Origin of the sequence: Neisseria sp. P0014.S009 (genome assembly GCF_051958155.1) — a bacterium.
In the GTDB taxonomy this organism is placed as follows: domain Bacteria; phylum Pseudomonadota; class Gammaproteobacteria; order Burkholderiales; family Neisseriaceae; genus Neisseria; species Neisseria flavescens_C.
Map to the genome: position 1 here is coordinate 1 of NZ_JBQCVS010000004.1, position 95,693 is coordinate 95,693.

Consider the following 95,693-nt stretch of genomic DNA (forward strand, 5'->3'; position numbering starts at 1 on the left):
AATTAGGAGCGGAAATAGACGAAAACCTGTTTTGGAGTTTCAGCTGTCGAAGGAAGGGCTTTTTTGCAAAGGTCTCAAACTGCTTATTCGACCCAAGTCACCATTTCTTCAAGCGGTTTGCGTGATTTTTTAGTGATTTCTTTGGCACGATAGCCGAATGTTGCCGCTACGGATACGCCCCATTCGTTGGTATCAAACAGGCCTTCTGCTGCCAATACTTCGTTCATTTTGTCGTAGTTGAAGCCTTCGATTGGGCAGGAATCGATGCCGATGGCCGCTGCGCCTGTGAGCATATTGGCCAAAGCAATATAGGTCTGCTTGCCGCTCCAGTCAAAGAGTGCGCGTTGGTCGTCGGCAATTTTAATGTCGGTTTCTTGGAAGCTTTTGTATCTTGCCAGCGCTTTTTCCAGTTGCTCTCCTTGTAGGCCCCTGCGTTCGGCAACACTGCGGAAGAACGGGGTATCGTAACGGGCATTTTTCTTGGCAAGGATAATCACCAGATGGCTGCAGTCGTCCAGTTGCGATTGCATCCCCCAGCTGAAAGGCTTGATTTTCTCACGCAGGGCTTTGTTTTGAATCACCAAGAATTTCCATGGCTCGGAGCCGACAGAGCTGGGCGAGAGGTGGGCAAATTCTAAAATCGCTGCAAAATCTTCTTGGCTGATTTTTTTGTTGGGATCGTAATAACGGGTGGAGCAGCGATTTTCGAATACTTGCAGCATTTGTTCGCGTGTAATTTGATTCATCTGGTTTTCCTAATAAATGAAGATGTTATTCCAATATCCGGTTCCTTTTGAGGTATCATTACCGGCATAACCTTAAGGAAGAAACAGGCTGGGGCAACACCATGTTAAATCAAACCTGACGGTCAGGCTATCTTTTAATTCTGAATTTCGCAAAAAAATTCGATAAATATCAATATCAATGCGAAAGGCCGTCTGAAACTTTAAACGTTTAAAGTTTCAGACGGCCTTTGATTTCAAATCCTGATTACAGATGAGGATTAATCAGGTTTTCTGGGGAGAGGATGCGGTTGAGTTCTTCTTCGCTCAACAGGCCGCGCTCCAGTACGACTTCGCGCACGCCTTTGCCGGTTTGGGCGCAGATTTTGCCGACCAAGTCGCCATTGCGGTGGCCGATGTATGGGTTCAGATAAGTGACCAAACCGATGGAGTTGAAGACATAGTGTTCGCAGATTTCGCGGTTGACCGTAATGCCTTTGACGCATTTGTCGGCCAGGTTGACCGCGGCGTTGCCCAAGAGGGAAATGGTTTCAAACATACATTGGGCGATGACCGGCTCCATAACGTTCAGCTGCAACTGACCTGCTTCGGCTGCGAAAGTGATGGTGGTGTCGTTGCCGATGACTTTGAAGCAGACTTGGTTGACGACTTCAGGAATCACAGGATTGACTTTGGCAGGCATGATGGAAGAACCGGCCTGCAATTCAGGCAGGTTGATTTCTTTCAAACCGGCGCGCGGGCCGGAAGAGAGCAGGCGCAAGTCGTTACAGATTTTGGACAGTTTGACGGCTGTGCGTTTCAATGCGCCGTGTACCATCACATATGCGCCGCAGTCGGAGGTCGCTTCGATCAGGTTTTCAGTCAGTTTGCAAGGCAGGCCGCTGACTTCGGAGAGTTTCTCAACGACCAAAGCCGCATAGCCTTTAGGCGTATTCACGCCGGTACCGATGGCGGTGGCGCCGAGGTTGACTTCAAGCAGCAGGGAGCGGGTGCGGTCGAGGTTGAGGATTTCTTCTTCCAGCAACACTTGGAAAGACTGGAATTCTTGACCGGCAGTCATTGGTACAGCATCTTGAAGCTGGGTGCGGCCCATTTTCAAAACGTCTTTAAATTCTTCGGCTTTGGCGGCAAAGGCATTTTTCAGGATAGCCAGTTTGTCGAGCAATTCGCCGATGCTGTAATACACGGCAAGGCGGAAGCCGGTAGGGTAGGCGTCGTTGGTGGATTGGCTGGCGTTGACATGGTCCATCGGATTGACGATGTCGTAGTGGCCTTTTTCGTGACCCAAGACTTCCAATGCGAGATTGGCAATGACTTCGTTGGTATTCATGTTGACCGAAGTACCGGCGCCGCCTTGATAAACGTCGGACGGGAATTGGTCGAGGCAGCGGCCTTTGACCAATACTTCATCGCAGGCTTTTTCGATGGCGGCCGCGATTTCCGGCTTGATGGCACCTAATGCGCCGTTGGCTTGCGCAGTGGCTTTTTTAACCATGACCATGCTGCGGACAAATTGCGGTACGTCGGAAATTTTTTGCGTGGAAATTTTAAAGTTTTCAATGGCGCGCAAAGTATGGATGCCCCAATATACTTCAGCAGGGATCTCGCGGTCGCCCAATAAATCGTGTTCGATTCGTACAGTCATTTCTCTTACCTTCTCGTATAGTTGTGTTAGTGTGCATTATGCGTTTGGAACATTAGCCCAGTTCGGCAAGATTGTCCAGTTAATAAGGCTTAATCGTCAGGATGAAAGCGCGCCGCTTCACGCTCTTTTGCAGCTGTCTCTTTATCTTTCAATTTCGCACCCAAACCCAACATTTTTTCATATTCGGATTGCGGCGTGCCATCCTCTTCCATGCCGAATGCGCTGGCATTGACCCAAAGGGAAAGCAGGGAAACGATGAAGGCGAAAAAACCAACGATATACCAAAACATTTTTTTCTTCCTTGTGTGTCTGCGTGTGCAGATTGTTGTGGTTTGTAAAGATGTGAATGTAGCACAAACGCGGTTGGGTTTAAATTCTTCTCCCGCATCCTTTCATTGATTTACCTGTAAGTGTTTAGAAAGGAAAAGGCCGTCTGAAAAGTAAGACTTTTCAGACGGCCTCGGAGGCTTTGTCGGGAAGATTAGCCGCCGCATGCGCCGCAGCAACCGCCTTCGCCATGACCGCCGCGTTTTTCTTCGTTGTTGATAACGGGCAGCTCGGTTTCTTCGGTTTGCTCTTTTTTATCTTCAGGCAAATCGTTTACTTTGATTTTGTTTTCTTCGGCCATGATACATCCTTTCAATGGATTGAGGAGTGGAAAGATTCATAAAGATAGCATCTTTAAGCGGATAAACCAAGCAGCACAAAACTGCCTTGTGATAATGCCATGACTTAGAACAATAAATTTGCTTGTAAAAGCGTTAAGGCCGTCTGAAAAAATCCAAAGAGGAGTATTGGTTTTTATGGTTTGAAATGGCAGTAGAAAGATTTAAGAATGCTTGATCTGAAGGGATAAACTGACATGGATTTCAAAAAACAATACAATGTTATCATCATCTGGAAACAGCCAATTTATCGGAGCATATATGTATTCACACCACAACGAACGCCATTTCAGCGACCGCAACAACTGGCTTCGGGCAAGCGTATTGGGTGCCAATGACGGCCTGATTTCCACTGCCTCGCTGTTGACGGGCGTAGCCGCTGCCGCGCCAGATTTCCAAACCCTGCTGTTGACGGGCGTTTCGGCGCTTATCGGGGGCGCGGTGTCAATGGCGGCGGGGGAGTATGTTTCCGTGTCCAGCCAATCGGATACGGAAAAAGCCGATTTGCACAAAGAACGCCACGAATTGGCAAATAATCCTGATGCGGAGTTGGAAGAACTGACGGAAATTTACCGCCGCCGTGGTTTGTCCGACCCGCTCGCCGCAGAGGTGGCCAAAGCCTTGATGGAACACGATGCGCTCGCCGCCCACGCGCGCGACGAAATCGGCATTACCGAAACCTCTGTCGCCCAACCCATGCAGGCCGCGCTGGCTTCTGCCGCTTCATTTTGTGCCGGCGCAATTTTGCCTTTACTGGTCGCATTGACGGCTTCTAGTGCTATTGTTCCGGCCTTGGCAGTTTCCACTTTGTGCGGACTGGCCGGACTGGGCTATGCCTCCGCCAAACTCGGTGGCGCGCCTGTCGTTCCTGCTGTTTTGCGCGTGTGCCTGTGGGGTGTTGCGGCATTGGTAATAACCGGATTTATTGGAAAACTGGCGGGTGTGGCCGTCTGAATGTAAGGCCTTATATTCTTTTAAACCTGTATCCAGTAAAATTGAAAATTGATTTGATCGCTAAAGGCCGTCTGAAAACTTTTCAGACGGCCTATGGTGCTTGTATTTACTTATTACAAACTGTTTTTTGTCATGACTTACCCGATTCCCAAACCCCGTGAAAAATCCCGTTGGCTCAATCTGTCTCAAGGCTCGCTGCCCTTGGCTTTGGCGCGTTATTTGCCGCATAAGCAGCTCAAGGTTGTCTTGACCCAAGATGCGGAACAGGCGCTACGCCTTCAGACGGCCTGGTTGTTTTTCCGTCCGCACGATACGGCCGTGTTCCTGCCGGACTGGGAAACGCTGCCTTATGAGCGTTTTTCGCCACATCAGGATTTGGTGTCGGAGCGGCTCTCGGCGTTGTGGCAGATTAAGAGCGGCGCGGCGGACGTGTTGTTTGTGCCGGTTGCCACGGCGATGCAGAAGCTGCCGCCCGTGCCGTTTCTGGCAGGACGCACATTTTGGCTGAAAACGGGGCAGACTTTGGATATAGGCCGTCTGAAAAGTGATTTGGTGGATGCAGGTTATAACCATGTTTCCCATGTTGTCGCGGCAGGCGAGTTTGCCGTGCGCGGCGGTATAGTCGATTTGTTCCCGATGGGCAGCGAAATGCCGTACCGCATCGATTTGTTTGACGATGAAATCGACAGCATCAAAACCTTCGATACCGAAACGCAACGCACCATTTCCCCCGTTTCCGAAATCCGCCTGCTGCCGGCACACGAGTTCCCCACCGACAGCGAGGCGCAAAAGATTTTCCGCAGCCGCTTTCGTGAAGAAGTCGATGGCAATCCGAACGATGCCGCTGTGTACAAAGCCGTCAGCAACGGCCACTTCGGCGCGGGCGTGGAATATTATCTGCCGCTGTTTTTTGAAAACGAGCTGGAAACGCTGTTTGACTATATCGGCGAAGACGCGCTGTTTGTCTCTTTAGGCGACGTTCATGCCGAGGCAAACTGTTTTTGGAGCGACGTTAAATCGCGTTATGCCATGGCGCAGGGAGACGAAACCTATCCGCCTTTGCTTCCACAGCATTTGTATCTCTCTGCTGATGTTTTTGCAGGCCGTCTGAAAAATTATGCTCAGGTATTGCCGGATATTTTTGGTGATGAACATACGTTGCCAAACGTGGCCGTCAACCGCCAAGCAGATGAACCGTTGCAGGCATTGAAAGATTTTCAGACGGCCTTTAACGGACGGATTTTGTTGTGCGCCGAAAGTTTGGGACGGCGCGAAACCATGCTCGGTTTCTTGCAGCAAAACGGCTTAAAAGCCAAAAGCGTGTCCGACTGGCAGGGCTTTTTGTCGGCGCATGAGCCACTGATGATTACAGTGGCGCCGTTGGCATACGGGTTTAAATTAGAAGATCAAAACATCTCGGTCATTACCGAATCCGATCTTTATCAATATGTTGCCCGCTCGCGCAAACATCATCGTAAGAAACACGCCGCTGTTTCAGACGGCCTGTTGCGCGACCTTGCCGAAATCAATATCGGCGATCCTGTTGTACACGAAGAACACGGCATCGGCCGATATATGGGCTTGGTCACAATGGATTTGAGCGATGAAACCAACGAAATGATGTTGCTTGAATACGCGGGCGAAGCGCAGCTTTATGTGCCTGTTTCGCAGCTGCATTTAATCAGCCGCTACTCCGGTCAGGCGCATGAAAACGTTACTTTGCACAAGCTCGGCAGCGGCGCGTGGAACAAAGCGAAGCGCAAAGCCGCCGAAAAAGCGCGCGACACCGCCGCCGAGTTGCTCAACCTCTACGCCCAACGCGCCGCCCAATCGGGACACAAGTTTGAAATCAACGAGTTGGACTATCAGGCGTTTGCCGACGGTTTCGGCTACGAGGAAACCGAAGACCAGGCCGCCGCCATCGCCGCCGTGATTAAAGATTTGACACAAGCGAAGCCGATGGACCGCCTTGTGTGCGGCGATGTCGGTTTCGGCAAAACCGAAGTCGCCCTGCGCGCCGCGTTTGTGGCGGTGATGGGCGGCAAACAGGTCGCCGTACTCGCCCCGACCACGCTTCTGGTCGAGCAGCACGCGCAAAACTTCGCTGACCGTTTCGCCGATTTTCCCGTGAAAGTCGCCAGCCTTTCGCGTTTCAACAACAGCAAAGCCACCAAAGCTGCGCTGGAAGGCATGGCGGACGGCACGATCGATATCGTTATCGGTACGCACAAATTAGTGCAGGATGACATCAAATTCAAAAACTTAGGGCTGGTCATCATCGATGAAGAACACCGCTTCGGCGTGCGCCAAAAAGAGCAGCTCAAACGCCTGCGCGCCAATGTCGACATCCTCACCATGACCGCCACGCCGATTCCACGTACCCTCAGCATGGCGCTCGAAGGCCTGCGCGACTTCTCGCTGATTACCACCGCGCCCAGCCGCCGCCTCGCCGTCAAAACCTTTGTCAAACCCTTCAGCGAAGGCAGCGTGCGCGAAGCCGTATTGCGCGAACTCAAACGCGGCGGACAAGTGTTTTTCCTGCACAATGAAGTGGATACGATTGAGAATATGCGCGAGCGGCTGGAAACCCTGCTGCCCGAAGCCCGCATCGGCGTGGCGCACGGACAACTGCGCGAGCGCGAGCTGGAACAAGTCATGCGCGACTTTTTGCAGCAACGATTTAACGTGTTGCTCTGTTCCACTATTATCGAAACCGGCATCGACATCCCCAACGCCAACACCATCATCATCAACCGCGCCGACAAATTCGGGCTGGCGCAACTGCACCAGCTTCGCGGGCGCGTCGGCCGCAGCCACCACCAAGCCTACGCCTACCTGCTCACGCCCGAATACATCACCAAAGACGCAGAAAAACGCCTCGATGCCATTGCGGCGGCAGACGAACTCGGCGCAGGTTTCACCCTCGCCATGCAGGATTTGGAAATCCGCGGCGCAGGCGAAATCCTCGGCGAAGGACAGTCCGGCGAAATGATACAGGTCGGCTTCACGCTCTACACCGAAATGCTCAAACAAGCCGTGCGCGACCTTAAAAAAGGCCGCCAGCCCGACCTCGACGCGCCATTGGGCATTACCACCGAAATCAAACTGCACAGCCCGGCATTATTGCCTGAAGACTACTGCCCCGACATTCATGAGCGTCTCGTCCTCTACAAACGCCTTGCCGTCTGCGAAACCGTGCAGCAAATCAACGCCATACACGAAGAACTCGTCGACCGCTTCGGCCTGCCCGAACAACCTGTCAAAACCCTCATCGAAAGCCACCACCTGCGGCTCGCTGCAAAAGAATTGGGCATAGACGCCATCGACGCCACCGGCGAAGCCGTCACCGTTACCTTCGGCAAACACCACCAAATCGACCCGACAGAAATCATTCTGCTGATTCAGACGGATAAAAAATATCGGCTCGCTGGGGCGGATAAGTTAAGATTTACAGCCGAGATGGAAAATATCGAAGTCAGGATCAACACCGTGAAGAATGTGTTGAAGACTTTGAAAGAAAGAGTGATAGCAAAGTAGAGGCTAGTGAAGAAAAGGTCGTCTGAAAAATTTTCAGACGACCTTTCCTTATCCAAAATTTGTAGCATGAAGCTGTCGGATTCGAGAATCCGACCTACACTTGCTGCTCAAATTTTTAAAACTGAACAAAATCAATTATTTAGCTATATTTATTAGCTTTTCATCATTTAAATTTTCATCAATTATCTGTATTCATTATAGACAATAGAATTATATAGAACGCCATTCTTGTCAAAAACAGGCAGTAATTTAATTAGATACCAGTTTATATCCACTATTTTATTATAAATTTCCTTAATATTGATATTAATGCTGAATAAGAATTCAAAATTAGGAAAAAATAAGACGTTTCCACCGATATTGGTATCAGACCATGTCATTACAAACCCGATAACTTCATCCGAATTACTTTTGATTTTTAAAAAATCAAAAATTTCTTGTTCCGACATAGAGGCCGAATTCCAATCCCAGTCGTCATTACCAAGCAGCAAATAAGTAAATTGTCCATTATCGAGAAAACGCCAACCACCCTCCCATAAATATTTCAGTATTTCATAACGAGAAATTTTTTTGTTATTCATCGATAAATCAATACTTAAACCTATATCTCTCGACATCTCGAATCTCCTGTGGCTTTTAATTTTTAATATTTTTAGAAGGGGTGTAAGCAAGCCTTAGCCCGCATTAAACCTGTAAGTAGAGTGTATACGGCACGCACAAACGTGGGCTTTAAGCGTAATAAAAAGTCGTCTGAAACGATTTTCAGGCTTTCAGATGACCTTTTATCAAATGATGCGAAATATCACTTGTCTAACCTTCTAACTTCGTACACACCTCAGCCCCACCTTCAAGTTTTGGGCAGACTACGACTTGTATCGTTTGTTTATTTTTATAATTGCCGAAATTTCCAATAATCCCGCCCTTCGATTTTCCAATAACAAAATTCGTCCGGTATCAAATACCCAAAGTCCATTGCCTTAGAAAACCAGCCATCATAGACATAATCTTCATGACATCTGTCCCAATCCATATGAAGGTAAACTTCCGTATCAAAATTAATATAGAACAACGGTAATCTTGAAGAAATCTGATTGATTTTTAAGAAATCACTTTGTTGGCCAAAATCCGAAATAGGATCATCATACGACAACTTGTTCTCGACAACGGAATATAATCTTGCTGCTTCATCTAAATTAAAGCCCTGTAACATCAGCGCTTTCAATTCGTCTTTTTCCAGTACGACGACCGAATCTGATTGAAGATAGCTTTCGAAATTGTCCTTAGTTAACTGCCAGATGCCGTTTCGGTAATAATAACTATTCATTTCATCCTGATATTGTTCTAACGTAATATTACCGTTTTTAAAATCCAAATCTAAGTCTAATTTCATATTTAATATGAAATTTTCCTTATAATCAATCAAATAATATATCTTTTTCTTATAGACAAAAATGGATATACACTGAATGTACTCAAAGATGTTATCCAATAATTCAGATTTAAATTTCTCAATCTTTTCCATATTTGACAAATTCCTTAATAACTTTATCACCAGCAAGCATTAGTCCGCATGAAAGCTGCAGGTAGGGTGTCGTACGCGTGCTTTAAGTGTAAATACAGAAGCAGTATAAAAAGGTCGTCTGAAAAATTTTCAGACGACCTTTTAGGTTAATTTTCCGAATAGCCTTTCTAAGGCAGTACAACCACATTTCAATCTTTTCCTGCACAGAAAAAAAAATACAGCAGCTGTATCATCTCGTTAACTCGGGGGTCGGCAATGTAATATTGCCGTTCCCGATGGTTCACTTCAAACGATACTAAACCGGCTTCACGTAATAGGGCTAATTGGCTGGACATTGCCGCTTGCGGCAGTCCGGATGACTCAGCCAACTCGGTTACATTGTGCGGCCTTTCATGTAGTTTGCACAATACGGCGAGGCGGTTAGGATTAGCCAGAAGTTTGAGAAAAGCGCTGGCTTCTTCGTAGGGCGGTTGATTGTCGGCAGTGGTCATTTTTCACGCTTGTCGGCAAATGAGGAGGTCGAATTATCAGTCATAATGGCCTCAGCAGCAACTTTTAGACGGCCTTTGTTTAATGGTTCCATGGCATTTTGGCCAGCAGGCGAGCCATGCCGCAGAATCCGGTTAGTCCGGCCGTTAATAGGCCTGCGCCGACCATCACGTCTATCAGATAAAACCAAGGCGATACCAGCCAACCTGCCAGCACGCCCAACAGAATCAAACTGCCCGCTATGGTTTGCACCTGCCGTATGATGTCTGGTGCAGCACGGTTGGCAACAATAAGAAGCCCTGCAGCTTTCCATGCCTGTAAGCCGCCTTCTAAAATATAGCATTCTCGACCTTGGCCAAGTACTGACAATATTGTTTCTGCCCGTGTTGTACGTTTGCCGCTCAGGCAATAAAAAATCAGGCATGGGGCTGTATCATCGGGCAGTTTGTCTCGCTGCTGTTCAGGCGGAAGGGATAATGCGCCGCCAATATGCCCGCCCCGATATTCGGCTTGGCTTCGGATGTCCACTGCCAACGCGCCCTCACGGATTTTTGCGATTGCTTCGGAAGGCGTAATTCGCAGGAGTTGTCCGATCGTACTCATGTTTTGCCTTCGTTATTTTTTGTTGATGCGGCAGGTGTTGATGCCCAATAAGCTGTACAGTGCGCAGTTGCCAATCAGTGCTGTACCCAGAGGGATGATGCCCAGCCAACCCCACCAGCCAATTTGTCCGGTAGCGGCTGCAGCAATCAGTGCTACGCCGATAACAATACGGATTACGCGATCCAAAGTACCCAAGTTTCGTTTCATTTTATTGCTCCTTGTTTCGGAATGAATTGTCTATAAATAAATATATATAACAAAAATCATATATGAGAAATATTATATTCCTAAAAATGACTTTGTCAAATGGTTTACAGCAAAAGTGTAATTAATATTTGCATTGTATTTTTTAAACACACAAATGGAATCAATCTCCAACGGCATGGTTAAATGTAAAAATACAGCCTTTATTTTTTCAGACGGCACTGGAGATGATCTTATTTATATTGGAAGAATAAGTAGTCAGTTTTCAGAAGGAATCAAATCATGACCGATTTGGAAAAGAAGCCCAATGGAGAAGATTTGAAGACTGGATAATCCGTTGTGTAACTAGCAAGGGAGAGGAGATACTTTATAATCAAATTGTCTACGAATTATAAAAGGCCGTCTGAAAATTGAATTTCAGACGGCCTTTGGTTTCTTTATAACGTCGTTCGTATCATCAGAAACGATAATTCACGCCCAAGGCAAACTCGCGGCCGCGTTCGTAGAAGGGCACGCGTCCGTTGCCGTCGGGGAAGCGTTGGCTGTGCGAACGGTATTGCTTGTTGCCGATATTGTTGACGGCGAAGTTGACGTTCAGGTTGTCTTTTTTCAGCGGCTGCCAGTTGGCGTAGATGTCGTGTACGCCGTAGCCTGATTTCTTGCCGTGTATCGTGCCTTGTCCGCGGGCGACGTCGGTGTATTTCACGCTTTGGGCGTAGCGGCCGCGCCAGCCGATTTCGAGTTTGGGGTTTTCAAACTGGTAAGACAGGCCGGTTAGCCATTGGCGGCCGGTGTTCCAGAAGGTGAACGAGCTTTCGTGGTCTTCCGCTTGAATCGGGCTTTCGCCGTAGTACATTTCGCCGTTCAGACGGGGTTTGACGTAGGACACGCCGGCGCGCGCGGTCAGGCCGCCCCAGCGGTAGGATGCGTCAAGTTCGTAGCCGTAGGTTTTGAGCGTGCCGCCGTTGTAAATCTTGCCGCGTTCGGTGATGGAGGCGGTGTTGTTGTTGATTTTTGCCCAACGATAGACGATGAGGTCTTTGATGCGTTGGTGGAACACGCTGCCACTGACGTTGAAGTTGTCGTTGCGCCATTTGAAGCCTAATTCGGCACGGCGGGCGGTTTCGGCTTTGAGGTTGCTGTCCAAATCGGCGGCGGCGCCTGCGCGTTCGTTAGCTAACAGGGCTTCGTTCAGGCGGGGCGCACGGCTTGCCTGATTGAGGTTTGCCAAGAGGGAGAAGTTGTCGTTGATGTCCCAAATCGCGCCGATGCTAGGGTTGAGCTGACCGTGCGACGCGCTTTGTTTGCTGGCGGCGTTGTATTTGAAATGGTCGTAACGCAGGCCGGTGGTCAGGGTGACGGGGTGCAGGTTCCAAATGCCTTCCGCGTACACGCCGTATTCGGCTTTTTTCTCTTTGTCGCGGTCATACAGGCCGAGAATCTTCAGCCATGCGCCTTTGTCGGAAGGATCTGAGGTTTCGTGGCGGTAGTTGACGCCGTATTTCACCATGTGTCCGTCGCCGAAAGAGCTGGCAAGGTTCAGATTCGCGCCGGTCGCTTTGATTTTGCTTAATTCAAGCTGACCGATAGGAACGCCGCCTTGCGCCGTGCCGGAAGCTTGGGCTTTTGGAGAAGGAGCGCCTTTAGGCGGTTTGGTGTCGTCAGTATTGATTTGGAAGACGTTGGCGTCGATTTTGTCGATAAAGCCGACGTTGCGGCCACGGTATTCCAGATTGTAGGTCTGCTCTTTTTGATAAGTGCCGTCCACGCCGATGTAGCTGTCAACGTTTTGGAACTCGGCTTTGTCGGTACGGTTCCCTTTTTGGTATTCCTGACGGTAGGTCAGGCGGATGCCGTGGTCGTCGTTGAAGTCGTAGCCGAGTTTGGCGAGGTAGCTGTGCTGTTTCAGATGACTGCCGAGGTTGACATTGCCGTTGCCGTCTTTGTAGTCACGGTTGTTGAGGAAGTTGCCTGCAAACAGGGCATCGAAGCCGTTTTGATAGCCGTAAACCGCTGCGCTGCCGGTTGAGCCTTTATTGCTGCTCAAGCCTGCTCCCAGTTTGAAACCGAAAGGTTTGCCGTCGGTCAGTAGGTCTTTTGCGTCAACCGTTGTTACGCGGATGGTACCGCCGACCGCACCCAAACCTGCGCTTGCCGCGCCTGTGCCTTTTTCGACGTTGATGCTTTTCACCAAAGCAGGATCAAGCTGGAAGCGGCTTTGGTGGTGGAAGATTTTTGTGGATTGGCTGGTGTTGTCGACTTCTAGGTTAATTTTGTCTTCACCAACGCCGCGGATGCTGTAAAACTGTGCTACGCCGTTGCCGCCACCGACATCCATACCGATTTGGTCTTTCATGACTTGTTTTAAATCGGTCGAAATTTCGCGGTCGAGCTGGTTGCGGGTTACACGAGTCGGTACGGCAGTACCGGTGACCTTAATTTCATTCAGCTCGGCAGTTTCTGCGGGTTGCAAATTTTCGGCATGAGCGAAGCTTGTTGATAATGCGAGTGTAATGATACTAAGACGGAATACAGGAGAGGAGACCTTATTCATGATTTTTCCTAAGTAAAAAATTGACTGTTTATTCTAATTGTTATAATAATGATTATCAAATTCTTAATAGATATTAATAAATATATTTTGTTTTATTCCAGTCTCAAATTAATAGGATTTTTATAAAAATCAATTAGTTTATATTTTAGTTAAATTTAGTAAAGATTCTTTGGTTGGGAAATGGGTTGAGTCTTACTTTTTCCGAGAGGGAGAGAAGGGATAGCTTGAATATCTGTCAATAAAGAATTTTATCTATCAGTGTTTTATTTAAAAGGCCGTCTGAAAAGTACTTTTCAGACGGCCTAAATATTTATTTTTTACAGCAAAGGGCTCATTAGGCGGACGGCATTTTCCACGAAGCCGCGGAGTTTGGAGCGTTGTTGCCATGATTTGATGGCGATGTAGCTGCTGTTTTTAAGGTAGCTGCGCTGCAGGTGGCAGATTTGTTTGGTAGTGTCGCGATCGTAGATGGCAAGACTGATTTCGAGGTTGAGGAAGAAACTGCGCATGTCCATGTTGACCGTGCCGAAGAGGGAGTAGTCTTCGTCAATGGTCATGGTTTTGGCATGCAGAAGACCGTCTTCAAACATGGCGATTTTGACACCGGCTTCCAGCAACATAGGGTAGTAGGCGCGTGAGGCGTAGCGCACCATCAGTGAATCGACTTTGGCAGGCAGTATCAGGGTCACTTTGACACCGCGTTTGGCGGCAATGGTTAATGCCATGAGAAGCGGCTCGTCGGGGACAAAGTAGGGAGTAGTAATCGTGATTTGTTTGGTGGCGGCATAGATGGCGCTGATGATGGTTTCGTAAATAACGAAGCTGCCTTGCTCGGGGGCGGATGGAATGATTTGGGCAACAATATCGCCTTGTTGCATTTTTTCAGGAAGGATTTGGGGCAGCAGGCTCTGGGCTTGATTGAGGTATGTTTGTACGTTTTGGAGGTTTTCATCGGTTTCGACGGCAAGGTCTGCGAAGAAGACGGCAGACAGTTCCAAAACCATAGGACCTGTACAGCGCATCATGACATCGACCCATTCTCCGACGCCGGAGTTTTGTTTGAAATAGCGCGGGTCGACAAGGTTGAAACTGCCGGTGTAACCGATTTTTCTGTCGATAACAAGGATTTTGCGGTGGTTGCGCAGGTCGGTGCGTGTGAATAATGTACGCCAGATGCCGACAGGCAATGAGGTATGTACTTCAACGCCTGCTTGGCGCAGTATTTCTACCCAATCGCTTTCAAAAAAACTCCTGCTGCCGACGGCATCGGCCAGAATGGCGCAGTCAACGCCTCGATCTGTGGCGGCAAGAATTTCATTTAAAATTTCTTCGATGCGGCCTTTGGGCTCAATAATGTAAAAAGCCAGCAGGCAGGAATGGGTTGCGGCGCGTATGTCTGCAAGCATGCTGTCGATGATGGCATCGGTGGTTGAGAGCAGGCTCATGGCGTTGCCTTTGGTGGCACCCAGCCCCGTTCCTTTTTCGGCAACTTTACTGATACCGTGGTAACGTGATTTGACTTGGTCGGCAATGTCGAGATAGATATCGGCTAGATGGGTGGCGGCAAAGTTGCGGTAGAAGCGGTTCATTTCGCCGGTACGTTTGGCGCGTGCCGTGCCGAGACGAGGCTCGCCGATAAGGATGTAGGCGATGGTTCCGAATACAGGGAAAAGGAAGAGGATAATCAGCCAGGCAAAGGTTGAGCCGATGTTTTTTTGTTTGTACAACACGCGCAGCATGCAGGCGAGTGCGGCGCAGGTGTGGGCGAAGATGAAAATTTCGGTCCAGGTGATGTCTTTTAAAAAATTCATATTCGGTAGCGGGAGTGGATGTGTTTTTAAGTTTGAAGGTGTCAGCTGCTAAGCTTCAGATATTAAGTATATAGAAAAACCGTCTGAAAACAAATTCACACGATAATCGTGTTTTTTGTTTTCAGACGGCTTTTGCGTTGTTTCCATTAACGGTGATACTGACGGGACAATTCATGTACGGTATCGACCAAAATTTTGGCGTGTTCCGGATCGGCGTGTTGGTTGATACCGTGTCCGAGGTTGAATACATGGCCGCTGCCGTTGCCGTAGTCGGCAAGGATGCGTGCGACTTCGGTGCGGATAGATTCCGGTGTGCCGAAGAGGGCAAACGGGTCGAAGTTGCCTTGCAGGGCAACTTGTTCGCCGACGCGACGGCGGGCTTTGCCGATGTTGCAGGTCCAGTCCAAGCCTAATGCGTCTGCGCCGATTTCTGCCATGCTTTCCAGCCATAAGCCGCCGCCTTTGGCAAATACGATAACAGGCACGCGGCGGCCTTCACTTTCGCGTTTGAGTCCGTCAACGATTTGACGGATGTATTTCAGGCTGAATTCTTTAAATGCGGCATCGCTCAATACGCCGCCCCAAGTATCGAAAATTTGTACGGCTTGTGCGCCGGCATCGATTTGGGCGTTGAGGTAGGCGGTAACGGCTTGGGCATTGGTGTCGAGGATTTTATGCAGCAAATCAGGACGCGAATACATCATGGTTTTGATGGTGCGGAATTCTTTGCTGCTGCCGCCTTCAACCATGTAGCAGGCGAGCGTGAACGGGCTGCCGGAGAAACCGATGAGTGGAACGCGGCCGTCAAGGGCTTTACGGATGGAAGTTACGGCATCAAAGACGTATTGCAGTTTTTTCATGTCGGGAACTTGCAGTTTGGCGATATCCGCTTCATGTTGCAAGGCGCGTTCAAATTTGGGGCCTTCGCCTTCGGCAAAGTACAGGCCCAAACCCATGGCATCGGGAACGGTTAGAATGTCGGAAAACAGAATCGCTGCGTCCAGATCAAAACGTTCTAAAGGCTGGATGGTAACTTCGGTTGCCAGCTCGGTGTTTTTACACAAATCGAGAAAGCTGCCTGCGCGTGCGCGTGTGGCTTTGTATTCAGGCAGATAGCGTCCGGCTTGGCGCATCATCCAGATGGGCGTGTATTCGACAGGCTGTTTGAGCAGGGCGCGGAGGAAAGTGTCGTTTTTCAGAGCAGTCATGATAAATAGGCTTTCTGATTTGGTGTGTTGGACAAAGTTTAGACGGCCTTAGATATGTATTGAGGCCGTCTGAAATGATTAAATGGTTGGTTTTATTGTAGATTTCATACTGTTACTTAATGCGAAATCAGTACATCAATTGGGTTGAGGGAGTGCTGCCGGATGTTCTTCTTCGGCTACGCTTTCCAAAACCAGATTGCGTTGTTCTTGCGCTTTTTGCGGTTGGTCGGTTTCATCAAACACGCGCGCTAGGACCAAATGTGCGGATACGCTGGGTTGCAAGGCGATGCTGGCTTCGAGGTAGCCTTGGGCTTTGCCCCAGAGTTTGCGGCCGTAAGCCAGTTGGCCAAGATACATCAACAGTGGTGCATTGTCGGGTTGTTCCTGCAGCCAAGAATCTGCCAAGTCGATGGCTTTTTGTTGCTCGCGCTCGCTTAGGAAACGTACGGATTCGACAAATGCTTCCAAAAGCTCGGGCTGGCGGGTTTGCGGATAATGGGTTTTGACCCATTTGACCGCCTCGGCATACAAACCCAAACGCTCGTATTTTTCGGCAATCACGACACACAATTCGCCAGACTTCACGCTTTCGGGAATGTGTTTCAAACAAGCTTTCAGGCTGCCCGCATCGGTTACTTCGCTTAAGAGGCGGCGATATGCCCAATTTTGATACTGTTCGGCTTCGTAATCGTTGATGGCGCCGGCTTTGACCAGTTTTTCTGCTTTTGCCAAAACATCTGAAGCATCGCCATGATCAAAGGCATAACGTAATTGCAGACGGACCAAGCGGCTTAAGTTGCTATTGATTTTTGCTGCGGCTTCAAGGTTTTGTGCAGCAGTCGGATAATCGCGGCGGCTCAGTGCAGATTCAGCCAGCAAAAGATGACGGGAAAGCTGTTGTTTTTGTGGCAGCTGTTCGATTTCGTGCAGATAGCGGTCGCGTAATTCGAAGTTTTCCATTTGGTCGGCCGCGTGCGCACCCAACATCAAAGCCAGAGTACGGTTGTCGCCTGCTTCTTTATTATGCAAGACTTTGGCGGCTTCTTGTTCGGCTTTTTCAAAACGGCCTTCAAAATATGCCAAACCTGCGCTGTTCAAAGAGGCAGAAGCCTGACGGCCTTTGCGGGCGATGCCGAAGCGTTGCATACGTGCCGGAATGTTCAAGAGGCCGAACACAAATTTAATCAGGAAATACAAGACGAATACGCTCAATAGCAGGCCTAAAACAAAGGCATGCAGATTGATACGCAGCATGGTTTGTTCAACCACGACGTACACGTTGCCGGTATAAATGCCGGAAGCCAACGCTAAACCGACGGCGGCGGCAAACAGAATGACAATCCAAACGACGGTTTTCATGCTTGCTCTCCTTTAATTTTGGCAGCAGGCTTGGTTTGGTTTTGTGGTTTGGCAGCTTCGGCGGCCGGTTCTTTTTTGTTTTCAGACGGCAATGCAGGTGCTTCTAAAGACTGAGGGGCAGAAGCGGCAGCCGGTGCGGCAGTTGTGGCTTGCTCGGTAGTTGCAGCCGGAGCGGAAGCGGTTTTCTCGGCAGCTTGGGTTTGCGTAGCTTCTTCGGTCGTCATTTGTGTACGCGAACCTTCTTGATAAGCGCGAACGGCGCTCAAGCTGGCTTTCAGGCTGTCGTCTGAAATCATGCGGACATCAAGGGCTTTGAGTTCGGCCAACTCTTTCAGCCATGACTGCGTAGCAGGGGATTTGCTGTCGAAGTATTGTTTTACAGTTGCTTCAACGTTGTTTAAATCGCTTTGATACACTTCGCCATTGTGTTGCAACAGGGCAATGCGCGCATCCAAAAGGCGCAGGCGCAGGTTTTCACGGATGAAGTAGGTTTGTTCGGGCGAAATCAACATGGCATCGTTGCTGTCCAGATGACGGACTTCAACCAAGCCTTTGAGGGCATTGAGGGATTTCTCCCATGTGTTTTCCCACCAAGTTCCTGAATTGGCGGTTTCGACAGGCGCGGCACCCGGTTTCAATACGCCGTCCAAAACCAAAGGCAGGCCTGAAATACCGGTTTCCAGACGGTCGATACGCAAGGCAGTAGCGGAAATATCGACATAAGGACGGTTTTTCAGCGCGGCCAAATCATTGCTGATGGCTTGCTTGACAGGGATAAGTTCAGGCTGTTCAAAACGGCTTAAGCGGCTGTCAATGTGTTCCAATACGCTGACCGCGCCTTGAAGGTTGCCTGACAGCATCAATTGTTGCGAAGCAGTGTTCAGCATGGATTCGGCTTCGTCAACCAGCCAGTTGATACGGCCTTTGAGCAGCTCTTGATAAGCTTTCTGCGTTTGCAGGATTTGATCGCTATTGCTTTTTTGACCGTTGTTCAGGCGGTCTAACTCGGCTTGAATAGCGGTTTGGCGGTTGAGGTTGTCTTTTAGAAGGCTGGCGTTTTCAGACTCGCCCAACGCAGCTTTGTCGATTTTTTGGTTGAATTCGAGCTCTTGGTTTTTTAAAACATTTTGACCCTGTACAAACAGGAATCCGCTCGCGCCTAGGCCAAGCAGTGCCAAGACGATCGCACCTGCGGCCAAGGCTTTGCTGCCGGATTGTTTAATAATAACAGGGGCATTGTTTTGTGGGAGATTGTTGGACTCGGGCATGCTCGCCTCCACTCGCTGAGGTTGGGTAGGTTTGTTTTGTTCAGACGGCCTGGTGTTTTCAGAACGTTCAGGCGCCGGAGCTGCCGTATTGGCAACTTGTTGGGTATCTTTATTGTCTTCGACTGGGTTCACTACTTGGCTCCTTTGTGGCATGGATGAAAGTGCAGCGGATAAAGAAGTGACGGTTTCTACATGTTTAGCACCGACGATGCGAAGCGCATCGGCAATGCGCGGATGGTGGGTAAAGTATAGCAAGGATTCGAAGAATCGGGAAAATTGCGGCGGAATCTGATGGAAAAATTCGCGCGCAAGTTCGCCGGATGTAATATAGGCGGCGGCGATGTCTTCGGTTTTAAAGTGCTGCCAATCGATGGCGTGTGGCCGTCTGAAATAGATTTCGGCGATGTCGATTTGGAAACCCAGTTCGGTCAGTTTGTCTGCCAGAAAATCACGGCCGCCATGACCTCGAATGATTAGAACTCGGGTGTTGGGCGGCAGGTTTTTCCAAATAGGCATTCTCAAGACGGCTTCGCTGTCGTTGCCATCTTCGGGAGAGAATACGGGATAGGGGGAGAATTGTGCCAAAGTATGTTGGCTAGTTTGGCCGACGGTAATGTGTGCTTTGGGGCCGTCTGAAAAGTTCAGGTGCGGCGCTGCGGTTTCAATAGCGGTGGGGCTGACCCAAAACACGACATCGGCTTGCTTGAATTGTTCGGGGAGTTTTTTTAGTGCCGAACGATCCGCCTCTATTTCAATCGGACTCAATACCTGAGCCTGCCAACCGGCTGCATGGCAGGTTTGGATATCTTGTTGCGGACGGTTGGACGGACGGATGATGAGTAGAGTAGGCATAATGTGGGATAAATTATTAAGGTTTAGGCCGTCTGAAAGAAGGGTTTCAGACGGCCTGTTGCCGGAGATACGTTATTGATCGACGAATGCGCGCTCAATCAGGTAGTCGCCGCGGACACCGGTTTTCGGAGAAACGGTCAGGCCGAATTCGTCCAAGACGTTGCAGGTGTCTTTCAACATAGCAGGGCTGCCGCACAACATGGCGCGGTCGTCTTGCGGATTGATTTTAGGCAGGCCGATGTCTTCGAAGAGTTTGCCGCTGCGCATCAAATCGGTCAGACGGCCTTGGTGTACATAGTCTTCGCGTGAAACAATCGGATAGTAAATCAATTTTTCTTTAACCAAGTCGCCCAGGTATTCGTGTTCGGGTAATTCTTTGGTAAAACGGTCGTAGTATGCCAAGTCTTTTTTGTAGCGTACGCCGTGAACCAAGATGATTTTTTCGAATTGCTCGTAAATTTCAGGGTCTTTGGTAATGCTCAAGAAAGGGGCGATGCCGGTACCGGTGCTCAAGAGGTAGAGGTGTTTGCCCGGATTCAGGTCGCCGGCAACCAATGTACCGGTCGGTTTTTTACTGATGAGGACATCATCACCGACTTTAAGGTGTTGCAGGCGGCTGGTCAATGGGCCGTCTTGTACTTTAATACTGAAAAATTCCAGATGCTCTTCCCAGTTGGCGGAAGCCACGCTGTATGCGCGCATCAGCGGTTTGCCGTCTACCATCAGGCCGACCATGACGAATTGGCCGTTTTCAAAGCGCAAAGATTCGTCACGGGTACAGGTGAAAGTGAAGTAAGCGTCGGTCCAGTGGTGTACGGACAAGACTTTCTGGGTGTTGAATGCTGCCATTGATATTTCCTGTCGGATAAGGCCGTCTGAAAAGGATAGGTCGGGGCGGCCAAGGTTAATAAAAAGAATGGAATGTGCTGCTCAGCTATTTGCTTGCCGGTTTGGCTGATTTTTCGCTGAGGCTGTGCAGGTCAGAATAGCGTCCACCTGCGTTGATCAATTCATGATGAGTACCTTGTTCGACTACATTGCCTTCGTGCATGACAACAATATTGTCGGCTTTTTCGATGGTCGAAAGTCGGTGGGCAATCACCAATGTGGTACGGTTTTGCATCAGATTTTCCAATGCGGTTTGCACCAAACGTTCAGATTCATTATCCAATGCGCTGGTGGCTTCGTCCAAAATCAAAATCGGTGCATTTTTCAAAAGTGCACGCGCAATGGCGAGGCGTTGACGTTGGCCGCCGGACAGTTTTAAACCGTTTTCGCCGACTTCAGTGTGCAGGCCTTGTGGCATTTTTTGGATAAATTCCCAAGCATTCGCGGCTTTTGCAGCATTGATAATTTCTTCTTCACTGAATTTGTCAGCTTGAGCATAGGCAATGTTTTCAGCAATCGTACCATTAAACAGGACAACGTTTTGGCCGACGAAAGCCATGCGGCTGCGCAGGCTTTCGAGTGTATATTCATTGATGTTGACGCCGCCAATCAAAACCTTGCCTTCATCCGGATTAAGGAAGCGCGGCAACATATTAGCCAAGGTGGTTTTACCGCAGCCTGATGCGCCGACCAATGCGGTAACTTTTCCTTGCGGTACAAGCAGGTTGATGTGGTTCAAGCTGTTGCGTTCGGCTTCAGGATAGCGGTGTACAACATTGCAAAATTCGATATCGCCAGGGTTTGGGCTGAGAATCTGTTTGCCTTCGTTGCTTTCTTCAGGTTGATCCAAAAAGGTGAAGACACTTTCAGCTGCCGCCAAACCGCGTTGCAGGGATTGCATCACGCCGGTCATGCGTTTGATGGGGTCAAACATCATGATCATGCTAGACAAAAACGACATAAAATCGCCTGCACTAAATCCTGAAAGCCCTGCTTGGCGGGCTGCTGCGTAAATAATTGCAGCCAGAGCAACTGAAGCCATTAATTGCGTAATGCCGGTACCGGCAGAGCTGGCGGAAACCTGTTTGAGCAGGTTGCGGCGCACATCGTCGGCAATACGGTTGAAGCGGCGGTTTTCATAATCCTGACCGCCGTAGATTTTTACAACGCGTTCACCATTAATGCTTTCGCCCAAAACCTGCATCAGCTGGCCAAGATAAATTTGGTTGTTGGCAGACAATTTGCGCAAGCGTTTGCTGACCGTTTGGATACATACGGCGACGACCGGCAAAATAATAAAAGTAATCAGGGTCAAACGCCAGTTTAGATAAGTCAGTAAGCCCAACAGGCCGACCACGCTCACGCCGTCTTTGGCGATCACGGTAATGACGTTAAATCCTGCATCGGTAATTTGGTTGACGTCGCTTAAAATGCGCGACATCAGACGGCCGCCGGTATTGCTACTGAAATACGAAGTCGGCAGGTGCATCATTTTGTTGAACATTTCACCGCGCAAGCGCTGCACCAAGTGGCTGGACAGATAAGTCGTGCAATATTCATTAATGAAGTTGAACAGGCCGCGAACGAAAAACAGCGCCACAATTGCCAGCGGCAACCATGACATGCTTTTCATGTTTTTATCGACAAAACCTTCATTAATCAAAGGTTTGAGCAAGTAACCGAAAGCCGGCATCGTACCGGCGACAATCAGCATGGCCACTACGGAGACGATAAACATCTTCCAATAGCTTTTTAAATATCCAAGCAAACGCTTGTACAGCTCCCAGTTGGATGTGGCTTGTGTTGTCTGCATATCAATCCAGATTTAGAGCAAACATGCAATTCTAAACGAAAATATCTGTCATTACAATGTTTGCAATTGAAAGTCAAAAGGAGTTGGTATTGTTTTAACGCCTTGATTTTATAATAAGAACGACTGTGATGAGGTAGGATTGGCAATAATGTTATCCACTTCTCAAGTACCAGTCGCGGCCGTCTGAAAAAGTTTCAGACGGCCTTTTTAGTCGTCAAAGACAACCGGTTAAGCCAAAGCTTCCTTAATGATGTCTTTTACTGTCGTTGCGTTATTAGGGACAACACGGACACGTTGCGGCAGGTTTTCCAAGCCTTCCAATGCGGCAGGGCGGGGGATGGAAACTTCGCCGACGGCTTCATGGATGGTGGCTTCAAATTTGGCAGCCAATGCGGTTTCGAGGCAGACAATGGTTTCGCCGGTTTCGCGTACTTCACGCGCTACTTTGACACCATCGGCTGTATGCGGATCAATCAATTCACGGTCTTGTTTGTAAACCTGTTTGATGGTGGCAAGGCGGTTGGCATGGGTCGATTTGCCGGAAACAAAGCCATATTGTTGATGTACTTTGTTTAAGACAAATTCCAAATTGAAACCTTTGCCGGAGCCTACTTCAGCCCATAAGGTTTTGATTTCGTCTGCATCGCGGTCCATCAGGTCAAATACAAAACGCTCGAAGTTGGAGGCTTTGGAAATATCCATAGACGGGCTGGAAGTAACGTGGGTGTGTTCGCTGTTGCGCGGGCGGTATGCGCCGGTTTTGAAAAATTCGTCCAATACGTCGTTTTCATTGGTGGCGACAATCAAGCGGTGAATAGGCAGGCCCATTTGACGAGCGATATGTCCGGCACAGACATTGCCGAAGTTGCCGCTTGGCACGCAGAAGCTGACTTTTTCGTCATTGCTCGAAGTGGCATTGAAATAACCGGCGAAGTAGTACACGACTTGGGCGACGATACGGCCCCAGTTGATGGAGTTGACAGTGCCGATGTGGTATTTGGCTTTGAATTCGGCATCGTTTTGTACGGCTTTGACAATGTCTTGGCAGTCGTCAAACATGCCTTCAACGGCGATGTTGTGGATGTTGGCATCTTGCAGGCTGAACATTTGCGCGCGTTGGAATGCGCTCATTTTGCCTTCCGGAGACAGCATGAAGACATTGACGCTTTTTTTACCGCGCAGGGCATATTCGGCGGCAGAGCCGGTGTCGCCGCTGGTAGCGCCTAAAATATTGAGTTCTTTGCCTTCTTTGTTCAATACATATTCAAACGCATTGCCCAAGAATTGCATGGCCATGTCTTTGAATGCCAAAGTCGGGCCGTTGGAGAGGGCTTGAATTTTGATGCCGTCTGAAAGTGTACGCACCGGAGTAATGGCTTTGGTGCCGAATACTTCTTCGGTGTAGGTGCGGTTGATGATGTCGCGTAAATCATCAGCAGGGATGTCGGTGGCAAACAGGCTCATGACTTCAAACGCCAGCTCAGGATAGCTGAGTGTGCGCCATTGGTCTAAAGTAGCACGGTCGATTTGAGGGTATTGCTCAGGTAGCATCAAACCGCCGTCAGGAGCCAAACCCATCAATAAAACTTCGCTGAATTGCTTGCGTGCGGTTGCACCGCGGGTGCTGATGTATTTCATGATTTCTTCTCTATAAAAACAAAAATATTGCCGGTCAAAACAGGAAACCCGCCTGCGAACCATCCCGCAAGCCGCCCTATCCTGACCTTAATCCACTATAAACTTTCAGACAACCCCGATACACAGAGTTCGTCTGAAAAACATTATCTATACAAACGCTTGAAACAAGCATTGACGGTTTTCACCGTTACCGACGCAATCGCCCGATCGCGCGAAGAAGGATTCAAAACATCCATCAACTCTTGTGCGGACACCTGATTCGGCGCCTCCTCGCTCGCGCAGCCGCAGATTTTATCTTCCCACTCGCGCTGTTTTTCCGCGCTCATCGTCAGCGCAACCAAACGCCACTCATTGCGCTTGTTCAACTCCGAACGGCACTGGTGATCGACCGCCATTTTCACCACGCTGCCGCCGATACCCGTACCGCCGCCCAAACCGCCGAACGCCGAGTCAGAATCATAAGCGCAACCGCCCAACAACGCCGCCACAGAAGCAACGGCAACAATCTTTTTCATATTCATAGCCATCCCTTGCCGCAAGGTCGTCTGAAACGCCCCGCAAAGTCTTTAAACAAACGCGTATTATACCGTAAGCGGCGTGAGATGGGGGATTGGGGAAAGTCGGGGTATAATCCGTTTTTTTTTGGGAAAATAGAGGATTGATCAATGGCTAACTCAAACGAAAACACGCAAAACCCTAAAGAGAATCAAGAGAAAATGGCTGACGAAGGTATTCAAGAGCATTCAGAGCATACTGCTGAAAATAAACAGCCTGAATCAAAAGATGATGTACAGAATACAGATGAATCAACATGCTTATGTAAATTTTTTAAAAAGATTACGGAATGGATGTGCGCAAGCGAAAATAAAAACTCAAATAAGGCAGATGAAAATGCCGCAGAAAACAATGATGCTGCAAAACAAGAAGAAATGAAACAAGCTGATACAGTTGAGCAACCAAAAGAGCAAAGAAAACTGTCTGATTATTTGAAAATCATCAGCAAATTATTAGGTATTTTTTCAGTATATGGAATATTTATTGGTGGAATTACTATATATTCTTATCTTCTTAATATAGGTCAGTTAAGTATTTTCCCTGATGTAATAGCGAATGCAGCAAATTTATTAACAATATCTATTTCTTTTGGAATAATTTTCCTTATAATTTATGCATTACTTTACTTTATATTTTGTTTAGCAAATCCAGAAGGTATTAAAAATGATATTCCATCATATAAACTAGAAGGATGGTCTATTATAATTGTACTTTTTGCAATAATATATTTAATTTTAATATTCTTGAATATAATATCTTTTTCATTTTCGAACTTCGTAGTCTTCTGTTTTATTGCGTTTTTATTTAGTCTTATAGCTTATTTATCTAGTAAAGTATTAAAAAAAATTTTTTTATTGCATGTCTCCCTGTTAATGCATTTATCATTCTTATCCTTATGTTTTATAGCGAAAAAGCAAAAGTTTTATACCCTATACATTATGTTGAGTTTCGCTCAGATTCTTCATGGTATTTACTGCACAACAACTTCCAACAAAACAACGGCTCTCAAGAAGCCAACGGCATTGATAAAAATGACTTGCTTAAATTAAAACAAAAATTTAAATGTTCTGCGCTTTCGGAAACAGAAAAAAAAGAAAAAGACATTGACTGTTCCCCGCACTTTGAACAACGTAATAACGCCCTATTCGGCTACATGGCATGGAATTTGGGCGATACTAAAGTTTTCTGTCCGCCAACTGTTGACAATACCCTAACTGTTGATGACACCAAAGAAGAACAACAAAAAGAAAGAAATAGAAAAAAAGAACAATTACGTAAAGAATGTATCGTCATCAGCGGAAAAGCCTTGCAAATCATGCCGGAAAGTTATATCAGTACCGATACTGATGGCAATGACGACAGTAATCCTGACAATACCGGTCATGACAATCCAGCAATTGATATTAATACGGACGTTAGATTCAAAAATGACCTTAACGCCCAATCCAATGCCGGCTTGAATAATTTCAATGTCCAACCTATCCTGCCGATACAATCCAATGCAAAAAATATGTCAATCCAGATTCATTACGGCAGCTGTAATCATGATTCGCCAAGAAACAAGGATGGTCATCCTGATATAGGATACACGGACAAAAAAATCTGCCAGTAGGTTATGGCAAACCTATGCCGTCATTCCCGCGCAGGCGGGAATCCATCTTTGAGGATAAGCAAAGCCATAAAAATCAATTAACTGAAATTCACAAGTGGATTCCCGCCTGCGCGGGAATGACGGTTGTGATGTATCCTGTCTTTATTATTTCCTTTACCATCCGTCCGTTTTCAGACGACCTGCTATAATCCACGTCGTCTGAAAACCCTCTTTCACGGAAACCGCCATGTCCGACCTCTTTACCCGCCAACCTGATGCGCCGCTTGCCGAACGCCTGCGCCCGCATTCTTTAGACGATGTCATCGGGCAGCAGCACTTAATCGGCGAAGGTAAACCTTTGCGCGTGGCGGTGGAAGGCGGGAAGCCGCATTCTATGTTGCTGTGGGGGCCGCCGGGCGTGGGCAAGACGACGTTGGCGCGGATTTTGGCGCAGAGTTTCAATGCCCAGTTTCTGCCTGTTTCCGCCGTATTCTCCGGCGTGAAAGACATACGCGAGGCAATCGACAAGGCCGAAATTGCCTTGCAGCAAGGGCGCGCGACGATTTTGTTTGTTGACGAGGTACACCGCTTCAACAAAGCGCAGCAGGACGCATTTTTGCCTTATGTCGAAAGCGGCTTATTAACCTTTATCGGCGCCACCACGGAAAACCCGTCATTTGAAGTCAATCCGGCTTTACTTAGCAGGGCGCAGGTGTATGTCTTGCAATCCTTGTCTTCAGACGACCTGAAGAAGCTGATTACCAAAGTATTGGCTTTGCCTGAATACCGAGATTTCACGATTGAAGCCGATGCGCAGGAGCTGCTCGTCAATACCGCCGACGGCGATGCGCGCAGATTGTTGAATTTATTAGAACAACTTTTACGCGCCGCCGACACACGTCGTCTGAAAAAATTAACTGCCGAATTTCTCGCCGACAGTCTCGGGGCGCAAATCCGCCGTTTCGACAAAGGCGGCGAGAGTTTCTACAACCAAATCTCCGCCCTGCACAAATCCGTGCGTGGTTCGCATCCGAATGCCGCGCTGTATTGGTTCTGCCGTATGCTCGATGGCGGCACCGACCCGCGCTACCTCGCCCGCCGCATCGTGCGCATGGCGTGGGAGGACATCGGACTTGCCGACCCGCGCGCCTTAACGATTGCCAATGATGCCGCCGCTACCTATGAGCGTTTAGGTTCGCCAGAAGGGGAGCTTGCTTTGGCGCAAGCCGTGTTGTACCTTGCCGCCGCCGCCAAATCCAATGCAGGTTATAAGGCATACAACCAAATGCGCCGTTTCGTCAAAGAAAATGCCAGCGACGAAGTGCCCGTCCACCTGCGCAATGCGCCGACCAAGTTGATGAAAGAATTGGGCTACGGACGCGAATACCGCTATGCCCATGACGAGCCCAATGCCTACGCCGCTGGAGAAAGCTATATGCCCGACGGCTTGTACGAACCTGATTTCTATCAACCTGTCCCTCGCGGGCTGGAAATCAAAATTGGCGAAAAGCTGAAATGGTTGAAATCCTTGGATGAAGATGCGCTGGATGATTAAAACAATAAATGTGTCTCAAGTTTCAGACGGCCTTTGGCTATTTTGAGCCTAATAAATTGTTTAATATTGGCATTATATCTTCAGTTTCGCTATAATTTTGTTACCCTATTTTCTTGCCGAATAATCGAATACATAAAAATCGCGGCTGCTGAACCCGATTTCCGAAACAAAATTAGAAAGCAGATAATGGACAATTTAGATCAAAGTCGTAGCCGTGCATGGCGACGACATCAAGAGCAACGCCCCAGTCATCGTGTACATGGCAAAAATCCTTTGAAATATAAACCTGAAAAAAAGTGGGATTTGATATATCTCCGCAGCAATAAAATCAAACGTGCACAAAAATTGGGTTTTATTTATCCGTTCAGACAGCATGAATTTGATGCTGAATGGTTTGACTAACTCAAAAGATACATTTTCGATTCAATCGAGATGGTTTTTACAAGGCGGATATTTTCCGCCTTTTTTAATTTTTATGAATGCACTTTTTATTTGTAGTCGTAACCAATGGCGCAGTCCTACCGCTGAAACCGTATTTCGACGTTATCCAAATGTACAGGCACGTTCTGCAGGGACCAGCCCCAATGCGCGGCATACTGTTTCCATAGACGACATCGCATGGGCGGATAAGATTTTCGTGATGGAACAAAAACATAAGAGCCGTCTGCTGGCACAGTTTCCCCGTGCTTTGCAATATAAGGAAATGATTGTTTTAGATATTCCTGATGATTACAGATACATGGATGAAGAGTTGATAGAAATATTGAAGGTAAGTGTCGTGCCTTATCTGTATAAATAATGAGGTTTTCCGCAAGATTATCTGAAAAAATATGACTTACTTTTAAGTAAAATTTATTTCAATACCATCATTTGCTTCACGCATCACTGACAAATAAAACGCAAATCTAAGATCAAATTGAATTTTTCAGACGGCCTTTGCTGTTTGAATATTTTTAACCTATACCATACACACACACATTTTCATGAATATTTTTGAAGCCTTACTATTATTGTGCCTGCTGATTGTTATTAGCGCGTTTGTGTCCTGTTCCGAACTCGCGCTGGCTTCGGCACGCAAAATCAAATTGCAGGTCATGGCGAAAGACGGCGGCGATACGCGCGCGCTTGACGTAATCAATATGCAGCAGCAGCCAGGCAGTTTTATTACTGTCGTCCAAATCGGATTGAACGCCGTCGCCATTCTTGCCGGTATTGTCGGCGAGGCGGCAATACGTCCGTATTTTGGCAAGCTGTTGGAGAACGCAGGCAGTTGGGGCAGCACAGTTGCCTCTTTACTGACTTTCTCGCTGGTTACAGGCAGCTTTATTTTAATTGCCGACCTGATGCCCAAGCGTATGGCAATGACCCATCCCGAAGCGGTGGCGGTACGCATTGTGCGTCCGATGATGTTTCTGATTTTTATCTTAAAACCCCTTGTCTGGGTTTTTGACGGGTTGGCAAACGCAATATTCAAACTCTTCAAAATCTCAACCGTCCGTCAGGAGCAGCTGACCTCGGAAGATATTTATGCCGTTGTTGATGCTGGTGCACAGGCTGGTGTATTGAAAGAACAAGAGCACTATCTGATTGAAAACATTTTCGATATGCAGGAGCGTACGGTCACTTCCACCATGAGCACGCGCGAATACATCGCCTATTTCGATAAAAACGACGGCAGCGATACCGTGTTGGAAATGATGTCGGACAAACCGCACAACAAATTCCTCGTGTGTGACGGCGACTTGGAGCGCGTCATCGGCTATATCGAATCGCATACGCTGCTGACTTTATTTTTAAAAGAAAAAGACGTCCGCCTGACCGACAAGCGCGTGTTGCGTAAAGCCTTGTTCATTCCCGACACGCTGTCGCTTTACGATGTCTTGGAAACCTTCAAGACTTCCGGCGAAGACTTTGCCGTAGTGGTGAACGAATACGCGCTGGTGGTCGGCGTGGTAACGCTGAAAGATGTGATGAGCATTGTGATGGGCGAGCTGGTTAATACCGAAGAAGAGCCGCAAATCATCCGCCGTACCGAAGATACATGGTTGGTGGACGGTGCCACGCCGCTTACCGATGTCATGCGCGCACTGGATATTGAAGAGTTTCCCAATTCGGAAAACTACGAAACCATCGCCGGCTTTATGATGTATTCCCTGCGCAAAATCCCGAAGCGTACGGATTTTTTGGTTTATGCCGGTTATAAGTTTGAAATCATCGATACCGAAAACTTGAAAATCGACCAACTTTTGGTTTCCAAGCAAGGAAATATGGTGGGGAAGATATAACAAGTCGCTGGGAATACTTGAAAAGAAAATTAAAAAATGAATAAAAAGGAAAAATATTATGACGACAACTGAACCTCAAAAATACGCTCGCAGCCTACACGCGCCCATCAGCCTAGGCACGACTTCAGACGACCGCTTTATGCCGCGCGGCTTTCTTTCATATTTTGCCGAGCTGCCGAAGTTGGTTTTAACCGAAAAATTAGATGGGCAAAATAACTGCTTTGCCGCGCACGGCCTCTATGCCCGTAGTCATGCTGCGCCTACCCAGCACCCGTGGGATAAACCTTTGCTGCAACGATGGCAGCAAATCAAAGATGATTTAGGCGATCTGGAACTTTTTGGCGAGAATATGTATGGCATTCATTCGATTGCCTATTCGCAACTGGAAAGCTATTTTTACCTGTTTGCAGTCCGCCGTGGCGGACATTGGCTTTCATGGGAAGAGGTTAAATTTTATGCGCAGCTGTTTGATTTCCCGACTGTGCCAGAAATCCCCATTATCCAGCCGCTTGCAGATTTCACTCAAAAATACGCCAATGAAGATCTTGCTTTAGCGCAATGGCTTGCCGCCAATTTGGGAGAGCCGTGGACGGACAGCGTACAAACTGCAGGCAAGCTTGGCGGCTATGATCCGAACACAGGAGCAGCGTGCAGTGAAGGTTTCGTTATCCGGAACGCCGCTGATTTTGCCACCAACAACGGCAACCTGCCTGTTCAATCCAATGAATTCGACAATCTTTTCAAATTGGTACGAGCCAAACATGTTAAAACCGACGTTCATTGGACGAAAACTTGGAAGCCTGCTCGTCTTATCGATTACGACAAATACCATTGGCAAAGCTGGCAGTTTCAGACGGCCTGAAGTCCAATGATCCAATAATAAGAAAGACAATTATGTGGACATTTCCATATTACATACCCGGCCAACTTCCTGATTGGCAAGCCTTAGAACGTCGTTTCAGTTGGTTTGCCGATATGAAGGACGTTCCGCAAGACCCTGAGTGGCATGCCGAAGGCGACGTATTTACGCATACCAAAATGGTGTGCGAAGCCCTTTTACAACTGCCCGAGTTTCAAGCGCTTGATGAACAGGAGCAGCATATTCTGTTTGCTGCCGCCATGCTGCATGATGTGGAAAAACGCAGTACGACCAAGCGTGAAATTGAAAACGGCAAAGAGCGGATTGTCTCGCCGCATCACGCAAAAAAAGGCGAGCATACCGCCCGTACTTTGCTGTATACCGAACTTGCCGCTTCGTTTGCCGTAAGAGAAGTAATCGCCAAACTCGTGCGCTTGCACGGATTGCCCTTATGGGCGATTAACAAGCCTAATCCTGAGCGAGCCGTCATAGCTGCCAGTTTGCAGGTCAACACTGCACATCTTGCCATGCTTGCTAAAGCTGATGTACTGGGTCGTGTATGTTGCGACCAACAGGATATTTTGCTGCGCATTGATTTGTTTCGTGAACTCTGTGAAGAAAATGTTTGTTGGGGTAAGGCTCGTACTTTTGCCAGCGACTACGGACGCTATCTCTATCTTAACGGCCGTAGTGAAATGCCGGATTATCAGCCATTTGATGATCGAACCTTTGATGTGTATGCCATGTGTGCCATAGCAGGTAGCGGTAAAGACAGTTACATCAGGCAACATCTTGCCCATCTGCCCATGCTATCGCTGGATGAGATTCGCCGTGAACGCAAACTCAATCCTGCAGATTCCAAACATACCGCCGAAGCAGTGCGTTTGGGTAAAGAGCAGGCAAAAGAATACCTGCGAGCCCGTACGTCATTTGTCTTTAATGCGACCAATCTTAACCGCGACCTGCGCAGCAAATGGCTGCCGATGTTTGCCGATTACGGCGCACGCGTGCATCTCATTTATTTGGAAGTTCCTTACACGCAATTACTATCGCAAAACCGTAACCGCGAACATTCTGTGCCGAATGATGTGTTACACCGCATGATAGAAAAGCTGGAAATCCCTGATTACAGTGAAGCGCATATAGTGAATTTTGTGGTTTCTTCTTAAGAAAGTAAGAATCTTGTAATTAGGCCGTCTGAAACAATCCAATGTTTCAGACGGCCTTTGTATGGAATCAGAAATTGCTAGAGCTAAGACAAAGGTCTTTATTCGCAGCTCAAGTTTTTTGTTTTTTCAGCGAATGTATCCATGGCAATTTGGCACATGCGTTCACGTTGGCCTACATCGGCGGCAGGTAGGATTTGGCGCAGGTATTTTGTGTTGTCGCGTTGGAACGATGCTTTATCTCCTGCTTTTTGGTAACACGCATCTGCGCGGGTAAAGTATTGCTGACAGATTTTCGGTAACTCTTCAAAGGACAAGGGTTTGCTTTTATGCATGCCGTGTGCGGAGACGGAGAGGGAGGAAAGGGCACACAGCGCGATGATTAAGGTTTTTGAAATGGTTTTCATGGTAAGCCTGTTTATTGAAGTTGTTTAAATCAATTGTTCGCCCCAATGCAGCTTTTGGCGCAGGGTTTTGAAGTATTGGTAATCGGTGGGATGGAGGACACGCAAGGGGTTGTGATAGCGGCGGATGATGATGCGGTCGAAGTTTTGCACGTCGATATGGGATTGTCCGTCAAAGTGTGCGCGTGCGTCGCCGCTTTTGGTAATGAGGATTTCGATCACGCTGGTGTCGGAGATGGCAATCGGGCGGTTGGTCATGGATTGCGGGCAGATAGGCACAAGCGTGAAGGCGTGCAGGCCGGCTTGCATGATGGGGCCGCCGGCGGCAAGCGCGTAGGCAGTCGAACCTGTCGGCGTGGAAATAATCAGACCGTCCGAACGTTGGGTATAGACAAATTCTTGATTGATAAATACTTCAAATTCAATCATTTGACCTGCGCCACCACGAGACAGTACGGTGTCGTTGAGGGCGAGGGCGCGTTCGATGGTTTCGCCGTCACGAATGATGCTGGCTTCAATGAGGATGCGCTCTTCAGGCAGATATTTGCCTTCCAGTACGGGGCGGATGCCCTCAACCATGGTGTCGCGTGAGATTTGGGTAAGAAAGCCCAAGTGGCCTTGATTGATGCCGATGATGGGGACGGCGCGCGGGGCGACTTCGCGGGCGGCGGAGAGGAAGGTGCCGTCGCCGCCGAGTACAACAACGAGGTCGCAGTATTTGCCCAGCTGGGCTTTGTTTACGGTTTCGCAGTATGCGGAATCTTGGATATAGACGCAGTGTTCTTCTACGCTCAATTCATCTAGATAGATGGTAAAGCCGTTTTCGCGCAGAAAAGAAACCAATGTGTGGACGGTATCTTGAATTTCGGGCGTATTGGGACGTGTAACGATACCGATGTTTTTAAATGGGCTTTTCATGATAGTAGGCCGTCTGAAATTAAGTGTCTAATCTATCCAGATATCGCGCTCGAGGCGGTCGAGGCGTTCGTTTAGGCGGGCAACGTCGTCACGCAGTTTGTCCACTTCTTCCAACCATGCGGCAAGCGTGGCTTGGTCGATAACAGGGGATTCGGGTTCGCGTGAAAAGTCGCTGATTTGCTCGGCAATGCTTTTGCCGATTTTTTTCATGGTGCGGCCGATGTCGCCGGCGCGCGAACTGATGCTTTCTGCGGCCACATGGCCGAATACACGCGCCAAATCTTCGCTCGGATAATAGCGCAGTCCACCCAAAATAGGAAGGACGGACATACCCAATACCAAGTCGCCTTCGAGGCTGATGTCGCCCACGCCGGGCTGACCGCCTTGGAGGATTTTTTGGATGGCGCTGTTGTGGAATGTGATGTTGGTGTCGGCGGTTTCGTGTGCGGTTTCAAGAAGACCTTGTTCGCTGATGCGTCCGGTCAGTCTGAAACCGGTTAGGCTGATGCAGATGATACTGCCTGCAAATTCAGACAGCTCGCGCTGTTGCTCTGGATTTTGCTGTATCAGGTGGTTGATAAGGGGAAATAGGGCGGACATGGTTTACTCTAAATGCCGTCTGAAACGGATTAATGGGTTGAGTCGCAATTTTACAGGCTTAGCCCGTCTGCGCAAACGGTATTTACAATTTTGCCGTTGCTTTTGTCATCAACGATGAAATCAGGAGCCGGCAGCCCGAGTTTGGCCGCTTCGGCAGTATAAAATTCAGCCCGGCTTGGGTGACGGGGTTCGACAATATTGCGGATACGCTTGCCGTCAGCTTGGCAGGCCGTCTGAAAAAGGACTTGGACGGCCAAGTCTTTATGAAGAATATTGACGGGTTGATTGCCGCCTTGAATGCGTGTTTTTTGAACCAGCTTGGTAACGGGATGACGGTCGGCAGAATAAAGTCCGCCCAGTCGCAGTATGTCGATATGGGGGACGGCGCTTTCAAATAAGGCTTGCTCGATTGCGAGGATTTGACGGGCGGATTCGGCTTGCGGATCGGGCGGCGTGGTTTCATCGCATATGCGTGCTTGGTCGCCATACACGCTGGTGCTGCTGGTAAAGATGATGTGTTGTACCTTAGATTGCTCGGCAAGTTGAATCCATTTTTTCAGGGTATCGGCGTAATGGTTTAATGACGAAGGCGGAAGCAGGCAGAACCATGCCGGCTTGTTGATATGGTTTTGCCATAAAGTCGAACTGTGAAAAATATCGTTTTGGTTTAAATCGATGATGTCGAGTTCAATCGGCAGATTGATGTCGTCGGAGGTCAGGTTGCGTTTGATGGCGGCTACCTGACTGCCTTGTTCATAACATTTTTGCGCTAGCGGTAGGCCGAGATAGCCTAAGCCGAGAATGGAAATATCGGGAAGGTGCATAAATAAAGCATCCGAAAATTAACAGGCCGTCTGAAAATAGCTTTAACTTGGTTAAAGCCACGTTTTCAGACGGCCTTTGTATGGAAAAATCAATGGTTGCTGCCGATTTTTTGGTCGAATTTGGCACGGTGTTCCGGCAGGAGGTAAGGGCGCAACAGGCTGAGTGTGCGGCTGATGCCCCGTACTTTGGAATCTTCGGTCAACTTGGCGCGGCCGCGCAGGGAGCTGTCGAAGTCGAACCAGTATTTCGTCACCATCCACATATTGACGGCAAGGTCGTTCATGGCGGTTTGGTCTGCGCTGATGATGTTCAAGCCGTTGAGCTGGGTCAGCAGGTTGACCAACAGCGGGGAAACTTTGGCTTGGGTAAAGGTATTGTGTTCGCCCAATAATTCGGCACTGCGGGCAAGCAGGGTGTTCACATCGCTGAAAAGGAAACGGTATTCCCACATCACATCATAAATACCGGCCATGTAGTTGATGGAGTCTTCAACATTAGACGGCAATACGGCTTCGTTAAGGTAGGCAAGCAGGGCATCGCTGTAACGTTTAAACAATTGGACGATGATTTCGTCTTTGTTGCGGAAATGGTAGTAGAGGTTGCCTGGGCTGATGCCCAAGTGGGCGGCAATATGGTTAGTGCTGATATTGCGCTCGCCTTCTTCGTTGAACAAGGCGAGGCTGGCATTGATGATTCGTGTGTAAGTGTTGACTTTAGCAATGCGCGGCATGGGATACACTCCTTTGTTTTATAGGCTGTATGAAGTCGGCAGCCAGTTGGGTTCTGCGTGTAATTCTACCTGAAATTGAGTAAATACTGTATTACAAACATATTGTGCCAGCTGATGGACATCTTGCGCGGATGCATTGTTTTTATTCACCAAAACCAAAGCCTGTCTGTCATGCACTGCCGCATCGCCGATCTGATGGCCTTTCAGACGGCATTGGTCAATCAGCCAGCCGGCCGCGAGTTTGACCGAACCGTCAGGCTGCGGATAGCGTGGCATATTGGGGTATTGCTGTAACAAATCGGCAGCTTTTTCAGCGCTGACAACAGGGTTTTTAAAGAAACTTCCGACATTACCAAGTACGTTAGGATTAGGCAGTTTACTGTTGCGGATTGAACACACTGCGTCGGAAACATCTTTGGCTGTTGCTTCTCGGCCTTGGCTCAGTTCGGCAACCGCTGCCGCCAAATCGCCATAGCCCAAGTTCGGCACAAAATGCTCTTTCAACGCAAATACAACCGAAACAATCACATAACGGCCTTTGCCTTCCTGTTTGAACAGGCTTTCACGATAGGCAAAGTCACAGTCGGCATTGGAAAGCTCGACAAAGGTTTCCGTATCCAAATCAAAGCAGCGTACGCTATGGATAACATCTTTGACTTCAACGCCGTATGCACCGATGTTTTGTACCGGAGACGCGCCGACCGTGCCCGGAATCAGGCTGAGGTTTTCCAGCCCGCTTAAACCCAGTTCAACCGTATGCAAAACAAAATCATGCCAAATTTCCCCAGCCTGAGCTTCGATATAAACCAGGCCATCTGAACACTCAATTTCGCGTATTCCCTTGTTTTCCATATGCACAACCAGACCGGCGTAGTCCTCCATCAAAAGGATATTGCTGCCGCCGCCGAGCCATAAAACAGTATCTCGGTCGAACTCGGGCAGTCGGACGATGTCGCGCAACTCGTCGGAATGTTTTAGTGCAACAAATGCTTGGGCTTGGGTTTTCAGGCCGAAAGTGTTGTAAGGGGTAAGGTCGGTTTGGTATTGGATGGGTTGCATGGGTTTAACTTTAAAATAGGAATTCGTTGATTAAATGGCGCAATCATTGGAGAAAGACTGCTTGTATTTTTCAGACGGCCTTATGTGATTTGACCATCTCTTTACTGCAAAGCTCCAAGCACCATACCAATGCAATGGCGGCAATCGTCAGCGAAACGGTCAGCGCGGTCCAGAAGCCGTAAATACCCATATTGGCATGATAGGCAAGCAGGTAGCCGGGCAACAGGCCGCAGCCCCAGAAAGCCACGGCATGGATGAACATCGGCATTTTGGTCACTTTATAGCCACGCAGCGCATATGAAGCGATACATTGGGTGGCGTCTGCCAGTTGGAATAGGGAAGCGAAAAATAAAACGGTCGCGGCAATGCCTAATACGGCCGCATCGTTGGTGTACATACCGGCCAACTGAAAGCGAAAGATGACCAAGAGCAGTGCGGTACAGGTGGCAAGTACCCAGCCCAACACCAGCGACACGCCTGAAATATAACGCGCCCGCAAAAAATCGCGCCGTCCGAGTGAAAAGCCAACGCGTACCGTGCTTGCAGAGCCGACGCTTTGCGGAACCATATACAAGATGCCCGACAGGCTGATGACGACTTGTTGGGCGGCAACATAATCCTCGCCGAATGGTGCCACCAAAAAGACGATAAACGAAAACGCGCTGGCTTCTAAAAAATAAGACAAGCCGATGGGGGCGCCGATTTTCCAAATCTGTTTGAAAGCCGCCAAATCAGGTTTGCCGATTTTTGCCGTCAAACCAAACGGACGGAAGAATTTTTCTTTGGCAATATAAAGCCACAAAGCCAATGCGCTGAACCAAAATACCGCTGCCGTTGCTACGCCGCAACCTGCACCGCCCAAAGCAGGCATACCGAATTTGCCATAAACAAACACATAGTTGAGCGGCACATTCAACACAAATGCCGCAAAGCTGACCAACATAATCACGCGCGGACGGTTCAAGCTGGAGGCATAAGCGTGCAGGGCGCGGTGTATCATAGCGGCCGGCATTGCCAAGCTGGTAAAGAACATATATTGCGCCATCGTGTCTTCGACATAATCGTTCAATGTCAGCCAATGACGGAAAGGCATAATCATTGCCCACATCAACAGCATGCCGAATACGCCCAAACACAAGCCAAACCAAATGCCCTGCATTCCTGTTTTGCCGACTTCTTCGGTTTTACCTGCGCCGTACAGCTGGGCAATCATCGGGTTCAACGCCGCCATCACGCCCATAAAGGTAATGTAAATCGTTGAGAATGCGCTGCTGCCCAAAGCCACCGCGGCCAAATCTTCCTTACCTGCGCCACCGGCCATCACCGTATCGACAAAACCAATACCCACTTGCGCCACTTGGGCCAACAGCATAGGCAGGGCGAGGGCGGTAAGCAGGCGGGTTTCTTTTAAGAAAACAGGAAAGGCAAAGCGGTTGAGGTTCAGTAGCATAAGTGTGTGTGGATTGAGGATAAAGGCCGTCTGAAACAGAAACGTAAAATTATAAAGGGTAATGCTGATAAGCAGGCAATATGTTGTTTAATCGCTAAATTTTTCAGACGGCCTTAAATGTCGGATGTCTTTTTACTGCTTCCAACCAGCTGTCCGGCGTTTGAAACTGCATCAGGCCGTCTGAAAGCGATACTGCGGCTTGGGTAGTCGAAGCGCGAGTTAGTTTTTCGTTGGTTTCGGCATCGTAAATGGTGTAATCGATACGCAGGCAGCTTTCGATCTCGACGATGTCCATATCAACGCGGATTTTTTGGCCGAAACGGGCAGGGCGGATGTATTTGAGGTTCATCTGCACAATCGGCCAGCTGTACCCCTGCCGTCCCATTTCGTTGTAGTCGTAACCGATGGAAGACAAAAAAGCGCAACGTGCGGTTTCAAGGTATTTGACATAGTTGCCATGCCACACGATGTGCATGGCATCTACGTCAAAAAAAGGAACTTCGGTTTCAAAGCTGTGGTGGCAGTAGATGTGTTTTTTCATGGTTTAAAAGAGTGAGTGTGATGGTTTTAGACGGCGTCTTCGCCCCAAAAATCATAAAAATTGAACCATTGTAGCGGATTTTGCGCACATTCTTGCGCCAAAATGTCGGCAAAACCCTGCATCGCGTCTTTGACGGCAGCCTCACGGTTGCCGCGTTTCCAGTTGGAAGTATCGGTAAAGCGACGCAGTTTCAAATGATAGCGGCCGTTTTGTTTGACGCAAAACAGCGTGTTTACCTGCGTTTTTAGAAGCGAAGCCAACAGCCATGCACCTTGCGGCATAGGGGCGGTATGGCCTAAGAAATTAATGTCGGCGGTTTTCTCGCCGCGTACAGGCACGCGGTCGGCCGCGATGGCAATCCATTCGCCGTCTTCGATACGGTGGTTTAATTCCATCATCAGGGTGGTGTCCAAATCTGTCACCTGAATCAGACGGATATGATCTGCGCCGGCTTTTTGCAATGCCTCGTTAAATGCCTGAGCGTGTTTGCTGTGCACCAATACATTGAGTCTGAAATTTTTATGGTGCGACACCAGCGCACGGCAAACTTCGGTATTGCCCAAGTGTGAGCAGGCAAAAATCTGGCCGCGTTCGTTGCGCTTGACTTGTGAATAGATGTCGTCCGGATCTTCAATTACCAAATCTTCATAACGGATTTTGCGTTGCCACACGGCAAAACGGTCGCAAACTGCTTCGCCAAATGCGACGAATTGTTTGAATACGCTGTGTTTCGGCAGGACGATATGGGGAAAGGTCGTCTGAAGACGGGTTTGATAGCGTAAGACATGACGGCGCGGTTTGGGCGCGGTTGCATAAAAATACAGCACCACAAACCAAATGCACGGCCTCATGAAAAAAGCCGGCAGATAGCGCACCATCAGTGTGGTCAGAGCGAGAAACAAGCGGCTGCCGCGTTCGGGCTGCGCTGCCCAATGGGTTTGTTTATTGTCGGTCATGGTTTCAGACGGCCTTTCCAAAAACTTTACCCAATCGGTGTTTCAACATACCGAAAAATAGCCGTGTGTGCATTTTGCTGATGCGGACATTGTCAGCAAAGGCATCGAAGTGGGACACGCCGTCGGCGGCGTATTGGACGGGCGTTTTAATCCAAACCGGTTTGACGTCGCGCCAGTAGAGGCGGATAAGGATTTCCGTATCGAAGTCCATGCGGTCACCTACGGTTTCTTCACGGACGACGGACAGTGCGGGTGCAAGCGGATAGAGGCGGAAGCCGCACATGCCGTCTTTTATGTCGCATGACCAAGTGTGCAGCATATTCCAAAAGTCGGTAATTTTGCGTCCGTAAAGCCGTGCTTTGGGCGCATCATCGCCGTATTGCGGCCAGCCACAAACAACGGCTTCGGGATTTTGTTCTGCTGCAGCGAGGAGTTTGGGTGTGTCGCTCAAGCAGTGTTGACCGTCTGCATCGACCTGCAAGACGTGGGTATAGCCATGTTCTTGAGCGTATTCCAAGCCGGTTTTGACCGCTGCGCCTTTACCGCCGTTGATGGGACGGTAAAGGACATCAATGCCTTCTGAAACCAAAGCCTGCAATACAGGTTTGCATTCTTCGCGTGAACCGTCGTCCACAATTAAAACGTTTAAACCAAAGCCGCGCATGGTTTGGGCAACGTGGCTGATGGTGGTCGGGTGGTTGTAATGTGGAATGAGGGCCAGGGTATTCATAAATATTTTTTAGACGACGTTAACACAATGCAGAGTATAGCAAATAAACATGCCATGGCGTTTGAAAAGGCCGTCTGAAACGGCGATGACAAAATCGTTTGATTTCGTTTTTCACTGTTTCAGACGGCCTTTGGTATGCCATTAATTCAGCATTGTACATGACCGACATCGAGGCAAAAATCATGGAACTCGTTGAGCGTGCTGCGGTGGCCGATGCTGATGATGATGCTGTCGGGCAGTTTTTGTTTCAGTGCGCGGTAGAGCAGGGCCTCGGTCGGTTCGTCCAAAGCGGCGGTGGCTTCGTCGAGCAGGATGACTTTGGGCTGCGAGAGCAGGGCGCGGACGAAGGCGACGCGTTGTAGTTCACCCGGGGAGAGTTTGTGTTGCCAGTCATCAGATTTGTCTAATTTATCAACCAGATAACCTAATCGGCAGGTGTTCATGGCTTCGATCAGTTCCGGATGTTGTTTGTCGATGTCGGGGTAACAAATCGCATCGCGCAGGCTGCCTTGTGCCGTGTATGGGCGTTGCGGCAGGAAGAGGATGTCTTGATGCGGCGGATGGCTGACTTTACCGCTGCTGCCGAAAGGCCAAAGTCCTGCCAGCGTGCGTAGCAACGAAGTTTTGCCGCAACCGCTCGGGCCGCGTATCAGCAGGGAATTGCCGCTTTTGAGGTTAATATTGATACCGTCTAATAAAACTTCGCCGTTGTGACGGTATAGGGCAACGTTTTCTAAGATCAGGCCGTCTGAAACTTCGGTAAGGTCGGGTTGTCGTGCGGTGTGTTTTTCTTCCGTACTTAGCAAAAAGCCGTATAGACGCTCCAATCGGGCGCGGTAGGCGGTGAATTTGTTGTAGAACATCCGGAAGAAAGACAGCGCATTTTGCAGTCGTGCGAAAGCTTGGACGGTCTGCTGGATGTCGCCGATTTTGATTTGTCCGGCAAACAGGCGCGGAGCTTGCAAAATAATCGGGAAGAGTTTGATGCCGTTGGTGAACATATCGTTAAAGCCGCTCAGGCAGACGCTTTGTCGCGCAATGCGCCAACGGTTGCGGATAATGGCTTTAAAACGGTCGGAAAGCTGGTCGTGTTCGTGTTTTTCACCGCTGTAAAACGCCACGCTTTCGGCGTGGTCGCGTATGCGGATAAGAGAGTAACGGTAGTCGCCGTTGAGCTTTTCGTTCTCATAGTTGTAACGAATCAACGGGTTGCCTATCCACATGGCGATAAAGGTTGCCAAAATCACAAATATATAGACAAACCAAACGATGCCGTGCGGAATGTCGAAGCCGAACACGGTCAGGATGCCTGCCAAGCCCCACAAGACAACGGCAAATTCCAGCGAGGTAACGACTGAATTGACCATGCCGCGCACAAATTCTATGGTCGAAGCAATGAAATCCTGCGCGTCCTGTTGGATACGCTGGTCGATGTTGTCCGGCGCATGGCGGCGCATTTGCAGGCGGTAGTAGTTTTTGTCGCCAAGCCAGCGTGAAGTCAAAACTTCATTGAGCCGCTCCGACCATTTAATCGCCAAGCCTTGATCGAGAAAGTCGTTGACGACGTTGTTGAACGCCCGCACCAACACCACGCCTGCGTTCATCGCTGCAAACATCCAAAACGCAGAGGCGTTCAAATCCTGCATCGAGTCGTAAAGCCCTTTGGACATAAAGGTACTCAACACATTCAGCCGCACTTCGGTTAACAGCAGCGTAATCATCACCGTAATCAGCAGCAATACTTTAACTGCACTTTTCGGCGTCAGACACAGCCGCAGGATATAGCTAAACTCGCGCCCGAAGCGTGTATTGCGTGCAAAAAACAGAATGACCGCCGAGGCTGCGGCGACCATCAATAAGGTCTGCAATAGCCAAGACGGCGTGGAATAAAGCTCGATTTGCCATTTTTGCATGGGGTGTTCTCTGAAAGGAAGTAAAGGCCGTCTGAAAGGACGGCAAATTTATTTGACTATGGTAACTGTAATAATAGTTTTCTGAACTGTTGTATTTTTTGTGTTTACAAACGGTTCTTATTTGTTTTTGTGGAAAGCGGAAATCTTATCAAATATAATCGCAAAACCAAATTACTTTGTAATTTTTTACTCGATATAAGAATTATTAATATTTCAAACCAGAAGGTATTTTATGAACAGCAAATTAGCCCTGATGCCGCTTGTGGTTGCAAGTGCATTCGCCTACGCCGCCGATGAAGCCACTTCTGCTCCCGAAGCATATGCAGAAGTGCAGGAAGTCAAAGTCCACGCCGACGCCAAACGCGTGAAGGCCGCACGCTCTTATTCTATTGCCAGTGACGGAGATATGCGCGACCGTGTGAATTTGGGTGTGTTAGGTAAAGCCAACGCCTTTACCGCTCCGATTACTGTGGTCAATTACGACGAAAAAGCCCTCAACAACACCGAAGCGCGTACTTTGGTGGATGCCGTAGCGAAAAAAGACGCTTCGACTTGGCAGTTTGGCGGCGAAAGCAATACTTTGACCGGTCTGTACTTCCGCGGTTACCAACTTGATGCGCGCCAATTCAGCGTCAACGGCTTGGCCGGTATGTACGGTACGCAAGGCACGGCCAGCGTGCAAGTCGGCTCCGCGCAACTGATTAAAGGCGCGTCCACCGCCGTAAACGGTATGGATCCTGAAGGTGCGGTATCTGGTTCCGTCAATATCGAAACCAAAAAAGCCGCTGATGAAGGCAACCGCAAAATCGGTTTGGGCTGGTTCAGCAACAACCGCGCCCAAGGTACGTTCGACTTGGGTCAACGCTTCGGCGAAAACAAAGAATTCGGTGTGCGCGCCAACGGCAAACTGCGCCACGGCGATACCCCGCGCCACGGCTACAGCGAAGACAACAAAGAATTTGCATTGAATGCCGATTATCGCGGCGAAAAACTGCGCGTGGCGTTCGATTCCATCTACGCGAAACGCAAAACCAACGGTGGCCGCGCGCGTATGCAGGACATTCAAAACCTGCAAGGCCGTCTGTTTGATGCACCTGACGGTAAAACCAACCTGCTGCCTTCTTGGAACTGGCAAAACACCGTCGGCCAAACCAATATGCTGACGTTTGAATGGGACGCGTTTGACAATGCACAGATTACAGGCGGTATCGGCTACAACAAAGCGCGTTATTACGGTACGCTGATTTCTCCTACTGTATGTTTGAATGCCACCAGTACTTGTACCGATGCGCAAAACACAAACGCCAGCGGCAAAGTAACGGCCCGCAACTATGACTACAACACCGGTACGGCCCGTTTGACCGACCAATACTTCCGCACATTAAGTATGAACCTGTCTGCGCGAGGCGAATTTGAAACCGGCCCTGTAACGCACAACTGGAGTACGGCTTTTGACCGCGTTATCCGTCAACGTGCCACTACGCGCGGTTTGTCAGCAGGCAGCAGCAGCGCGAAAATTTCTGCAAGCGGCGATATTGCAGCGCAACTTGATTCTTTCCAACCGGACTATGCAACCGATTGGGAAAGCTCTGCCAATCTTGATGCCAATATCAAAGTCAACAGCTTAGCCTTGTCTGATACACTGGGCTTTGCCGACAACAAATACCGCCTGACCTTGGGCGGCCGCTATCAATATGTCGAATACACCGACAAGACACCGGCTCAAAAGGGTAAACCGGTTCAAAGCGGCGATGCCAAACGCTTCAGCCCGATGCTGATGGCCGCATGGGTGCCGCAACCTGATTTGGTCGTTTACGGCAACTACATGGAAGATTTGGAGCGTGCCGACATCAAAACCGATGATTCAGGCGAAACTACGATGTCCAAACCACGTGTCAGCCGTCAGTTTGAAGTCGGCGTGCGCAAAAACTGGGGTAATTTCGTGACCACGTTGAACGCGTTCCAAATCAAGCGTCCGGGCTACTGGCGCGGTCAGACCAATACCGACGGCAGCTTGACCTACGGCAACAATTCCGATTTTGCCCGCTATAAAGCGCAAGGCGGCGCGGCCGGCGACGAGCAAGGCATGGAACGTAATCGCGGTATTGAGTTCAATACCTATGCCAACTTGTTGAACAATACCTTGCGCCCAAGTTTTGGCTTGATGTATCTGCAATCAACCGTGAAGGATTATCCAAATTCGCGCGATATGCTGGTAAACGGCGTGCAAGTCGCCAATCCGCGCGTGATCGCCAAAGCGGGCGTGGAATGGGATACCCCGTTTGCCAAAGGCTTGACCCTGAACGGCAACGTTTCGTATTTCGGCAAGTCTTACCAAGACACGCAAAAACAATACGCCTTCCCGTCCTATACCTTGGTTGACGTAGGTGCGCGCTACAAAACCAAGCTCGGCAAAAACACCCTGACCGTCAGCAGCTCGGTAGAAAACCTGTTCAACAAAAACTACTGGCAGGTACAGCGCGGCAAATTCGACCGCAGCTTCGCCGTCGTCGGTATGCCGCGCACTTATTGGCTGAAAGCGGAGTTGGATTTCTAATCTGATTTCGGTTTGACCGTAATAGCAGGCCGTCTGAAAGGGAATGATAAAAAGCAAGAATTTGGTTTTTATCCCTTTTCAGACGGCCTGATTTGATTGCCTTATGTTTTTTGCTTGAAAAATCTTACATGTTTTTTATGGATTTCACGCGAAACAAGGTTAATATTCCATTTTCACACTACATCATTCGAGAAGACATATGAAAAAATCCATCAAACTGACCCTGTGCACCCTCGCACTCTCACTTTCCGTGCAGGCGCAAGCGGTTACCCATGCCGTGATTGAAACCAATATGGGCAACATCCAATTGGAGCTGGATGAAGTCAAAGCGCCGAAAACCGTGGCAAACTTTGTCAATTACGCCAAAAAAGGTTTTTACGACAACACGATTTTCCACCGCGTTATCGACAATTTTATGATTCAAGGCGGCGGATTTACCGAGAAAATGGTTCAAAAATCCACCGATAAAGCCATCACCAACGAAGCATACAACGGCTTGAAAAATAACGTCGGCACCATCGCCATGGCGCGCACCGGCGATCCGAATTCAGCAACCAGCCAGTTCTTTATCAATACGGCCGACAACGACTTTTTGAATTTCAAAAGCAAAACCCCTCAAGGCTACGGCTATGCCGTTTTCGGTAAAGTCACTTCCGGCATGGACGTGGTCCGTAAAATCAGCAAAGTGAAAACAGCGACACGCGGCTATCATCAAGACGTTCCAACCGAAGCCGTGATTATCCGTAAAGTCAGCATCAAATAATTTTGATTGCTTGAATCCAAACAACAGGCCGTCTGAAACATTCAGACGGCCTGAATTTATTTATTTGATAATAAGCGGCAATTTGGGCGATAATTCAGCATCTACAATTTAAGGAGTCGATTATGCAAACCCGCCTGCCTTTTTTCAGCGTTGTCCGTGTCAGCGGCGAAGACAGAGCTTCATTTCTTCATGGTCAATTATCCAACGATATTAATAATTTAGCTTCCGGTCAGGCATGTTACGCCACATACAATACGCCTAAAGGCCGTGTGTTGGCAAATATGCTGGTCGTCAATCGCGGAGAAGATTTACTGTTGGTCATGGCTCAAGATTTGACCGAAGCCATCGTCAAACGCTTGAGAATGTTTGTCTTGCGTGCAAAAGTCGTCTTCGAGCTGATGCCTGATTTGGCAGTAAGCGGCGAGTTGGCAGACAATGCAGAACCACATCCTGCTACCGAACCGCAATTGTCTTTCCCAGCCCAAATTCAAGCAAACGCCGTAGAAGTTACCTTGCCGCACACAGGCCGTCTGAAAATTTCAGCAGCCGAAAACGCAGCCGAATATCAGGCAGGAGCCGAAAACGCATGGAACCTGCACGAAATCCGCAGCGGCTATCCGTGGATTTGCGCCGCAACCAAAGAAGCGGCCGTTGCCCAAATGCTCAACCAACACGTCATCGGCGCAGTCCATTTCCGTAAAGGCTGCTACCCCGGCCAAGAAATCATCGCACGCGCCCAATACCGAGGCCAAGTCAAACGTGGTTTGGCCGTATTAAGCGGCGATTCTTTGGAAGCCGCCGGTATTGCCATCAAAGTCGGCGAGGAAGAAGCAGGCGTCATCCTCAACACCGCACTGACTGAACAAGGCAGCCTCAGTCTTGCCGTTATCAAGTTTTCCGCAGCAGAAGCAGCATTGACCGATGCAGACGGTAATGCTTTGAAACAGGAAGAACTGTTTTTTACGATTGAGAAAGATTGATATTAGATGACTGAATAAAAAGCTAAAATTTAAGCATTAATCAACTTAAAATGAAAACAAAAAGGCCGTCTGAAATTCAGACGGCCTTTGATATTGAGTTTTGTTGGTACATGACCCAAGCTGCGTTTGCTGCTGACTGGATTACGGCATGGTTTGGAATCATTCGGTAGCAACAAAAACCGCGTGCGTGCGTACCGCACATACCCTACACCTTAATCTTAAGGTTTGCGTTGCCCACAGGTAGGGTGTGTGGCGTAGCCACGCACGCGGTTGACAGGGGTGCTGGCTACGGCTTGCTGCCGCGTTTGCCGTATTTGTCGGCAAATTCGCCGTTGATGATGGCGGAAGTAGGAACTTGCATGATGGTTCTCCTTGTTTCGGGTTGGACGGTAGGGGGATTTTAGCGGAAAAAGGTCGTCTGAAAACGAGATTTTTGTTTTCAGACGGCCTGTAAACCTAAAGGTAGATTTTAAATCTTGGCTTAAATTATAAAAAACGCTAAAATAATGTCATTTATGAATGACTGAAAGATTAACCATGACCGAATTTGCACGAAAAAATTGGAACAAGTTAGCTGGAGATGCCATAAAAGCCAAAATGCATGAGCATGGAATTGGCTTTATACAATTATCAGAATTATTCTTGGAGCAAGGGGAAAGTGAAACGGCAAATGCAATTTGTAACAAAGTAAATAGAGGTACTTTTTCCCATGCTTTTTATCTTAAATGTATGGAGTTAATGACCAAACAGGAAAAGCAAGAAGACCGCGAAAAAAAATATAAAATTATTTCTTTATTTAGCGGTTGTGGCGGAATGGATTTGGGTTTTCTAGGGGGCTTTGAGTTTTTAAACCGTACTTATGACAAACATGATTTTGATATTATTTGGGCGAACGAAATCGACGAACACGCTGTTAGAACCTACCGCCACAACTTAGGAAATCACATTGTACATGGTGATATTTGGCAGCATTTGGATGAAATACCCACTAGCGCAGACATCATTATCGGTGGCTTTCCTTGTCAGGATATTTCTATTAATGGTAAAGGTGCAGGTATTTCAGGCAGCCGCAGCGGGCTGTATAAAGCCATGTTGTCTGCTGTTGAACGCGTTCGCCCCAAAATATTTGTTGCTGAAAATGTCAAAGGGCTACTGATGAAGCATCATCGGAAAGATTTGGAAACAGTGCTTTCAGATTTTCGCAATTTGGGTTATCAGGTAGATTACTACTTGCTGAATGCAGCCGATTACGGTGTTCCACAGACTCGGGAGCGAGTTATCATCGTTGGAAGGCTACCTGAAATTCCCGAAATACAGATTGAAAAAACAAATACCAGCAACAGCTATGTAACAGCTAGACAGGCTATAGGCGATTTGGTCGACAAAGTAGAAGACGAAATTGCCAACCATATTTGGAGTAGAGCAGAAAAAAGCCCCGATCAAGGTAGTCGAAAATTGGATGCCGAAAGGGCGGGCTACACTATTAGGGCAGAATGCCATGGAAACATACAGTGGCATTACGAATTACCCCGCCGCATCTCCATGCGTGAGGCGGCGCGCATCCAATCGTTTCCCGACAATTTTATTTTCCAGGCAAAATTGCGTGCCACAGAACGGCAAATTGGCAACGCCGTCCCTCCTGTTTTAGGGTGGCACATCGCCGCCGCCGTCAGTAAGGCACTTAAATAACCCTGTTAAATAAGATAAAATTACTACTTTATATTTTTAAGTGGTAATGCATTATGCTGACAAAAAAGGAGTTTGAGAAGTTTTTAGACGAGGTTTGCACCGTATTGAGGCAAGAGGCAAAAAACGCACCTTTCAAATCCCAAGATATTTTTGAAAACAGAGTTCGTGCGCTGTGCATTGCAAAAATTCCCGCTTATGCTGACATAGTTATCAATCCTGAACCTGTGCCGCAAATTTTCCCCGATGTTCCAATAGGGGAATATGGCGTAGAAGTCAAATTCACACTAAAAGATACTTGGCGCAGCGTAGCAAACAGTATCCAAGAGAAAAACAAAGCTGACGGTGTACAGCATATCTATGTGGTATTCGGAAAAATGGGGGGCATTCCCGATGTGAAATGGCAACTTTACGAAGATAGCGTAATTCATGTCCGCACATCGCATGTTCCGCGCTTTGAGGTAGAAATAGAATCTGATCGACCGTCTCTGTTTGAGGGTTTCGGTATTTCCTATGCTGAATTTGCCGATTTGGATATGCATGAAAAAATGGAATATATCCGAAAATATGCCCGTAACAGGCTGAAAGAAGGCGAGCGGTTATGGTGGATAGAAGACATTGACGCAGTAGACAGCCATGATCTGCCTTTGGAAGTGCGCCTTTACACTTCCCTGCCGCAGGAAGAAAAAATCCGCCTCCGAGCTGAAGCAGCATTAGTCTCCCCCCGTATTGTCTGCTCAGGCAGGGCGAAGCACAAATACGATAATGCCGTCCTGTATCTGGTTACCTATCGCGGTGTGCTTTGTCATCAGGCGCGGGACTTATTCAGTGCGGGCAGCGTTGCCAACTCGGCGGAAGACTACCGTGGCGGAAACTATGTAGAAAAATCTTTAAAATTGATTGAGCATGAAATTGAAAAAGCTGCTTTGGAAATGGATGATGCTCTAATTGTCGAATATTGGGGAGAAAGCGTCCCGACAGAAAAACGCCTAGAGTATTGGATTAAGATGTTGGATGATTTGGCAGATGGCTGGATACCTTCTGAATCGCTATTCAATGGTAGGTATAAAGCCAAATAAACTGACAGAGGCCGTCTGAAAATATCTTTCAGACGGCATCTTTAACACAAAAGGCAGCCTGAATCCCTTTCAGGCTGCCTTTCTCCATCAAGCCAGCTTCGCGCTAACCCAATCTTTCACGCTATCAATCATGGCGGGCAGTTTTTCGACATCGCTGCCCCCTGCCTGTGCCAAATCTGGTCTGCCGCCGCCTTTGCCGCCGACTTGTTCGGCTGCAAATTTAACCAGATCGCCTGCTTTGACTTTGCCAGTCAACGGTTTGGATACGCCGGCGCACAGGGAAACTTTGCCGTCGTTGACTGCGGCGAGCAATACGATGGCTTGTTCTGATTTGTCGGTTAAATCGGTCACGATTTCGCGCAGGGCTGCGGCATCGGCTTCGATTTGTGCGGCAACGAGTTTGGCCGCGCCCAAGTCTTTGGCGTTGTCCAGGAGTTTGGCGCCTGCGTGGACGGCGAGTTCGGCTTTGGCGCGTGCCAATTCTTTTTCCAATGCTTTGGCGTGTGCCGCGCCTGCTTGGATTTTCGCCAGTACGTCTTTTTCGGTTTGGGCTTTGGTTTCGGCAATAATGTCTTTCACCAAACGCTCTTGTTCTTGCGCCCATTTGAGTGCATTCAGGCCGGTGATGGCTTCGATACGGCGCACGCCTGCGGCAATACCGCCTTCGCTGATGATTTTGAAGAGGCCGATGTCGCCGGTGCGTGAAACGTGTGTACCGCCGCACAATTCGGTAGAGAAACCGCCCATTTGCAGTACGCGTACTTCGTCGCCGTATTTTTCGCCGAAGAGCATCATGGCGCCGGTTTTTTGGGCATCTTCCATGCTCATAATAGCTGCATTGACGGCAACGTTGGCCAAAATGGCTTCGTTGACACGGCGTTCTACTTCAGCGATTTCTTCGGCAGTTACTGCTTGAGGATGGGAAATGTCAAAACGGGTGGATTCGGCGGTAACCAAAGAGCCTTTTTGTTCAACATGTTCGCCCAATACGTCGCGCAGGGCTTTGTGCATCAAGTGGGTCGCGCTGTGGTTGCGCATATTGGCATTGCGGATTTCGTCATCCACTTTGGCGGTAACGCTGTCGCCGACTTTCAGACGGCCTGAAGTTTGTACGCCGAATTGTCCGAATACAGCCGCTTTGATTTTTTGGGTATCGCGTACTTCAAAGCGGTTTTCGCCTGCAAAGATATAGCCGACGTCGCCGACTTGACCGCCGGATTCTGCATAGAACGGGGTAAAGTCGATAACGACGGCACCTTCATCGCCTTCGTTCAATTCGTTGACTTGCTCGCCGTCTTTGTAGAGGGCGAGGACTTTGGATTCGGTTTGACGTTCGCTATAACCTTTAAACTCGGTGTCTTGACCGTCGTAAGGCAGTTGGGCGTTGGCTTTGAAGCTTTGTGCGGCGCGTGCGCGTGCGCGTTGTGCTTCCATTTCGCGCTCGAAGCCTGCTTCGTCCAGTTCGATACCCAATTCGCGCGCCATGTCGGCGGTCAGGTCATAAGGGAAGCCGTAGGTATCGTAAAGTTTGAAGATCGTCTCACCTGCCAAAGTAGTTTTTTGAGTATTACTGCGTTCGACCAACTTCGGAATTAATAACTCTAATGCATTAATAAAATCATTTTTTTCTGATTCCAATTGATTTTTTTCTAAATAGCCAGCCCCCGTACTTAACGTACCTCCCGCTGCCGCAGCAGTTTTTAAAGAAATTTTGGTACCAAATACAAGATTAAATAAGAGTGCTGCACCTGCACCAACAGCAGCTCCCTTAATACTATCTGATAAGATATTTTTATCAACTGTAATTTGGTTTTTGTTTTCTTTTAAATATTGCTCAGCATTTCTCCAATTCTCATAATTAAACTTAAATGGAGTAATTTTTGATGAACTAGGAGTAAACAAGAGTTCCCAGTGACCATTAGTATTTAATGCTGAAGATACGGACATTGTTTCATTACTGTATGCGTTTTCTGAAACATGCTTACATATCGCATTAAATTGAACTTTAGAAAGCTCGTCATCAAATAATTTCAAGCCAGTTTCCAAAGTCTGTCCAAAACGGCTTTCTTCGTTTTTCAGGGCTTCTTCAATTTGCGCTTGTTTTTCTTTCAACTCAGGATACGCGTCGCCCATTACTTTCACCAAATCGGGCACGAGTTTGTAGAAGAACGCCTGTTTCTGACCGAGTTTGTAACCGTGGCGCACGGCGCGGCGGATGATGCGGCGCAGTACATAGCCGCGTCCTTCGTTGGACGGCATCACGCCGTCGGCAATCAGGAAGGAGCAGGAGCGGATGTGGTCGGCAATCACTTTCAGGCTCGGCTCGTCCATGCTGAACGGCGCGCCGGTTTCGCGGGCAACGGCTTTGAGCAGGTCTTGGAACAGGTCGATTTCGTAGTTGCTGTGGACGTGCTGCATTACTGCCGCCATGCGCTCCAAGCCCATGCCGGTATCGACGGACGGTTTGGGCAGCGGATTCATATTGCCTTGTTCGTCGCGGTTGAACTGCATGAATACGCAGTTCCAAATTTCGATCCAGCGGTCGCCGTCTTCTTCAGGGCTGCCCGGAATGCCACCCCAGATTTCTTCGCCGTGGTCGTAGAAAATTTCGGAGCAAGGGCCGCAAGGGCCGGTGTCGCCCATCTGCCAGAAGTTGTCGGACGCGTATTTCGCGCCTTTGTTGTCGCCGATGCGGACGATGCGCTCGGCGGGCATACCGATTTCGTTCAGCCAGATGTTGTAGGCTTCGTCGTCTTCGGCGTATACGGTTGCCAAGAGTTTGTCTTTGGGGATGTTCAGCCATTCGGGAGAAGTGAGGAATTCCCAAGCGAAGTGGATGGCGTCGCGTTTGAAGTAGTCGCCGAAGGAGAAGTTGCCCATCATTTCAAAGAAGGTATGGTGGCGGGCGGTGTAGCCGACGTTTTCCAAGTCATTGTGTTTGCCGCCTGCGCGTACGCATTTTTGCGCGGTAGTGGCGCGGTTGTAAGGGCGTTTGTCAAAGCCGAGGAATACGTCTTTAAATTGGTTCATGCCTGCGTTGGTAAACAGCAGGGTCGGGTCGTCGTGTGGCACGAGCGAGGAGGAGCGGACGATGGTGTGGCCTTTAGATTCGAAAAATTTCAGGAATTTTTGGCGTAGTTCGGTGGTTTTCATAATATCTCGATAAATTTTTTACAAGGATTTCAGACGGCCCTGACGGCGCGTTGCGATTAAAAACGAATGGGCGTTATCTTACCGCAAAACCATATTTCAAGCTATCGGCAGAAAGGTTTTAACGTCGCTTTCAGATGGCCTTAAGCGGGGCGATATCTTTTAACAATGAAGCCTATCCGCTCGGGCTTGCCTGCTTTATAATGCCTCTCTATTTTCAACCGGATACGCAAGGAATGATAATGACCAAACATCTGCCCCTCATCGTACTGGCTGCGCTGGCACTGGCCGGCTGCGGCGGCTCGGACAAAACTTCTGCCGACAAGGCGGCTCAAGCCGATAATCAAAAGGTATTGAGCATTTATAACTGGTCGGAATATGTCGATCCCGAGACGGTTGCCGCGTTTGAGAAAAAACACGGTATCGCAGTAACTTACGATGTATATGACAGCGATGAAACGCTGGAGAGCAAGGTGTTGACCGGTAAGTCGGGTTACGACATCGTGGCTCCTTCCAATGCGTTTGTCGGTAGGCAGATTAAGGCAGGTGCGTATCAGAAAATCGACAAGTCCTTGATTCCCAACTACAAAAACTTGAATCCTCAGTTGATGAAGCTGATGGAAGGCGTCGATCCGGGGCATGAATATGCAGTGCCGTTTTATTGGGGTACCAATACTTTCGCCATCAATACCGAGCGTGTGAAAAAGGCTTTGGGCACGGATCAGCTGCCGGACAATCAATGGGATTTGGTGTTTAACCCTGAATACACGTCCAAACTCAAGCAATGCGGCATCAGCTATTTGGACAGCGCGGCTGAAATTTATCCTATGGTGTTGAACTATATGGGTAAAAATCCAAACAGCAGCGAAACGGCAGATATTAAGGCGGCTACGGAAGTCTTGAAGAAAAATCGTCCGTACATCAAGCGTTTTACTTCGTCCGGTTTTATCGATGATTTGGCGCGCGGCGATACTTGCGTAACGATTGGCTTTGGCGGCGATTTGAACATTGCCAAACGCCGTGCGGAAGAAGCAGGCGGCAAGGAAAAAATCCGTGTGATGATGCCGAAAGAAGGCGTAGGGATTTGGGTGGATTCGTTTGTGATTCCGAAAGATGCCAAACATGTGGCCAATGCCCATGCGTATATCAATGATTTCTTAGATCCTGAAGTTGCAGCGAAAAACGGCAATTTTGTTACTTATGCGCCGTCCAGCAAACCGGCTCAAGAGCTGATGGATGAAGAGTTTAGAAACGACAATACGATTTTTCCGACCGAGGAGGATTTGAAAAACAGCTTTATCATGGTGCCTATCCAACCGGCGGCATTGAAATTTATGGTCCGTCAATGGCAAAGCGTGAAAGCAGGGACATAAGCTGATTTAAACGTATTAAGGCCGTCTGAATGGTGTAACCGAAATCCTTGATTTCGTTTTACGGTTGTTCAGACGGCCTTTGGTTTGTGCCAGATTGGCTTGGATAAGGTTTAAACACAAAGGGCGTGTCTATTAATCACGCCCTTTGTGTTTGTTTCAGACAGCCTTAGAATTTCACGCCTTTATGCAGGGCAACAATGCCTGCGCTCATGTTGTGGTAATCCACGCTGTCAAAGCCTGCGTCCAGCATCATTTGCTTCAAGGTTTCTTGGTCGGGGTGCATACGGATGGACTCGGCGAGGTATTGGTAGCTGTCGGCATCTTTGGCAATCAGTTTGCCCATAATCGGCAACAGTTTGAAAGAGTAGAGGTCGTACACGCCTTCCAAAGGTTTGTACACTTTGGAGAATTCCAACACCAGCAGGGTGCCGCCCGGTTTCAACACGCGGTACATTTCTTTCAGCGCGGCATCTTTGTGCGTCATGTTGCGCAGACCGAATGCGACGGAAACCAGATTGAAATAGTTGTCGGGGAACGGCAATTTTTCAGCATCTGCCAACGATACGGGCAGAATCATGCCTTCGTTGAGCAGGCGGTCGCGGCCGACCGTCAGCATGGAGGAGTTGATGTCTGTCAGCCAAACTTCGCCTTCTTTGCCCACACGTTTCGCCCAGCCTCGGGACAAATCGCCAGTACCGCCGGCGATGTCCAATACTTTGTCGCCTTTTTTCAGACGGGCGGTATTGATGGTGAAATGTTTCCAAACACGGTGCAGACCGCCGGACATTACGTCATTCATAATGTCGTAGTTTTTTGCCACGGAGTGGAAGACTTCGGCAACTTTGCCTGCTTTTTCGTCTTCGTCAACGGTAGAGAAGCCGAAATGGGTTTTGTGGTCGCTCATAGTGTCTGCCTTCTTAAAATAATACGGATTCAGATATCGAATACGTCGAAATCGCCAACCACTTTCGACGCGGGAAATATAGTTTGTGCCTGCCGCTCCAGCATCAGGCGTTGTTCTTCTTCGGTATAACGTGCGCTGATGTGGGTCAGGTAAAGTTGTTTCACATTGGCTTGCAAGGCCAGCTTGGCGGCATCGGATACGGTCGAATGGAATACTCGTTCCGCTGTCTCTTCATCGCCTGCCGCAAAGGTTGCTTTATGCACCAAAACGTCTGCATTTTGCGCGGCGCACACTGCCTGCGGACAGGCTTTGGTATCGCCGAAGATGGCTACTACCCGTCCTTTTTTTGGCGGGGAGAGGAATGCTTTGCTGTCAATGATTCTGCCGTCGTCCAATGTTACGGCTTCGCCTTTTTTCAGACGGCCTTTCCGCTGCAACCTCCGCTACCGCAGGAATGTGTGCGTTTGGGTTTTAAATCTTCGGCACTTTGCGTTCTGGACGCGCCGGCTTTTTCGAGGCGGTTGAGATAGTCTTGCCAAAGAGCGTCTTGATTGTGTGCCAGTCGGTAGAGATAGTCCCAATCGTAAAGGCCGCTGTCGTGGCCATCTGAAAAAGTAATTTTCAAGGCGTATTGGCCGACGGGGTCTAAATCGGTAATGCTGACTTCGGCTTTGCCTGTTTGCAAGACATCTTGACCTGGACCGTGTCCACGCACTTCCGCGCTGGGCGAGTACACGCGCAGGTATTCGGCAGGAAGGCTCTTGGCACCGTCAACATAGACCAAAGTCAGTACGCGCCGCTCTTGCTGGAGGCGGATTTCTTGTGGGATTTTATCGGCTTGGGTCATGTCATGCTCCGTTCTTTTTACGCAAATAGGCAACGCGTACAGAAAAAATACCGCCAAGTACGGCAAACAGCACGATTGCGTAGAGTGAAAACCGTACCAGGATCACTTGCGTGTCCGCTGTCAGCCCCAAAGGCAGCAACATGACGGCAACGAACAGTAAAAACGCGGCTAACATGGCGGCAATGCTGGCAAAAGCATAGCGGGTATTAGCTGCTATTTGCGGATGTTTGGTCATATTGGATAGCTTGCCGTAGGGTGGTGAGGCGGTATTTTATCAGCTTTTTGGTGCTTCATGCCGTCTGAAAACGGCTTTATTTCCATAAATAAAGTGTAATGGCGCGCCTGTCTTCGCCTTCGGGCATTAAGCGGATGCTGCTGCCTTTGCTTCCGTTGACACGGATAATGATGCCGCCCGCCTGCCGCTCGATAATGTCGAGTTGGGTGTCGCGGTTCATGCGGTAGTTGTAGCGTTCGCATTGTTTCAAGCACCAAAAATCCTGCCAATGGATAAAATATTTTTGTCCGGATTCGATGGCCAGCGTTTCGCCGCCTTTGACGATGAAGTAAGGATAATCGGGTTTTTGCGTGCTGAATGTCCATTCGGCCGTTCTGTCTTTTCCGTTTTGACGGTATTCGAACACGGCACGGTAGTCAGTGTAGTATTCCAATGGCTGTAAAGGAAACAGCGCAAATTGGCGTTCGGTCAGGAGGCGGTTTGGGTCATTATCTTTATCTAAGATTTTGACGTCTCTGATTTCTTTTGTGTCCTGATACAGTTTGAACGAACGCATTTTGACCGGAGGCAATTGTTCTGAGAACGCGATGCTGACCGGATTGCCGGTCATTTCATAATGCGGCATAGGGTCGGGACGTTCGCTGTGGAAAACCGGCGAAGCGAAATTGCCTTGCGGATAGGTGATGTAAGGCCGGGTTTTGCGGTTGGAAATTTCATCAGCATAAACAATGGCATGACCATGACAGGCATCTTGATAAAACGAGCGGCTGAGGTCGGAGAGAGGGCGGTTTTTTTGGCAGAGGCTGTTGAATCTGCTGTCGCCCTGATTGATGCTTAGCGCGATTTGTTTGCCTTGCGATTCAAATGCGGCTCCGGCCTCGTCGATATTTTGATCGAGTAAGGAGAGACGGTGGTAAATCGCCGTCATCAGGTTGTCCAGCTGATGTTGGGCAGGAAGGTGGTCGTTGATTTTTTCGTTTGGCGGGTGCTGGCCGGTGCTGACGTTTTCATGCACGCCTTTATAGGCATAACCGGCTTTGCGCGTGCGGTCTGATGGGCGTGGACCTGTATAAAAGGGATTGAGTGTATTGTGTTCGTCATGTCCGTCGTCAGGGTTTTGCAGCAGATAGCGGGCATGATTGCGTGCGGCGCGTTCGAGTGTGACTGAGTGCGCCAGTGCGGGCAGATTGGCTGAGGCGCGGAGGAAGTTTAAATACGCCAAGGCGTCAAAATCGGCAACGGCAGTACGATTTTGCGGCGATTGGGCGTAGATGAGCTGGTCTTCGGAATAGCGATGGGTTTCGTAGTATTGGAATATGCCGAGGGCGACGGCAAAACCGCCCAGCCAGTAAAGAATGTGTTTCATTATATGTACTGCGTTCAGACGGCCTTGAGCTACGGCTCTTTCCCCTTGAAACTCATGCCGTTAAATGATTATTTTGATAGCGGCTTGACTTGGAATGCTTCAGGATGGGATTTGAAATATTCGACAGCGATAAATCCGCCGCCAATAATAATCAAGAGGGCAATGGCCATGCCGATCATCGCTAAAATGAATTTGTCCATATTTGTCCGTTTGAATGAAGGCCGTCTGAAACACTTGAAAGCGTTCAGACGGCCTTAAGTCAGGTTAATTAACGTTCGATTTGCGATACGTCGCGTACTGCGCCTTTATCGGCGGAAGTCGCCATCGCGCCGTAGGCACGCAGGGCTGCGGAGACGTAGCGGTCGCGGTTTTCCGGTTTCCACGCTTTGCTGCCGCGTGCTTCCATTTCGGCGCGGCGTGCGGCAAGCTCTTCATCGGAAATGACAAGGTGGATGCTGCGGTTTGGAATGTCGATTTCGATGGTATCGCCTTCGTGTACCAAACCGATTGCGCCGCCTTCTGCCGCTTCAGGCGAAGCGTGACCGATGGACAGGCCGGAAGTACCGCCGGAGAAGCGTCCGTCGGTCAGAAGGGCGCATTCTTTGCCCAAACCTTTGGATTTCAGGTAAGAAGTCGGGTACAGCATTTCTTGCATGCCCGGGCCACCTTTAGGGCCTTCGTAGCGGATGATGACGATGTTGCCGGCGACGATTTGGTTGCCCAAAATGCCTTCGACTGCGTCTTCTTGGCTTTCAAACACGCGGGCGCGGCCGGTAAATTTGAGGATGCTCTCGTCCACGCCTGCGGTTTTCACTACGCAACCGCGCTCGGCGATATTACCGAACAATACTGCCAAACCGCCGTCTTGTGAGTAGGCATGTTCGACATCGCGGATACAGCCTTTTTCGCGGTCGAGGTCGAGGGTTTTCCACATACGGTTTTGTGAGAATGCTTGAGTGGTGCGCACGCCGCCTGGAGCCGCTTTGAAACGCTCGATGGCATGGGTGTTTTCAGGGTTGGTCACGTCCCATTTTTCAATCGCGTCTTTCAGTGTCGGCGCGTGGATGGTGTACACGTTGGTGTGCAGTTTTCCTGCTTTATCCAATTCTTTCAGGATGGCGAAGATGCCGCCTGCGCGATGCACGTCTTCCATATAGTAGTCGTGGTTGTTTGGCGCGGTTTTGCAGATGCAAGGTACAACGCGGCTCAGGCGGTCGATGTCTGCCATTTTGAAGTCGACACCGGCTTCGTTGGCAACGGCCAACAGGTGCAAAATGGTATTGGTAGAGCCGCCCATGGCGATGTCCATGGTCATGGCGTTTTCAAACGCTTTTTTGGTGGCAATGCTGCGTGGCAACACGGTTTCGTCATCTTGCTCGTAGTAGCGTTTGGTGATTTCGACAATCATGCGGCCGGCTTCGAGGAACAATTCTTTGCGGCCTGCGTGGGTAGCCAGATAAGAACCGTTGCCCGGCAGGGAAAGGCCGAGTGCTTCAGTCAGGCAGTTCATGGAGTTGGCGGTAAACATGCCGGAGCAGGAGCCGCAAGTCGGGCAGGCGTTTTGTTCGACTTCTTCGACTTGTTTGTCGCTGATATTGTCGTCAGCCGATTCGATCATGGCATCAATCAAGTCCAAACGGCGTTCGGGCTGAATATTGGCCACGCCGATAACTTTACCGGCTTCCATCGGGCCGCCGGAAACGAAGATGGTCGGAATGTTCAGGCGCATGGCGGCAATCAGCATACCCGGGGTGATTTTGTCGCAGTTGGAAATGCAGACCAGCGCGTCGGCGCAGTGGGCGTTTACCATGTATTCGATGGAGTCGGCAATCAGGTCGCGGCTGGGCAGGGAGTAGAGCATACCGCTGTGACCCATGGCGATACCGTCGTCAATGGCGATGGTATTGAATTCTTTGGCAATGCCGCCGGCTTTTTCGATTTCACGGGCAACCAGTTGACCCATATTGTGCAGGTGCACATGGCCCGGGACGAATTGGGTGAAGGAGTTGGCAATGGCGATAATCGGTTTGCCGAAGTCGGTTTCCATGACGCCGGTCGCACGCCACAATGCGCGCGCGCCTGCCATATTGCGGCCGTGGGTAGAGGTTTTGGAGCGGTATTCAGGCATTTTTGTTCCTTTGTTTTATGCTGAGGCCGTCTGAAATAGGCTGGTTGGTTGGCGGCCTGTTGTAGAAATAACTCGGTATTTTATACCAATTACGAGCGATGAAGCACGCTATTTTGTAATAAAACTAAACTGTATTTGCTTCACCTGAATTTGCTGCTCATTTTTTCAGACAGCCTGAAGTTTTCTTAAGATGAAACGCTGTCTTTCTTAGTTGCAAAAGATGATGGCATCAAAAAGTGATATGATAGGGAACTTCTCACATTTCTAAGGATAAGACAATGAAAAAAATCATGTTTGCATTGTGTTCAGCCATGCTGGCTTCTGCTGCGTCTGCCGCTGTTTATAAAGTGGACGAATTCCATGCTAATGCCCGCTTTGCCATCGACCATTTCAACACCAGCACCAACGTTGGCGGTATTTATGGTTTGACCGGTAATTTGGAATTTGACCGTGCCAAACGCCAAGGCTCTATCGATATCGTATTGCCTTTGTCCAAACTGCAAACCGGTTCTGACCACTTTACCCAGCATTTGAAATCTGCCGATATTTTCAATGCAGACAAATACCCTGAAATCCGTTTTGTATCCACCAAATTCAATTTCAACGGCAAAAAACTGCTTTCCGTTGACGGCAACCTGACCATGAACGGCAAAACTGCGCCGGTGAAACTCAAAGCCGACAAATTCAACTGCTACCAAAGCCCGATGTTAAAAGCAGAAGTGTGTGGCGGCGACTTCAGCACCACCATCGACCGTACCAAATGGGGCTTGGATTATTTGGTAAGTGCCGGTATGAGCAAAAAAGTTAACATCAATATCCAAATCGAAGCAGCCAAACAATAATCCTGCTTGATTTTAAAATAAAGGCCGTCTGAACAGGTAAGGCAGAAATCGTTGATTTCGTTTATCCCTGTTCAGACGGCCTTATGATTAAAGACGTTTAGGATTCTTTATTTTTATCGGCTTTGGCTGCCCAATAAGTTGCCAGAAGCGAGCCGGAGATATTGTGCCACACGCTGAACAATGCGCTGGGAACGGCAACAACCGGCGCGGCGGCAAAGTGTGCGGCGGCAAGCGCGGCGCCTAAGCCTGAGTTTTGCATACCGACTTCGATGGCCAGCGTTTTTTGTGCATCATAAGGCAGGCCGGTCCATTTGGCGGCAAAGAAGCCGAGCAGATAACCGATGCCGTTGTGGAGTACGACAACCGCGAAAATCAGCAGGCCGCTTTCAATAATCTTGCCTTTGCTGGCGCCGACTACCGCGCCGATAATCAGTACGATGGCGGCAACGGAAACCAGTGGCAGCGCGTCGGTCAGTTTTTCAGTTTTGTTGCCCAAGACTTTATGGACAATCAAGCCCAAAACGATGGGGAACAAAACCATTTTGACGATGGACATCAACATACTGCCCGCTTGTATTTCCAGCATTTCACCGGCAAGCATCAGGAAGATGGCGGGGGTCAGCAATGGGGAAATCAGGGTGGAAACCGATGTAACGGCAACCGACAAAGCCACATTGCCGCGCGCCAGATAAGTCATTACATTGGAAGCCGTACCGCCCGGGCAGCAGCCGACCAAAATCACACCGACTGCGATTTCGGCAGGCAGGTTCAACAGCTTGGCCAGCAGATAGGCGGTTGCTGGCATGATGGCGAATTGTGCAATCACGCCGATGATGACGGCTTTGGGATGTTTGAACAAAATGTCAAAGTCGGAGGGTTTAAGGGTCAAGCCCATACCGAACATGATGATGCCCAGAAGCCAAGGAATGTAAGGGCCGACCCATTTGAAGGTATCGGGTGCGAAAAAAGCGATACCGGCAAAGAGCGCAGCCCAAAGGGAAAATGTTTTTCCAATAAAGTTGCTGATTTTATTGAGGATACTCATGATAATATGTTGTGAAGTTGTTTTTAAGGGAAGTCAAGGATACACGTCTTAACCTTAATTTGCAAAATGACTTAAAAATAAACCAGGCCGTCTGAAAATAGAGATTGATTTTCAGACGGCCTGCAATTTGTATTTATGATATAGACAGTATTACTCTTTTGATAAAATATTGCGCAGCCATCGGGCGGCAGGTGCGATTTCTCCGGCGAGCATACCGGTTTCGATTTGGCCGCTGTGTTTGATGACATCGGCCGCCGCACCATGCAGCCATACGCCGGCGCAGGCGGCTTGGAATACCGGAATGCCTTGTGCCAGCAGGCTGCCAATCATGCCGCTCAAGACATCGCCGCTGCCGGCGGTGGCCAAACCGGCATTGCCGCTGGTGTTGGTATAGGTCATGCCGTCAGTTGCGGCAACTAATGTATGATGGCCTTTCAATACGACAGTCGCGCCATATTTTTGGCTGATTTCGGTTACGGCTTTGGGTCTGTCGGTTTGAACTGATTGAGTATTGGTACCGAGTAGGCGGGCGGCTTCGGCCGGATGAGGTGTCAGGATGATATGTTTGTACGATTTGAGGCGTTCGGCCAATTCGGGAGAACGGGCCAGCAGTGTCAAGGCATCTGCATCGAGCAATAAAGGCTGGTCATGGTGTGTAGACAGGATTTGTGGCAGCAGCTGATCTGATAATCCGTCCAAACCGAATCCGCAGCCGATTACCCGTGCGCTGACATCGTTGCGCTCCATCAGTTGGGCCGCAGTGGCGAGCATGATTTCAGGGCGTTCGGGAATGATGGCAAAAGGCAGCGTGGCTTGGTTGAAACCCACCCAAACCTTGCCGCATCCTTGATACATCGCGGCTGTGGCTGCCAAAACCACTGCGCCGCTCATTCCCGTTGCGCCGCCGATAATGGCAAGCGTGCCGTATGTGCCTTTGTGCGATTCTTGGGCGCGGGGGCGGAATACGTCGGGAAATGCTAAGGCCGTCTGAAAAGCTTGAAGCGATTCAGGAAGCGTGTAGATGGGCTGCATGGCGTAACCTTCCAAGATAAGAAATTTAATTTTAAATCAGAAAGTAAAAGGTAATGAAGCAAAAAATAAAAGTTTGGGACGCACCTACGCGCCTGTTCCATTGGCTCTTGGTGTTATTGATGGGATTCATGTGGTACAGCGCAACCCAAGGCGGCGATATGCTGGTATGGCATTTGCGCGGCGGTTTGTTGATGCTGGCGTTGGTGGTTTTCCGCTTGTGCTGGGGGATATGGGGCAGCGATACGGCAAAATTCTGCCGATTTGTGCGTCCGTTCTCCGAAATCCGCCGCTATACGCAAGGCCGAATGTCTGAAGACGAATTGGTCGGCCACAATCCTTTGGGCGCGCTGATGGTCATCGCTTTATTGGCCGCCTTGGTTTTTCAGACGGCCACAGGTTTATTTGCCGCCGATGAAAATACGTTTACCAATTCCGGCTTTTTAAATCATTTGGTCAGCGAACACGCCGGTACGCTGGCGCGAAAAATCCATGTCAATTTCTTTAATGTTTTAGCTGTTTTGGCGGGTGTACATATCGCGGCTGTTTTGCTGTATCGCTTTGTGAAAAAACAGGATTTGATTACGCCGATGATGAGTGGCTTTAAAACTATTGATGCCCAACAGCCTAAATTGGCAGGAATGGGACAACTGCTTGCCGCTTTGTTGGTAGCGATTGTGTTAGTGTGTGCAATATGGATGTTGCGCGGCTGATGTTTTAAAACGGATACCAAAAACAAACCGACCCCGATAGCCGAAATGGCTGTTGGGGTCGGTCTCTTTTTAGGGTTTAAAAGATGATGTTCAGACGGCCTTAACGCAGCGCAAGATGCTGTGGCCGCGGCCGATGCCGTCTGAAATTTCCGCTACTTTCAACCCGGCTTTTTCAACGCAACGGATCAGGTCTTCAGAATGGAAGATTTTGCTGTTGCCGTTGGCCATGGCAGTGAAATACAGGCTGGTCATGGTCAGGCAGTAGGCAGCGGTTTCGTAGCGTTGTCTGTCCCAGAAAGGCTCCATGATGTAGAGGCTGGTGTTTTCGCTCATAGATGCAGCGGCGCGTTGAAGAATGCTGGTGGCTTGTTCTTCGGTGAAGCAGTCTAGGAATTGGCTCATCCAGATCGCGTCAAAACCGGTCGGGAACGGAATCTCAGGATCAAGCAGATTGGCCGGATGGGCGTGGATACGGTCTGCGCCGTTTTTACCTTTGGTTGCTTCGCGCATCAAGCCGATTTGTTGCGGCAGATCCATGATGGTTACTTCGACTTCGGCATTGTGGTTGACGCATTGTTCCGCCCAGCGGCCGGTATTGCCGCCGACATCGAGCAGTTTTTTAACCGGTTTGGCGAACACGGTGTTGAGTGCTTCGGCGAAGGAGTTGTCGGAATAATAATGGTCGAATGCAAACCATTTTTCTTGCGCGATGCTTGGCAATGAAGACAAGCCTTCGTAAATGGTTGGCCAGTCGCCGAATACTTTCAGGCCTTCAGGCTTGCCGGTTTGCAGGGTTTTTTCTAAATCAAACATGCCTTGGTAGCAGATTTCCTGTGTGAAATCCATGTTGACGCGGGCCATTTTGTCTTTGAGGACAAACCAACCGGCCTTACTGATGAAATAGCGGTTGTCGCGAGTCAAGACAGTGCCGATAGACAGCGAAGCTTCCAGCAGGACTTGTGCCGCGTAGTTGCTGATTTTCGCTTTTTCAGCAATTTCGGCTTGAGTGAGGCCGTCTGGATGGTCGTTCAGCAAGTCCAGAATGCCAAATTTCACCATCAGGCGGGAAACTTGGAACACAATCGGTGCAAAAGCGATTTCTTGAGCCAGACGTTGAGCCTCGCCTGCGGACTGGTGTTCGTGGGAATAGCGTTGTTCTAGGGCAGGGAAGAGTTGCATATTGTTGGTTTTCCACTAAAAAGTTAATAGGTATATTCAGACGGCCTCAAACACAATCCGTCCTGATGCACAAGGATGCTCTCCGTTGTTAATTTTAAAGCTCAGTTTGTTTTTGCCTTCATCGTATTTCAGTTCTACCGACACTTCATCATGAGGACGGATAAACTGCTGATATTTTAGATTTTCGATGCGGATGACACGCTGTTTGCCCCATGGCTTGGGCGCAAACAGGTTGCGTACCCACTGCAACTCGACCACGCCGGGAACCAGCGGGAAGGTGGCAAAATGGCCGCCGAAATAAACCAAATCCAAGGGCACGCGGCCGATAAAAGTTTCGGTATTGGTTTCATCGTCAGATGATGTTTTCGACCAAACGGGAGAAGTTTGGGCAACGGTAAAGGCCGTCTGAAAATCCGACGCGGCTATTTTGGCTTGGGCATTGCGCGGCAGGTTGTCGGTAAAACGCCAGTAACGCGGCAGGGCGATGGTGTCCTGCGTGGCGGCCAGATGGCGTTTGAGCGTATCTGCGACCGCAGCGCGGCCTTTCTCGCGCAAGGCAGAGATACCGTCTGCGTTCAATGCTGCCCATATGGCAATGCGTTGATGTTGGGGATGGCGGCCGCAATGGGCATCGGCAATCCAAGGGTGTTGTAAAAGTTCGTGTTCGATTTGGGTCAGCGACACGCGTTTGTCCTCAAATTTAATAATACGGTCTTGGCGACCGAGTAACAGAAAACCGTCATCTTGCGGCTCGATCAAATCGGCGGTTTGGCGGCGCTCGGGCGACCAAGGCGAAGAAGCCCAAAGTGCGCCTTCTTCGTTTTGCCCGATTTCCACACCCTTAAAAGGCTGCCATTCTTGGCGTTCGCAACGAGAGGCAATCACGCCGGTTTCGGTACTGCCATAGACTTCAAACGGGCGCACGGCAGCCTGTTGCAGCAAATCCGCCGTGGTTGCGGGCAATGCGCCGCCGGCCGAGACAATGCCTGCAATTTTATGGCCGATACTCTGCCAGTTGCGGTTTTCACCCAAGCGGTTGAGTACGGCCGGACTGGCAATCCAAACCACTTTATCGTGTGCGGCTGTGCTGGAAAGTAGGTTTTCCGGATAAACCGCCTGCTGTCGCTCCATAGTCCAAACCATTGTCAGCGCGAGTGCGAAGCGGAATGTGAAGCCGTAAAGATGCTGCGGAATCACGCTGCCGATCACGGTTTCACCGTGTTGTCCAAATGGCAGCGTATTTGCCAAAGTCAGGGCTTCTGCCTGCATTTGCGCGGCGGTTTTCACAATAATCTGCGCTTCGCCGCTGGAACCTGATGTTTTCAGCCATGCTTCGGCATGGTCGGGAATCAGATGGTTTTCAGGATAGGTGTTCAGTCCTTCCGATTCTGTTTGAGTCAATACATCAGGCAAGTGCCATATGTTCAGGCCGTCTGAAGATAGCTTTTTATCTGTTGAATCTGTTAAAAACGCCTCTGCCGTTTTCCCCCACTCCAAATTGTCTTGCGCCAAATTGGGCAGCAATAAAACCTTTCCACCAGAATGCCACACTGCCAACACGGCACAGGCAAACAGCGCGGCATCGTCAAACCACAACGCGGCAGTTTGCACGCCTGCCTGTTTCAGACGGCCTGACAGATGAAAAACCGCACGGTTGAAATCAGCACGCGTCCAATTCGGATGCGTGGCGATAAGGTCGTGTTGGGGTAGGTCGGGGGATAGGATTTGGGTTAGGTTCATGGATGAATCCAGCAGTTGCTGCTATCACTATCAAAAAATTGAATGTTGATATTTCCAAAGTGTCTCTGAAGAGTAGTATTAATATACTGACAATAATCTTGGTTATTATTATAAACAGAAACAGCAATATTTCTTATTCCGCAATTTCTTAATTTTTCCAATAAATGTAGGTCTTGTGAACCTATGCCCCATCCATAGATCACTAAACTATCTTTGGGTTCTGGTAATACTTCTCTGTAAATAGTCGAAAAATAAAAGCTATTATGAATAGAATTTATTTTTTGATTTGCTGTTCCTTCACTGATGAATAATGGAACAGTTTCCCCACGATTCCAGCCGTCAAGTATTAAATCGAGCAAACCAATTCCATTGTTTTCTATTTTATATTCAGAGCCATAGAATTTCTTTCCTAACGCTAAATTGCCATGAAGATAAAATACAAGTGAAGTAAATCTATTTCTATTGATAGGCTCTCTAAATCTTTTCCAATTTTCATCAAAATTTCTATTTATAAAACAATCTTTTAAGGAGAATCCATCATTAATGTTTAAACCATGCATTAATGCCCAATATACAATTAAATCGTAATTTAGGGAAATAATGGTATCAAATTGCTTGATAAAGTTATAAATGTTGTTTAAGAAAGGTTCTACTTCCTGATAACTTGGATGTATGCTTCTTACGGTTGCTATTAAGCCATTTCTTATTTCTTCATATACTTGACTGAGATCGGTATTATTTATTCGCAAAATTTGATTTACATTGTGGGCTTGCCAAATTCTACGTAGAATTAATTCAAAATCATAGGTTTCAAAAAAATTAAATAATCTATTTATACGTTCATTATTTAATAAATTATTGTTAAAAGCATGCTGTAGTAAAGACTGATAATTAAATTGTCGGTTAACTGCAATACTTGCCCCATTCCCTAGAATTAAGGTTGATCGATTATACTGTGCACGAATATCATCCCAATCTTCTATTTGACACATATGATTACCTTTCTTTAATTAATTATAAGAAAATAAGTCTAGTTATTAGACTTTTATTTAAAACCTATCATGATCACTTCTCCATTTGTAAGTGAATGGAGTTGGCATGTGAATGCATATCATTATTTTGTCAGTATGGACACCATTTTTTCAGACGACCTACACTTTCAATACAATTTTCCGATACACCCACTCTCCGGCAAACAAAAGCCCCATCAACACATACGACACGATGCCCGTATAAGCCGCCCACCAATCGTAATATTGCAAGCCTGCCAAAATGGCGGCGGTTGCGCCGTTGAAGATAAAGAACGCGCACCAGATTTGCGTAACGCGCCGAGTGTGGCGCACGCCTTCGGGGGGAAGGTCGGGATGTTGCAATCGGGCGAGGCGTTCGATGACGGTTTGTTTGGCAAACAGGCTGTCGCCGAAAACGGCAAGCATCAGCGCGTTGACGGCAACGGGATACCAATACATCGAGTCAGGCCGTCTGAAAACCAGTACCGCCGCAAAAAAAGCAGCAAGGATAATCGCCGTAATGCGTTGGGCTGTGGTTTGCGGCATGGCGGCGCGTATCAGCCATAACACACACATGGCCGCGGCAAGCCAGAAAAATGCGCCGTTTTCCCTGCCGTAATACCATAGGAGCGGATAGGCAAGGCTGGCAAGGGTCAGTAGGAGTTTTCCTAGTATTTTCATGGTTGCGATTGATTTTCAGACGGCCTTGCCGATTGACAAGGCCGTCTGAAAATATGCTGATTCAAAGAGGAATCAGGAATCTTGTTGTACTTTCAAAACCGCTTGAACCACGTCTTCTACGGTGCGCACGTTGCGGAAGTCTTCGGCTTGCAGTTTGCGGCCGGTTTCGCGTTTGATGTGGTCGATAAGGTCGATAGCGTCGATGCTGTCGATTTCCAAATCTTCGTAGAGGTTGGTTTCGGGTTTAATGCGTTCCGGTTCGATTTCAAACAGGTTAACCAGTGCATCGGTCAGCAGGGTGCGTACTTCTTGTTCGGTCATCTTCTCTCTCTCCCTTATGCTTGGCGGCTCTTGACGAACTCGGCCAGAGTTTTGACGTTGGCGAAGTTTTCGCGCAGGTTGTCGTTTTCACCGTCGAGCTGGAAGCCGAAGGTTTTTTGTACGGCCAAACCAAGTTCCAATGCATCAACCGAATCCAGACCCAGGCCGTCGTCGCCGAAAAGCGGATCTTCGCTGCCGATGTCGGCAACGGTAATGTCTTCCAGACCTAAGCTGTCGATGATTAATTGTTTGATTTGGTTTTCTAAGTTATTCATGTGGTTTTCCTTGTGAAATAGTCTTGAAGGTATTCGTTTAAACGCCTTGCGGCGATGGGCAGGGGTTTTTCTGCCAGCCATTCTTCCGGCAGGATGTCGTCGCCGACGGTAATTTCATAATGAATTTTTTGTGGCGGGATTTTGTACCACGGTTGCCCTTTTTTAAAATTGGGCGGCGTCATCTTGATGCACACGGGCGTGATGACTGATGCGCTGCGCAAACCGAGCGATACGGCGCCGCGGTGCATTTTAACCTGTCCGTCCCAACCTGTGCGCGTGCCCTCGGGGAAAATCAGCAGACTTTGCCCACTTTTGAACACGGCGTCGATTTCTTCCAGCATTTCCATGCTTTCATCGTTGGGGATGTAGCCGGAGGCGATAATCTGGCTTTTCATGCTGGGGTTGTGCAACAGGTCTTTTTTAACCAGTACGTTCGGCTCCGAATAATGGCTGATCAGCAAGACGACATCCAAAAGCGAGGGATGGTTGGCAAGAATGAGCTGGCCGGGTCTGCCGAGTTTTTCCAAGCCGTTGAAGCGGACGCTCAATACGCCCGACCATTGCAGGTAGCCGACGAAGAAACGCCAAACTTTGCCTATCATGCGTCTTGCTTCAAGTTGACGTTTGATGTCGCCTTTGGTCGATTTGAGCGTATAGGGCAAAAGTGCGATTTTGAACAATACGCCTGCAACGCCGAAAAGGATAAAGCCGAAGAGTGTGGCAAAAAAGCGACGGAAATAGTCTAAAGTCTTCATGCGTTTTTCTGCCAGTGCCAGTTTCTACCGGCATAGTGTTGCGTGTGTTGTTTGCCGTCTGAAAGCAGGAAGCGTACCCACTCCAAGCTGCTCCAATAGGGCTCGACTGTTGTATCGTTAGGGTTTTCAGACGGCCTTTCAGATGTGGTTTCCAAGCTTAAGGTATAGTCTTCGCCTTTGGTAATGACCAGTGCCAATGCATAGGCAAACGGCGCACGGGTAGCCAAGACGGGATAGTCTTCAGACAACGGATCATCGGCGACAATTACTAAAACAGATGGCGCGCCGTCTTGTAAAAGCGCAAATGCCTCGGTCAGCGCGGTTTCAAAGGAATCGGCGGCAACGGCCAACGCGGTATGCTCGCTCATGTCTTTACGCAACATCGACCATTGCCCAATCGTTGCGTTGTGGACGGACAGGCCGAATGAGGTCGGCGAGACGGTATGCGTGTTCAAAAGCTCTTGCCATAATTCAAAGCTGCGGTTGCTTTCGCCGTCGTGCGAAACGTAAACCGGTACGCTTTCGGGATATTGGTCGGCCAGATTCCATGCGGCATCACAAACCAAGCGTGCCGCTTTTCCCAAGCGGCGGCGTTGCATAGGCGGCAAAAAGGAGAGCGCGGGTTTGCACTCCGGCAGGGAGGCGGTATCGAGTTTTCCCTGCACCCAGTCCTGCCATTGCTCCGGCGTACTGATTTTGCTGGAGGAGGCCTGCCATGCGGCGATATTGAAGCTGAAACGGCAAACGTTTTGAGGCATGATGTCTTTCAATGTTTTACATTTTCATACATTGTAATGAAATGGGTTAGTAAAAGCTAGGCTCTGTTATAATGCATATTGTAACGTAATTTATTCCCGGATGACATTTTATGCCTTCAATACCGAGTGCCCCGATTTATGATGTCGCTTCGCTGCTTCCGCACAGCGGACATATGGTGCTTATCGACTGTGTGAAAGAATTTGGCGATGACTATACGGTTTGCCGTGCGCCGGTTGGCGACAAGCATATTTTGCTGCAGGACGGCGTGTTGCCGTCTATGGCTTATATGGAATTGATGGCGCAGGGCATAGGCGCGTTTGCAGGCATTGAGGCTTTAAAGGCCGGAGAGCCTGTCCGTTTGGGTTTTTTATTGGGAACGCGCAAGCTGGATTTGTTTGCCGATTCCGTGCCTGTCGGTACTGAGCTGGAAGTCAGGGCGCATGTGTCCATTCAGGATTTGGGCGGCATGGGCGTATTTGATTGCGAGTTGCGCTGGACGGATGCACCGGAAGATGTGAAGCATCTGTTGCCGCCGGACGGTTTGCTGGCAAAAGCTTCTTTAAATGTGTACAGTCCGAAAGACGGTCAAGTCATTTAAACCGTTTACAAGGCCGTCTGAAAAGACAAAGATTCAGACGGCCTGTCGATATAGTGAGAAAACGTATGAGTGAAACTATTTTAATTACAGGGTCTAATCGCGGTATCGGCAAAGCCGTCGCACTCGGTTTGGCTGAGGACGGCTTTGATATTGTCGTCCACTGCCGCAGCCGCCGCGATGAAGCCGAAGCCGTAGCGGAAGAAATCCGTACATTGGGTAGAAATGCGCGCGTGTTGCAGTTTGACGTGTCCGACCGCGAAGCCTGCCGAGAAATTTTGACTGCCGACATTGAGGCAAACGGCACATATTACGGCGTGGTGCTGAATGCCGGCCTGACGCGCGACAATGCGTTTCCTGCGTTTACTGATGATGATTGGGACTTGGTGCTGCGTACCAATTTGGACGGTTTTTATAATGTGTTGCACCCTTTGACCATGCCGATGATCCGCCGCCGCAAAGCCGGACGGATTGTATGCATGGCGTCGGTGTCCGGTTTGACGGGCAACCGCGGTCAGGTCAATTACAGCGCGTCCAAAGCGGGCTTGATCGGCGCGGCAAAAGCCTTGGCGGTTGAGTTGGCAAAACGAAAAATTACCGTCAACTGCGTGGCGCCGGGCCTTATCGATACCGATATTATCGATGAGAACGTGCCTGTCGAAGAAATCTTAAAGGCCGTCCCTGCCGCGCGCATGGGATTGCCCGAGGAAGTAGCGCATGCGGTGCGCTTTTTGATGGATGAGAAAGCGGCGTACATTACGCGCCAAGTGATTGCTGTGAACGGAGGTTTGTGTTGAATACCAGAAGAGTCGTAGTAACAGGTATCGGCGGTATTACCGCCTTCGGCCGCGATTGGCAAAGTATTCAGACGGCCTTTAAAGCCGAAAAAAACGCGGTCAAATACATGGACTGGAGCGGACGCTTTCCTGAATTGGAAGCGCAACTGGGCGCGCCGATTGAAGGCTATTCCCCTCCAGAGCACTGGACGCGCAAGCAGCTTAGAAGTATGGGGCGCGTGTCGCATTTGTGTGTCGATGCGGCAGAGCAAGCCTTGACGGATGCGGGTTTGCTGGGTGATGAAAGCATTACAGACGGCCGTATGGGCGTAGCGTGCGGCTCGTCTGTCGGCAGTACCAAAGACATCGGCGATATGGGCGAACTTCTAACTACGGGTACATCGCGCAATTTCAACGCCAATACTTATGTGCGCATGATGCCGCATACGACTGCCGCCAATATCGGCATTTTCTTCGGCTTGAAAGGCCGCATTATCCCGACTTCGAGCGCGTGCTCTTCCGGCAGCCAAGGCATAGGCTATGCCTACGAAGCGATTAAATACGGCCTGATTGATATGATGCTGGCCGGCGGCGGCGAAGAATTTTGTCCGTCCGAAGTTTATGTTTTCGATTCACTTTATGCCGCCAGCCGTCGTAACGGCGAACCTGAGCTGACGCCGCGCCCTTACGACAACGCTCGAGACGGCTTGGTCATCGGCGAAGGCGCAGGCATTTTTGTATTGGAAGAATTGGAACACGCCCGTGCGCGCGGTGCGAAAATCTATGCCGAGCTTGTCGGCTATGGCGCCAACAGCGACGGCAGCCACGTTACCCAGCCGCAAAAAGAAACCATGCAAAAATGTATGGAGCTTGCGCTGAAAGATGCCGGTATTACGCCTGATAAAGTCGGCTATGTCAGCGGCCACGGTACGGCGACTGAAAAAGGCGATATTGCCGAAACATTGGCTACTGAAGCGGTGTTTGGTTTTATACCGATGAGTTCGCAAAAAAGCTACCTCGGCCATACACTCGGGGCGTGCGGCGCATTGGAAGCCTGGTTTACCATCGAAATGATGAACAATGGCTGGTTTGCGCCAACTGTCAATTTGGAAAACATCGATCCGCGTTGCGGCAAGGTAGATTACATCCAAACAGGTGGACGCGAGATTCAAACAGATTATGTGGTCAGCAATAACTTTGCTTTTGGCGGCGTCAATACTTCGCTGGTGTTCAAACGTTGGCAAGAATAATCATTGCTTGATGTTATGATTAAAGGCCGTCTGAAACTTATCTTGATTTTCAGACGGCCTTTATTTTATGCCGCTTTTGGATTTTATTCGTTTGTTTTCTTCTGATTCAAATCCACCAGCCTTGTTCCGGCCAAGAAGTCGTAGAGGAACTGGCGGTCGGGGTGGAGCAGGGCGAAGCCCCATGGCAGGATAAGCCAAATGAGCGCGGCGCCGAATGCGCCTTTAGGAGGGATATTGAGCAGATGGCGTAATCCGGCGTAGGCAAATAGGGGAATGAAGACAATAAAAATGCTGGCCCAAATAAAGCGCAGGCGCAGCTGTGGTAGGGGCGGCTGGGTATCGTTTTTATCGGCCAAGCCGATTTTCCATGTCTGCATGGCGAGGGTTTGGCCTTTTTTGTGCCAGTTGGCGCGGAAGTAGAGCCACCATGCGTAGAACAGAATCAGACAGGTTGCCAGCATGGACAGGCGCGTGGAAATGGGATTGAGAAAGATGGCGACAATACCGGCTGCAAGGGCGGCAAGGCTGGTCACGGCGCCGGTCAGCAGAAGTTCGTAAACCAGTGCGGCGAGGCGGCGTTTGAGTGGGGCGGTGGGAAGACGGGTCATAATGCGATGGAAACGGAAATGGGTTTGATGGAAATAAAAACAGGCCGTCTGAAACGGGATAGGATGTTCAGACGGCCTGTTACTGTCGGGTTTAGCGATGTGGACGTTTTTGACCGCGTGCCTGTTGGGCAGCCATTTGGTTCATTTCCTGACGGGTCGGACGTTTTTTGAAAATGGCGTGCGCTTCGTCAACGGAACATTTTTGTGACAGGCAAACCAGGGTAATCGCGTCTTTTTGATGTTGACCGCCGCTGTGGTACATGCGGCGCAGGTTGGCTTCGTTGATACGGCCTTTTTCCGGATCGATGTCGAATTTTTTCAGGCGCTCGAGGAATTGGCGTTGCTGACGGCGTGAAGTCCAAACGAAACCGCCTGCGGCAGCGGCCACGATGATGACGGCCAACAGAATGGCCAGCGGCCATGAATCGACGATCAGAACGATGATGAGGCTTAATACGGCAGTGGTCAGCAGAGCCAGACCGCCGATACGAAGTTTGGTTTTATTATCCATATGGTTGGTGTTTCCTTGTTTTTTGCTGGAAGAGGCCTTCTGAAATGCGAGGTTCAGACGGCCTGAATTTAAGTTTACGCTATTTTACAGTATTTTCTGTTTTTGGGGCGTATTGCGTGCAAGTTTCTTGACGCGTGGCAACGGTTTCAAGCGGCCAGCGAAGTAACGAGTTGTTTGAACTCAGTCCATGCATCGCCTTCTTCCGCGCCTTTGATGATGCGGTCGATTTTGGCGCAGGTTTTGAGCGCGTCGAGCAGGTGGTTGATGGAAATGCGTTTGGCCGCCATTGGTGCAAGGGTCTGCTTGTCGCCCCATAAGCGCAGGCTGTTGCGCAGGCTTTGGATGTTTTGGCCTTGCTTGAGTGCGGCAGTGAGGCGGATTAGGGTGCGGATGTCTTCGGCAACCGCCCACAACAGCAAAACCGGCTCTTCGCCTTCTTCTTCCAAACCGTCCAGCAAACGGGAAACGCGCAGGGTATCGCCTTTCATCCATGCGCCTGCCAGTTGGAATACATCGAAGCGGGCGACGGTGGCAACCGCGGCCTCTGCGTCGGCAATATTGATCAAATGGCCTTGGGGATGGAGCAGGGCGAGTTTTTCTATTTCCTGACGGGCAGCCAAGAGATTGCCTTCGACGCGCTCGGCAAAAAGGGCGAGTGCTTCAGGCTCGATATCCAAACCCTGCTGTTTCAGACGGCCCTGTATCCATTGCGGCAAAGCATGTGGCGCAACGGCTTTGGCTTCTAGGACGATGCCTTTGCCTGCTAATGCGGAAAACCATTTGGACTGGATTTGCGCTTTTTCAAGCTTTGGTAGGAGGATAAGCGTAACCGTATCTTCGGGCAGGCGTTCGGCGAAGGTTTGCAGGGTATCGCCTCCATTTTTGCCGGGTTTGCCGTTGGGAATGTGGATTTCCAGCAGTTTCAAATCGGCAAACAAACCTGCGCTGCCGGCACTTTGCAACAGCTCGTTCCAGTCAAAATTGTTTTCAGCGGTATAGACTTCGCGGTTGAGATAGCCTTGTTTTTTTGCGGCTGCGCGCAGGGTATCCAATGCCTCGATGCGCAACAAATCCTCTTCGCCGTGAATAATATATAACGGTTGGAGCGGCGTATCGGGGCGCAGGCTCTCAATGGGCGCGGCAGCCATTATCGCGCCTTCAGGAAAGTCAGGCGGCGGACGATTTGATCTGCAGCATCAATGCGCATTTCAGACCAAATGGTTTCTTCCTCTTCCTGTTTGCCCAAAACTTCGCTGTCGGCGTAGTCCATGGTGCGGTGAACCTTAACTTCTATCGGTTCGCCAACCGGCTCGCCGTTGCGGAAGGCTTGGGCTTTAACGGTCATGGCCAGCAGGTATTCGTTGATCGCGGCGGCGCGGGTGATGGTGTAGATGTCGCGGCGTTTTTGAAAGTCGACAACGCGCAGGGTGATTTGTGATTCGGCTTCACTAACCGGATGACCGTCGGCACGGCGTAAGGCATTTTCCAGCGCTTTTTGCATGACGGCTCCGCCTTCTACATGCCAGTTTTGATAAGGCAGCGGCTGAGAAGTCACACCTGTGCCTTTCAGGTGGAAACCGCAAGAGGCAAGCAATAGGGCGAGTGCAGGCAATAGGATTTTTTTCATTGGATATTCCTTCGTTGAAACCGGTTACGGTATCGTCGGATTATAACGAATAATGTTTAGGCCGTCTGAAATCGCAAACGGAAAGTATTTCAGACGGCCTTGTCTTTGATGGCGCAAATCTTATTTTTCCAACCAAATCAGGCTGACCATGCGGCCGGTTTGCCCGTCGCGGCGGTAGGAGAAGAAAGTATCGCGTTCCAAAACGGTGCAATGGGTGCCGCCATAAATCATGTTCACGCCTTCGCGGTGCAGAACCATGCGCGCCAAAGCGTAAATGTCGGCAAGGTATTTGCCGCCGCCGATGTCTTCAAACGCATCGACAGCTTCCGGCATGGGTGTGCAAAATGCATCAAATACATCTTGTCCCACCTCAAACGCATCAGGGCCGATGGCAGGCGCGAGATAGGCCATGATTTCCAACGGCTCGACATTCATTGCCGCAATGGTATTTTGCAAAACGCCGCCGGCCAAACCGCGCCAACCTGCATGAGCCGCCGCAACAACGGTCCCTGCTTTGTCGCAAAACAAGACAGGCAGGCAATCGGCAGTCATTGAAGCGCAGGCGACCGTGCCCGTTGTATCCACCGAGGCATCGGCGTCGGGTGTATTTCCTAACGCTTCGGCTGCGTTCACAACAATGGTGCTGTGGATTTGATTGAGGTAGGCAACGGGCAGGCCGACTTGTTCCTGTACGATTTCGCGGTTGCGGAGCACGGCTTCCAGATTGTCGCCGACGTGCGAACCGACATTTAGGCTGCGGTACACGCCTTCGCTGACACCGTCGTTGCGCGTGGTAATAAGCGTTTTAACATTGGCAGGAGCAGGCCAGTCGGCAGTCAAAAAATTCTTGCCTTGCGGGGCGAGGTTTAGGGTATCTGTGATGGTTTTCATAATCTTTGAGTCGCTGAAATATTGGAACGGATTGATTGCAGACGGCCTGAAATAATATTTTAGGCCGTCTGAAAAATGGGTTTAATCCCTTACATAAACGACTTCGACATCGTAGTCGTCTTCATTCCAATCATCGTCATCGTCCATGCCGAATTTCTCTTGCCATTCTTCCTCGTTGCTTAGGGAAGAATCCAAACCGGCTTCCAGACGCAGGACGGAGAGCAGGTGGTACATATCGTCAGGTATAGGTGCTTCAAAGGAAACGGTTTCGCCGGTTTTCGGGTGTACAAAGCTCAAGCGGTAGGCATGTAGGGCTTGGCGCGCGCCGAGGGCTTTGATGGCTTCTTTAACCGCGTCGCTGCATGGATGGCGCAGGTTGCCGTAAACAGGGTCGGCGGCCAGCGGATGGTTGGCTTCGCGCATATGAACGCGGATTTGATGCGTGCGGCCGGTTTCGAGCGAGCATTCGATGTAGCTGTGCGCCAGGTAACGTTCCAACACTTTGACATGGGTAATGGCAGGTTTGCCGCCGAATTTGACGACTGCCATTTTCAGGCGGTTGTGCGGGTCGCGGCCGATTTGGGTTTCGATTTTGCCGTCAAAAGGGACGATGCCGTTGGCAACGGCACGGTAAATGCGTTTGACTGTGCGCTCTTGAAGCTGTTGAACCAGTGAGTTTTGCGCCGGCAGGGTCTTGGCGACCACCATCAGGCCGCTGGTTTCTTTGTCCAAACGGTGTACGATGCCCGCACGCGGCACTTGGCTTAATTCGGGACAGTGCGCCAACAGGCCGTTGAGTAGGGTGCCGCTCCAGTTGCCTGCGGCAGGATGGACGACCAATCCGGCCGGTTTGTTGATGACGATGACGGTATCGTCTTCATAAATGATGTCCAAATCCATGGGTTCGGGCGTGAACGCGAGGTTTTCTTCGCTCGGACGTACCGTAACGGCAATCAATTCACCGCCTATCATTTTATCTTTGGGTTGAGCAGGCTTATCGTTTACAATGACTGCACCCTCTTTAATCCACGAACTCAGGCGGCTGCGCGAGTAGTCGGGCATGAGTTTGGCCAATACGGCATCCAGCCTTCCGCCCGCCATTTCGAGCGGAACGGTCAAATTAACACAACTTTCTGTTTCAGGGGATGACGGAAAGTCTAAATCATCGCTATAATCGGCTTCGTTATCAAAGGAAGTATTCTGCATGAAAAAAATTCTTTTAGTAGTTTCTTTAGGTTTGGCACTGAGTGCCTGCGCAAATAAAGGCACAATCGATAAAGACGCCCAAATTACTCAAGATTGGAGTGTGGAAAAGCTTTATGCCGAAGCGCAAGACGAATTGAACAGCAACAATTATACGCGAGCTGTCAAGTTATACGAAATTTTAGAATCCCGTTTTCCAAACGGCCGCTATGCCCAGCAGTCCCAGTTGGATACGGCGTATGCCTATTATAAAGACGATGAGCCGGAAAAAGCTTTGGCTGCCATTGCGCGCTTCCAACGCCATCATCCGCAACATCCGAATATGGACTACGCGCTGTACTTGAAAGGTTTGGTCCTATTTAACGAAGACCAGTCTTTCTTGAACAAGCTGGCGTCCCAAGACTGGTCCGACCGCGACCCGAAAGCCAACCGCGATGCTTATCAGGCGTTTGCCGAGTTGGTTCAACGTTACCCAAACAGCAAATACGCTGCCGATGCAACCGAGCGTATGGCCAAGCTGGTGGACGCTTTGGGTGGTAACGAGATATCTGTGGCACGTTATTACATGAAACGCGGTGCTTATGTCGCAGCGGCCAACCGTGCGCAAAAAATCGTCAGCCGTTACCAAAATACCCGTTACGTCGAAGAAGCTTTGGCGATGATGGAATTGGCGTACAAAAAACTGGACAAGCTGCAACTGGCTGCTGATACACGCCGTGTTTTGGAAACCAACTTCCCGCAAAGCCCGTTCTTGCAACACGAATGGCGATCTGACGATATGCCTTGGTGGCGTTACTGGCGCTAAGCGTCGGGTTGTTCAGGCATGAATTAAGGCCGTCTGAAAATGATGCAGCTATGCATTTGGTTTTCAGACGGCCTTTGTTTTTAATGTTTTTTTACGCTCTCTGTAAACAGGGTGCAAAATTCGTTTTAATATGGTAAAGTCTGATTTTAATAACTCGACGGTTTGAAGCCGTTACTCAGGGGCTGTTTAAATTTAAAATCAGTTTTGTTGAAGCTGCATCGGATTTGCTATTGATGCATTCAGGAAAATTTCAGTCGTCAGGCTGATTTGGTTTTAAATTTAAGCAGCCCTTTATGTTTACAAAAAACAGAGGTAGATTCTCATGAAGTCTTGGCAGCTTCCTGAACACGTTGCCGACGTGTTACCGACCAATGCCCGACAACTAGAAAGCGCCCGTGAGCGGCTATTGGCTTTGTTCCGCGTGCATGGTTATGAATTGGTGCAACCGCCATTGATGGAATACAGCCATTCCTTATTGACGCATATCGATGCCGGTTTGTCTTTGAAAACCATTTTGGTCGTCGATCAGCTCAGCGGCCGCCAGCTCGGTATCCGTGCGGATATTACGCCGCAGGTGGCGCGCATTGATGCCCACTTGCTTTCCACCAACCAAGGCATCAACCGTTTATGCTATGCCGGTTCGGTGCTTCATGCGCGTCCTGACGGATTGCTCAATATGCGCGAACCTTTGCAGGCGGGTGCGGAAATGTACGGCTTGGAAGGCATTGAAGCGGATATCGAATTGATTGATTTGATGCTGAAAAGCATGAAGATTGCCGATATGGGCGAAGTTTTGCTTTCATTAGGCCATATCGGCGTATTCCGTGCTTTAGCAAATGCCGCGCATTTGGATGAGCAGCAATCGGTAATCCTGCTGTCATTGATGCAGGACAAAGATGCCGAGGCTGTCAGCCAGTTGGTCAAAGAGTGGAAACTTGACGGTATGTGGGCAAAATCGTTTTCACTGTTGCCTAGATTCTACGGCGGTCGTGAAGTGCTGACTTTGGCTAGAGAGAAATTACCGGAATTGTCCGCAGTCAGTGCGGCTTTGGATGAATTGCAGGCAGTATGCGACGCGTTCCCAAATCAAAAAGTGCATATCGATTTGTCGGAACTGCGCGTTGACAATTACCATACCGGTTTGCTTTACGCGGCTTATGGTTCAAACCGTCATGATGCCGTGGCACGCGGCGGCCGTTATGACGGATTGGGCGGATACTTCGGGCGCGCGCGTCCTGCAGCCGGATTCAGTTTTGATTTGCGCAGCTTCATCGGCCGCCTTCCTGCTATCGGACGGGAATCCGTGGTGGCTGTCGATGTAAAAGACATGCCTGCGGCTCAAGAAGCGGTAGATGCTTTGCGCGAACAAGGACAATGTGTCGTTATCGATTACGGTATCGGCTATAACGGTTCGAAAGAGGTTACAGGCCGTCTGAAACAGGTAGACGGTGTTTGGAAAGTAATCGCTTTGAATGATTAAGTTTTATTTTGAAATTTTGTATCTGAAATAAGGTTAGATGGCTATGGCTAAAAATGTTGTCGTAATCGGTGCCCAATGGGGTGATGAAGGCAAAGGTAAGATTGTTGACTGGCTGGCGGAAGAAACCAGCGGTGTAGTACGTTTCCAAGGCGGCCACAATGCCGGCCATACTTTGGTCGTCGGTGGCAAAAAAACCATTTTGCGCCTGATTCCAAGCGGCATTTTGCATGAGACTTTGGACTGCTTCATCGGCTCAGGTGTTGTGGTTTCTCCTGAAGCATTGTTGGGCGAAATCGACGAATTGAACGCTGCCGGTGTGAAAAACGTTGAAGGCCGTCTGAAAATTGCGCCAACCTGCCCATTGATTCTGCCTTACCATATTGCGCTTGACCAAGCTCGCGAAGCTTCCCGCGGTAAAAGCAAAATTGGTACAACCGGTCGCGGCATCGGCCCAGCCTATGAAGATAAAGTTGCCCGTCGCGCGATTCGCGTGGTGGACTTGTTGCACCCTGAAAAACTGGTTGAAAAACTGGAAGCTGTTTTGGCTTATTACAACGTTCAGTTGCAACACCTGCACAATGCCGAGCCGGTAAAAGTTGAAGACGTGATGGCGGTCATTGAAAAAGTTGCACCGCGCATTACGCCGATGATTACCGATGTTTCCCGTGTTTTGAACGAGAAAAACCGTAAAGGCGAAAGCCTGTTGTTTGAAGGCGCGCAAGGTACGTTGCTGGACATCGACTACGGTACTTATCCGTTTGTGACTTCCTCCAACTGCTTGGCTGGTGCCGCTTCTGCCGGTGCAGGCGTAGGTCCGCAAATGCTGGATTACGTTTTGGGTATCGTTAAAGCCTATACCACCCGCGTGGGTTCCGGCCCATTCCCGACTGAATTGTTTGACGAAGTGGGCGCAGGTTTGGCTGAGCGCGGCCATGAGTTCGGTTCTGTAACCGGTCGTGCGCGTCGTTGTGGTTGGTTTGACGCGGCTGCTCTGAAACGCTCTATTCAAGTTAACGGCATTTCCGGCATGTGCATCACCAAGCTGGACGTGATGGACGGTATTGAAAACATCAATATCTGCGTAGGCTATGAATTGCCTGATGGCAGTAAAACCGACATTCTGCCTTGCGGCTCTGATGCGGTAGAAACCTGCAAACCGATTTACGAAACCATGCCGGGTTGGAGCGAGTCGACTTTCGGTGTGAAAGAGTACGACAAGCTGCCTGAAAACGCTAAAGCTTATCTGAAACGGATTGAAGAAGTGTGCGGTGCGCCTGTGGCTATTGTTTCAACTGGTCCTGACCGTGAAGAAACCATCGTTTTGCACCACCCGTTTGCTTAATTGATTAAGTGAATAAAAGGCCGTCTGAATGTTTCAGACGGCCTTTGATATGAAATACAATAAAAATTCAGCCCTGAAGGATGTCTGTCTTCAGGGCTGAATTTCGTATTCTACGCCGTTTTTTAACGTAAGTGTTTGGAAACCGAGATGTAGTGCTAAGTAACAATTATTCTCATTGATGTAAGTCAAGAAAAGGCTAGTCTGTAATTTTATTTCAAGAAAACCCCTGTAAATGGAAGGGTATTAGTGCTATCCTTTCAGAAAATTTACGGTCTATATTTTCAATAAAATTAGGAGCTTGATATGTCAAATGATGTTCAGCAACGTCCAACCGCTTGGGAAGGTTTTACTGGCGGTAACTGGGAAATCAACGTAGATGTTCGCGATTTTATTCAGAAAAACTACACGCCTTATGAAGGCGATGCTTCTTTCTTGGCACCTGCAACCGAAGCCACAACCAAACTGTGGACGGACGTATTGGAAGGAATTAAAGTAGAAAACCGTACGCACGAGCCGTACAAAATCGACGCGCAAATCATATCCGGTATTACCAGCCACGCTCCGGGCTACATCAACAAAGATTTGGAAACCATCGTCGGCCTGCAAACAGACGAGCCTTTGAAACGCTCTATCATGCCGTTTGGCGGTTTGAAAATGGTACAAGATGCGTGCAAAGTGTACAACGTTGAATTAAATCCCGAAGTTAGCGAAATTTTCACCAAATACCGCAAAACCCATAACCAAGGCGTGTTTGACGTTTATACACCCGACATCCGCCGTTGCCGTAAATCAGGCGTGATTACCGGTCTGCCGGATGCTTATGGCCGCGGCCGTATTATCGGCGACTACCGTCGTGTGGCATTGTACGGTATCGACTTCTTGATGAAAGACAAACTCAACCAGTTCAACTCACTGCAAGCCGATTTGGAAAACGGTGTGGACTTGGAAGAAGTGATCCGCCGCCGCGAAGAAATCAATGAGCAATATAAAGCATTGAACCAAATGAAAGAAATGGCGGCTTCTTACGGCTACGATATTTCCGGCCCTGCAAAAAATGCACAAGAAGCGATCCAATGGACTTACTTCGCCTACCTCGCTGCCGTTAAATCTCAAAACGGCGCAGCGATGTCCTTCGGCCGTGTATCTTCATTCTTGGATATCTACATCGAACGCGACCTGAAAAACGGTGTGATTACCGAAACCCAAGCGCAAGAATTTATTGACCACTTGGTGATGAAACTGCGTATGGTTCGTTTCCTGCGCACTCCGGAATACGATCAACTCTTCTCCGGCGACCCGATTTGGGCAACCGAATCTATCGGCGGCATGGGCTTGGACGGCCGTACCTTGGTAACACGCACCAACTTCCGTGTGCTGCACACCCTGTACAACATGGGCCCGTCTCCTGAGCCAAACATCACTGTATTGTGGTCAGAACAACTGCCGCAAGGCTTTAAAGAATTCTGCGCCAAAGTATCCATCGATACTTCGTCCATCCAATACGAAAACGACGATTTGATGCGCCCTGACTTCAATAGCGACGACTACGCCATTGCCTGCTGCGTCAGCCCGATGGTGGTCGGCAAACAAATGCAGTTCTTCGGCGCACGTGCTAACTTGGCTAAAACTCTGCTGTACGCAATCAACGGCGGCGTGGATGAAAAATCTAAAGAGCAAGTTGGTCCGAAAACCGAGCCGATTATGGACGAAGTTTTGGACTACGACACTGTCTTTGAGCGCATGGACAAATTCATGGATTGGTTGGCAACCCAATACGTTACCGCGCTGAACATTATTCACTACATGCACGACAAATACAGCTACGAAGCCGCGTTGATGGCGCTGCATGATCGTGACGTGAAACGTACGATGGCATGCGGTATCGCCGGTCTGTCTGTGGCTGCCGACTCTTTGTCTGCCATTAAATACGCCAAAGTAAAACCGATTCGCGACGAAAACGGCATTGCCGTTGACTTCGAAATCGAAGGCGAATACCCACAATTCGGTAACAACGACGACCGCGTGGACGACATCGCCTGCGATTTGGTTGAACGTTTCATGAAAAAAGTGGCGACCCACAAAACTTACCGTAACGCTACTCCAACTCAGTCCGTACTGACCATTACTTCCAACGTTGTTTACGGTAAGAAAACCGGTAATACTCCAGATGGCCGCCGCGCTGGCGCTCCGTTTGGTCCGGGTGCAAACCCGATGCACGGTCGTGATGTCAACGGTGCAGTCGCTTCATTGACTTCCGTAGCCAAACTGCCATTTGAGTTTGCTAAAGACGGTATTTCCTATACCTTCTCCATTATTCCTGGCGCGTTGGGTAAAGACGAGCATTCTCGCGAACGCAACCTTGCCGGTTTGATGGACGGTTATTTCCACCATGAAGACGGTATTTTGGAAGGCGGCCAACACTTGAACGTCAACGTATTGAATCGCGAGACTTTGGAAGATGCGATGCACAATCCGGAGAAATATCCGCAGTTGACCATTCGTGTTTCCGGTTATGCGGTTCGCTTCAACTCGCTGACCCGCGAACAACAGCTTGACGTGATTACCCGTACATTCACAGAAACCATGTAATCGGGTGGCGAAACAAACCAGAAGCTAAATTTGCATTTGGTTTGTTTTGAAACAAAGCTCCAAGGCCGTCTGAAATGTTCAGACGGCCTTTATTATCGTACAATCCATATAAGCAAAAACATTTTTGAGCCGAACACTATGTCCACGACTTTTGCCATTACCCCCGAGCCGGAACTGAAAGACCTTGGCCACCGTCACTATAACGGCAAAGGTATTATTCATTCGATTGAATCTTGCGGTGCTGTCGATGGTCCGGGTTTGCGCTACGTGCTCTTTTTGCAAGGTTGCCTGATGCGCTGCCTGTATTGTCATAATCGCGATACTTGGGATTTGCATACCGAGCAGGCGCAGGAATTGGATGTGGCAACCGTGATGAAGCAGGTCATGACCTATCGTCATTATCTGCGTGCGACAGGCGGAGGTGTAACGGCAACCGGCGGCGAGCCGTTATTGCAATATGAGTTTGTACGCGATTGGTTTACGGCCTGCCGGGAACACGATATCCATACCTGTCTCGACAGTAATGGCTATGCTTTGCACTATGATTCGATTTTGGATGATTTGCTAGATCATACCAATTTGGTCATGCTCGACTTAAAACAAATCGATCCTGAAATTCATAAAGTGCTTGTCGGTATTCCAAATACCAAAACGCTGAAATTTGCGCGTTATCTTGCCGAACGCAATCAGCCGACGCGGATTCGTTATGTGGTTGTTCCTGGTTATACCGATGATGAGCGTTCAGCACATTTATTGGGCGAGTTTATCGGTGATATGGATAATGTCGAAATGGTCGAGCTTTTGCCGTATCACGAATTGGGCGCACACAAATGGGCTTTGTGCGGCGACGAATACAAATTAAAAGGCGTACATCCGCCGCCTAAAGAAACCATTTTGAAAATCAAAGAAATATTAGAGAGCTACGGAAAAAACATTATTTATTAAAACAGAAAAAGGCCGTCTGAAATGAGATGATCGGTTTCAGACGGCCTTTTCATAATTGAAAAAACTTAAGCGTTCAATGCGGCCAAAACCTTGGCAACAACTTCTGATACTGCAACGGCTTGAGCCTGATTGTCACGGCGCTCGGCATATTCAACATTGCCTTCTTTTAAGGCGCGATCGCCGATTACAATGCGGTGAGGAATACCCAACAGCTCGGAGTCATTCAGCAATACGCCTGCACGTTCGTCGCGGTCATCCAACAATACATCTGCACCGGCAGCCAAAAGCTCGGCATAGATTTTGTCGGCGGCTTCGCGTACGGTTTCTGATTTTTTGTAGTTCATCGGCACGATAACGACTTCAAACGGCGCCATTGCTTTGGTCCAAACAATGCCTTTTTCATCATTGTTTTGCTCGATGGCGGCGGCAACAACGCGGGTAATACCGATACCGTAGCAGCCCATTTCCATGATTTGGGATTTGCCGTTATTGTCCAAGAAGCTGACATTCATGGCTTGGGTATATTTGTCGCGCAATTGGAAAACGTGGCCGACTTCAATACCGCGCGCCAGTTTCAGACGGCCTTGTTCGTCAGGGCTGATATCGCCTTCGATGACATTGCGCAAATCGACAAATTCAGGCTCGGCAGCATCTCGGCCGAAGTTGAAGCCGGTATAGTGGTAGTCGTCTTCGTTCGCGCCGATAACCCAGTCTGCACCTTTTTCGGTTGCAAAATCGGCATAGACTTTACCTTTGAAGTTAACAGGGCCGAGAGAGCCGCCGTTTGCGCCGAACTGTTTAACAATCGCTGCAGGGCTTGCCATGGTCAGTGGCGATTTCACGCCGACCAGTTTTTCTGCCTTGATGTCGTTAAACTCATGGTCGCCACGCAACAGCAGCAGGACGAGTTCGCCTTCGTTTTCGCCTTCAACCACAATGGATTTGAGGGTTTGTTCAACCGGAATATTCAGGAATTCAACCAAAGACTCAATGGTTTTGACGTTTGGTGTATGTACTTTGGTCAATTCAGCCTGAGCGACAGCGCGTTCGCCTTTGAGCGGCAAGGTAGGCGCCAGCTCGATATTGGCGGCGTAATCAGAAGTGTCGCTATATGCAATAACGTCTTCGCCGCTTTCAGCCAATACTTGGAATTCGTGAGAGCCGGTACCGCCGATGCTGCCGGTATCCGCAGCAACAGGACGGAATTCCAAACCCAAACGGGTGAAGATACGGCAATAAGCGTCGTACATATCTTGATAGGTCGTCTGAAGCGAGGCATAGTCGGCATGGAAGGAATAAGCATCTTTCATGACGAACTCGCGCGCACGCATCACACCGAAGCGCGGACGTACTTCATCGCGGAATTTGGTTTGGATGTGGTAAAAGTTTTTTGGCAGTTGTTTGTAGCTGTTGACTTCTTTGCGCACGATGTCGGCAATCACTTCTTCACAAGTCGGACCCATACAGAAATCACGGTCATGACGGTCTTTCAGACGCAGCAGTTCTTTACCATAAAACTCCCAGCGGCCGGATTCCTGCCACAGTTCGGCAGGTTGTACCACCGGCATCAGCAGCTCCACGCTACCCGCGCGAGCCATTTCTTCACGCACGATATTTTCAACTTTGCGCAATACACGCAGACCCATCGGCATCCAAGTATAAAGACCGGATGCGTTGGCTTTGATCAGGCCGGCACGAATCATCAGCTTGTGGCTGGCAAGTGCGGCTTCGGCAGGGGCTTCTTTAAGGGTAGAAATGAAGAACTGGGAGGCTTTCATGGCGTATTTTTCTTTCTTAAAAATAAGTGCGTATTGTAACGCAAAATGTATGGCCGCGTGTCTTTTGAATGGCATCTGATGAAATCGACCGTTGTTTTACGCAGCTTTTGATTCGGGGCGATTTTTAGGGATGTCAACCCTAATTTATGCACAAAGCCGCATAACCTTGTTTTACCTATAAATTTTCACTGTATGATTATAGTAAAATCTTATAAATATAACTACTTGATTTTATTATATTTTATTTGATTAAATTTTAGTCAATTTAAGACTTGGTTTGTTCCTAAAGAAAATTTTACGATTACCCAAAGCTTATCAACAGATTTATCCACAGAGATTGTGTATAGATTTTAAATGCTGTCGGCGTAATGATTTCGCATGATTGGCAAGCCTTGTTTAAAGCAGATTGGGTTGACTTAAAAGGATGGGGTAACAACACGATGGGCAGGTTTTGCGCTAACATTCTGCTTATTGTTGCTTCCCTACAAGGAATAAAATGAAAAATTCAGAATTGCATTTGCTGGAATGCAGAAAGATGTTTAACGGGCATCAGGAACGGTACCGCCACTTTTCTCAAACCTGCCGGACGGATATGGTATTTGATGTTTATCTGCCGCCACAAGTCTTAAAAGGCTATCCCGCGCCTGTTTTATATTTTCTTTCCGGCTTAAATAGTGATGGTTCTGAATTGGTTCGGCAAAGCGGAATCCAACGTTTTGCGGCACAATGGAATATTATTGTGGCTTTTCCGGATACCTCGCCACGCGGTCAGCATGTTGCCGACAGTGAGGAACATTATCTTGGACAGGGTGCCGGATTTTATGTCAATGCAACTGAAGCACCTTGGGCGCAGCATTACCAAATGGAAAGCTATATCAGCCAAGAATTGCCTGATTTGATCGAGCATCATTTCCCGGTAACGCAGGAGCGCAGCATTGCAGGTTTCAGCATGGGCGGGCATGGCGCACTGCATTTGGCTTTGAACCATCCCGGCCGATATGCTGCGGTTTCAGCCTTTGCGCCTTTATGTCATCCTATCGATACGGAAGGCGGCAGGCAGGCATTTTCAGCTTATTTGGGGCAAAACGTAGAAACATGGAAACACTATGACAGTACCGAGCTGATTCAGACGGCATCGCATAAATTGCCTGTTTTGATTGATGTCGGCAGTGAAGATGCTTTGTATCCTGAAGTCCTGCAACCGGAAGTGTTTGTCCGCTCAGCACGCGAAAAAGGTTTCAATATCCAATATAAAGTACGCCTGGGCTATGGGCATGACTATTTCTTTATTGCCAGCTTTATCGATTCGCATATTGAGTTTCACGCTCAGGCATTAGGGCTTTAAGCAGTATTGAATAAAAGGCCGTCTGAAATCCGATTAATGGTCGGATTTCAGACGGCCTTTTATTTGGTCTTTTTCGACCTTTAATTTCAAACAGACTTATTCCTCAGGACGTTCGCCGTCGGTATCGTCCAATTTGCCTTCGGTGATATCGACATTGATACCGACTGCCGCACGGATTTTGGCATCGATTTCGTTGGCGATATCAGGATTTTCTTTCAACCAAACGCGTACATTGTCTTTACCTTGGCCGATTTTTGCACCGTTGTAGCTGTACCATGCACCGGATTTTTCAACGATGTCATGTTTGACGCCCAGATCAATCAATTCGCCTTCCCAGCTGATGCCTTCGCCGTAAAGAATATCGAATTCGGCTTGACGGAACGGAGGCGCAACTTTGTTTTTGATGACTTTGACTTTGGTTTCGTTACCAATCACGTCATCGCCTTTTTTAATCTGACCGGTACGGCGGATATCGAGGCGGACGGAGGCGTAGAATTTGAGCGCGTTACCGCCGGTCGTGGTTTCAGGACTGCCGAACATCACGCCGATTTTCATACGGATTTGGTTGATGAAAACAACCAATGTATTGGTGCGTTTGATGTGGCCGGTCAGTTTGCGCAGGGCTTGGCTCATCAGGCGGGCTTGCAGGCCGACGTGGCTGTCGCCCATTTCGCCTTCGATCTCGGCTTTAGGCACAAGTGCGGCTACGGAGTCGACAACGACCATATCGATACCGCCGGAACGTACCAAGGTATCGCAGATTTCCAATGCCTGTTCGCCGGTATCCGGTTGGGAGAGATAGAGTTCTTCGACTTTTACGCCGAGTTTGCGGGCGTAAATCGGGTCAAAAGCATGCTCGGCATCGATGAATGCGCAGATGCCGCCATTTTTTTGGCATTGAGCAATGGCTTCGAGACAGAGTGTGGTTTTACCGGAGGATTCCGGGCCGAAAATTTCAACCACGCGGCCGCGGGGCAGACCGCCAACGCCGAGTGCCAAGTCCACGCCGAGGGAGCCGGTGGAAATAACATCAAGGTTTTCTTCCTGTTGGCTGCCGTCCATTTTCATGATGGAGCCTTTGCCGAAGTTTTTTTCGATTTGGGCAAGGGCGGCGGCTAAGGCTTTGCTTTTTTCGTCTGACATGTTTTCTCTCCGAAAGGAAATATGAATCGCTAAGAATTTATTTAGCTATTATCGCATAAATTAAGAAAAAGTATAGTTTTATTTTTATTTTTCAGACGACCTGTGTTTTTTGTATGCAACAGGCCGTCTGAAACTTTGAATAATCAATCAGTTGGTTAATGATGCAAAAACTTGGAAATAGTCGGGGAAAGTTTTATGCGTACATTTCGGGTCGTTGATGATGACGGGAACGCCCAAAAGCGAAGCCAGTGAGAAACACATGGCCATGCGGTGGTCATCATAAGTATCGATGACGGCATCGGGGGTAAGTGTTTCGGGCGGCGTAATATGGATGGCTTCGGCTTCTTCAACGACTTCTGCACCCAGTTTGCGCAGTTCGGTTGCCATGGCGGCGATACGGTCGGTTTCTTTGACGCGCCATGAGCCGATATTGCGCAGGGTGCAGGGCTGTTTGGTGGCCAGTGCAATAATGGCCAGAGTCATGGCCGCGTCTGGAATATGGTTGGCATCTAAATCAAAAGCCTGAATATTGCGCTCGGCAGGACGGGAAATTTCAACAAAATTTTTGCCCCAAATGACATCCGCGCCGATTTTCTCCAGTTCGCGCACAAAGGCAACGTCGCCTTGGATGCTGTGTGCGCCGATACCGGTTACGCGGATGGGTGTACCCGCAATCAGGCCTGCGCCCAAGAAATAAGACGCGCTGGAGGCATCGCCTTCTACATATAAATGTTCGGGCGCATGATATTTTGCACCGGCCGGGATTTTAAATACACGGTAGTCTTCATTGATGATGTCCACACCAAACTGCGCCATCAGCTTGAGCGTGATGTCGATATAAGGTTTGGAAATCAACTCACCTACCATGTGGATTTCAAATGCTTGTCCGGTCAACGGCAAAGCCATCAATAGGGCGGTCAGGAATTGGCTGGACACATTGCCTTTAATCGGAATAATGCGCTCGCCGTTGTCTTGGTGTTTGCCGATCTGAAGCGGCGGATAGTTTTCATTGCCCAGATATTGTACGTCTGCACCTGCAATGCGTAGCGCATCCACCAAATCGCCGATGGGGCGTTCGTGCATACGCGGCACGCCATGCAGATGATAGTCGCCTCCCAAAATGGCAAGCGCGGCAGTCAAAGGGCGGAATGCCGTACCGGCGTTGCCTAAAAACAAATCGGCAGTTTGGTTGGGAAAGCGGCCTCCGGTGCCATGAATTTTCAGACGGCCTTCAGGTAAAGATTCAATGTGTACGCCGAGTTTGTCGAGTGCTTCAAGCATTCGGTCGGTATCGTCGGATTTGAGCAAAGAATGGATTTCGCAAACGTTGTCGGAGAGTGCTGCCAAGAGCAACGTGCGGTTGCTGATGCTTTTGGAACCAGGCAGGGCAACGATGGAGGGCTTGAGTGTGGAAGCGGGCAGGCGGATGGATTCGGTCATGGCTGGGCTAAGCTCGTTTGAATTGTAAATAGACCGATATTATACGCAGGCAAAGGCCGTCTGAAAAATGAAGAGAGCGCAATATATTTGTTAAAAAATGAATTTTTATATCGTTACACTATTTTCCAATCATTTATTTTGAAATTTTCTGCTCCTGTTTTATGTTTGCCGCTATAACTTATTTTGTTGTGGCAGGTATATAACCAAACACCATAAGAAAATCAGAAACCATTCTTTCCTATTTTTTCAGACGGCCTTTAATATCGGCGGACAATCATTGATAAAGCAAGAGCACGACCATGAGCCATTATCCTTTGTTTGCCGATTTGAGAGACCGTCCTGTTTTACTGGCAGGCGCGGGCAAGGTTGCCGAACGCAAGGCGGAAAGTCTGTTGTCTGCCGGAGCGCGCTTGCGTGTTGTTGCGGAAACTTTGAATCCGCAGTTTCAGCAATGGGCGGTTGAAGAAAAAATAGTTTGGCTGGGCGGCTTGTTTGAAGAAGCCATGTTGGACGAGGTGTATTTCGTTATTGCGGCGACGGATGATGATGGGTTTAACCGCCGTATTTTTGAAGCAGCGGAGCGACAGGCAAAATTGTGCAATACGGTGGATACGGCGGATTTGTGTTCATTTATTGTGCCTGCTGTGGTGGATAGAGGACCGTTGAAGATAGCCATATCCAGCGGCGGTACTGCGCCTGTATTGGCGCGTAAATGGCGGCAGATTATTGAAACATTGATTCCGCTGCATACGGGTACGATGGCGCGTATTGCAGGAAAATGGCGCGAAAAGGTTAAACAGACTATTCATCATGTCGAACGACGCCGTTATTTTTGGGAAAAGTTGTTCGACAGCCGTTTCAGTATTTTTGCGGCTCAAAACAATATCGAAGCGGCAGAACGCGAGTTGATAACTCAGTTGAATCAGGAAACGCCGTTTGGCGGCGAAGTGGTTTTGGTGGGTGCAGGGCCGGGCGATCCGGGCTTGCTGACCATACATGCTTTGCAGGCGATACAGGCTGCGGATACGGTGTTTTACGATGCTTTGGTGTCGGATGAGATTTTGGCGATGGTACGCAAAGATGCGGTGAAAATCAGCGTGGGCAAACGCGCCGGTGCGCACCATGTTCAGCAGGAAGAAACCAACCGTCTATTGGTTGAACACGCTCAAAAAGGCGAGCGTGTGGTAAGGTTAAAAGGCGGCGATCCTTTTGTTTTCGGGCGCGGCGGGGAGGAAGTGCAAACCCTGCATCAGGCCGGAATTGCCTACCGCATTGTGCCGGGCATTACTGCTGCACTTGGAGCTACTGCTTATGCCGGTATTCCGTTAACCCATCGCGATTGCGCCCAAAGTGCTTTATTTGTGACCGGCCACAGCAAACACGAGGGCAATCAGCCTGATTGGCAGACTTTGGCTTTAAGCCGTCAAACGCTGGTAATCTATATGGGCACGCTTAAAGCGGCTGAGATTGCGGGAAAACTAATGGCTTATGGCAGGCAGCCTTCTACGCCCGTTGCCGTGATTTCTAATGGCACTTTACCCAATCAAACCGTGCGGACAGGCCGTCTGAAAGATTTGGGCTTGTTGGCTGCCGAAGCAGAGCGTCCGGCTTTAATGGTAATTGGCGAAGTGGTTGCCCTGCGCGATGAGATGAAATGGTTTGGAGAATTTGTCGAATGCTATGAAGAAGCTGCATAAAGAGGATTGATCAAACAAGGCCGTCTGAATATTGGTTTTCAGACGGCCTTGCCTTATTTAAAAGCTTGGCAATATTGCTGATAACGTTCTGCCAGTCCATATAGGATGATGGCTGTCAGCCCCCAAATGTCGTAGTGTCGGAAAGGCAGGGCGGGGAGGGCGAGGGTTTGATTGTTGTGATGAAGCTGGCGGAATGTGTAGTTTTGCAGGTTTAAGGTGAAGTCCAAAGGCAGATAAAAAATTTCTGCTACTTCATCGGGATTTGCTTTTGGGTTGATGGGCTGGGTGCAAATTGCCGGAACAGGCGTAACACGGTAGCAGGAAGGCGTGTCATAAAAGGGTAGCGGTGCAAAAGTTTGCCATGCGGTAATCGGAATGGCGGTTTCTTCATATGCTTCTCTTAACGCCGTTGCCGTTAGGCTGTCGTCTTGAACATCTTTGCGCCCGCCGGCAAAGGCGATTTGTCCTGTGTGCTGCCTTAAGGTCTCGGCCCTTTTGGTCAGTAAGATTTGCCACGCACCTTCATGCAAGGCAATGCCGACCAAAACGGCTGCTTCTTTGACCGTTTGGGCGGTAACTAATTGATTGCGCTCTGCTTGCATACGGCTGCTGAAGCGTGAAGCTTGAGTTAGGAAGTGGATAAGTTGGTCGGTATTCATTTTTAGCGCTGATCGTTTTATGCAGATGAGGATTACACAAGGTTTACGGTTACCGTGTCAACAAAATAGGGTGCGTGTGTTACAGTTATGCCTGAATGATAAATAAAGCTTTGCATCTGTTCTGCAAGTGCTTAGGCCGTCTGAAAATGCCGGCAGGATCTCAAAAAGGATAGTTATGTTGTTTTCCCCATCCCGTATTCGAGTAGCAGCTGCGGCTGTCATGATGTTGTTTGCTACACAAACTTTTGCCGCGCCCGGCGATTCAAAGGCTGTTTTTGAATCGGCTAAGATTATCAAAAAGAAAAGCCGCGCCGACCGTTTTTCTCCTGAAGAGCGCGAACAGGAACGGATACGTCTGTTGGGCATACAAAACCGTACCTCGCAGGTTTTTACTTTGTTAAATTCAGAACTAGCCCTGCAAAAGGGCGATGCGGCTTCTGCACTGTTTACTTATATTTTGACGTTGCATCGCACCAAATCTCCCGAAGTGGCCGAACGCGCTTTGGAGATGGCGGTTTCTTTAAATGCCTTTGAACAGGCTGAAGCCATTTATCAAAAATGGCGAGAAATCGAGCCGGAGCCTGGTGAAACACAAAAGCGTATGACTTGGTTGCGCAATTTGCTGCTGGGCAAAGCCGATAAAAATTTGAGCGGATTGGATAAGGTGATTGCCGGCGGTAGCGAAGATGAGCAAAAGCGCGTGTTCCTGCTTTTGGCACAAACCGCAGCCCAACAGTCGAATCTGACTAGTGATGCGGTCAAACAGGTGCATAAAACGGCATTAAATTATAAAGACTTCCCTGAAGCGGCGATTGCGGATGCAATTTTTAGTGCAAAAGACGGTCAAAAGAAACATGCCATTGCCGCATTGCAACGCTTGGCCAAGTTGGACAACGAAATTCTGCCGCCGACTTTTGTTACCCTGCGTCTGATAGCGCAACGGCATCCTGATATTCTGGACGGCTTTTTCAAAGAGACAGACACCAAAACCTTATCTCCGATTTGGCAGGAATTGGATATCGCCAATTTGATCGCCCATGGCCAAAATGATAAGGCTTTTAAGCGTTTGCAGACTTTGTTGGAAGAAAATCCTAACCCTGATTTGTATATTCAGGCCGCCTTATTGTCCGCCAGCAAGACGGAAAATATTTCTGCGGTAAACAGCTATCTGGAAAAGGCTTATAAAGCCGGTACGGAAGAGCAGCGCAGCCGTGCGGCGTTGATTGGCGCGGTTTCTTATAATGATGTTGAAGAATTAACCAAAGCCAAACAATGGCTGGATAAGGTAACGGCTACGGCTTATACGTTTGATAAAACCATTTTGGCCGCTTCTATCGAAGCCAAACAGGGTAACCATAAAGAGGCTTGGGCATTGGTACAACGCGCACAAAAAATGCCCGAGCAAAGAGGACATTATTTTGAAGCTAAGGATTTGCTGAATACGGCTTTGTTCGTATTGTCTAAAAACACCAATCTTCAAGAATCGTTGAACGCTTTGAACAGCTTGGTAAATTCCACAGAAAAATCCTTGAAAACCCAAGCTTCTCCCGAGCTACTTGCCAATGTGCTGTATCAGCGTTCGATGGTTTATGAAAAGCTGAACCAGCCAGGCAAGGCGATTGCCGATTTGCGTCGAGTGGTAGAGCTGTATCCGGACAATCCGCACGGTTGGAATGCTTTGGGCTATACCTTGCTGTCCAACGGCAAGGATTTGGACGAGGCTTTCAAAATGGTTCAGACGGCCTATCAAATGGATCCGGAAAGCGCAGCAATTAATGACAGTGTAGGTTGGGCTTATTATCTTAAAGGCGATGCCCAAATGGCTTTGCCGTATATCCAATATGCCTATGAAAAAGAACCTGAAGCCGAAGTCGCCGCGCATTTGGGCGAAGTCCTATGGACGCTTGGAGACCAAGACAAGGCCAAAGAAATCTGGAATGACGGTTTGAAGCACGGAAGCAATCTTCGGGTATTAAAAGAGACAATGTCCAAATTCGGTATAACGCCCAGCAAACCGCATACTCAAAAACACAAATAAAACCGAAAGGCCGTCTGAAAAGCGTTTGATTTCAGACGGCCTATGAAGGAATATCCATGAATTTAAAACAATTATCATCGGTTGCAGCCTTATTGCTTTTAGCTGCTTGTGCGCAGCCAAACTTACCTCAGCAAAACAGTTGGCAAGCAGCAGAGCAGGTGCAGGATTTTAGTGCGGATGGCCGATTGGCTGTCAAAGTGGAAGGAAAAGGCTCTTATGCCAATTTTGACTGGACTTATCAGAACGCGGTTCAAACCATTGATGTGAATACACCATTGGGCAATACCGTTGGCCAGCTGTGTCAAGATAGCGAAGGCGTATTGGCAGTAGACAGTAAGGGTAAGGTTTATCAGGCGGAAACGGCTGAGGAATTGAGCAGACAGCTTTTAGGCTTTGCTTTGCCGGTTCAATATCTGCATATTTGGGCTGATGGTAAACGCGTTGCCAATGCGCCATACAAAATCCTGCCTGATGGCCGTCTGGAGCAGTTTGACTGGACAATATCGCGTACTTTAAATAGTTCAGGACAGCCCAAAATGCTTCAACTTGAGAATGCCAAGTTTAATATCCGCTTGGTGTTCGATACAGTAAATCACTCTTTGGATAAGAATGGACAAACCCGATGCGTAGCACGCAAATAGAGGATGCCATGTCAGTTTCAGAGGAAATCCAAGCCTTTCCTGCGCCGGCTAAATTAAATTTGGATTTGAGGATTACCGGCCGCAGAAGCGATGGTTATCATAATTTGGAAAGTATTTTCTGTTTGATCGGCTTATATGATACCGTTCATCTGAAAATGCGTACTGATGGGCAGATTATTCTGCATACACCGGTTGAAGGGCTTGAACCTGAGCAAGACTTGACTTATCGGGCGGCTAAATTATTACTGCCATATGCAAGCGTACCGCGCGGCGTCGAAATCTGGTTGGATAAAGTGATTCCGACCGGCGGAGGCTTAGGCGGCGGCAGCTCTGATGCAGCCACGGTTTTAATGGTTTTAAACCAATGGTGGCAATGTGGTTTGAGTAGGCAGCAACTGATTGATTTAGGCGTAAGTCTTGGTGCAGATGTTCCTTTTTTTATTTTTGGCAGAAGTGCTTTTGCCAAAGGCGTGGGCGAGAAGCTGGCTGAAATAGATGTCCCTAAACAGTGGTATGTTGTCGTTAAGCCCCCCGTCCATGTGGCAACCGCTAAAATTTTTGCACATGAATGCTTGACACGGGATTCCAAACCCAGCATAATGCCGACTTTCCAATCGTTACAGCCGTTTCAAAATGATATGCAAGCGGTTGTGTTTCAGGAATATCCTGAAGTTTGGAAGGCTTATACTGAGTTATCCCAATATGGTTGTGCATTAATGACCGGTTCCGGGGCTTGTTTGTTTATAGCAAGTGAATCTCATCAAGAAGCAAATACAATTTACCAACAGGTTTCTCAATCATATGAGGCTTATTGTGTGGAAGGATTAGATATTCATCCTCTATTTCATATGATTTAGTAAGTTGGGGAGTCGTCAAGCGGTTAAGACACTGGATTTTGATTCCAGCATGCGAAGGTTCGAATCCTTCCTCCCCAGCCAAACCCTTTGTTGGGGAGTCGTCAAGCGGTTAAGACACTGGATTTTGATTCCAGCATGCGAAGGTTCGAATCCTTCCTCCCCAGCC

87 protein-coding genes, 2 tRNA genes and 3 pseudogenes are annotated in these 95,693 nt (G+C 49.0%); 33 read left to right on the forward strand and 59 right to left on the reverse strand.

The window, feature by feature from the left end; all coding sequences use genetic code 11:
- Positions 1–83: 83 nt before the first annotated feature.
- The 4 genes from ACTHS4_RS04460 to ACTHS4_RS04475 form a co-directional block, all read right to left on the reverse strand.
- Positions 84–746 (reverse strand): NAD(P)H-dependent oxidoreductase, encoded by a 663-nt coding sequence (locus ACTHS4_RS04460; protein WP_440365543.1) that lies wholly within the window; start codon positions 744–746, stop codon positions 84–86.
- A 244-nt stretch (positions 747–990) separates the two neighbouring features.
- The gene (gene aspA / locus ACTHS4_RS04465) at positions 991–2,388 is read right to left on the reverse strand and encodes an aspartate ammonia-lyase (RefSeq protein ID WP_070625709.1); all 1,398 of its coding nucleotides are present in this window, start codon (positions 2,386–2,388) and stop codon (positions 991–993) included.
- A gap of 89 nt (positions 2,389–2,477) precedes the next feature.
- Entirely contained in the window at positions 2,478–2,678 is a 201-nt protein-coding gene (locus ACTHS4_RS04470; protein WP_003746297.1) for a hypothetical protein, read from the reverse strand.
- 191 nt (positions 2,679–2,869) lie between these two features.
- Positions 2,870–3,016, reverse strand: coding sequence for a hypothetical protein (locus tag ACTHS4_RS04475; protein ID WP_049336812.1), 147 nt, complete (start codon positions 3,014–3,016; stop codon positions 2,870–2,872).
- A gap of 298 nt (positions 3,017–3,314) precedes the next feature.
- Between ACTHS4_RS04475 and ACTHS4_RS04480 the strand changes: the two genes are divergently transcribed.
- Both ACTHS4_RS04480 and mfd read left to right on the forward strand, forming a co-directional pair.
- Positions 3,315–4,007, forward strand: coding sequence for a VIT1/CCC1 transporter family protein (locus tag ACTHS4_RS04480; protein WP_070826898.1), 693 nt, complete (start codon positions 3,315–3,317; stop codon positions 4,005–4,007).
- A gap of 132 nt (positions 4,008–4,139) precedes the next feature.
- Entirely contained in the window at positions 4,140–7,544 is a 3,405-nt protein-coding gene (mfd, locus tag ACTHS4_RS04485; protein WP_440365575.1) for a transcription-repair coupling factor, read from the forward strand.
- A gap of 182 nt (positions 7,545–7,726) precedes the next feature.
- On the opposite strand, the gene ACTHS4_RS04490 is transcribed toward mfd, so the two are convergent.
- The 15 genes and pseudogenes from ACTHS4_RS04490 to ACTHS4_RS04560 form a co-directional block, all read right to left on the reverse strand.
- Positions 7,727–8,161 carry a hypothetical protein gene (locus ACTHS4_RS04490; RefSeq protein ID WP_234395431.1) on the reverse strand — a complete coding sequence of 145 codons (435 nt, stop codon included), beginning with the start codon at positions 8,159–8,161 and terminating at the stop codon, positions 7,727–7,729.
- Positions 8,162–8,433: 272 nt separating this feature from the next.
- Positions 8,434–9,066: a hypothetical protein gene (locus ACTHS4_RS04495; RefSeq protein ID WP_070826899.1), complete on the reverse strand. Its 633-nt coding sequence runs from the start codon at positions 9,064–9,066 to the stop codon at positions 8,434–8,436.
- A gap of 188 nt (positions 9,067–9,254) precedes the next feature.
- A complete protein-coding gene (locus ACTHS4_RS04500) occupies positions 9,255–9,557 on the reverse strand; it encodes an ArsR/SmtB family transcription factor (protein ID WP_070826901.1) in 303 nt (100 codons plus the stop codon).
- A gap of 79 nt (positions 9,558–9,636) precedes the next feature.
- On the reverse strand, positions 9,637–10,158 hold the full coding sequence (locus ACTHS4_RS04505) for a rhodanese-like domain-containing protein (protein ID WP_070826902.1): 522 nt from the start codon (positions 10,156–10,158) through the stop codon (positions 9,637–9,639).
- A gap of 12 nt (positions 10,159–10,170) precedes the next feature.
- Positions 10,171–10,365 carry a YgaP family membrane protein gene (locus ACTHS4_RS04510; protein WP_003685761.1) on the reverse strand — a complete coding sequence of 65 codons (195 nt, stop codon included), beginning with the start codon at positions 10,363–10,365 and terminating at the stop codon, positions 10,171–10,173.
- A 454-nt stretch (positions 10,366–10,819) separates the two neighbouring features.
- On the reverse strand, positions 10,820–12,916 hold the full coding sequence (locus ACTHS4_RS04515; protein ID WP_070826904.1) for a TonB-dependent receptor plug domain-containing protein: 2,097 nt from the start codon (positions 12,914–12,916) through the stop codon (positions 10,820–10,822).
- 317 nt (positions 12,917–13,233) lie between these two features.
- Complete coding sequence (cls, locus tag ACTHS4_RS04520) at positions 13,234–14,727, reverse strand: cardiolipin synthase (protein WP_371460088.1); 1,494 nt, start codon at positions 14,725–14,727, stop codon at positions 13,234–13,236.
- Positions 14,728–14,873: 146 nt separating this feature from the next.
- Positions 14,874–15,935: a uroporphyrinogen decarboxylase gene (gene hemE / locus ACTHS4_RS04525; protein WP_314513497.1), complete on the reverse strand. Its 1,062-nt coding sequence runs from the start codon at positions 15,933–15,935 to the stop codon at positions 14,874–14,876.
- Between the two features lie 135 nt (positions 15,936–16,070).
- Positions 16,071–17,294 carry a heme biosynthesis protein HemY gene (locus tag ACTHS4_RS04530; protein ID WP_371460087.1) on the reverse strand — a complete coding sequence of 408 codons (1,224 nt, stop codon included), beginning with the start codon at positions 17,292–17,294 and terminating at the stop codon, positions 16,071–16,073.
- Positions 17,291–18,562 (reverse strand): uroporphyrinogen-III C-methyltransferase, encoded by a 1,272-nt coding sequence (locus ACTHS4_RS04535; protein ID WP_371460117.1) that lies wholly within the window; start codon positions 18,560–18,562, stop codon positions 17,291–17,293. The genes ACTHS4_RS04530 and ACTHS4_RS04535 overlap by 4 nt, the downstream gene beginning before the upstream one ends.
- A gap of 216 nt (positions 18,563–18,778) precedes the next feature.
- Positions 18,779–19,414, reverse strand: a pseudogene (locus ACTHS4_RS04540) (uroporphyrinogen-III synthase); the annotation flags it as partial.
- A gap of 72 nt (positions 19,415–19,486) precedes the next feature.
- The gene (locus ACTHS4_RS04545; RefSeq protein ID WP_070826912.1) at positions 19,487–20,263 is read right to left on the reverse strand and encodes a ferredoxin--NADP reductase; all 777 of its coding nucleotides are present in this window, start codon (positions 20,261–20,263) and stop codon (positions 19,487–19,489) included.
- An 85-nt stretch (positions 20,264–20,348) separates the two neighbouring features.
- Positions 20,349–22,115: a lipid A export permease/ATP-binding protein MsbA gene (gene msbA, locus ACTHS4_RS04550; protein WP_070826913.1), complete on the reverse strand. Its 1,767-nt coding sequence runs from the start codon at positions 22,113–22,115 to the stop codon at positions 20,349–20,351.
- Between the two features lie 228 nt (positions 22,116–22,343).
- Positions 22,344–23,753, reverse strand: coding sequence for a threonine synthase (gene thrC / locus ACTHS4_RS04555; protein ID WP_440365544.1), 1,410 nt, complete (start codon positions 23,751–23,753; stop codon positions 22,344–22,346).
- A 143-nt stretch (positions 23,754–23,896) separates the two neighbouring features.
- Positions 23,897–24,268, reverse strand: coding sequence for a hypothetical protein (locus ACTHS4_RS04560; RefSeq protein WP_070827040.1), 372 nt, complete (start codon positions 24,266–24,268; stop codon positions 23,897–23,899).
- Positions 24,269–24,418: 150 nt separating this feature from the next.
- On the opposite strand from ACTHS4_RS04560, the gene ACTHS4_RS04565 reads away from it, so the two are divergent.
- From ACTHS4_RS04565 to ACTHS4_RS04600, 8 genes are all read left to right on the forward strand, one after another.
- Positions 24,419–25,357, forward strand: coding sequence for a hypothetical protein (locus ACTHS4_RS04565; RefSeq protein ID WP_440365545.1), 939 nt, complete (start codon positions 24,419–24,421; stop codon positions 25,355–25,357).
- A complete protein-coding gene (locus ACTHS4_RS04570; RefSeq protein ID WP_440365546.1) occupies positions 25,345–25,920 on the forward strand; it encodes a hypothetical protein in 576 nt (191 codons plus the stop codon). Before ACTHS4_RS04565 ends, ACTHS4_RS04570 begins: the two co-directional genes overlap by 13 nt.
- 226 nt (positions 25,921–26,146) lie before the next feature.
- Positions 26,147–27,454, forward strand: a complete 1,308-nt coding sequence (locus tag ACTHS4_RS04575) for a replication-associated recombination protein A (RefSeq protein ID WP_070826918.1) — start codon at positions 26,147–26,149, stop codon at positions 27,452–27,454.
- A 186-nt stretch (positions 27,455–27,640) separates the two neighbouring features.
- Positions 27,641–27,856, forward strand: coding sequence for a hypothetical protein (locus tag ACTHS4_RS04580; protein ID WP_003679777.1), 216 nt, complete (start codon positions 27,641–27,643; stop codon positions 27,854–27,856).
- Positions 27,828–28,253 carry a low molecular weight protein tyrosine phosphatase family protein gene (locus tag ACTHS4_RS04585; RefSeq protein ID WP_283122312.1) on the forward strand — a complete coding sequence of 142 codons (426 nt, stop codon included), beginning with the start codon at positions 27,828–27,830 and terminating at the stop codon, positions 28,251–28,253. Before ACTHS4_RS04580 ends, ACTHS4_RS04585 begins: the two co-directional genes overlap by 29 nt.
- A gap of 184 nt (positions 28,254–28,437) precedes the next feature.
- Positions 28,438–29,739 (forward strand): hemolysin family protein, encoded by a 1,302-nt coding sequence (locus ACTHS4_RS04590; RefSeq protein WP_070826921.1) that lies wholly within the window; start codon positions 28,438–28,440, stop codon positions 29,737–29,739.
- A 58-nt stretch (positions 29,740–29,797) separates the two neighbouring features.
- Complete coding sequence (locus ACTHS4_RS04595) at positions 29,798–30,601, forward strand: RNA ligase family protein (RefSeq protein WP_283122313.1); 804 nt, start codon at positions 29,798–29,800, stop codon at positions 30,599–30,601.
- Positions 30,602–30,633: 32 nt separating this feature from the next.
- Positions 30,634–31,767, forward strand: coding sequence for an AAA family ATPase (locus ACTHS4_RS04600; RefSeq protein WP_070826923.1), 1,134 nt, complete (start codon positions 30,634–30,636; stop codon positions 31,765–31,767).
- 98 nt (positions 31,768–31,865) lie between these two features.
- On the opposite strand, the gene ACTHS4_RS04605 is transcribed toward ACTHS4_RS04600, so the two are convergent.
- The 11 genes from ACTHS4_RS04605 to ACTHS4_RS04655 all read right to left on the reverse strand — a co-directional run bounded on the left by ACTHS4_RS04605 (position 31,866) and on the right by ACTHS4_RS04655 (position 41,890).
- Positions 31,866–32,171, reverse strand: coding sequence for a hypothetical protein (locus ACTHS4_RS04605; RefSeq protein WP_070585645.1), 306 nt, complete (start codon positions 32,169–32,171; stop codon positions 31,866–31,868).
- Positions 32,172–32,195: 24 nt separating this feature from the next.
- A complete protein-coding gene (locus ACTHS4_RS04610; RefSeq protein ID WP_039863638.1) occupies positions 32,196–33,086 on the reverse strand; it encodes an NAD(+) kinase in 891 nt (296 codons plus the stop codon).
- A 27-nt stretch (positions 33,087–33,113) separates the two neighbouring features.
- The gene (locus ACTHS4_RS04615) at positions 33,114–33,686 is read right to left on the reverse strand and encodes a ubiquinone biosynthesis accessory factor UbiJ (protein ID WP_070826924.1); all 573 of its coding nucleotides are present in this window, start codon (positions 33,684–33,686) and stop codon (positions 33,114–33,116) included.
- A gap of 50 nt (positions 33,687–33,736) precedes the next feature.
- Positions 33,737–34,510: a hypothetical protein gene (locus ACTHS4_RS04620; RefSeq protein WP_049332491.1), complete on the reverse strand. Its 774-nt coding sequence runs from the start codon at positions 34,508–34,510 to the stop codon at positions 33,737–33,739.
- An 89-nt stretch (positions 34,511–34,599) separates the two neighbouring features.
- Positions 34,600–35,241 carry a TetR/AcrR family transcriptional regulator gene (locus ACTHS4_RS04625; protein WP_070826925.1) on the reverse strand — a complete coding sequence of 214 codons (642 nt, stop codon included), beginning with the start codon at positions 35,239–35,241 and terminating at the stop codon, positions 34,600–34,602.
- 18 nt (positions 35,242–35,259) lie between these two features.
- A complete protein-coding gene (gene murB / locus ACTHS4_RS04630; RefSeq protein ID WP_070826926.1) occupies positions 35,260–36,300 on the reverse strand; it encodes a UDP-N-acetylmuramate dehydrogenase in 1,041 nt (346 codons plus the stop codon).
- A 70-nt stretch (positions 36,301–36,370) separates the two neighbouring features.
- Complete coding sequence (locus tag ACTHS4_RS04635; protein WP_070764994.1) at positions 36,371–37,750, reverse strand: MATE family efflux transporter; 1,380 nt, start codon at positions 37,748–37,750, stop codon at positions 36,371–36,373.
- 103 nt (positions 37,751–37,853) lie between these two features.
- Positions 37,854–38,291: an acyl-CoA thioesterase gene (locus ACTHS4_RS04640; RefSeq protein WP_440365547.1), complete on the reverse strand. Its 438-nt coding sequence runs from the start codon at positions 38,289–38,291 to the stop codon at positions 37,854–37,856.
- A gap of 26 nt (positions 38,292–38,317) precedes the next feature.
- Complete coding sequence (locus ACTHS4_RS04645) at positions 38,318–39,247, reverse strand: LpxL/LpxP family acyltransferase (RefSeq protein WP_440365548.1); 930 nt, start codon at positions 39,245–39,247, stop codon at positions 38,318–38,320.
- Between the two features lie 4 nt (positions 39,248–39,251).
- Positions 39,252–39,977, reverse strand: a complete 726-nt coding sequence (locus ACTHS4_RS04650; protein WP_440365549.1) for a glycosyltransferase family 2 protein — start codon at positions 39,975–39,977, stop codon at positions 39,252–39,254.
- 146 nt (positions 39,978–40,123) lie between these two features.
- Entirely contained in the window at positions 40,124–41,890 is a 1,767-nt protein-coding gene (locus ACTHS4_RS04655; protein WP_440365550.1) for an ABC transporter ATP-binding protein/permease, read from the reverse strand.
- A 232-nt stretch (positions 41,891–42,122) separates the two neighbouring features.
- Between ACTHS4_RS04655 and ACTHS4_RS04660 the strand changes: the two genes are divergently transcribed.
- The 5 genes from ACTHS4_RS04660 (at position 42,123) to ACTHS4_RS04680 (ending at position 48,955) form a co-directional block, all read left to right on the forward strand.
- Complete coding sequence (locus ACTHS4_RS04660; RefSeq protein WP_440365551.1) at positions 42,123–44,447, forward strand: TonB-dependent receptor; 2,325 nt, start codon at positions 42,123–42,125, stop codon at positions 44,445–44,447.
- Between the two features lie 199 nt (positions 44,448–44,646).
- On the forward strand, positions 44,647–45,210 hold the full coding sequence (locus ACTHS4_RS04665; protein ID WP_440365552.1) for a peptidylprolyl isomerase: 564 nt from the start codon (positions 44,647–44,649) through the stop codon (positions 45,208–45,210).
- Positions 45,211–45,332: 122 nt separating this feature from the next.
- Entirely contained in the window at positions 45,333–46,190 is an 858-nt protein-coding gene (gene ygfZ / locus ACTHS4_RS04670; RefSeq protein ID WP_440365553.1) for a CAF17-like 4Fe-4S cluster assembly/insertion protein YgfZ, read from the forward strand.
- Between the two features lie 537 nt (positions 46,191–46,727).
- Positions 46,728–47,879: a DNA cytosine methyltransferase gene (locus ACTHS4_RS04675; RefSeq protein WP_002234134.1), complete on the forward strand. Its 1,152-nt coding sequence runs from the start codon at positions 46,728–46,730 to the stop codon at positions 47,877–47,879.
- Between the two features lie 53 nt (positions 47,880–47,932).
- Entirely contained in the window at positions 47,933–48,955 is a 1,023-nt protein-coding gene (locus tag ACTHS4_RS04680; protein ID WP_440365554.1) for a restriction endonuclease, read from the forward strand.
- Between the two features lie 87 nt (positions 48,956–49,042).
- Here the strand turns inward: ACTHS4_RS04680 and alaS (ACTHS4_RS04685) are convergent.
- Positions 49,043–50,506: pseudogene (gene alaS / locus ACTHS4_RS04685) on the reverse strand (alanine--tRNA ligase); the annotation flags it as partial.
- 444 nt (positions 50,507–50,950) lie between these two features.
- A pseudogene (gene alaS / locus ACTHS4_RS04690) lies at positions 50,951–52,108 on the reverse strand (alanine--tRNA ligase); the annotation flags it as partial.
- A 239-nt stretch (positions 52,109–52,347) separates the two neighbouring features.
- Here alaS (ACTHS4_RS04690) and ACTHS4_RS04695 point away from each other — a divergent pair.
- Positions 52,348–53,478 carry a polyamine ABC transporter substrate-binding protein gene (locus tag ACTHS4_RS04695; protein WP_440365555.1) on the forward strand — a complete coding sequence of 377 codons (1,131 nt, stop codon included), beginning with the start codon at positions 52,348–52,350 and terminating at the stop codon, positions 53,476–53,478.
- Between the two features lie 166 nt (positions 53,479–53,644).
- Here ACTHS4_RS04695 and ubiE read toward each other — a convergent pair whose 3' ends face one another.
- The 7 genes from ubiE to ilvD all read right to left on the reverse strand — a co-directional run bounded on the left by ubiE (position 53,645) and on the right by ilvD (position 58,958).
- Positions 53,645–54,382 carry a bifunctional demethylmenaquinone methyltransferase/2-methoxy-6-polyprenyl-1,4-benzoquinol methylase UbiE gene (gene ubiE, locus ACTHS4_RS04700; protein ID WP_004519946.1) on the reverse strand — a complete coding sequence of 246 codons (738 nt, stop codon included), beginning with the start codon at positions 54,380–54,382 and terminating at the stop codon, positions 53,645–53,647.
- A 29-nt stretch (positions 54,383–54,411) separates the two neighbouring features.
- Complete coding sequence (locus tag ACTHS4_RS04705) at positions 54,412–54,819, reverse strand: MBL fold metallo-hydrolase (RefSeq protein ID WP_283122316.1); 408 nt, start codon at positions 54,817–54,819, stop codon at positions 54,412–54,414.
- Positions 54,798–55,229 (reverse strand): gamma-butyrobetaine hydroxylase-like domain-containing protein, encoded by a 432-nt coding sequence (locus ACTHS4_RS04710; protein ID WP_070826936.1) that lies wholly within the window; start codon positions 55,227–55,229, stop codon positions 54,798–54,800. The genes ACTHS4_RS04705 and ACTHS4_RS04710 overlap by 22 nt, the downstream gene beginning before the upstream one ends.
- Position 55,230: 1 nt before the next feature.
- Positions 55,231–55,464: a cytochrome b6 gene (locus ACTHS4_RS04715; RefSeq protein WP_070826937.1), complete on the reverse strand. Its 234-nt coding sequence runs from the start codon at positions 55,462–55,464 to the stop codon at positions 55,231–55,233.
- 76 nt (positions 55,465–55,540) lie between these two features.
- Positions 55,541–56,830: a CAP domain-containing protein gene (locus tag ACTHS4_RS04720; protein ID WP_070826938.1), complete on the reverse strand. Its 1,290-nt coding sequence runs from the start codon at positions 56,828–56,830 to the stop codon at positions 55,541–55,543.
- A 68-nt stretch (positions 56,831–56,898) separates the two neighbouring features.
- The gene (locus ACTHS4_RS04725; RefSeq protein ID WP_256388404.1) at positions 56,899–57,030 is read right to left on the reverse strand and encodes a hypothetical protein; all 132 of its coding nucleotides are present in this window, start codon (positions 57,028–57,030) and stop codon (positions 56,899–56,901) included.
- A gap of 68 nt (positions 57,031–57,098) precedes the next feature.
- Positions 57,099–58,958, reverse strand: a complete 1,860-nt coding sequence (gene ilvD / locus ACTHS4_RS04730; RefSeq protein ID WP_440365556.1) for a dihydroxy-acid dehydratase — start codon at positions 58,956–58,958, stop codon at positions 57,099–57,101.
- Positions 58,959–59,236: 278 nt separating this feature from the next.
- On the opposite strand from ilvD, the gene ACTHS4_RS04735 reads away from it, so the two are divergent.
- Complete coding sequence (locus tag ACTHS4_RS04735; protein ID WP_070585678.1) at positions 59,237–59,800, forward strand: YceI family protein; 564 nt, start codon at positions 59,237–59,239, stop codon at positions 59,798–59,800.
- A 97-nt stretch (positions 59,801–59,897) separates the two neighbouring features.
- On the opposite strand, the gene ACTHS4_RS04740 is transcribed toward ACTHS4_RS04735, so the two are convergent.
- The gene (locus tag ACTHS4_RS04740) at positions 59,898–60,845 is read right to left on the reverse strand and encodes a bile acid:sodium symporter family protein (RefSeq protein ID WP_070826940.1); all 948 of its coding nucleotides are present in this window, start codon (positions 60,843–60,845) and stop codon (positions 59,898–59,900) included.
- A 150-nt stretch (positions 60,846–60,995) separates the two neighbouring features.
- A complete protein-coding gene (locus ACTHS4_RS04745) occupies positions 60,996–61,877 on the reverse strand; it encodes an NAD(P)H-hydrate dehydratase (protein ID WP_070826941.1) in 882 nt (293 codons plus the stop codon).
- 53 nt (positions 61,878–61,930) lie between these two features.
- On the opposite strand from ACTHS4_RS04745, the gene ACTHS4_RS04750 reads away from it, so the two are divergent.
- The gene (locus ACTHS4_RS04750) at positions 61,931–62,587 is read left to right on the forward strand and encodes a cytochrome b/b6 domain-containing protein (protein ID WP_070826942.1); all 657 of its coding nucleotides are present in this window, start codon (positions 61,931–61,933) and stop codon (positions 62,585–62,587) included.
- 90 nt (positions 62,588–62,677) lie between these two features.
- On the opposite strand, the gene ACTHS4_RS04755 is transcribed toward ACTHS4_RS04750, so the two are convergent.
- The 8 genes from ACTHS4_RS04755 to ACTHS4_RS04790 all read right to left on the reverse strand — a co-directional run bounded on the left by ACTHS4_RS04755 (position 62,678) and on the right by ACTHS4_RS04790 (position 69,306).
- A complete protein-coding gene (locus ACTHS4_RS04755; protein ID WP_003685414.1) occupies positions 62,678–63,766 on the reverse strand; it encodes a methyltransferase in 1,089 nt (362 codons plus the stop codon).
- A gap of 36 nt (positions 63,767–63,802) precedes the next feature.
- Positions 63,803–65,506, reverse strand: a complete 1,704-nt coding sequence (locus tag ACTHS4_RS04760; RefSeq protein ID WP_070826943.1) for an AMP-binding protein — start codon at positions 65,504–65,506, stop codon at positions 63,803–63,805.
- A complete protein-coding gene (locus ACTHS4_RS04765) occupies positions 65,503–66,498 on the reverse strand; it encodes a DUF4917 family protein (RefSeq protein WP_070826944.1) in 996 nt (331 codons plus the stop codon). Before ACTHS4_RS04765 ends, ACTHS4_RS04760 begins: the two co-directional genes overlap by 4 nt.
- Before the next feature lie 159 nt (positions 66,499–66,657).
- Positions 66,658–67,197, reverse strand: coding sequence for a hypothetical protein (locus tag ACTHS4_RS04770; RefSeq protein ID WP_371460081.1), 540 nt, complete (start codon positions 67,195–67,197; stop codon positions 66,658–66,660).
- Positions 67,198–67,269: 72 nt separating this feature from the next.
- Positions 67,270–67,518, reverse strand: a complete 249-nt coding sequence (locus tag ACTHS4_RS04775; protein ID WP_003680823.1) for an acyl carrier protein — start codon at positions 67,516–67,518, stop codon at positions 67,270–67,272.
- A 14-nt stretch (positions 67,519–67,532) separates the two neighbouring features.
- Positions 67,533–67,793 (reverse strand): phosphopantetheine-binding protein, encoded by a 261-nt coding sequence (locus ACTHS4_RS04780; RefSeq protein WP_070826946.1) that lies wholly within the window; start codon positions 67,791–67,793, stop codon positions 67,533–67,535.
- Positions 67,790–68,548 (reverse strand): lysophospholipid acyltransferase family protein, encoded by a 759-nt coding sequence (locus ACTHS4_RS04785; RefSeq protein ID WP_049344240.1) that lies wholly within the window; start codon positions 68,546–68,548, stop codon positions 67,790–67,792. The genes ACTHS4_RS04780 and ACTHS4_RS04785 overlap by 4 nt, the downstream gene beginning before the upstream one ends.
- A complete protein-coding gene (locus ACTHS4_RS04790; RefSeq protein ID WP_070826947.1) occupies positions 68,545–69,306 on the reverse strand; it encodes a beta-ketoacyl synthase chain length factor in 762 nt (253 codons plus the stop codon). Before ACTHS4_RS04790 ends, ACTHS4_RS04785 begins: the two co-directional genes overlap by 4 nt.
- 110 nt (positions 69,307–69,416) lie before the next feature.
- On the opposite strand from ACTHS4_RS04790, the gene ACTHS4_RS04795 reads away from it, so the two are divergent.
- The 3 genes from ACTHS4_RS04795 (at position 69,417) to ACTHS4_RS04805 (ending at position 71,928) form a co-directional block, all read left to right on the forward strand.
- Entirely contained in the window at positions 69,417–69,905 is a 489-nt protein-coding gene (locus tag ACTHS4_RS04795; protein ID WP_049336784.1) for an ApeP family dehydratase, read from the forward strand.
- Between the two features lie 65 nt (positions 69,906–69,970).
- Positions 69,971–70,699 (forward strand): 3-oxoacyl-ACP reductase FabG, encoded by a 729-nt coding sequence (gene fabG / locus ACTHS4_RS04800; protein ID WP_070826948.1) that lies wholly within the window; start codon positions 69,971–69,973, stop codon positions 70,697–70,699.
- The gene (locus tag ACTHS4_RS04805; RefSeq protein WP_440365557.1) at positions 70,693–71,928 is read left to right on the forward strand and encodes a beta-ketoacyl-ACP synthase; all 1,236 of its coding nucleotides are present in this window, start codon (positions 70,693–70,695) and stop codon (positions 71,926–71,928) included. Before fabG ends, ACTHS4_RS04805 begins: the two co-directional genes overlap by 7 nt.
- 83 nt (positions 71,929–72,011) lie before the next feature.
- Here ACTHS4_RS04805 and ACTHS4_RS04810 read toward each other — a convergent pair whose 3' ends face one another.
- The 6 genes from ACTHS4_RS04810 to rluD form a co-directional block, all read right to left on the reverse strand.
- Positions 72,012–72,536, reverse strand: a complete 525-nt coding sequence (locus tag ACTHS4_RS04810) for an RDD family protein (RefSeq protein WP_440365558.1) — start codon at positions 72,534–72,536, stop codon at positions 72,012–72,014.
- 91 nt (positions 72,537–72,627) lie between these two features.
- Complete coding sequence (locus ACTHS4_RS04815) at positions 72,628–73,047, reverse strand: hypothetical protein (RefSeq protein WP_003746427.1); 420 nt, start codon at positions 73,045–73,047, stop codon at positions 72,628–72,630.
- A gap of 146 nt (positions 73,048–73,193) precedes the next feature.
- A complete protein-coding gene (gene holA, locus ACTHS4_RS04820; RefSeq protein WP_070826950.1) occupies positions 73,194–74,195 on the reverse strand; it encodes a DNA polymerase III subunit delta in 1,002 nt (333 codons plus the stop codon).
- On the reverse strand, positions 74,195–74,674 hold the full coding sequence (locus tag ACTHS4_RS04825; protein ID WP_070826951.1) for an LPS-assembly lipoprotein LptE: 480 nt from the start codon (positions 74,672–74,674) through the stop codon (positions 74,195–74,197). Before ACTHS4_RS04825 ends, holA begins: the two co-directional genes overlap by 1 nt.
- Positions 74,675–74,794: 120 nt before the next feature.
- Complete coding sequence (gene pgeF, locus ACTHS4_RS04830) at positions 74,795–75,565, reverse strand: peptidoglycan editing factor PgeF (RefSeq protein WP_070826952.1); 771 nt, start codon at positions 75,563–75,565, stop codon at positions 74,795–74,797.
- A gap of 81 nt (positions 75,566–75,646) precedes the next feature.
- Positions 75,647–76,771: a 23S rRNA pseudouridine(1911/1915/1917) synthase RluD gene (gene rluD / locus ACTHS4_RS04835; protein WP_049332554.1), complete on the reverse strand. Its 1,125-nt coding sequence runs from the start codon at positions 76,769–76,771 to the stop codon at positions 75,647–75,649.
- Here rluD and ACTHS4_RS04840 point away from each other — a divergent pair.
- The 5 genes from ACTHS4_RS04840 (at position 76,770) to pflA (ending at position 83,929) form a co-directional block, all read left to right on the forward strand.
- Positions 76,770–77,573: an outer membrane protein assembly factor BamD gene (locus ACTHS4_RS04840; protein ID WP_070826953.1), complete on the forward strand. Its 804-nt coding sequence runs from the start codon at positions 76,770–76,772 to the stop codon at positions 77,571–77,573. The two genes, rluD and ACTHS4_RS04840, sit on opposite strands and share 2 nt — an antisense overlap.
- Before the next feature lie 322 nt (positions 77,574–77,895).
- Entirely contained in the window at positions 77,896–79,053 is a 1,158-nt protein-coding gene (locus tag ACTHS4_RS04845) for an ATP phosphoribosyltransferase regulatory subunit (RefSeq protein ID WP_070826954.1), read from the forward strand.
- A gap of 43 nt (positions 79,054–79,096) precedes the next feature.
- A complete protein-coding gene (locus ACTHS4_RS04850; RefSeq protein WP_070585699.1) occupies positions 79,097–80,395 on the forward strand; it encodes an adenylosuccinate synthase in 1,299 nt (432 codons plus the stop codon).
- A 303-nt stretch (positions 80,396–80,698) separates the two neighbouring features.
- Positions 80,699–82,984, forward strand: coding sequence for a formate C-acetyltransferase (gene pflB / locus ACTHS4_RS04855; RefSeq protein ID WP_070826955.1), 2,286 nt, complete (start codon positions 80,699–80,701; stop codon positions 82,982–82,984).
- 138 nt (positions 82,985–83,122) lie between these two features.
- On the forward strand, positions 83,123–83,929 hold the full coding sequence (gene pflA, locus ACTHS4_RS04860; protein ID WP_070827042.1) for a pyruvate formate lyase 1-activating protein: 807 nt from the start codon (positions 83,123–83,125) through the stop codon (positions 83,927–83,929).
- A gap of 65 nt (positions 83,930–83,994) precedes the next feature.
- Here the strand turns inward: pflA and ACTHS4_RS04865 are convergent, their stop codons facing one another.
- A complete protein-coding gene (locus tag ACTHS4_RS04865) occupies positions 83,995–85,707 on the reverse strand; it encodes a proline--tRNA ligase (protein ID WP_070827043.1) in 1,713 nt (570 codons plus the stop codon).
- 496 nt (positions 85,708–86,203) lie between these two features.
- Between ACTHS4_RS04865 and fghA the strand changes: the two genes are divergently transcribed.
- Positions 86,204–87,052, forward strand: a complete 849-nt coding sequence (gene fghA, locus ACTHS4_RS04870) for an S-formylglutathione hydrolase (RefSeq protein WP_070826956.1) — start codon at positions 86,204–86,206, stop codon at positions 87,050–87,052.
- 96 nt (positions 87,053–87,148) lie between these two features.
- Here fghA and recA read toward each other — a convergent pair whose 3' ends face one another.
- Positions 87,149–88,195, reverse strand: coding sequence for a recombinase RecA (recA, locus tag ACTHS4_RS04875; RefSeq protein WP_003680794.1), 1,047 nt, complete (start codon positions 88,193–88,195; stop codon positions 87,149–87,151).
- A gap of 147 nt (positions 88,196–88,342) precedes the next feature.
- The gene (gene aroA / locus ACTHS4_RS04880; protein ID WP_070645728.1) at positions 88,343–89,635 is read right to left on the reverse strand and encodes a 3-phosphoshikimate 1-carboxyvinyltransferase; all 1,293 of its coding nucleotides are present in this window, start codon (positions 89,633–89,635) and stop codon (positions 88,343–88,345) included.
- A gap of 299 nt (positions 89,636–89,934) precedes the next feature.
- Between aroA and cysG the strand changes: the two genes are divergently transcribed.
- A complete protein-coding gene (cysG, locus tag ACTHS4_RS04885) occupies positions 89,935–91,332 on the forward strand; it encodes a siroheme synthase CysG (RefSeq protein WP_070645730.1) in 1,398 nt (465 codons plus the stop codon).
- Positions 91,333–91,385: 53 nt separating this feature from the next.
- Here the strand turns inward: cysG and ACTHS4_RS04890 are convergent, their stop codons facing one another.
- On the reverse strand, positions 91,386–91,991 hold the full coding sequence (locus ACTHS4_RS04890) for a CoA pyrophosphatase (RefSeq protein ID WP_070645732.1): 606 nt from the start codon (positions 91,989–91,991) through the stop codon (positions 91,386–91,388).
- A 175-nt stretch (positions 91,992–92,166) separates the two neighbouring features.
- Here ACTHS4_RS04890 and ACTHS4_RS04895 point away from each other — a divergent pair, with 175 nt between their 5' ends.
- The 5 genes from ACTHS4_RS04895 (at position 92,167) to ACTHS4_RS04915 (ending at position 95,691) form a co-directional block, all read left to right on the forward strand.
- The gene (locus ACTHS4_RS04895) at positions 92,167–94,029 is read left to right on the forward strand and encodes a tetratricopeptide repeat protein (protein WP_371460080.1); all 1,863 of its coding nucleotides are present in this window, start codon (positions 92,167–92,169) and stop codon (positions 94,027–94,029) included.
- Positions 94,030–94,085: 56 nt separating this feature from the next.
- On the forward strand, positions 94,086–94,670 hold the full coding sequence (gene lolB / locus ACTHS4_RS04900) for a lipoprotein insertase outer membrane protein LolB (RefSeq protein ID WP_070826960.1): 585 nt from the start codon (positions 94,086–94,088) through the stop codon (positions 94,668–94,670).
- Positions 94,671–94,678: 8 nt separating this feature from the next.
- On the forward strand, positions 94,679–95,527 hold the full coding sequence (gene ispE / locus ACTHS4_RS04905) for a 4-(cytidine 5'-diphospho)-2-C-methyl-D-erythritol kinase (protein ID WP_070827044.1): 849 nt from the start codon (positions 94,679–94,681) through the stop codon (positions 95,525–95,527).
- Between the two features lie 5 nt (positions 95,528–95,532).
- Positions 95,533–95,608: transfer RNA gene (locus ACTHS4_RS04910), tRNA-Gln, on the forward strand.
- A 10-nt stretch (positions 95,609–95,618) separates the two neighbouring features.
- Positions 95,619–95,691 (forward strand) — tRNA-Gln (locus ACTHS4_RS04915).
- The last annotated feature ends 2 nt before the right edge of the window (positions 95,692–95,693 follow it).

Excerpts from the sequence above, each read along its gene's own strand:
- ACTHS4_RS04470 (WP_003746297.1), bottom strand. The coding sequence starts at position 2,678 with ATGTTTTGGTATATCGTTGGTTTTTTCGCCTTCATCGTTTCCCTGCTT.
- ACTHS4_RS04840 (WP_070826953.1), top strand. The coding sequence starts at position 76,770 with ATGAAAAAAATTCTTTTAGTAGTTTCTTTAGGTTTGGCACTGAGTGCC.
- thrC (WP_440365544.1), bottom strand. The coding sequence starts at position 23,753 with ATGAAATACATCAGCACCCGCGGTGCAACCGCACGCAAGCAATTCAGC.
- ACTHS4_RS04625 (WP_070826925.1), bottom strand. The coding sequence starts at position 35,241 with ATGCCGCGCATTGCTAAAGTCAACACTTACACACGAATCATCAATGCC.
- hemE (WP_314513497.1), bottom strand. The coding sequence starts at position 15,935 with ATGACTGCTCTGAAAAACGACACTTTCCTCCGCGCCCTGCTCAAACAG.
- ACTHS4_RS04765 (WP_070826944.1), bottom strand. The coding sequence starts at position 66,498 with ATGTGTCAAATAGAAGATTGGGATGATATTCGTGCACAGTATAATCGA.
- ACTHS4_RS04490 (WP_234395431.1), bottom strand. The coding sequence starts at position 8,161 with ATGTCGAGAGATATAGGTTTAAGTATTGATTTATCGATGAATAACAAA.
- ACTHS4_RS04610 (WP_039863638.1), bottom strand. The coding sequence starts at position 33,086 with ATGAAAAGCCCATTTAAAAACATCGGTATCGTTACACGTCCCAATACG.
- ACTHS4_RS04505 (WP_070826902.1), bottom strand. The coding sequence starts at position 10,158 with ATGAGTACGATCGGACAACTCCTGCGAATTACGCCTTCCGAAGCAATC.
- ACTHS4_RS04850 (WP_070585699.1), top strand. The coding sequence starts at position 79,097 with ATGGCTAAAAATGTTGTCGTAATCGGTGCCCAATGGGGTGATGAAGGC.
- ACTHS4_RS04580 (WP_003679777.1), top strand. The coding sequence starts at position 27,641 with ATGGACAATTTAGATCAAAGTCGTAGCCGTGCATGGCGACGACATCAA.
- ispE (WP_070827044.1), top strand. The coding sequence starts at position 94,679 with ATGTCAGTTTCAGAGGAAATCCAAGCCTTTCCTGCGCCGGCTAAATTA.
- ACTHS4_RS04810 (WP_440365558.1), bottom strand. The coding sequence starts at position 72,536 with ATGACCCGTCTTCCCACCGCCCCACTCAAACGCCGCCTCGCCGCACTG.
- ACTHS4_RS04795 (WP_049336784.1), top strand. The coding sequence starts at position 69,417 with ATGCCTTCAATACCGAGTGCCCCGATTTATGATGTCGCTTCGCTGCTT.
- ACTHS4_RS04495 (WP_070826899.1), bottom strand. The coding sequence starts at position 9,066 with ATGGAAAAGATTGAGAAATTTAAATCTGAATTATTGGATAACATCTTT.
- ACTHS4_RS04475 (WP_049336812.1), bottom strand. The coding sequence starts at position 3,016 with ATGGCCGAAGAAAACAAAATCAAAGTAAACGATTTGCCTGAAGATAAA.
- ACTHS4_RS04845 (WP_070826954.1), top strand. The coding sequence starts at position 77,896 with ATGAAGTCTTGGCAGCTTCCTGAACACGTTGCCGACGTGTTACCGACC.
- ubiE (WP_004519946.1), bottom strand. The coding sequence starts at position 54,382 with ATGAGCGACCACAAAACCCATTTCGGCTTCTCTACCGTTGACGAAGAC.
- ACTHS4_RS04895 (WP_371460080.1), top strand. The coding sequence starts at position 92,167 with ATGTTGTTTTCCCCATCCCGTATTCGAGTAGCAGCTGCGGCTGTCATG.
- ACTHS4_RS04645 (WP_440365548.1), bottom strand. The coding sequence starts at position 39,247 with ATGACCGACAATAAACAAACCCATTGGGCAGCGCAGCCCGAACGCGGC.
- ACTHS4_RS04640 (WP_440365547.1), bottom strand. The coding sequence starts at position 38,291 with ATGAAAAAACACATCTACTGCCACCACAGCTTTGAAACCGAAGTTCCT.
- aroA (WP_070645728.1), bottom strand. The coding sequence starts at position 89,635 with ATGACCGAATCCATCCGCCTGCCCGCTTCCACACTCAAGCCCTCCATC.
- msbA (WP_070826913.1), bottom strand. The coding sequence starts at position 22,115 with ATGCAGACAACACAAGCCACATCCAACTGGGAGCTGTACAAGCGTTTG.
- ACTHS4_RS04785 (WP_049344240.1), bottom strand. The coding sequence starts at position 68,548 with ATGAAGACTTTAGACTATTTCCGTCGCTTTTTTGCCACACTCTTCGGC.
- ACTHS4_RS04890 (WP_070645732.1), bottom strand. The coding sequence starts at position 91,991 with ATGAATACCGACCAACTTATCCACTTCCTAACTCAAGCTTCACGCTTC.
- pgeF (WP_070826952.1), bottom strand. The coding sequence starts at position 75,565 with ATGAAAACCATCACAGATACCCTAAACCTCGCCCCGCAAGGCAAGAAT.
- ACTHS4_RS04530 (WP_371460087.1), bottom strand. The coding sequence starts at position 17,294 with ATGAAAACCGTCGTTTGGATTGTCATTCTGTTTGCCGCCGCCGTCGGT.
- ACTHS4_RS04480 (WP_070826898.1), top strand. The coding sequence starts at position 3,315 with ATGTATTCACACCACAACGAACGCCATTTCAGCGACCGCAACAACTGG.
- ACTHS4_RS04770 (WP_371460081.1), bottom strand. The coding sequence starts at position 67,197 with ATGAAAATACTAGGAAAACTCCTACTGACCCTTGCCAGCCTTGCCTAT.
- pflB (WP_070826955.1), top strand. The coding sequence starts at position 80,699 with ATGTCAAATGATGTTCAGCAACGTCCAACCGCTTGGGAAGGTTTTACT.
- ACTHS4_RS04680 (WP_440365554.1), top strand. The coding sequence starts at position 47,933 with ATGCTGACAAAAAAGGAGTTTGAGAAGTTTTTAGACGAGGTTTGCACC.
- ACTHS4_RS04710 (WP_070826936.1), bottom strand. The coding sequence starts at position 55,229 with ATGACCCAAGCCGATAAAATCCCACAAGAAATCCGCCTCCAGCAAGAG.
- ACTHS4_RS04620 (WP_049332491.1), bottom strand. The coding sequence starts at position 34,510 with ATGCACCTTCCCGATATTTCCATTCTCGGCTTAGGCTATCTCGGCCTA.
- ACTHS4_RS04720 (WP_070826938.1), bottom strand. The coding sequence starts at position 56,830 with ATGAAACACATTCTTTACTGGCTGGGCGGTTTTGCCGTCGCCCTCGGC.
- lolB (WP_070826960.1), top strand. The coding sequence starts at position 94,086 with ATGAATTTAAAACAATTATCATCGGTTGCAGCCTTATTGCTTTTAGCT.
- ilvD (WP_440365556.1), bottom strand. The coding sequence starts at position 58,958 with ATGCCTGAATACCGCTCCAAAACCTCTACCCACGGCCGCAATATGGCA.
- ACTHS4_RS04615 (WP_070826924.1), bottom strand. The coding sequence starts at position 33,686 with ATGTCCGCCCTATTTCCCCTTATCAACCACCTGATACAGCAAAATCCA.
- ACTHS4_RS04740 (WP_070826940.1), bottom strand. The coding sequence starts at position 60,845 with ATGAGTATCCTCAATAAAATCAGCAACTTTATTGGAAAAACATTTTCC.
- ACTHS4_RS04755 (WP_003685414.1), bottom strand. The coding sequence starts at position 63,766 with ATGCAACTCTTCCCTGCCCTAGAACAACGCTATTCCCACGAACACCAG.
- pflA (WP_070827042.1), top strand. The coding sequence starts at position 83,123 with ATGTCCACGACTTTTGCCATTACCCCCGAGCCGGAACTGAAAGACCTT.
- ygfZ (WP_440365553.1), top strand. The coding sequence starts at position 45,333 with ATGCAAACCCGCCTGCCTTTTTTCAGCGTTGTCCGTGTCAGCGGCGAA.
- ACTHS4_RS04605 (WP_070585645.1), bottom strand. The coding sequence starts at position 32,171 with ATGAAAACCATTTCAAAAACCTTAATCATCGCGCTGTGTGCCCTTTCC.
- recA (WP_003680794.1), bottom strand. The coding sequence starts at position 88,195 with ATGTCAGACGAAAAAAGCAAAGCCTTAGCCGCCGCCCTTGCCCAAATC.
- ACTHS4_RS04595 (WP_283122313.1), top strand. The coding sequence starts at position 29,798 with ATGACGACAACTGAACCTCAAAAATACGCTCGCAGCCTACACGCGCCC.
- ACTHS4_RS04865 (WP_070827043.1), bottom strand. The coding sequence starts at position 85,707 with ATGAAAGCCTCCCAGTTCTTCATTTCTACCCTTAAAGAAGCCCCTGCC.
- cls (WP_371460088.1), bottom strand. The coding sequence starts at position 14,727 with ATGAATTTTTTAAAAGACATCACCTGGACCGAAATTTTCATCTTCGCC.
- ACTHS4_RS04715 (WP_070826937.1), bottom strand. The coding sequence starts at position 55,464 with ATGACCAAACATCCGCAAATAGCAGCTAATACCCGCTATGCTTTTGCC.
- ACTHS4_RS04575 (WP_070826918.1), top strand. The coding sequence starts at position 26,147 with ATGTCCGACCTCTTTACCCGCCAACCTGATGCGCCGCTTGCCGAACGC.
- cysG (WP_070645730.1), top strand. The coding sequence starts at position 89,935 with ATGAGCCATTATCCTTTGTTTGCCGATTTGAGAGACCGTCCTGTTTTA.
- ACTHS4_RS04725 (WP_256388404.1), bottom strand. The coding sequence starts at position 57,030 with ATGGACAAATTCATTTTAGCGATGATCGGCATGGCCATTGCCCTCTTG.
- ACTHS4_RS04500 (WP_070826901.1), bottom strand. The coding sequence starts at position 9,557 with ATGACCACTGCCGACAATCAACCGCCCTACGAAGAAGCCAGCGCTTTT.
- ACTHS4_RS04825 (WP_070826951.1), bottom strand. The coding sequence starts at position 74,674 with ATGAAAAAAATCCTATTGCCTGCACTCGCCCTATTGCTTGCCTCTTGC.
- fghA (WP_070826956.1), top strand. The coding sequence starts at position 86,204 with ATGAAAAATTCAGAATTGCATTTGCTGGAATGCAGAAAGATGTTTAAC.
- murB (WP_070826926.1), bottom strand. The coding sequence starts at position 36,300 with ATGCAACCCATCCAATACCAAACCGACCTTACCCCTTACAACACTTTC.
- ACTHS4_RS04745 (WP_070826941.1), bottom strand. The coding sequence starts at position 61,877 with ATGCAGCCCATCTACACGCTTCCTGAATCGCTTCAAGCTTTTCAGACG.
- ACTHS4_RS04695 (WP_440365555.1), top strand. The coding sequence starts at position 52,348 with ATGACCAAACATCTGCCCCTCATCGTACTGGCTGCGCTGGCACTGGCC.
- ACTHS4_RS04515 (WP_070826904.1), bottom strand. The coding sequence starts at position 12,916 with ATGAATAAGGTCTCCTCTCCTGTATTCCGTCTTAGTATCATTACACTC.
- ACTHS4_RS04585 (WP_283122312.1), top strand. The coding sequence starts at position 27,828 with ATGAATTTGATGCTGAATGGTTTGACTAACTCAAAAGATACATTTTCG.
- ACTHS4_RS04675 (WP_002234134.1), top strand. The coding sequence starts at position 46,728 with ATGACCGAATTTGCACGAAAAAATTGGAACAAGTTAGCTGGAGATGCC.
- ACTHS4_RS04560 (WP_070827040.1), bottom strand. The coding sequence starts at position 24,268 with ATGAAAAAGATTGTTGCCGTTGCTTCTGTGGCGGCGTTGTTGGGCGGT.
- ACTHS4_RS04735 (WP_070585678.1), top strand. The coding sequence starts at position 59,237 with ATGAAAAAAATCATGTTTGCATTGTGTTCAGCCATGCTGGCTTCTGCT.
- ACTHS4_RS04545 (WP_070826912.1), bottom strand. The coding sequence starts at position 20,263 with ATGGCAGCATTCAACACCCAGAAAGTCTTGTCCGTACACCACTGGACC.
- ACTHS4_RS04815 (WP_003746427.1), bottom strand. The coding sequence starts at position 73,047 with ATGGATAATAAAACCAAACTTCGTATCGGCGGTCTGGCTCTGCTGACC.
- ACTHS4_RS04460 (WP_440365543.1), bottom strand. The coding sequence starts at position 746 with ATGAATCAAATTACACGCGAACAAATGCTGCAAGTATTCGAAAATCGC.
- ACTHS4_RS04650 (WP_440365549.1), bottom strand. The coding sequence starts at position 39,977 with ATGAATACCCTGGCCCTCATTCCACATTACAACCACCCGACCACCATC.
- aspA (WP_070625709.1), bottom strand. The coding sequence starts at position 2,388 with ATGACTGTACGAATCGAACACGATTTATTGGGCGACCGCGAGATCCCT.
- rluD (WP_049332554.1), bottom strand. The coding sequence starts at position 76,771 with ATGCAGAATACTTCCTTTGATAACGAAGCCGATTATAGCGATGATTTA.
- ACTHS4_RS04775 (WP_003680823.1), bottom strand. The coding sequence starts at position 67,518 with ATGACCGAACAAGAAGTACGCACCCTGCTGACCGATGCACTGGTTAAC.
- ACTHS4_RS04590 (WP_070826921.1), top strand. The coding sequence starts at position 28,438 with ATGAATATTTTTGAAGCCTTACTATTATTGTGCCTGCTGATTGTTATT.
- ACTHS4_RS04780 (WP_070826946.1), bottom strand. The coding sequence starts at position 67,793 with ATGAATAACTTAGAAAACCAAATCAAACAATTAATCATCGACAGCTTA.
- ACTHS4_RS04535 (WP_371460117.1), bottom strand. The coding sequence starts at position 18,562 with ATGCCCGAGTCCAACAATCTCCCACAAAACAATGCCCCTGTTATTATT.
- ACTHS4_RS04790 (WP_070826947.1), bottom strand. The coding sequence starts at position 69,306 with ATGCCTCAAAACGTTTGCCGTTTCAGCTTCAATATCGCCGCATGGCAG.
- ACTHS4_RS04565 (WP_440365545.1), top strand. The coding sequence starts at position 24,419 with ATGGCTAACTCAAACGAAAACACGCAAAACCCTAAAGAGAATCAAGAG.
- ACTHS4_RS04655 (WP_440365550.1), bottom strand. The coding sequence starts at position 41,890 with ATGCAAAAATGGCAAATCGAGCTTTATTCCACGCCGTCTTGGCTATTG.
- ACTHS4_RS04510 (WP_003685761.1), bottom strand. The coding sequence starts at position 10,365 with ATGAAACGAAACTTGGGTACTTTGGATCGCGTAATCCGTATTGTTATC.
- ACTHS4_RS04750 (WP_070826942.1), top strand. The coding sequence starts at position 61,931 with ATGAAGCAAAAAATAAAAGTTTGGGACGCACCTACGCGCCTGTTCCAT.
- holA (WP_070826950.1), bottom strand. The coding sequence starts at position 74,195 with ATGGCTGCCGCGCCCATTGAGAGCCTGCGCCCCGATACGCCGCTCCAA.
- ACTHS4_RS04600 (WP_070826923.1), top strand. The coding sequence starts at position 30,634 with ATGTGGACATTTCCATATTACATACCCGGCCAACTTCCTGATTGGCAA.
- ACTHS4_RS04635 (WP_070764994.1), bottom strand. The coding sequence starts at position 37,750 with ATGCTACTGAACCTCAACCGCTTTGCCTTTCCTGTTTTCTTAAAAGAA.
- ACTHS4_RS04760 (WP_070826943.1), bottom strand. The coding sequence starts at position 65,506 with ATGAACCTAACCCAAATCCTATCCCCCGACCTACCCCAACACGACCTT.
- ACTHS4_RS04660 (WP_440365551.1), top strand. The coding sequence starts at position 42,123 with ATGAACAGCAAATTAGCCCTGATGCCGCTTGTGGTTGCAAGTGCATTC.
- ACTHS4_RS04665 (WP_440365552.1), top strand. The coding sequence starts at position 44,647 with ATGAAAAAATCCATCAAACTGACCCTGTGCACCCTCGCACTCTCACTT.
- mfd (WP_440365575.1), top strand. The coding sequence starts at position 4,140 with ATGACTTACCCGATTCCCAAACCCCGTGAAAAATCCCGTTGGCTCAAT.
- fabG (WP_070826948.1), top strand. The coding sequence starts at position 69,971 with ATGAGTGAAACTATTTTAATTACAGGGTCTAATCGCGGTATCGGCAAA.